Source organism: Pseudomonas sp. GQ91 (assembly GCF_059758795.1).
In genome coordinates this window covers 403,700-519,042 of sequence record NZ_JCAXED010000001.1, presented here as the reverse complement: position 1 = coordinate 519,042, position 115,343 = coordinate 403,700, and the positions used below count along the sequence as shown (strand labels likewise).

At 59.1% G+C, this 115,343-nt stretch carries 98 protein-coding genes and 3 pseudogenes (2 of these 101 running past the window's edge); 48 read left to right on the top strand and 53 right to left on the bottom strand.

What is annotated here, in order from left to right; genetic code table 11:
• On the bottom strand, positions 1-781 hold the 5' portion of the coding sequence (locus tag AC6CIA_RS01995; protein WP_498310386.1) for an alpha/beta fold hydrolase. Its footprint begins 98 nt before the window's first position; 781 of the gene's 879 nt are visible here — the first part of the coding sequence; its start codon is at positions 779-781; its stop codon lies beyond the left edge, outside the window.
• 185 nt (positions 782-966) lie between these two features.
• Here AC6CIA_RS01995 and AC6CIA_RS01990 point away from each other — a divergent pair, with 185 nt between their 5' ends.
• Positions 967-1,560, top strand: coding sequence for a CGNR zinc finger domain-containing protein (locus tag AC6CIA_RS01990; protein ID WP_498310385.1), 594 nt, complete (start codon positions 967-969; stop codon positions 1,558-1,560).
• On the opposite strand, the gene ada is transcribed toward AC6CIA_RS01990, so the two are convergent.
• The 5 genes from ada to AC6CIA_RS01965 all read right to left on the bottom strand — a co-directional run bounded on the left by ada (position 1,549) and on the right by AC6CIA_RS01965 (position 4,684).
• Complete coding sequence (gene ada, locus AC6CIA_RS01985) at positions 1,549-2,631, bottom strand: bifunctional DNA-binding transcriptional regulator/O6-methylguanine-DNA methyltransferase Ada (protein WP_498310384.1); 1,083 nt, start codon at positions 2,629-2,631, stop codon at positions 1,549-1,551. The two genes, AC6CIA_RS01990 and ada, sit on opposite strands and share 12 nt — an antisense overlap.
• Before the next feature lie 77 nt (positions 2,632-2,708).
• Complete coding sequence (alkB, locus tag AC6CIA_RS01980; RefSeq protein ID WP_498310425.1) at positions 2,709-3,374, bottom strand: DNA oxidative demethylase AlkB; 666 nt, start codon at positions 3,372-3,374, stop codon at positions 2,709-2,711.
• 4 nt (positions 3,375-3,378) lie between these two features.
• On the bottom strand, positions 3,379-4,107 hold the full coding sequence (locus tag AC6CIA_RS01975) for a 2OG-Fe(II) oxygenase (protein WP_498310383.1): 729 nt from the start codon (positions 4,105-4,107) through the stop codon (positions 3,379-3,381).
• Positions 4,108-4,187: 80 nt separating this feature from the next.
• Positions 4,188-4,355 carry a hypothetical protein gene (locus tag AC6CIA_RS01970; protein WP_339532968.1) on the bottom strand — a complete coding sequence of 56 codons (168 nt, stop codon included), beginning with the start codon at positions 4,353-4,355 and terminating at the stop codon, positions 4,188-4,190.
• 26 nt (positions 4,356-4,381) lie between these two features.
• Positions 4,382-4,684 carry a DUF1883 domain-containing protein gene (locus tag AC6CIA_RS01965; RefSeq protein WP_339532967.1) on the bottom strand — a complete coding sequence of 101 codons (303 nt, stop codon included), beginning with the start codon at positions 4,682-4,684 and terminating at the stop codon, positions 4,382-4,384.
• A gap of 212 nt (positions 4,685-4,896) precedes the next feature.
• Between AC6CIA_RS01965 and AC6CIA_RS01960 the strand changes: the two genes are divergently transcribed.
• Entirely contained in the window at positions 4,897-5,247 is a 351-nt protein-coding gene (locus tag AC6CIA_RS01960) for a hypothetical protein (RefSeq protein ID WP_339532966.1), read from the top strand.
• 173 nt (positions 5,248-5,420) lie between these two features.
• A complete protein-coding gene (locus AC6CIA_RS01955) occupies positions 5,421-5,651 on the top strand; it encodes a hypothetical protein (protein ID WP_339532965.1) in 231 nt (76 codons plus the stop codon).
• Between the two features lie 9 nt (positions 5,652-5,660).
• Here AC6CIA_RS01955 and AC6CIA_RS01950 read toward each other — a convergent pair whose 3' ends face one another.
• Complete coding sequence (locus AC6CIA_RS01950) at positions 5,661-5,942, bottom strand: hypothetical protein (protein ID WP_339532964.1); 282 nt, start codon at positions 5,940-5,942, stop codon at positions 5,661-5,663.
• A gap of 150 nt (positions 5,943-6,092) precedes the next feature.
• A complete protein-coding gene (locus AC6CIA_RS01945; RefSeq protein WP_084381174.1) occupies positions 6,093-6,275 on the bottom strand; it encodes a hypothetical protein in 183 nt (60 codons plus the stop codon).
• Positions 6,276-6,578: 303 nt separating this feature from the next.
• Between AC6CIA_RS01945 and galU the strand changes: the two genes are divergently transcribed.
• On the top strand, positions 6,579-7,418 hold the full coding sequence (gene galU, locus AC6CIA_RS01940; RefSeq protein WP_084381173.1) for a UTP--glucose-1-phosphate uridylyltransferase GalU: 840 nt from the start codon (positions 6,579-6,581) through the stop codon (positions 7,416-7,418).
• 249 nt (positions 7,419-7,667) lie between these two features.
• On the opposite strand, the gene AC6CIA_RS01935 is transcribed toward galU, so the two are convergent.
• The 9 genes from AC6CIA_RS01935 to tssB all read right to left on the bottom strand — a co-directional run bounded on the left by AC6CIA_RS01935 (position 7,668) and on the right by tssB (position 17,030).
• The gene (locus AC6CIA_RS01935; RefSeq protein ID WP_339532963.1) at positions 7,668-8,180 is read right to left on the bottom strand and encodes an Hcp family type VI secretion system effector; all 513 of its coding nucleotides are present in this window, start codon (positions 8,178-8,180) and stop codon (positions 7,668-7,670) included.
• Positions 8,181-8,285: 105 nt separating this feature from the next.
• Positions 8,286-9,092 carry a type IVB secretion system protein IcmH/DotU gene (gene icmH, locus AC6CIA_RS01930; protein ID WP_498310382.1) on the bottom strand — a complete coding sequence of 269 codons (807 nt, stop codon included), beginning with the start codon at positions 9,090-9,092 and terminating at the stop codon, positions 8,286-8,288.
• The gene (gene tssK / locus AC6CIA_RS01925) at positions 9,085-10,431 is read right to left on the bottom strand and encodes a type VI secretion system baseplate subunit TssK (protein WP_498310381.1); all 1,347 of its coding nucleotides are present in this window, start codon (positions 10,429-10,431) and stop codon (positions 9,085-9,087) included. The genes icmH and tssK overlap by 8 nt, the downstream gene beginning before the upstream one ends.
• 37 nt (positions 10,432-10,468) lie before the next feature.
• Positions 10,469-11,845 (bottom strand): type VI secretion system lipoprotein TssJ, encoded by a 1,377-nt coding sequence (tssJ, locus tag AC6CIA_RS01920; RefSeq protein WP_498310380.1) that lies wholly within the window; start codon positions 11,843-11,845, stop codon positions 10,469-10,471.
• The gene (gene tssG, locus AC6CIA_RS01915) at positions 11,842-12,864 is read right to left on the bottom strand and encodes a type VI secretion system baseplate subunit TssG (protein ID WP_498310379.1); all 1,023 of its coding nucleotides are present in this window, start codon (positions 12,862-12,864) and stop codon (positions 11,842-11,844) included. Before tssG ends, tssJ begins: the two co-directional genes overlap by 4 nt.
• Complete coding sequence (gene tssF / locus AC6CIA_RS01910; protein ID WP_498310378.1) at positions 12,828-14,594, bottom strand: type VI secretion system baseplate subunit TssF; 1,767 nt, start codon at positions 14,592-14,594, stop codon at positions 12,828-12,830. The genes tssG and tssF overlap by 37 nt, the downstream gene beginning before the upstream one ends.
• Before the next feature lie 7 nt (positions 14,595-14,601).
• Positions 14,602-15,018 carry a type VI secretion system baseplate subunit TssE gene (gene tssE, locus AC6CIA_RS01905; RefSeq protein ID WP_498310377.1) on the bottom strand — a complete coding sequence of 139 codons (417 nt, stop codon included), beginning with the start codon at positions 15,016-15,018 and terminating at the stop codon, positions 14,602-14,604.
• Complete coding sequence (gene tssC / locus AC6CIA_RS01900) at positions 15,019-16,497, bottom strand: type VI secretion system contractile sheath large subunit (protein ID WP_498310376.1); 1,479 nt, start codon at positions 16,495-16,497, stop codon at positions 15,019-15,021.
• Positions 16,498-16,526: 29 nt separating this feature from the next.
• On the bottom strand, positions 16,527-17,030 hold the full coding sequence (tssB, locus tag AC6CIA_RS01895) for a type VI secretion system contractile sheath small subunit (RefSeq protein WP_498310375.1): 504 nt from the start codon (positions 17,028-17,030) through the stop codon (positions 16,527-16,529).
• Positions 17,031-17,369: 339 nt separating this feature from the next.
• Between tssB and vasI the strand changes: the two genes are divergently transcribed.
• The 9 genes from vasI (at position 17,370) to gorA (ending at position 32,798) form a co-directional block, all read left to right on the top strand.
• Entirely contained in the window at positions 17,370-18,035 is a 666-nt protein-coding gene (gene vasI / locus AC6CIA_RS01890) for a type VI secretion system-associated protein VasI (RefSeq protein WP_498310374.1), read from the top strand.
• Complete coding sequence (gene tssA, locus AC6CIA_RS01885) at positions 18,023-19,441, top strand: type VI secretion system protein TssA (RefSeq protein ID WP_498310373.1); 1,419 nt, start codon at positions 18,023-18,025, stop codon at positions 19,439-19,441. The genes vasI and tssA overlap by 13 nt, the downstream gene beginning before the upstream one ends.
• Positions 19,442-19,445: 4 nt before the next feature.
• Positions 19,446-21,968, top strand: a complete 2,523-nt coding sequence (locus tag AC6CIA_RS01880; protein WP_498310372.1) for a type VI secretion system Vgr family protein — start codon at positions 19,446-19,448, stop codon at positions 21,966-21,968.
• Positions 21,965-23,242, top strand: a complete 1,278-nt coding sequence (locus AC6CIA_RS01875) for a T6SS immunity protein Tli4 family protein (protein WP_498310371.1) — start codon at positions 21,965-21,967, stop codon at positions 23,240-23,242. Before AC6CIA_RS01880 ends, AC6CIA_RS01875 begins: the two co-directional genes overlap by 4 nt.
• A gap of 24 nt (positions 23,243-23,266) precedes the next feature.
• Positions 23,267-25,057 carry an esterase/lipase family protein gene (locus AC6CIA_RS01870; protein ID WP_498310370.1) on the top strand — a complete coding sequence of 597 codons (1,791 nt, stop codon included), beginning with the start codon at positions 23,267-23,269 and terminating at the stop codon, positions 25,055-25,057.
• A complete protein-coding gene (locus tag AC6CIA_RS01865) occupies positions 25,045-26,292 on the top strand; it encodes a T6SS immunity protein Tli4 family protein (RefSeq protein ID WP_498310369.1) in 1,248 nt (415 codons plus the stop codon). Before AC6CIA_RS01870 ends, AC6CIA_RS01865 begins: the two co-directional genes overlap by 13 nt.
• Complete coding sequence (locus AC6CIA_RS01860; protein WP_498310368.1) at positions 26,274-27,602, top strand: T6SS immunity protein Tli4 family protein; 1,329 nt, start codon at positions 26,274-26,276, stop codon at positions 27,600-27,602. The genes AC6CIA_RS01865 and AC6CIA_RS01860 overlap by 19 nt, the downstream gene beginning before the upstream one ends.
• 61 nt (positions 27,603-27,663) lie before the next feature.
• Entirely contained in the window at positions 27,664-31,284 is a 3,621-nt protein-coding gene (gene tssM, locus AC6CIA_RS01855; RefSeq protein WP_498310367.1) for a type VI secretion system membrane subunit TssM, read from the top strand.
• A 155-nt stretch (positions 31,285-31,439) separates the two neighbouring features.
• Entirely contained in the window at positions 31,440-32,798 is a 1,359-nt protein-coding gene (gorA, locus tag AC6CIA_RS01850; protein ID WP_498310366.1) for a glutathione-disulfide reductase, read from the top strand.
• Here the strand turns inward: gorA and AC6CIA_RS01845 are convergent, their stop codons facing one another.
• Positions 32,799-33,812: a DNA-binding protein gene (locus tag AC6CIA_RS01845; protein WP_498310365.1), complete on the bottom strand. Its 1,014-nt coding sequence runs from the start codon at positions 33,810-33,812 to the stop codon at positions 32,799-32,801.
• A gap of 173 nt (positions 33,813-33,985) precedes the next feature.
• Here AC6CIA_RS01845 and AC6CIA_RS01840 point away from each other — a divergent pair, with 173 nt between their 5' ends.
• The 3 genes from AC6CIA_RS01840 (at position 33,986) to ahpF (ending at position 37,311) form a co-directional block, all read left to right on the top strand.
• Complete coding sequence (locus tag AC6CIA_RS01840) at positions 33,986-34,918, top strand: site-specific integrase (RefSeq protein WP_498310364.1); 933 nt, start codon at positions 33,986-33,988, stop codon at positions 34,916-34,918.
• Positions 34,919-35,049: 131 nt separating this feature from the next.
• Positions 35,050-35,613 carry an alkyl hydroperoxide reductase subunit C gene (gene ahpC, locus AC6CIA_RS01835; protein WP_498310363.1) on the top strand — a complete coding sequence of 188 codons (564 nt, stop codon included), beginning with the start codon at positions 35,050-35,052 and terminating at the stop codon, positions 35,611-35,613.
• Between the two features lie 132 nt (positions 35,614-35,745).
• Positions 35,746-37,311: an alkyl hydroperoxide reductase subunit F gene (ahpF, locus tag AC6CIA_RS01830; RefSeq protein ID WP_498310362.1), complete on the top strand. Its 1,566-nt coding sequence runs from the start codon at positions 35,746-35,748 to the stop codon at positions 37,309-37,311.
• 59 nt (positions 37,312-37,370) lie between these two features.
• Here ahpF and gloA read toward each other — a convergent pair whose 3' ends face one another.
• Positions 37,371-37,892: a lactoylglutathione lyase gene (gene gloA, locus AC6CIA_RS01825; RefSeq protein WP_498310361.1), complete on the bottom strand. Its 522-nt coding sequence runs from the start codon at positions 37,890-37,892 to the stop codon at positions 37,371-37,373.
• Positions 37,893-38,091: 199 nt separating this feature from the next.
• On the opposite strand from gloA, the gene AC6CIA_RS01820 reads away from it, so the two are divergent.
• The gene (locus tag AC6CIA_RS01820; RefSeq protein ID WP_498310424.1) at positions 38,092-38,628 is read left to right on the top strand and encodes a DUF4946 domain-containing protein; all 537 of its coding nucleotides are present in this window, start codon (positions 38,092-38,094) and stop codon (positions 38,626-38,628) included.
• Between the two features lie 204 nt (positions 38,629-38,832).
• On the opposite strand, the gene AC6CIA_RS01815 is transcribed toward AC6CIA_RS01820, so the two are convergent.
• From AC6CIA_RS01815 to AC6CIA_RS01805, 3 genes are all read right to left on the bottom strand, one after another.
• The gene (locus AC6CIA_RS01815; RefSeq protein ID WP_339532474.1) at positions 38,833-39,198 is read right to left on the bottom strand and encodes a histone-like nucleoid-structuring protein, MvaT/MvaU family; all 366 of its coding nucleotides are present in this window, start codon (positions 39,196-39,198) and stop codon (positions 38,833-38,835) included.
• A 173-nt stretch (positions 39,199-39,371) separates the two neighbouring features.
• The gene (locus AC6CIA_RS01810) at positions 39,372-40,913 is read right to left on the bottom strand and encodes an EAL domain-containing protein (protein ID WP_498310360.1); all 1,542 of its coding nucleotides are present in this window, start codon (positions 40,911-40,913) and stop codon (positions 39,372-39,374) included.
• Between the two features lie 156 nt (positions 40,914-41,069).
• Entirely contained in the window at positions 41,070-41,951 is an 882-nt protein-coding gene (locus AC6CIA_RS01805) for a LysR family transcriptional regulator (protein WP_498310359.1), read from the bottom strand.
• 76 nt (positions 41,952-42,027) lie between these two features.
• On the opposite strand from AC6CIA_RS01805, the gene AC6CIA_RS01800 reads away from it, so the two are divergent.
• Complete coding sequence (locus AC6CIA_RS01800) at positions 42,028-42,957, top strand: DMT family transporter (RefSeq protein ID WP_498310358.1); 930 nt, start codon at positions 42,028-42,030, stop codon at positions 42,955-42,957.
• A 270-nt stretch (positions 42,958-43,227) separates the two neighbouring features.
• Positions 43,228-44,304, top strand: a complete 1,077-nt coding sequence (gene hppD / locus AC6CIA_RS01795; RefSeq protein WP_498310357.1) for a 4-hydroxyphenylpyruvate dioxygenase — start codon at positions 43,228-43,230, stop codon at positions 44,302-44,304.
• 66 nt (positions 44,305-44,370) lie between these two features.
• Here the strand turns inward: hppD and rarD are convergent, their stop codons facing one another.
• A complete protein-coding gene (gene rarD, locus AC6CIA_RS01790) occupies positions 44,371-45,252 on the bottom strand; it encodes an EamA family transporter RarD (RefSeq protein WP_498310356.1) in 882 nt (293 codons plus the stop codon).
• Between the two features lie 128 nt (positions 45,253-45,380).
• Here rarD and AC6CIA_RS01785 point away from each other — a divergent pair, with 128 nt between their 5' ends.
• Together AC6CIA_RS01785 and AC6CIA_RS01780 are read left to right on the top strand one after the other, a co-directional pair.
• Positions 45,381-45,860 (top strand): Lrp/AsnC family transcriptional regulator, encoded by a 480-nt coding sequence (locus tag AC6CIA_RS01785; RefSeq protein ID WP_498310355.1) that lies wholly within the window; start codon positions 45,381-45,383, stop codon positions 45,858-45,860.
• A 93-nt stretch (positions 45,861-45,953) separates the two neighbouring features.
• Positions 45,954-46,466, top strand: a pseudogene (locus AC6CIA_RS01780) (GNAT family N-acetyltransferase).
• On the opposite strand, the gene AC6CIA_RS01775 reads toward AC6CIA_RS01780, so the two are convergent.
• Positions 46,467-47,159 (bottom strand): aspartate/glutamate racemase family protein, encoded by a 693-nt coding sequence (locus AC6CIA_RS01775; RefSeq protein ID WP_498310354.1) that lies wholly within the window; start codon positions 47,157-47,159, stop codon positions 46,467-46,469. It abuts the pseudogene before it with no gap.
• A 125-nt stretch (positions 47,160-47,284) separates the two neighbouring features.
• Between AC6CIA_RS01775 and AC6CIA_RS01770 the strand changes: the two genes are divergently transcribed.
• Together AC6CIA_RS01770 and AC6CIA_RS01765 are read left to right on the top strand one after the other, a co-directional pair.
• The gene (locus tag AC6CIA_RS01770) at positions 47,285-47,779 is read left to right on the top strand and encodes a hypothetical protein (RefSeq protein WP_498310353.1); all 495 of its coding nucleotides are present in this window, start codon (positions 47,285-47,287) and stop codon (positions 47,777-47,779) included.
• Positions 47,780-47,905: 126 nt separating this feature from the next.
• A complete protein-coding gene (locus AC6CIA_RS01765) occupies positions 47,906-48,571 on the top strand; it encodes a DUF3313 domain-containing protein (RefSeq protein WP_498310423.1) in 666 nt (221 codons plus the stop codon).
• A 15-nt stretch (positions 48,572-48,586) separates the two neighbouring features.
• Here the strand turns inward: AC6CIA_RS01765 and AC6CIA_RS01760 are convergent, their stop codons facing one another.
• Positions 48,587-48,952, bottom strand: a complete 366-nt coding sequence (locus tag AC6CIA_RS01760) for a response regulator (protein WP_498310352.1) — start codon at positions 48,950-48,952, stop codon at positions 48,587-48,589.
• 285 nt (positions 48,953-49,237) lie between these two features.
• Here AC6CIA_RS01760 and AC6CIA_RS01755 point away from each other — a divergent pair, with 285 nt between their 5' ends.
• From AC6CIA_RS01755 to AC6CIA_RS01735, 5 genes are all read left to right on the top strand, one after another.
• Positions 49,238-52,738, top strand: coding sequence for a response regulator (locus AC6CIA_RS01755; protein WP_498310351.1), 3,501 nt, complete (start codon positions 49,238-49,240; stop codon positions 52,736-52,738).
• Positions 52,739-53,554 (top strand): CheR family methyltransferase, encoded by an 816-nt coding sequence (locus AC6CIA_RS01750; RefSeq protein ID WP_498310350.1) that lies wholly within the window; start codon positions 52,739-52,741, stop codon positions 53,552-53,554.
• Positions 53,551-54,156: a chemotaxis protein CheB gene (locus AC6CIA_RS01745; protein ID WP_498310349.1), complete on the top strand. Its 606-nt coding sequence runs from the start codon at positions 53,551-53,553 to the stop codon at positions 54,154-54,156. The genes AC6CIA_RS01750 and AC6CIA_RS01745 overlap by 4 nt, the downstream gene beginning before the upstream one ends.
• Positions 54,150-55,343 (top strand): hybrid sensor histidine kinase/response regulator, encoded by a 1,194-nt coding sequence (locus AC6CIA_RS01740; protein WP_498310348.1) that lies wholly within the window; start codon positions 54,150-54,152, stop codon positions 55,341-55,343. The genes AC6CIA_RS01745 and AC6CIA_RS01740 overlap by 7 nt, the downstream gene beginning before the upstream one ends.
• Positions 55,344-55,421: 78 nt before the next feature.
• Positions 55,422-55,799 (top strand): response regulator, encoded by a 378-nt coding sequence (locus AC6CIA_RS01735; RefSeq protein ID WP_084381153.1) that lies wholly within the window; start codon positions 55,422-55,424, stop codon positions 55,797-55,799.
• Positions 55,800-56,112: 313 nt separating this feature from the next.
• On the opposite strand, the gene AC6CIA_RS01730 is transcribed toward AC6CIA_RS01735, so the two are convergent.
• The 3 genes from AC6CIA_RS01730 to AC6CIA_RS01720 all read right to left on the bottom strand — a co-directional run bounded on the left by AC6CIA_RS01730 (position 56,113) and on the right by AC6CIA_RS01720 (position 60,491).
• The gene (locus AC6CIA_RS01730) at positions 56,113-57,786 is read right to left on the bottom strand and encodes a response regulator (RefSeq protein ID WP_498310347.1); all 1,674 of its coding nucleotides are present in this window, start codon (positions 57,784-57,786) and stop codon (positions 56,113-56,115) included.
• A complete protein-coding gene (locus AC6CIA_RS01725) occupies positions 57,783-59,288 on the bottom strand; it encodes an ATPase domain-containing protein (protein ID WP_498310346.1) in 1,506 nt (501 codons plus the stop codon). Before AC6CIA_RS01725 ends, AC6CIA_RS01730 begins: the two co-directional genes overlap by 4 nt.
• Positions 59,289-59,432: 144 nt before the next feature.
• Complete coding sequence (locus tag AC6CIA_RS01720) at positions 59,433-60,491, bottom strand: tetratricopeptide repeat protein (protein ID WP_498310345.1); 1,059 nt, start codon at positions 60,489-60,491, stop codon at positions 59,433-59,435.
• A 283-nt stretch (positions 60,492-60,774) separates the two neighbouring features.
• On the opposite strand from AC6CIA_RS01720, the gene AC6CIA_RS01715 reads away from it, so the two are divergent.
• From AC6CIA_RS01715 to AC6CIA_RS01690, 6 genes are all read left to right on the top strand, one after another.
• Complete coding sequence (locus tag AC6CIA_RS01715; RefSeq protein ID WP_498310344.1) at positions 60,775-62,439, top strand: AMP-binding protein; 1,665 nt, start codon at positions 60,775-60,777, stop codon at positions 62,437-62,439.
• Positions 62,440-62,461: 22 nt separating this feature from the next.
• The gene (locus tag AC6CIA_RS01710; protein WP_498310343.1) at positions 62,462-63,229 is read left to right on the top strand and encodes an SDR family NAD(P)-dependent oxidoreductase; all 768 of its coding nucleotides are present in this window, start codon (positions 62,462-62,464) and stop codon (positions 63,227-63,229) included.
• A gap of 12 nt (positions 63,230-63,241) precedes the next feature.
• Positions 63,242-64,435, top strand: a complete 1,194-nt coding sequence (locus AC6CIA_RS01705) for an acetyl-CoA C-acyltransferase (protein WP_498310342.1) — start codon at positions 63,242-63,244, stop codon at positions 64,433-64,435.
• 21 nt (positions 64,436-64,456) lie between these two features.
• On the top strand, positions 64,457-65,584 hold the full coding sequence (locus AC6CIA_RS01700) for an acyl-CoA dehydrogenase (protein WP_498310341.1): 1,128 nt from the start codon (positions 64,457-64,459) through the stop codon (positions 65,582-65,584).
• Positions 65,585-65,598: 14 nt separating this feature from the next.
• Positions 65,599-66,372 carry an enoyl-CoA hydratase gene (locus AC6CIA_RS01695; RefSeq protein ID WP_498310340.1) on the top strand — a complete coding sequence of 258 codons (774 nt, stop codon included), beginning with the start codon at positions 65,599-65,601 and terminating at the stop codon, positions 66,370-66,372.
• Between the two features lie 216 nt (positions 66,373-66,588).
• Complete coding sequence (locus AC6CIA_RS01690; protein ID WP_057440092.1) at positions 66,589-66,783, top strand: hypothetical protein; 195 nt, start codon at positions 66,589-66,591, stop codon at positions 66,781-66,783.
• A gap of 1 nt (position 66,784) precedes the next feature.
• Here AC6CIA_RS01690 and AC6CIA_RS01685 read toward each other — a convergent pair whose 3' ends face one another.
• Positions 66,785-67,165, bottom strand: coding sequence for a fe2+ zn2+ uptake regulation protein (locus tag AC6CIA_RS01685; RefSeq protein WP_498310339.1), 381 nt, complete (start codon positions 67,163-67,165; stop codon positions 66,785-66,787).
• 252 nt (positions 67,166-67,417) lie between these two features.
• Here AC6CIA_RS01685 and pvdQ point away from each other — a divergent pair, with 252 nt between their 5' ends.
• Positions 67,418-69,721, top strand: a complete 2,304-nt coding sequence (gene pvdQ, locus AC6CIA_RS01680; RefSeq protein WP_498310338.1) for a bifunctional acylase PvdQ — start codon at positions 67,418-67,420, stop codon at positions 69,719-69,721.
• A gap of 20 nt (positions 69,722-69,741) precedes the next feature.
• Here the strand turns inward: pvdQ and AC6CIA_RS01675 are convergent, their stop codons facing one another.
• The 4 genes and pseudogenes from AC6CIA_RS01675 to AC6CIA_RS01660 form a co-directional block, all read right to left on the bottom strand.
• A complete protein-coding gene (locus AC6CIA_RS01675; protein WP_498310422.1) occupies positions 69,742-70,269 on the bottom strand; it encodes an AAA family ATPase in 528 nt (175 codons plus the stop codon).
• Complete coding sequence (gene pnuC, locus AC6CIA_RS01670) at positions 70,266-70,829, bottom strand: nicotinamide riboside transporter PnuC (RefSeq protein ID WP_084376529.1); 564 nt, start codon at positions 70,827-70,829, stop codon at positions 70,266-70,268. Before pnuC ends, AC6CIA_RS01675 begins: the two co-directional genes overlap by 4 nt.
• 76 nt (positions 70,830-70,905) lie before the next feature.
• A complete protein-coding gene (locus AC6CIA_RS01665) occupies positions 70,906-71,640 on the bottom strand; it encodes a methyl-accepting chemotaxis protein (protein WP_498310421.1) in 735 nt (244 codons plus the stop codon).
• A 120-nt stretch (positions 71,641-71,760) separates the two neighbouring features.
• A pseudogene (locus AC6CIA_RS01660) lies at positions 71,761-72,450 on the bottom strand (cache domain-containing protein); the annotation flags it as partial.
• Between the two features lie 342 nt (positions 72,451-72,792).
• Here AC6CIA_RS01660 and AC6CIA_RS01655 point away from each other — a divergent pair.
• Both AC6CIA_RS01655 and AC6CIA_RS01650 read left to right on the top strand, forming a co-directional pair.
• Entirely contained in the window at positions 72,793-73,623 is an 831-nt protein-coding gene (locus AC6CIA_RS01655; RefSeq protein WP_084376531.1) for an undecaprenyl-diphosphate phosphatase, read from the top strand.
• Positions 73,623-74,021, top strand: a complete 399-nt coding sequence (locus AC6CIA_RS01650) for a DUF1294 domain-containing protein (RefSeq protein ID WP_498310337.1) — start codon at positions 73,623-73,625, stop codon at positions 74,019-74,021. Before AC6CIA_RS01655 ends, AC6CIA_RS01650 begins: the two co-directional genes overlap by 1 nt.
• On the opposite strand, the gene AC6CIA_RS01645 is transcribed toward AC6CIA_RS01650, so the two are convergent.
• On the bottom strand, positions 74,010-74,360 hold the full coding sequence (locus AC6CIA_RS01645; RefSeq protein WP_498310420.1) for an MmcQ/YjbR family DNA-binding protein: 351 nt from the start codon (positions 74,358-74,360) through the stop codon (positions 74,010-74,012). The two genes, AC6CIA_RS01650 and AC6CIA_RS01645, sit on opposite strands and share 12 nt — an antisense overlap.
• Before the next feature lie 11 nt (positions 74,361-74,371).
• Positions 74,372-75,280, bottom strand: coding sequence for a LysR substrate-binding domain-containing protein (locus tag AC6CIA_RS01640; RefSeq protein ID WP_498310336.1), 909 nt, complete (start codon positions 75,278-75,280; stop codon positions 74,372-74,374).
• Between the two features lie 126 nt (positions 75,281-75,406).
• On the opposite strand from AC6CIA_RS01640, the gene AC6CIA_RS01635 reads away from it, so the two are divergent.
• The gene (locus tag AC6CIA_RS01635; protein ID WP_498310335.1) at positions 75,407-76,018 is read left to right on the top strand and encodes an FMN-dependent NADH-azoreductase; all 612 of its coding nucleotides are present in this window, start codon (positions 75,407-75,409) and stop codon (positions 76,016-76,018) included.
• A gap of 411 nt (positions 76,019-76,429) precedes the next feature.
• Here AC6CIA_RS01635 and AC6CIA_RS01630 read toward each other — a convergent pair whose 3' ends face one another.
• A complete protein-coding gene (locus AC6CIA_RS01630; protein ID WP_498310334.1) occupies positions 76,430-77,602 on the bottom strand; it encodes an MFS transporter in 1,173 nt (390 codons plus the stop codon).
• Between the two features lie 183 nt (positions 77,603-77,785).
• Entirely contained in the window at positions 77,786-79,372 is a 1,587-nt protein-coding gene (locus AC6CIA_RS01625; RefSeq protein WP_498310333.1) for an ABC-F family ATPase, read from the bottom strand.
• A 454-nt stretch (positions 79,373-79,826) separates the two neighbouring features.
• On the opposite strand from AC6CIA_RS01625, the gene AC6CIA_RS01620 reads away from it, so the two are divergent.
• Positions 79,827-80,639, top strand: a complete 813-nt coding sequence (locus AC6CIA_RS01620; protein WP_498310332.1) for a class I SAM-dependent methyltransferase — start codon at positions 79,827-79,829, stop codon at positions 80,637-80,639.
• Positions 80,640-80,772: 133 nt separating this feature from the next.
• On the opposite strand, the gene AC6CIA_RS01615 is transcribed toward AC6CIA_RS01620, so the two are convergent.
• Positions 80,773-81,183 carry a TIGR03067 domain-containing protein gene (locus tag AC6CIA_RS01615; protein ID WP_498310331.1) on the bottom strand — a complete coding sequence of 137 codons (411 nt, stop codon included), beginning with the start codon at positions 81,181-81,183 and terminating at the stop codon, positions 80,773-80,775.
• Between the two features lie 397 nt (positions 81,184-81,580).
• Between AC6CIA_RS01615 and AC6CIA_RS01610 the strand changes: the two genes are divergently transcribed.
• Positions 81,581-82,924 (top strand): LPS O-antigen chain length determinant protein WzzB, encoded by a 1,344-nt coding sequence (locus AC6CIA_RS01610; RefSeq protein WP_498310330.1) that lies wholly within the window; start codon positions 81,581-81,583, stop codon positions 82,922-82,924.
• 371 nt (positions 82,925-83,295) lie between these two features.
• Here the strand turns inward: AC6CIA_RS01610 and AC6CIA_RS01605 are convergent, their stop codons facing one another.
• Genes AC6CIA_RS01605 through AC6CIA_RS01595 form a run of 3 tightly spaced genes read right to left on the bottom strand, consistent with a single transcriptional unit; the run spans position 83,296 to position 85,514 of the window.
• Positions 83,296-83,910 carry a hypothetical protein gene (locus tag AC6CIA_RS01605; protein WP_498310329.1) on the bottom strand — a complete coding sequence of 205 codons (615 nt, stop codon included), beginning with the start codon at positions 83,908-83,910 and terminating at the stop codon, positions 83,296-83,298.
• A complete protein-coding gene (locus AC6CIA_RS01600; protein ID WP_498310328.1) occupies positions 83,907-85,373 on the bottom strand; it encodes a PAAR domain-containing protein in 1,467 nt (488 codons plus the stop codon). The genes AC6CIA_RS01605 and AC6CIA_RS01600 overlap by 4 nt, the downstream gene beginning before the upstream one ends.
• A 3-nt stretch (positions 85,374-85,376) precedes the next feature.
• Positions 85,377-85,514: a hypothetical protein gene (locus tag AC6CIA_RS01595; protein WP_498310327.1), complete on the bottom strand. Its 138-nt coding sequence runs from the start codon at positions 85,512-85,514 to the stop codon at positions 85,377-85,379.
• A 532-nt stretch (positions 85,515-86,046) separates the two neighbouring features.
• Here AC6CIA_RS01595 and AC6CIA_RS01590 point away from each other — a divergent pair.
• A pseudogene (locus AC6CIA_RS01590) lies at positions 86,047-86,901 on the top strand (chain-length determining protein); the annotation flags it as partial.
• A gap of 215 nt (positions 86,902-87,116) precedes the next feature.
• A complete protein-coding gene (lpxO, locus tag AC6CIA_RS01585) occupies positions 87,117-88,016 on the top strand; it encodes a lipid A hydroxylase LpxO (protein ID WP_498310326.1) in 900 nt (299 codons plus the stop codon).
• A gap of 18 nt (positions 88,017-88,034) precedes the next feature.
• Here lpxO and ligD read toward each other — a convergent pair whose 3' ends face one another.
• Together ligD and ku are read right to left on the bottom strand one after the other, a co-directional pair.
• Positions 88,035-90,542, bottom strand: a complete 2,508-nt coding sequence (gene ligD / locus AC6CIA_RS01580) for a DNA ligase D (RefSeq protein ID WP_498310325.1) — start codon at positions 90,540-90,542, stop codon at positions 88,035-88,037.
• A 24-nt stretch (positions 90,543-90,566) separates the two neighbouring features.
• Complete coding sequence (ku, locus tag AC6CIA_RS01575) at positions 90,567-91,424, bottom strand: non-homologous end joining protein Ku (RefSeq protein WP_498310324.1); 858 nt, start codon at positions 91,422-91,424, stop codon at positions 90,567-90,569.
• A gap of 205 nt (positions 91,425-91,629) precedes the next feature.
• Between ku and AC6CIA_RS01570 the strand changes: the two genes are divergently transcribed.
• Positions 91,630-91,950 (top strand): hypothetical protein, encoded by a 321-nt coding sequence (locus AC6CIA_RS01570; RefSeq protein ID WP_339532438.1) that lies wholly within the window; start codon positions 91,630-91,632, stop codon positions 91,948-91,950.
• 38 nt (positions 91,951-91,988) lie between these two features.
• On the top strand, positions 91,989-93,149 hold the full coding sequence (locus AC6CIA_RS01565; protein ID WP_498310323.1) for a PQQ-dependent sugar dehydrogenase: 1,161 nt from the start codon (positions 91,989-91,991) through the stop codon (positions 93,147-93,149).
• A 516-nt stretch (positions 93,150-93,665) separates the two neighbouring features.
• On the opposite strand, the gene AC6CIA_RS01560 is transcribed toward AC6CIA_RS01565, so the two are convergent.
• Together AC6CIA_RS01560 and AC6CIA_RS01555 are read right to left on the bottom strand one after the other, a co-directional pair.
• A complete protein-coding gene (locus tag AC6CIA_RS01560; RefSeq protein ID WP_498310322.1) occupies positions 93,666-94,145 on the bottom strand; it encodes a nuclear transport factor 2 family protein in 480 nt (159 codons plus the stop codon).
• A 54-nt stretch (positions 94,146-94,199) separates the two neighbouring features.
• On the bottom strand, positions 94,200-94,763 hold the full coding sequence (locus AC6CIA_RS01555; protein WP_498310321.1) for a TetR/AcrR family transcriptional regulator: 564 nt from the start codon (positions 94,761-94,763) through the stop codon (positions 94,200-94,202).
• A 124-nt stretch (positions 94,764-94,887) separates the two neighbouring features.
• On the opposite strand from AC6CIA_RS01555, the gene pssA reads away from it, so the two are divergent.
• Positions 94,888-96,231 carry a CDP-diacylglycerol--serine O-phosphatidyltransferase gene (gene pssA / locus AC6CIA_RS01550; protein ID WP_498310320.1) on the top strand — a complete coding sequence of 448 codons (1,344 nt, stop codon included), beginning with the start codon at positions 94,888-94,890 and terminating at the stop codon, positions 96,229-96,231.
• 3 nt (positions 96,232-96,234) lie between these two features.
• Here the strand turns inward: pssA and AC6CIA_RS01545 are convergent, their stop codons facing one another.
• The 5 genes from AC6CIA_RS01545 to efeU form a co-directional block, all read right to left on the bottom strand.
• The gene (locus AC6CIA_RS01545) at positions 96,235-97,443 is read right to left on the bottom strand and encodes an MFS transporter (RefSeq protein WP_498310319.1); all 1,209 of its coding nucleotides are present in this window, start codon (positions 97,441-97,443) and stop codon (positions 96,235-96,237) included.
• Between the two features lie 157 nt (positions 97,444-97,600).
• Entirely contained in the window at positions 97,601-98,419 is an 819-nt protein-coding gene (gene efeO, locus AC6CIA_RS01540) for an iron uptake system protein EfeO (RefSeq protein WP_498310318.1), read from the bottom strand.
• Between the two features lie 23 nt (positions 98,420-98,442).
• Positions 98,443-99,747 carry an iron uptake transporter deferrochelatase/peroxidase subunit gene (gene efeB / locus AC6CIA_RS01535; RefSeq protein WP_498310317.1) on the bottom strand — a complete coding sequence of 435 codons (1,305 nt, stop codon included), beginning with the start codon at positions 99,745-99,747 and terminating at the stop codon, positions 98,443-98,445.
• A 14-nt stretch (positions 99,748-99,761) separates the two neighbouring features.
• Positions 99,762-100,964: an iron uptake system protein EfeO gene (gene efeO, locus AC6CIA_RS01530; protein WP_498310316.1), complete on the bottom strand. Its 1,203-nt coding sequence runs from the start codon at positions 100,962-100,964 to the stop codon at positions 99,762-99,764.
• A gap of 10 nt (positions 100,965-100,974) precedes the next feature.
• Positions 100,975-101,823 (bottom strand): iron uptake transporter permease EfeU, encoded by an 849-nt coding sequence (gene efeU, locus AC6CIA_RS01525; protein WP_498310315.1) that lies wholly within the window; start codon positions 101,821-101,823, stop codon positions 100,975-100,977.
• A 238-nt stretch (positions 101,824-102,061) separates the two neighbouring features.
• On the opposite strand from efeU, the gene AC6CIA_RS01520 reads away from it, so the two are divergent.
• Both AC6CIA_RS01520 and AC6CIA_RS01515 read left to right on the top strand, forming a co-directional pair.
• Positions 102,062-103,078, top strand: a complete 1,017-nt coding sequence (locus AC6CIA_RS01520) for an AraC family transcriptional regulator (protein ID WP_498310314.1) — start codon at positions 102,062-102,064, stop codon at positions 103,076-103,078.
• 96 nt (positions 103,079-103,174) lie between these two features.
• Entirely contained in the window at positions 103,175-107,590 is a 4,416-nt protein-coding gene (locus AC6CIA_RS01515; RefSeq protein ID WP_498310313.1) for a hypothetical protein, read from the top strand.
• A 290-nt stretch (positions 107,591-107,880) separates the two neighbouring features.
• Here the strand turns inward: AC6CIA_RS01515 and AC6CIA_RS01510 are convergent, their stop codons facing one another.
• The 3 genes from AC6CIA_RS01510 to mexE are packed head-to-tail and all read right to left on the bottom strand — an operon-like array spanning position 107,881 to position 113,729.
• Entirely contained in the window at positions 107,881-109,296 is a 1,416-nt protein-coding gene (locus AC6CIA_RS01510) for an efflux transporter outer membrane subunit (protein ID WP_498310312.1), read from the bottom strand.
• A complete protein-coding gene (locus AC6CIA_RS01505; protein WP_498310311.1) occupies positions 109,293-112,472 on the bottom strand; it encodes an efflux RND transporter permease subunit in 3,180 nt (1,059 codons plus the stop codon). The genes AC6CIA_RS01510 and AC6CIA_RS01505 overlap by 4 nt, the downstream gene beginning before the upstream one ends.
• 15 nt (positions 112,473-112,487) lie before the next feature.
• Complete coding sequence (gene mexE / locus AC6CIA_RS01500; protein WP_498310310.1) at positions 112,488-113,729, bottom strand: multidrug efflux RND transporter periplasmic adaptor subunit MexE; 1,242 nt, start codon at positions 113,727-113,729, stop codon at positions 112,488-112,490.
• Positions 113,730-114,102: 373 nt separating this feature from the next.
• On the opposite strand from mexE, the gene AC6CIA_RS01495 reads away from it, so the two are divergent.
• Positions 114,103-115,343: the 5' portion of a PAAR domain-containing protein gene (locus AC6CIA_RS01495; RefSeq protein WP_498310309.1), read on the top strand. 148 nt of this gene lie beyond the right edge of the window; only the first 1,241 of its 1,389 coding nucleotides appear in the window; the start codon lies at positions 114,103-114,105; its stop codon lies beyond the right edge, outside the window.

The following is a 115,343-nucleotide window of genomic DNA, read 5'->3' as shown; positions in this document are numbered from 1 at the left end:
CCGCCTCAGGGTTGTCGACCTTGTAAGCGTGAGCGCCGGGGGGAATGAAAAATGGATCATTGCGCCCCCAGATCACCAGCGTCGGCAGTTGTGTGGCTCGGAAAAAGGCCTGGAAAGCCGGGTACAACGTCAGGTTGTTGCGGTAATCGAGGAACAGGTCGAGCTGGATCTCGTCATTGCCGGGGCGCTGCATCAGCAGCGTGTCGAGCATATAGGACTCAGGTGCGACCAGCTCCGGCTGAGCCACCCCATGCAGGTACTGATCGCGGGTGCCTTCCAGGCTGACCACCGCATGACGGATCACCTCCCGATTGGCTGGGCTCGGATCGGCCCAGTAGGTGCGGATCGGCGCCCACGCATCGCCCAGCCCTTGCAGGTAAGCGTTGCCATTTTGCGACACCAGCGCGCTGACCCGCTGCGGATGGGCCACCGCCAGGCGCAGGCCCACCGGCGCACCGTAGTCGAATACGTACAGGGCATAGCGACTGAGCTCAAGCACATCAACGAAGTGGCCGACGGTGGTGGCCAGATTGTCGAAGCTGTAGTGGTACTCGCGTTCGGCGGGCACTTCGGTAAAGCCAAACCCCGGCAGATCCGGCGCGATCACGCGGTAGCGGGTGGCGAGCAGCGGGATCAGGTCGCGGTACATATGGGAGGAACTGGGGAAACCGTGCAGCAGCAATATGACCGGTGCCGAAGGATCACCGGCTTCGCGATAGAACACGCGTACGCCATCGGCGTCGACATGACGGTAGTGGATTACGGGGGTTGAGAGCGACATGACTGCGTTCCTTATGTAACTGTTTAAAGATATTTAATGGGTTACCAGGTAAGCAGGCTGCGCCGAAATCTGTAACCTGTCAAATCAATTTATTTGGTTACTGTGTTGGCGTGTATTTCTGATTCTGTAACTACACAAATAGTTGAATAGCAGTTACTCTCGTGAGGTGTTCAAGAGGACCTGCCATGACCGTCATCCCCCCAACCGATTCGCCGCTGGAACCTTACGTGCTGGCGGATGAGCCCGTGCTGGACCTGCTAAATACCCGCGCCAATGTTGACGGAGTGCCACGGGACTTCTGGCAGACGGATGCCGATGTCGAGCGTTGGCTGGTGCGTCTGGGATGGGCTGGGGAGGGCGGCTTGCCGGTGTTTGAGAAGGGGGCTTTGCTGCATGTCGCCCGGGGATTGCGCGAGGTGGTCCGGGAGGTACTGGAACAGCGCAAGGTGGGTCAGCAAGGGGATCCGAGCGCGCTCAACGGTTTTTTGCGCAAGGCTGTCAGCCATCCGCTACTGGTATGGCCCGCGCCGGGTGAGGTGCGCCTGGAGCGCCAGCGCAAGCTGCAAACCCCCGAACAGTTTCTTGCACCGCTTGCCGAGGCCGCGGCGGTCCTGCTGGTCGAGGGCGATTTCGGCTTGATCCGCACCTGCGAACATCCTGAGTGCGTGTTGTGGTTCTACGACCGTACCAAGGGCCACAAGCGCCGCTGGTGCAGCATGGCGCTGTGTGGCAATCGGCATAAGGTGGCGCAGTTTCGTCTGCGCAAGTTACAAGGATAAAGGGCTTCTGTCAGGCGTGGCGCCTTCGCGCTCCAGCAACTGACGCTTGCGCTCCACGCCCCAACGGTACCCTGACAGATTGCCATCGCTGCGTACTACCCGATGACAAGGAATCGCTACCGCCAGCCGGTTGGCCCCGCACGCTTGGGCCACCGCGCGACAAGCGCTTGGCGCACCGATTTGCCTGGCAATCTCGGCGTAACTGGCGGTGCCGCCGGGGGGAATGTTGCGCAAGGCTTGCCAGACCCGTTCTTGAAATGCTGTGCCGCGCACATCCAGGGGCAGGTCCAGGCCCAGGGCTGGCGCTTCGACAAAACCGACGACCTGGGCGATCAATTGCTCGAAGCCGTGATCGGCACCGATGAGATTCGCCCGCGGAAACTGGTCCTGCAGGTCACGCACCAGTTTCTCTGGATCGTCCCCCAGCAGAATCGCGCATACGCCCCGATTGCTTTGCGCCACCAGAATTGCACCGAGGGAGCACTGGCCGACCGCAAAGCGAATATCACTGTTGGTACCGCCGGCCTTGTAATCACCGGGCTTCATCCCGAGTAACTGATCGGCGTTCTCGTAGAATCGGCTGTTGGAATTGAACCCGGCGTCATAGAGCGCATCCGTTACCGAATGACTGTCCTTAAGCCCGTCACGCACCTTGCGTGAGCGATGGGCGTTGGCATAGCCCTTGGGCGTCAGGCCGGTGACGGCCTTGAATATCCGATGAAAATAAAACGGACTCAGGCCGGCGAGGTCGGCCAGGGCCTCGAGGCTGGGCAGGTTTTCGGCGTGTTCGATGTGCCGGCAGGCTGTGGCGACGATGTGGGCATGGCGCTGCGCGACTTGGTTTTGATCCCCTGATGCGCGTTTGCTGGCACGGTATCCGGCGACCTCGGCGTGATGCGCGGTGTCGAAGAACTCGACGTTTTCCGGACGTGGCAGGCGCGCGGCACTCCCGGGGCGACAATAGACACCGGTGGTTTTTACGCCGTAGACGAACTGCAGATCGGCCTTGGGGTCGCGGGCAACGATAGCGGCCCAGCGTGGGTCTTGTTCAGTGGGGTGGCGCGTCGTCATGGTTGCTTACTCCGGGGCGAACATGACCAGATTAGCCTGGCGGCTGATGCGCGGCACTCCGATGCTTGCGGTCAAATTCACCCGGCCATGCGAAAGGTCAGATTGATGCGCTGCGGGCCCATTTGCGGGTGCACTCCTTCCTTTATGGGGAGCACGCCATGAAAGCGCAAGCGGTCCACGCCGCCCCAGACCACTACATCGCCATGGAGCAGCGAGATTTTTTGCGTCTTGTCACTGCGCAGTTGGCCGCCAAACAGAAATACCGCCGGCAATCCAAGGGAAACCGAGACCACCGGTGCGGCATAGTCGCGTTCGTTCTTGTCCTGATGCAGAGACATTTTCGCGCCTGGCACATAGCGGTTGATCAGGCACGTGTCCGGCTCGAAAAGGGCGAACCCCGCTTCAGCCGCCGCGGCTACCGCCAGTTGACGCATGCTATCGGGCAGCGCGGGCCAGGGTTGCTGGCTGTCGGGGTCGAGGGGTGTGTAGCGGTAACCGGTGCGATTCGTGCTCCAGCCCAGTTCGCCGCAACTGCTCAATGCCGCCGACATGGTAAAGCCGCCCGGGGTAACCATCTTTCTAAACGGAGATTGCGCCAGCACGTGGCGTAACTCTGGCAACAAGCGCTCGACCCAGGGCAGGGCGTAGCCCCTGAGGACATGGGACTGCTCGCCCACCTGTTCGCTGCCCGCCGGTTGCTGCAAGGCGTCTTCGGCGAACAGGTCGGCGGTGGGTCCGGGAATCGGCTTACTGCGCATCGTGAAAAATCACTCCCAAGGTATGACGTTTGCCACTGTGCAGAACACTGACCCCGTGGCGCAAGCTCACCCGATAAAATCCTCGCGAACCGGGCATGGGCCGCTGGTTGACCGCAAAGATCACCGCGTCACCTCGATTCAAGGGCACCACCTGGACCCGAGATTGCATCCTTGGGCGCTGTTCGGTGAGTACCAGTTCGCCGCCGCTGAAGTCCTCGCCCGGCTGCGATAAAAGGATTGCGACCTGAAGGGGGAAGACATGTTCACCGTAAAGATCCTGGTGTAAGCAGTTGTAGTCTCCGGGGCCATATTGCAAGAGCAACGGGGTAGGGCGGTGCTGGCCGGCGGCGTGGCATCGCGCGATAAAGTCGGCATGCGTGGGCGGGTAGGTGACCGGCAGCTTCATCTGATCGTTCCAGCGATTGGCCTGCGACACCAGGTACGGATAAATGTGTTCGCGCAGTTCACTGACCAGGGCGGGCAGCGGGTAACGCCAGTATTTGTACTCGCCCCGGCCAAAGCCATGCCTGGCCATCACCACATGGGAACGAAACAGTTCCTGTCGCGGGTAATAGCTGCTCAGTTCGGCGCATTCGCGGGCATCCAGCAGACCAGTCATCAGCGCATGGCCCTGTTGATCGAGCGCCTGCTCGATAGCGCGCCAGTCCTGGGTGGCCAGGCGCTCGGTCGGTGAGGCGTGTACGGATGAAGTGAGCATTGGCGAGTTCCTGCAGCAACGGGGAAAGCTGCAGTCTAGAAAGTCGCCAAGGGAGTGGCACTCCGATGCTTGCGCTCGAATTACAACGCCTTGCTCACGTTGATCTCAGTGATTTCATCATTGGCATCGTGAATTTTTGCCAGGGCTTGCTTGGCCTCTTCGACGCTGGCCGCTTGCAACTGAGCGAATTCGAAACGGCGTTCGCCGTTGAGTTTGTACTTGATGACGTATTTGGTGGTTTGAGTCACGGTATTTCCTGTCGGTTGCGGGGGGATCAGCTCAGCTTGGAGTGGGTGCGGCGAACGATGCGGATCTTGTGAGACAAGGTCGGCTTGCGGGTGACGCTGATGGCTCGACGGGTGACAACGTCGAGGGTGATGTTCCAGAATCCGGTACTGGGCGCGGTGATCTTGGCCGGGAATTTTTCGAACGCGCCACCATGATAGGTATGGCGACCACCATTTTTGAAACTGCGGAAATTCGCATCGCTCATCAGACGAATATTACAAGTTTGCGAGCATTCGATGACGACAATGTCCCCTTCGTTCAGGTGTTCGCGCTGGTGAATGAATTTCATGGGAGTCTCTCCAGAAGGGCTTTTTCTGAAAAATCAGAACGATACGTAGGTTAAGATGGAGTTTATCAGTCCCGGCGCGTTTATTATCGGGTCGTCGTCGGCGTCTTCGACAATTTAAAACAGTTATTTCTCGAGTTATCAGGGATAAATCCTGCACGGGTGGGAGAAAAATACCTTCCCCGCTGTCGTAGGGTCTTTAACGGAGGTTTTGTATGAAGTGGAGTGTATTGGTTCTGGCCCTGGCAGTAAGTGGATGTGCTTCGGTGGCAGACATCAAACAGACACCGCCAACGCTGGCGGTCATCTCCGGGAAAAAGCCGCAGGAATACGCGGCGTGTGTTGTCCAAAAGCTTTCGTCGACCCGCCGACCGTCGCAGATCGAGCCCCAGAAGGAAGGGGTCCGGGTGATCGTGCCACAAAAGTTTTCCGCCGACCCATCTGCTATTTTCGAGATCGAAAACCGTTCAAGCGGCAGCAGCATCAAGCTTTATGAAAGCATGTCCAACGTCCCGATTCGTCCAGGCGACGTGAAAAAAGCCGGGGAAGAGTGCATTTCCGGCTGAGCCCACGGAACCGCTGATACACCCTCCACCCCGATCAAGAAACCTGGTCTGCGTTGCAGCGCCAGGTTTTTCTGCCTGAAACACCATAAGGCATCCGGTAAACTATGTTCTACCCACAACAAATGCCGCTGAAACCGAGGGTTTCAGCGGCATTGTCATTTTGGAAATCAGTCATGAAGCGCGAACGCGTCAGAGAGCGGCATGCAGGGGGACATATCTCTGCCACCCATGTGATTCAAAATCCGGCCAATTCCGGGGAGTGGATCGTGTTTTTCAAGAAGAGTGCCGGGCGCAGCTTCTTTCTGGTGGATGAGCAGGATGAAGTCGAATCCTTCCAGCGCCTCGACGACGTGATCGACACTCTTCGTGGTCTCGGCATCAAGTTTGCCGAGATCCACATGTAATCGGCCACGTTACTTGCAGACCACCACGACACTGCGGCCTTTGAAGTTGCCAACGTCTGCGCCCAATGTCTTGTCGCTTTCCTTCAGCGCCGGTGTGCCTTCGGTGCCGACGATCCGGTAGCCCGTGCCTGCGCAAGACGCATCGGCTTTCTCGTAGCAACTGGCCCAGGAATTGGCCTCGCCCGAGCAATCAATCGTGAGACCTTGCTCGCCGTTTTCCAGGTAGGTGTCAGAGGTGGTGGTGCAGCCGGAGAGTGCCAGTACCGCAATCAGTGCCAGAATCTTGTTCATAGGTAGGGTCGTCGTTGAGAGGTGTTGAGGAAGCGCTGACACTGTCGTGGGGCGGTTTCGGGAAGATTATAGCGAACGGCCATCAAGGTACAGACAAACACAAAAAAGCCCCGTTCACCGTGTGCGGGCGAACGGGGCGTTCAGTCCGGTCTAGCGCTTGGTTTTTTTCTGTGCGTGCCCGGTTTCATCTACAAATACTTCGGCCACGGCAATCGCCTCGCGCTCGGTGGCGAATGTGCCGGCAACGCTTTCGCCGTGGAAATTGATCAGGCTCCACCGGCCATCCGCCTGCTGTTTGATCAGGTACCCGTTAACGCCTTTTGGTTCCGACATCTATTTGTCTCATTGTCTGGTTCAAGTGCGTAATGATAGCGGCAAATCCAGTCCGGCAGCGCAAGTTGTTGCAGGTCAGTGCCGAGGGCCATAAAGCATGTTAAAAAGGACACGGCCTTGCAAATCAAGGTGGGTGCGTGTTTCAGCCAGCGTTTGGAACGCTTGTTTGAATGCAAGTGGAACTAACCGCGACATTTTTTCTCTATGTTGACATCGCAACGCCAGCAGGAGCCATTGTAAGGTGACTGCGGCCTGATTAGACTGCGCCGAATTTCGTACGCACAGCCCTTATTAAGGACTTATATGATCAAGAAATGCTTGTTCCCAGCAGCCGGTTACGGTACTCGCTTCCTGCCAGCGACTAAAGCCATGCCCAAAGAGATGCTGCCGGTGGTAAACAAGCCACTGATCCAGTACGGCGTCGAAGAAGCACTGGACGCCGGCCTGAACGAAATCTCCATCGTGACCGGACGTGGCAAGCGCGCGCTGGAAGACCACTTCGACATCAGCTATGAGCTGGAAAACCAGATCAAGGGCACCGACAAGGAAAAGTACCTGGTCGGTATCCGCAAGCTGCTTGACGAATGCTCGTTCTCCTACACTCGCCAGACCCAAATGAAGGGCCTTGGTCACGCAATCCTGACCGGTCGCCCGCTGATTGGTGACGAGCCTTTCGCAGTGGTGCTGGCGGATGACTTGTGCGTCAACCTGGAAGGCGACGGTGTATTGACCCAGATGGTCAAGCTTTACCAGAAGTACCGTTGCACGATTGTTGCGGTTCAAGAGGTCGATCCTCAGGAAACCAACAAGTACGGCGTGATCGCTGGTGACGACATCGGTGATGGCCTGATTCGCGTGCGCGACATGGTTGAGAAACCGGCGCCGGAAGATGCACCGTCGAACCTCGCGATCATTGGTCGCTATATCCTGACCCCGGACATCTTCAAGCTGATCGAAGAAACCGAGCCAGGCAAGGGTGGCGAAATCCAGATCACTGACGCCCTGATGAAACAAGCCAAAGACGGCTGCGTCATTGCCTACAAATTCAAAGGCCGTCGTTTCGACTGCGGTGGCGCCGAGGGCTACATCGAGGCAACCAACTTCTGCTACGAACACTTCTACAAGACGGGCAAGGCCTACTGATTCAGGTTTGCCGCCAGCAATGAAAAGCCGCCTGCGCAGACTGGGTGACACCTAGCCCCGCGCGGGCGCTCAACGAAAATGCTCCGTATCGCAAGGTACGGAGCATTTTTCGTCATGGGCCTACATAGCCGACCTTGAACCGGCGATGAAGGCTCGCTGGGTGATAAGGCGCTCGCCGCGCAGCGGTTCGACGGTGTAGCGCAGATCGCTTTGGCGGGGCATGGGGGGCCTGCGGTTGATGTGGCTTGCTTAAGCCGGTTTACGCCAGTCATCCGAAGCTTCGGTACCGGCCACCACGTGGCTCCAACTCACCTTGCGGTAGGCCAGACTGGTCTTGATCAGTTGGGTGTAGTTGGCGTTGTCGCTGTGCTGGGCGTGGGGCAGTACCGTGTGGATCTCGACGACGGTGGCGTCTTCCAGCTTGGTGGTGAAGAAATGCTCCTGCTTGCCATCACCCGAGGTGCGGTACCACTTGACCTCGACGGTGGGCAACATTTCTCCTGAGGCCAGGGCTTGGTAGAGCAATGGCGAGGCCTTGCTCAGGGCACTGGTGAACTTCAACGGTTTATGCACCCGTTGCCCGGACGGTTGGCCACTTTGCGGGTCGGTAGGGGTGCCGATTTCGTGGTCTATTGCCTGGGCGAGGATTTCATCTTCATGGCCTTCCACATAAACGTTGCCCACTGAGTCGGCGGTGAAGGCGCCCTTGGTGATATGGCCCTGGTTTTTGCCGTGGATGCTGATATACGCGGGTGTTGGCATGACAAGCTCCTTGTCGCGATCGATTGAGCGACCCGTGGGGTCGTGGGTTATGACCGATAAGGCCATGGCTTTGCAGGTGTTCGAAATGAACACGCTGAAAATCGGTTACAGGTTGAGAATCCCTTCCAGGGAGACCAACACTTGCTGGGTAATGGCGTTCAGGCGCAGGGTGTAGATCGTGTAGACGGTCATTAACACGACGGTCGCCACGGCCCACGGCGTCCACCACGGCCACGCGCGCTTGATGCGGTAGTTGCGCGGCGCGACGTGGCTCAGCGGGTCGCTCAGGCGCTTGGGCGTTTCGCCACGCAGCGGACGCAACAGGCTGTGCAGGTGGTTGAGGATTTTCTGTATTTCGTCATCGCCCTTGACATGGGTGCCGTATTTGCCCTTGAGGCCGGAGATCAGGCACTGATACATGAACTCCAGCACATGCTGGTACCTGGCCGCTTCGGGGATCATGTTCGCCAGCACCGTGAAGAATTTTTCGCCGCCCCGGGTTTCTCCATGAAACTGGCTGAGCAATGAGCGTGCGCTCCAACTGGAGAGCCTGCCCCACGAGGTACTCATGACCACCTCGTCCAGCAACAGGCACAGGCTGTAGGAGTAAGCCTTGAGCGTGCCGGCGTCGTAATCGAGCTGGCTGACTTCTCCCATCACCGTGATGATCTGGTTGCTGACACTTTGGTACAGCGCAGGCACATCGTCGTGTCGGTCCAGGTGGCGCAGACGGATCACCAGGCCGATCAGGGGCGTGGCGGCATCGCACAGGGGATTCCAGGCCAGGCCGCGCATTTCGAACTCTGGATCGGCCAGGTCGGTGTGGTGGGTGACGTAGCGCGTTGCACTGTCATCGTCGATGGCGCCGCAGGCCTCCTCGTGACGCCATGAGTCCGTTGTGGCCTTAGTCATCTTTCTCACTCCTGATTGCCCAGAACTGCAATTCCAAGTCCGGAAACTCCCCCGCGATATGGAAACCAAACCCGCTGCCGCTGCTCAGGCTCTCCCAGGCGGGGTGATGACGGTCGAGCTCGAAGTAACTGAAGCCGGCATGGAACGGCAGATGCCGCGGCGCCACCGGCAGCGGCATCAGCGCAATGCCTGGCAGTTGCAGGCTGACCAGTTGCTCGAGGGTCTCGGTGGAGCTGATCTTGATCTGCTTGGGCAATTGCTGGCGCAGCGTTTCCAGCGGCAGATCGGCCCGCACGGCAAGGATGAATTCGGCGTTGTCCAGCAGGCGTTTGTCGTGCAATGTCGCGGTCCGCACGCCGTATTGCTGGACTTCGATGGGCAGCGAAACCGCACGTGGTTGCAGTACGGTTCCGAGGACACGGCGCAGGGTATGTTCCAAGGTCAGGAACGACCCGCGCAGATTGTCGTGTTGGTAGGCCGGGTATTCCTGGGGCAGGTGCCCTTCATCGGTGAAGGTCACCAGTTCGCCGCAGGCCTGGGCCAGCGCGATGTACAGCCGCTCCGGGTGGACCTGGCGTTGACGAGCCAGGTGCTGGAACAGCGGGAACAAACGGTTGAGAGTCTGCAGCAGGTTGAAATCAGTGACATCCGCTATCCCCGATTGCCCCGGCGAACTGATACGCTGGGCCAGGTTTTTGGCCCGCTCTCGTATCAGCCCAGCCACTTCGCCCAAGTAGCGATGCAGCGCCGGTACGGCTTGCAAGGACAGGCTGGTGGGATAGAAGTGCTCGTCCATTACCAGGCTCCCATCCGGACGTTTGTCTTTGATTCGTCCTATGGCGATACCGGTAAAGGCACTGCGGTCGCTGCGTTCGAGCATCAGTTGCAGGTTGGGCACCGCCAGGTCCATGCCGACCTGATCGCCGTCATCGCTGTGGGTATCGCGTATTTCTTCGCGTCGAGCGATGTAGCGGCTGTTGCCATACTGGTCGGGCCACCGCACTTCGAGGGCGCCGTTGGCGCTGAGCGGCAGGGCCAGATAAACAATCTGGTTGACCGCGCTGCTGTCGGCGATCTCCAGCGGGGCGGGGGGCGCCAGGTCGCGGGGGATATCGAAGACACTGCCATCGGGCATGATCCCGCGCGCCTGGGTGATGGCGACCTTGCCAAAGCTCAGGTATTCGTTGTTCAACTCCAGCTCGCTAAAGCCGTAGAGAGCCTCGTTAAGACTGCGCAGGCGCTGATGCGTGGCTGCCTCGGCGGCGCGAGCCTGTTGCTGGAAGTGCTGGGGTTTGACGAACAAACCTTCATGCCAGATGACGGGGTTGCGTGAACTCATCGGTAATTACTCTGCGCAAAAGCGGCTGGAAATGAAGTCATCGGGTTTCCCCTTTGAGACTGACCTGCGAGGCCTCCAACTGCACCAGCACCGCGTACTGCCGACCCTTGGGTTCGACCCGCAGACGCTGCTTCCACTGGGTGACATCGGCGCTGTGGTAGTTGGCGATCACTGCGATAAAGCGGGTGTCTTCGTCCAGGGCGCGCAGGTCGACGAACTTGAATTGGCCAGGGTTAAGCAGATAGTCGTCGGCGCGGATAAAGGTGCTGCCCAAGGTCTTTTCCAGATCTTCGGCTATGGCTTGCGGACTGGCGTTGGCCAGCAGCGAGTCGTCGCTCAACTGCATGACCTTGAAGGCGATAGGCGTGGCGATGTGCTGCAGCCTCGAGTTGCCCAGGGGCGTGGTCAGGCTGACTCCCTGAACGTCGTAGTCGCCCAGCAGCGCCTCTTCGATGGGGGACATCGGCAACACGGGTGCCGGTTCCAAGGTCGGTGACGATTGGGCCGGTAGGGTTTGGTAAAGGTGATCGAGCAGGGTTTGAATTTTCTCCGTCAGTGCCTGTGGGTTGATGGCCTGGACGTTGAGGTTGTAGGGCGAGCGGCTCGGGTCCTCATCCGTATCTGGTGCGGAGCCGGTACTGATCAGGCGCTGGTTGACGTCGTCGCTGGCATGCAGGCTCAGGGAGTAGCGGCTGAGCTGATCGTCGGGTCCGCCGACCGGGGTTGACGGATCCCGGATCACCTGACCGATCTTGCCAAGCAGGGTGCAGCCGCCCAGGGCGAGGAGGGCGAACAACAGGGTGCCCAGGCGCAGGTTGCTGAACAGCCTGGCAGGGCCGGAGCGATTGGGCACTCGCGTGTGTGCGTCAGGCACCGGCTTTGGCGATGGCGCTGCGTCCAATGCCCGCAGCGGATCCCCTTGCTCCGCCAAATCCATGGGTTGGCAAAGGCGTTCGAACTCAGGGCAAACGGCCGGTCGCGGATTCGTCAGGGGCAGGCTCGGCAGGTCTTCCAAGTACCACGCTTGCATGCTCTCGGGGCGCTCGGTGAGCAGTTCCTCGAGCGTGCAATGACGTGGGTCGTACTCGCCAAGCGCGTGTCCGTGCAAATGCACCGTGACCTGATAGGCGCCAATGCGCAGAAGATCACCTTCGTTCAGGCGCCCCGTTACATGGCGTCCCAAGGGTAAGTCATGGCCATTGACGTAGGTGTTGCCACAGCGGTCGGTCACGCAGAAGTGCCCTTCGACGATGCGGATGTCGCAATGGTTGGGCTGTACGCTGTTGTGGCGGTCCTCCAGGCGCCAGTCAGCGGTGACACTGCCGATGCTGCCGCCCTGTGGGCCGAAGCGATGACTGGGCAGGTAGCCATGCAGTAACTGTGCGGGGTTGCCGATTATCAAGGTCAGGTTCATGCGCGCCCTCGAATCCGCACCACGGCGGGATGAGGTTGTTCCTGACGTTCGATAAAACTGGTCCAACCCAGATGGGTACCGTTGTTGCGTTGGAGGTTGAAAGGGGGAACGTCCTCTTCTCGCAGTCCCAACTCCAGATCGTAGGCGGTAGCGTCGCGCAGCAGGAAGTCCATCAATTGACGCAATCGCCCGAATTGCTCGCCGCTGGGTAAAAACTGCCGAAAGCGCAATTGGGTCAGGTGGGGAACCACCAGCGTGAACTTGCTGGCGCGGGTTTTGCTACGCTCGCCCACTACAAAGTCGCTGCCCAGCGTGCCGTTGGCCTTGCCCAATAGCAGACGCTGACGCTGCGGCAAACTCACCGAACGCGCCTCGAACTCGCGAATGTGCACGCCCTGCAGATCGAAGCAATGCTCGACGATGCCGGACACCACCGACGGCGAGCGGCTGCGACTGGCGATCAAGCCGGCAAAGCTCAGCAGGCGGCCCCAGGGTAACGGCGTTGATCCGCGCAAGTCGTTGTCGTTCAACCCGATCAGGGAGAATACATAGCGCGAAAAGCGGTCGCTTGCCTCTGCCTGAAAGCGAATGTAGTAGCGGTATTTACGCCAGCTATGGTGCAGCAGGGTCAGCAGGCGATGATTGAAAAAGTCCATGAAGGCCGGGCGAATGCCGCGCTCCTGCGCCTGTTCGTAGGCCAGGCGGTCCAGGTAATAGCCGGGCAGCGGCGAGTCGCTGCCATGCAGGCCAAAGAAGCTGGTCTGCAGGCGATAGCGTACTTCTTCGTGTTCCTCCTCCAGGCGCGTGGCCCGAACCACGTCCGAGGACGGAAAGCCCAGCCCCGCGTGACTTTGCAGGCGCACTCGACGGCGCGCCGTCGAACTTAATGGCTGAGCTTCCAGGTCATCGCCGTGCAGGGCATGCAGATGCTCCAGCAAACGGTGAAACGAATAGTTTCGCGCGTCGGCCAGCAGCCGGTCGGCTAGATCACGGGTTGTCTGCCGGTCAACAGTGGCCATTCGTAGTGCTCGTTGTTAGTGGTATTGATCACTTCCAGGCGATGGAAGGAGTTGATGCTCGCGTACAGGGCGAAGAAGTGCGAAAGCACACTGGCAAACAGGTACAGCTCGCCTTCGCAAAGAAAAGCGTTCTGGTCCAGTCGCAAGCGGGTGTGTAAGCCGCGTACCGGCAGGCCCTTCATCAGCCAGTCGATCGGGGTGGTGACGGCTTCATGGATCCCGTTCAAGCGTTTGCGCGTGGCGCGAGCCTGTTGCAGGTCGTGCAAGGCCGCGAAGTCATAAGCGCGGATTACCGCCTTGAGCGGCTCGGCCGACAACAACGACAGGTAGTTCAGCGACAGGTTGGAAATCAGCGTCCAGTGCAGGCTGCTGTCCAACACCGGCCGATAAGCGCGAGTCGGTGCAGTCAGGTTGGTGTAACTGGCGAACGATGGCGTGACTTCGGTGGACAGCGACACATCGCCCACCCCCAGCAACTGCGGGAGGTCACCGTTGCTGCAGGTCAACTCAATGGATGCGGCTTCATGTTCCCCGATGTACTGACTTTCATCACCACGCACGAACGCGATGCGATGGCGCAAGCCTTCACGGCCGTGGGAATCCTCGATATGCGTACGGAAATACAGTGCCGTGCGGCCCCGCGCATGTTCGATCTCATGCTGGAACGACTCGAACGGGGTAAAGCGCCGCAACGGATCGCCCGTGTGCTCCTTGTCGGCGGCGTCCCAGCCGGCCACCTGGTCGACACTGAAAATCTCATAGGCTTCGGGGTGGTTGCCGCTGGGGCTGATACGCCGTTCCAGGCTGCGCCCGTCCAGCGCGATAGGGTTGGCATCGTGCCTGAACAGGTTGACCGCGGGTGCGCAATACAGATGCAGGTCGCGGGTGCGCAGGCGGATATCGGGCGGCATGGGCCGGGTGAACTGAAATTCGAAATGCAAGGTTGTGGCGCTGACGTCCGGCCAGCGCTGGGCCAGGCGCGTGAGGCTGAAAAAGTGAAAACGCTGCGGGAACACAAAGTACTCCTGCAGGATCCGGTAGCCATCGAACACATTGCGCGGATAAGGCAGCAACGCTTCCTCGGGAGTGAACCCGGGAAAGCCGATATCCTTGGCCGACAAGCGATAGCGTTGGTCATTGATGTGCAGCGTTATGCTGTCCAGGTAATGGGCGATCCACAGGTACAAGGTCAGTGCGGTGGCGTTGTCACCGCCCAGGTGAAAGTCCAGCTGATCGCAGGCCATGCTGGTGAGCGGTTGATCCGTCAACACCTTGAGGTCGATGCGCATCACTGACGCCTCGCGGCTGTGTGCGTCGCTGACAGCCTGCAAGGCCAACGGATACAGACTGACGTCAGTGCAGGTGCGAAACTGGCAGGAAACGCCATTGACCGGTTTGGCAAACAGCGACGTGCCCCTGGGGATCAGCTGTCGCTGAGTGATGGCATCCGGTCGCGGTTCAAAGCGGATGATGGTCGAACTGGGCAGGGGCCGCAGGTAATTGGGCCAAAGCATCTGCAACAGCGGATGAGTCAGCTCCGGCAAATCGTCATCGATCTTCAGCCCCAGCTTGGCAGTGAGGAAGGCGAAGCCTTCCAGCAACCGTTCCACATCCGGATCGCCTGCCTGATCACCGAGAAATTGCGCCAGCTGCGGGTTGTCCTCGGCGAACTCGCGGCCAAGCTCGCGCAGATAACGCAATTCCTCGGCAAAGCGTTGTTTTAAACCCATGGCATCCTCATTTCACTCGGGTGTAACCGTTGCGGCCGTGCATGGCCACGTCGATCTGCACCTGTTCTTCCTTGTGGTTGACCCGCACCTGGCAATCGAGGCGAAAATTCAGCTCCAGCGGCAAGTCCGGGTCGGGTTGATGACGCACGCCCATTACCCTGATGCGCGGCTCAAACGCTTCTATCGAACGCCGAATGTCAGCGCTGATGGCGACCACCAGATCACTGCTGGCCTGGGTGACGCCGTTGAAGTCGCGCAGGCCCAGCTCAGGACTGCTTTGCGAGCAGCCTTGGCGCGAGTTCAGCAGGTGTTCCAGGTGCCGTTTGATTGCGTCGATCCGCCGGCGCGCTTGTTCATCCGCGCAGCCTTGGCGGTAGCGCGGTGCGTTGGGTTCAAGGCGTTCGAACAGGCTGGCCGTGGCCACCTATTGGGTGTCCAGTCGACCGACCAGGGAAATCTCGAAGTTGGCGCCCATGTACTTGAAGTGCGGTCGCACCGCCAGCGCCACTTGGTACCAACCCGGATTGCCAGCGACGTCCTGCACGACAATGTGCGCCGCGCGCAAGGGACGACGGCTGCGCACGTCGCTCGAAGGGTTTTCCTGATCAGCGATGTATTGCTTGAGCCAGGTGTTCAGCTCGCGCTCCAAGTCCTGGCGCTCCTTCCAACTGCCAATTTGTTCGCGTTGCAGCACCTTGATGTAGTGGGCCAGGCGATTGACGATAAACAGGTAGGGCAACTGGGTACCGAGCTTGTAGTTGGTCTGGGCCTCCTGGCCTTCGCGGGTCTTGGGGAAGTTTTTGGGCTTCTGCACTGAGTTGGCAGAGAAGAACGCCGCGTTATCGCTGTCCTTGCGCATGGTCAGCGGGATAAATCCGGCTTCGGCCAGCTCGAACTCCTTGCGGTCGGAGATCAATACTTCGGTGGGAATCTTGGCCTGTAACTGTCCGAGTGATTCATACAGGTGCAGCGGCAGATCGTCCACCGCACCGCCGGATTGCGGGCCGATAATGTTCGGGCACCAGCGGTAGCGGGCGAAACTGTCGGTAATGCGGGAGGCCATCAGGTATGCGGTGTTACCCCAAAGGTAGTTATCGTGATTGCCGTCGACGGCCTCGTCATAGCCAAAGCTGCGTACCGTGTTGTCCTCGGTGCTGTACGGGGTGCGCAACAGGAATCGCGGCATGGTCAAGGCCAGATGGCGTGCATCTTCCGATTCACGCAGGCTTCTCCATTTGGTGTGCCGCGGACCGTCAAAAATATCGCTGATTTCCTTGAGGTCGGGCAGGCCCTGGAAACCCTCCAGGTTGAAAAGCTCGGGCCCCGCCGCCGAGACAAAAGGTGCATGGGACATGGCACCGATAGAGGCCACATAGCTCAACAATTTGATGTCCGGCGAACTGGGGCCGAAGGTGTAGTTGCCAATGATGGCGCCGACGGGCTCGCCGCCAAACTGGCCGTAGCCGGCGGTGTAGACGTGCTTGTACAAGCCGCTGCGGGTGATGTCACCGGCGTTGTCGAAGTCGTCCAGCAGTTCTTCCTTGGTGACATGCAGCATTTCCAGCTTGATGTTCTCGCGAAAGTCGGTGCGATCCACCAGCAGCTTCAGCCCGCGCCACGCCGACTCCAGTTGTTGGAATTGCGGCTGATGCAGGATCACGTCCATCTGCTTACCCAGCGCGCGGTCGATTTCGACGATCATCTGGTCGACCCGATGCTTGTTGATTGGCTGCTGATGATCGCCGCTTTGCAAGATTTCGCTGATGAACGCGGCCACGCCTTGGCGGGCAATGGCATAACCTTCCTGGGTGGGACGAATGGTAGTGTTGGCCAACAGTTGATCGAGTAACGAGGGCTCTTCGTCGGTGACCAGCCTTTCGGCGGCGGCACTTTCCCTAGGCATGAGGCTTACTCCATTGTAAACAAGTGGGATCAGTTAGTTGGCGCGTCGAGCACCAGATTGAGTTCACTGGCCAAACGGTGGCGAGCGGTTTCATCAGTCAGCAGACGTTGCAGATGTTTGCGAAAGGCAGGGACGTTACCCAGCGGACCTTTAAGCGCGACCAGGGCTTCACGTAGTTCGAGCAACTTGTTCAATTCAGGAACTTGCCGTGCCACGGCGTCCGGGCCGAAGTCATTGATGCTGTTGAAGCGCAGGTGCACGTTCAAGTCAGTGTCGTGGTCAGTGCTCAGGGCAGAAGGCACCGCCATTTTCAGGCCTATTGCGGCTTTGGCCAGTACTTCGTTGAATGTGTCTTTGTCGATACGGATGGATTGCCGATCCTCCAGGGCGGCTAGTTCGCCGTGCCCTTTGAAGTCCCCCGTGATCAGTACCTTCAGAGGCAACTCGACTTCGGCTTGTTGGTCGCCCGTGGCCGGGACGTACTTGATGTTGATACGCTCTTTTGGTGCGACAGAACCGTGAGTCTTTGACATGGAAAAAGTCCGTTTTCGTAAGGTCGGACTATTAGAAACAGCTGTTTCAATGTTTGTCATGTCGGACGATGCCGACGCGGATCGTGGGTATTTGGTGTAGGAAAAAGCGTTTGTGCCATTTGCGTACTTGTCCTACATAAGTTTTAGATGAGTCTGAGGGAAGTCTCTTTTTATTCAGGTCTTAACACAAAGTTTTGCGCCTTTAACTTGCCTATTCATTACCTGTCGAGTGAATCTCTGATAGGCGATCACATTAACTTTTCGGATCACCTGGTTAGTTAGGAAAGTTCAAGTCATTGTCCTGTTCGGATTTCGACGAGGCATATTAGGAGGCGGTTGATGCGCAACGGATGGCAGCGATGGAGTTGGAGGTTATGCCTGGCAATGGCGGCGGCGGTGGGGGCGCAGGCAACGTCAGCAGCCCAGGATTGCCCGGCGATCGTCTCGCCCTTGAAGCGGCTCGAGTGTTTTGACCTGGCGGCGGGCACTCCCCTTCACCCGCCGCCGGTGCCGCGCGCCCTGGGACGGGTGCTGCCGATCGTCGATCTGGTCCAGCGTAATGAGCTCAAACGTCGACCCGAGGACCAGCGCTTTGTGTTGTCGTTGTTCCCCGAACCGGACAACCACCAGCAGCAACGGGTGGTGATCTCGGCCCCGGCCTTGGGCGCATTGCCGCCCCGGCCATATCTGGCAATCAGCTGCGAATCAAATATCTCGCGCCTGCAACTGGTGCTGGATGAGCCAGCAAGGCCCAACAAAGTTCGGATCCAGCTATTCAAGGACGGGCGCCCGGTGTCTGAGGCGTATCAATGGCAGGTACTGGATGACGCCGGCCTGGTAGTCGATGCCGGGCGAGGGCTGCAGGCCATTTCGCTGTTGCGCAATATGGGCGGTGGTCAACGCCTGCGGCTTGAGAGTGATTATCCTCGGCTGCACGGCCTGGTATTTGACGCGCAAGGACTGGGCGAGTTGATCGAGCAGGAGCGCCAAGTATGTCGCTGGTGATTGACGTACCGGCGAACACCGCAAAACTGTTGCTGACGCCCATTGAACTCGAGCAACCGGCCGGGCACTTCGATGTGGAGGATGAGACCTACCAAGCTATTGACCAGGAAATGGTCAAATTGGGTGGCCTGCGTGAGGGCGACATTGACTGGCCGTATATCGATGAAGCGTCCCGGCAATACCTGGCGACCCAATGCAAACATTGGCGCATCATCGGCCATCTGCAGGCGGTTTGGCTGCGCACCCGGCAATGGGCGCGCTGGGCCGGAGCCCTCGGCTTGCTGGCGGGCATGGTCGAGTTGTATTGGGACAGCGCCTACCCCAAGCCAGGGCCGACCGGCTATTTGAACAAGCGCAAGCAAGTGCAGCGTTTGCTGGCAGACCTTGCGCAAGCGCTGCCGGGCCTGGACCGCAGCAGCTTCGCACCCTGCCATCAGGCGGCAGCAGAACTGGCCCTGGCCATTCTGCAACGCTGTGTTGAACACGCCAAGTTGGACCCGGCGCCGATAGACGCGCTGCAGCGCAAACTGGACAAGTACAACGAACCGGTTGTTCCGGCACAGGCGGCGGGCATTTCCGCCTCTGGCAGCGTGTTGGGTTCAGCCTTTTTTCCCGCCCCCAAACCCCACCTGCCCGGTAGCGAACGTGAGCAACGGCGGGCGCTGTTGCACATGGCTGAACAGATCAACCAGCAAGATCCCTACGACCCCACCGGCTACCAATTGCGCCGCTTTGGCCTGTGGTCGCATTTGCGCACAGCGCCCTTGATCATGCGCGACCTGCGTACGGAATTGACCGCCGTGCCCCGGGATATCGTCGAGGGATATCAGGATGCACTGAGCAACAGCAGCCTCGCGCCCGACGTGCTGCTGCGCATCGAAAAAAGCGTCTGCGCCTCACCGTATTGGCTACGCGGCAGCTACCTGGCAGCCCATGTCGCCTCGCGTCTGGCGATGGAGGAGGTAGCCGCTGCGATCCGCCTGGCCTGTGAACGTTTCGTCTGCCGTTTGCCTGCCCTGACAGAGCTGTGTTTCAGCGACGGCACACCGTTTGTGGACGCACAAACGGAGGCATGGATCACCGGTGCCGACCAGGCTGGAATGGTGGGCAGCCCCGTGCAGGAATACGCCGGGCTGCGCGACGAACTGGCGACCCAACTCAATACCGAAGGCGTCGAAGTGGTGTTGTTGCGCCTGCAGGCATTACACGCCGGCCATGAGGCCCCGCGCCAACGCAGCTACGCCACGGTGATCGCCGCCGACCTGCTGGCGTCCCGCGGGCTGTCTTGGCTGGCGGACGACCTGTACGCCAATGTTGCGCGGTTGATGCGCGATACCACGGCGCAGGGCTGGGAGCCGGAGCTTTATCAGAAGGTAGCAGCCGTTCTCAGCGAACATAAGGATTAGCCTCATGCCCCGCCAAAGCGATCTGCGCTACACCTTCGAACCGCTGCGTGGCGAGCCCTTCGAGGTGGTCTCGTTCAAGCTCGACGAAGGCCTGTCCCAGCCGTTCAAGCTGGAGTTGGAGCTGGTCAGCCATCACCCGGCCGTTGATTTTTATCGGGTGCTCGACTTGGCGGGGCTGTTCACCATTTGGCGCGGTGAAACCCCAGTGCGCTATGTCCACGGTCTGGTCAGCCTGTTTCATCAGGGCGACACCGGCTTCCGACGCACCCGTTACAGCGCCGTACTCGAACCGACCTTGGCCCGCTTCCAGTTGCGCTCCAACTGGCGCATCTTCCAGGGCCAGAACGTGCCCGACATCATCACCAGCGTGCTCGCCGAGCAGAAGCTGAGCGACCTGCGCAGCGAGATCTGCTTCGAGCACCAACCCCGCGAATACTGCGTGCAGGCCGGTGAAACCGACCTCGCCTTCATCGCCCGACTCGCCGCCGAAGAAGGCTTGCTCTACACCTTCGAACACCGCGTCGACGGCCACACCCTCATCCTCACCGACCGCGTTGGCGGCTTGGGCACCATCGGTACCCACGAACACTGCCCGGTGATTTACCAACCCATGGCCGGCGGCGATGCCACGGAACCGGCGCTGCATCGCTTCCACTACACCGAACAAGTGCGCACCGCCGTGCAGGTACAACGTGACTACACCTTCACCCACCCGCGCTACAACCAGCAACACACCGTCAGCGGTGACCAGGACCTGAACAATCAGCACAAGGACTACGAACGCTACGACTACCCCGGACGCTACAAGCGTGACATCGCCGGCAAACCCTTCACCCAGACCCGCCTGGCCGCATTACGCAATGACGCCAAACTGGCGCACCTGACCGGCGATGACGCACGCCTGCAACCCGGTTTGGCCTTCGACCTGAACGAACATCCACGCGAGGACTTCAACGACCGCTGGCGCACCATTGCCGTCTCCCACGAAGGCAAGCAGCACACCAGCCTGGAGGAGGAAATGCTTGGCAGCGACCGTGGCACTTCCTATGAGCTGAAGGCCAGCGCCATCCGCTGGACCGCCGACTGGAAAGCCCCGCTGTGCAACAAACCGCGCATCGACGGCCCGCAGATTGCCACCGTGGTGGGCCCGCCTGGGGAGGAGATCTATTGCGATGAATGGGGCCGGGTCAAGGTGCAATTCCCATGGGACCGCTCGGATAAAAACAACGACCACAGTTCGTGCTGGATCCGCGTGACCCAAGGCTGGGCCGGGGCGACCTGGGGTTCCATGGCGATTCCGCGCGTGGGGCAGGAGTTGGTTATCAGCTATCTGGATGGCGATCCCGACCAGCCTATCGCCACTGGGCGTGCATATCGCCAGACCAATCTTCCACCCTATGCATTGCCCAAGCTCAACACCGTAGCAACGACCAAAAGCCGCGAGTTCAAGGGCACACGAGCCAATGAGTTGCGCATTGACGACACCACCGCGCAGATCAGCGCGGCGTTAATGAGTGATCACGAACATAGTGCTCTGCATCTCGGCTACCTCACACATCCGCGCCACTACGGCGGGGGACAGCCGAGGGGGGAAGGTTTTGAGCTACGTACTGACGGTCACGGCGCATTGCGCGCGGCAAAGGGTTTGTTGCTGACCGCCGAAGCACAACTGAAGGCCGGCGCGGGTCAACTGGAACGCCAACAGGTGATCGATGTGCTGCAAGCCGCCCTGACATTGGCCAAGCAGTTGGGGGCATCGGCTGAAGACGCTCAAGGTGTGGCCCAGGATTCGCAGCCGCAACAGACGTTGACCGATGCGCTAAACACCCTCGGCCACGGCGCCAACGATCAAGCCAGCGGGGCAGGGAATGGTGGGCAACCCATCATCGCCTTGAGCGGACCTGCCGGGATCGCTCTCGCGACGTCCCGCAGTGTCGCCATGGGCGCAGGCGAGCATATCGACAGCGTGGCACAACACAACCAGCAACTGACGGCAGGTAAAAAAGTGGTGATCAATGCCGGGGACGAACTCGGCCTGTTCGCCCAGGGTGGCGACATGCGCCACATTGCCCACAACGGCCAACTGCTGTTGCAGGCCCAGCACAACAGTATCCATGTGCAAGCGGACCAAAGCGTGGAAATCAGTGCCAGCCAGCAACATGTGCTGGTGGCGGCCGATAAGCACATCACCCTGTTGTGCGGCGGGGCCTATATCAAGATGCAGGGCGGCAACATCGAACTGGGTATGCCCGGCGACTTCACGGTCAAGGCCGCGAACAAATATTTCATTGATCCCGGCCATGCCGCAACGGAACTCAATAGCTGGCCTAGCACGTCGTTCAACGAACGCTTCCAAACCCGCTTCGCCGACGGTCAAGCCATCCGCAACCGTGCCTACGCCTTGGTGCGCAAAGACGGAGCACGTTTCGAAGGCCGGACCGATGGTGAGGGCTTCGTCACCCTGCAACAGGGCATGACGCTCGAAGGGCTTGAACTGGAATGGCTTGATAACGGAGAACCCTCATGACCGATAACCCCTCGGCGCCTCGTGTTGCGCCCATGCGCGGGTGGTTCCTACTGATTGCATGCCTGGGGTTTGCATTAGTAACGGGTTGTGCCGCCTTCCAACAGCCCAGCGAAAAGGAGAAACACACCGTGCGGGAATTGACAAACAACATGCGCACCTGGGCATTCGGGCGTGGGTTGATCGACTTGCCGGCCAGTTGGAGTGGCAGGGGGGACGTCACCTTGTATTACGGTTTGGATGTCGATCACTCAACCGTTGAAGTGCGAGTACTGGGGGAAGGGGTGACGCAGGCTCGGTTTGATGCGGCGGTTGATGAGCGGACAGGTCGGATTGCGGCGGTCAAAAACTATAAATTGTCAGATGTGCCCATGTTGGTTTCCGCGAAGCTTATTTCACCGCAAGGCAAGCTACTTCAGTACTACAAACAAGCAACACGCCGCCAAACTTTCGTGCATGAGTTTCACCAGTTGATTGATGACGTCTACGTCATGCTTCGCGCCGAATCCTACGAAGGCGAAACCGCCCCTGTTGAAGCTCGCCTGATAAAACTCTCGAAAGAAATTTTCAAAGTCGCGCCCGAAAACGCAGGTGCCGGCTTTGCGTTGGGGCCTATCGTGATCAGAAGTCATCACGATCAGGAAATCGCCACTTTCTATTTCCGGCCACCTGCTTCGGACGTGTCGCTGAAAGTCTATGTAAACGCACTCTCGCGAGATGATGAGGAACGTTTGCATGTGCGCACCCCAAAAGACGGGAAAATCTTCCTTGCAAGCGACTACGAAACGTTACGCATAGGAAAAATCACCTTGGCCGGCATGCAAGCCGAAGAGGCGCTGATCGGTTTTAGCGATGACACACACCGGCAAGTTCTTTTCGTAAGTGAAAATTATCGCGATAACCCGTCCCTTAACCGTCCTGCCATGAGCTTTCGTCTTTCAGCAGGTGGTATCAAAAACAAAGCCAAAGACCCTGATGCCGTAGTCGATCTGGTGCGCTGGACCCTGCCAGCCTTCGCCCGTAAAGGCTATGAGTTACCCCTTTGGCAACGCCCGGCGCGTCCAACTCCCGTCAACCCCTCACTGACCGACTACGAAGCAATGGCCGTCTGGGACGCGATCCTTAAATCCGTGCGTATGCGCTTCAACTCGGTCGCACCCAAACCAGACCCTTACGCCAACTTTCATTGGTACAGCCCTGAAAAAGCCGCTGAAAACAAACGAATACTCGATGAATTCATCGCCAATTTCTCGGAAGGCAAATCTGAAGAGTGGTAAGCGGCGCAACGAAGGAGAGTTTTTATGACCGATAAGCCATCGGCGCCTCGTGTTGCGCCCTTGACCTACAACGCACGGGGCAACCCCGTGCATACCTGGACTCTGACGCCCAGCAATATTACCGATGCGGTGCAATGCATATTGCCGCCGGACGGGATACTGCCGGTGATTTTCGTGCCGGGGATTATGGGGTCGAATTTGAAGAGTAAATCTCAGAACCTTGAGGATGAAGGCCGCCCTGTATGGAGGTTGGATGCCGGATTCCTCGGTAAAAATATGTGGTTAGCCATAAACTGGATCCGAAAATCAGCAGGTGTAAGACAAAAAAAGTTACACCCGCTTCGAGTCGCGGTTGACGACAAGGGCGCGGTACCTGAAAGCCCGGCGGGCTCGGTCACCGCGCCACCTGGGCTGACCCGGAAAAAGACAATGCTGGCCCTGGCCGAACGCTATGAGGAACGTGGTTGGGGCGAGGTCAGCGAAACCAGCTATCACGCTTTCCTGCTCTGGCTGGAAGAAGCGCTCAACAGCGAATTCATGCCTCACCAATGGCCGCAATTCGACATACAGCCGGAGCATCTGCACACCCAGGCAGTCGAGCCCGGCCCAACGCAGATTACCCGGCTTAAACCTGGCATATCCATCGGTATGCCAGGGCTGGGCACCAATCTGGCCAGCCAGTTGCCGCCGATTCTCTCGGATGAGCTGCTGGCGCGAGCCGGCTACCGAATGCCGGTGCATGCCTGTGGGTATAACTGGCTGGACTCCAACGAAAACGCCGCGCGGTTACTCGCTGCACGCATCGATGAACTGATGCATCAATACGGCCGCAACTGTCAGCAGGTGATGTTGGTGACTCATTCCATGGGCGGGCTGGTGGCAAGGCGCTGCGCGCAACTGCCGGGCATGGCCGACAAAATTGCGGGCGTGGTGCATGGGGTGATGCCCGCCACAGGCGCGCCAGTCGCCTACCGCCGCTGCAAGGTTGGCATGAGTGACGAAGATCCCATCGCCGGTGCCGTTATTGGTCCCTCCGGCCAGGAAGTCACCGCCGTTTTTGCCCAGGCACCGGGTGCCTTGCAATTATTGCCGACCCAGAACTACGCACCGGGCTGGTTACGTTTGATTGACGACCAGGGTGCCTCGGCCATGCCGCGCCAACCGGTAAAAGACCCGTACGAAGAGATCTACTTACGCAGGGATCGTTGGTGGGGATTGCTGCGCGAAGAATGGTTGGCGCCGAAGGATGGCGAAGCGATCACGTGGAAAATCTTCGCGGACAATATCCGAAGTGCCAAGGAGTTTCATCAGGACATTGCTGGCTCATATCACCCCCAAACCTACGTCTACTACGGCAACGACGACAAACACCCAAGCTTCGAATCCATCACCTGGCAGATGCGACGCGGGTCGCGTCTGAATGGCCCCTACGCTTCACGCCCGGATGCCTTCACCGTTTCCAACCTGGAGATGCATCAGGTGCGCGATGACGGGCGTAGCCCACTGTATGTCGGCGGCCAAGCTGAAGCCGTGCCGCCTCCGCGTGGCGATCCCGATTCCCCGGTCAGAACCGTGCAGACCAGCCATTGGGAACTGCATTGCCGCATGCAGGATGGCGCGGGCGACGGCACCGTTCCCGTGAGCTCGGGGCGTGCTCCGGTCAGGCATGCGCGCAACGGCGAGGTCCGCCAGCAAATCCAGTCCCCGGGTTTCGATCATGAGGCGTCGTACAGCCATCCGCTCACCCAGCACTTCACCCTTTATTCATTGATCAAGTTAGCGGCAAAAGCCAAGAGGCCTTTATGCGTGGATTGACCATTTTTGTTGTGTGCCTGGTGCTTGGATTACCCGTCGGTTGCTCCACGTTTAGACAGCCCAGCGAAAAGGAGAAACATACCGTGCAGGAATTGACAAACAACATGCGTACCTGGGCATTCGGCCGTGGGTTGATCGACTTGCCGGCCAGTTGGAGTGGCAGTGGGGACGTCACCTTGTATTACGGTTTGGATGCCGATCACTCAACCGTTGAAGTGCAAGTGCTGGGGGAGGGGGTGACGCAGGCACGGTTTGATGCGGCGGTTGATGAACGGGCAGGTCGGATTGCGGCGGTCAAGAACTATAAAATGTCAGATATGCCCATGTTGGTTTCCGCGAAGCTTGTTTCACCGCAAGGCAAGCTACTTCAGTACTACAAACAAGCAACACGCCGCCAAACTTTCGTGCATGAGTTTCACCAGTTGGTTGATGACGTTTACGTCATGCTTCGCGCCGAATCCTACGAAGGCGAAACCGCCCCTGTTGAAGCCCGCCTGATAAAACTCTCGAAAGAAATATTCAAAGTCGCTCCCGAAAACGCAGGTGCGGGCTTTGCCTTGGGCCCCATCGTGATCAGAAGTCATCACGATCAGGAAATCGCCACTTTCTATTTCCGGCCACCCGCCTCAGATGTGACTTTGGAGGTATACGTCAACGCTCTATCGCCAGGCGAAAGTGAGCCTCTGCTGGTCCGCACCAAAGAAACAACCAAAATTTTTCTTGCCGACGATTACGACAAGTTGCGGGCTGGCGCTACAAATATCGCGAGTATGCGAGCCGATGAGTTTTTGATTAGCTTCAGTGACGACACTCACCGTCAACTGCTTTTTCTCGCAGAGAACTACCGCGAGACCCGGTCACTGAATAGTCCTTTTATGAGTTTCAGTCTGTCAGCAGGCGGTATCAAAAGGAAACCAAAAAATCCTGACCTGGAAGTCGACCTTGTCCGCTGGTCCCTGCCTGACTTCGCCAACATAGGCTACGAACTGCCACTCTGGCAGAAACCCGCCACCCCAGCCCCGGTCAATCCCTCGCTGACCGACTACGAAGCCATGGCCGTCTGGGACGCGATCCTCAAGTCCGTACGCATGCGCTTCAACTCGGTCGCACCCAAACCAGACCCTTACGCGAACTTCCGTTGGTACAGCCCTGAAAAAGCTGCAGAGAACAAACGAATACTCGCTGAGTTCATCGCCATCGGGCCGGACGGCGAGCCGTGGAAGTCGGAGAAATGATAATGGGTTGCGACTTTATGTTTTTCATTGACAGCGTTCGCCACACAAAAACGCAGACTTCTCTGCGCGGACTGTTCCTGCTTAGTGCATGCCTGGTGTTTGCATTACTTACGGGTTGTGCCGCCTTCAAACAGCCCAGCCAACAGGAGAAACAACACGTGAGCGAAATGACTACCCACATGCGCACCTGGGCATTCGGCCGAGGGTTGATCGACTTGCCGGCCAATTGGGATGGCAGTGGGGACGTCACCTTGTATTACGGTTTGGATGCCGATCACTCAACCGTTGAAGTGCAAGTGCTGGGGGAAGGGGTGACGCAGGCACGGTTTGATGCGGCGGTTGATGAGCGGGCAGGTCGAATTGCGGCGGTCAAGAACTATAATTTTTCAGATGTTCCCATGTTGGTTTCCGCAAAGCGCGAAACCCAGCAACATAAGTTGTTGCAGTATTACGAAAGCACAGAGCTCCCGGACGTGTTCGTTCATGAGTCTCATCTGCTCATTGATGACGCCTATGTCATGCTCCGCGCCGAATCTTACAATGGCAACACAGCCCCTGTTGAAGCCCGCCTGCTAAAGCTGTCCAAGGAAATATTCAAGGTTGCACCGGAGAACGCAGGTGCGGGCTTTGCCTTGGGGCCCATCGTGATCAGAAGTCATCACGATCAGGAAATCGCCACGTTCTATTTTCGGCCGCCTGCTTCGGATGTGTCGTTGGAGGTTTATGTCAACGCGCTATCACCTAGTCAAACGAAGAGCATCAAGATCCGGACCGAGGAGGGGGCGCGGATCTTTCTCGCTGGTGATTATGAAAACCTTCGGACAGGCCAAATTACATTGGCGGGAATGCCGGCGGAAGAGTCCCTGATCGGCTTCAGTGACGATACCCACCGTCAAATACTCTTCGGGTGCGAAAACTATCGCGAAAATCCCTCCTTTAGCCGTCCGAGCATGAATTTCCGCATGTCTGCGGGTGGAATGAAACGTGCCTCACATGATCCTGCTAAACCAAAGGATCTCGTCCGCTGGAGCCTGCCCGACTTCGCCAACATAGGCTATGAACTCCCACTCTGGCAACAACCCGCCACCCCAAAGCCGGTCAACCCCTCGCTGACCGACTACGAAGCCATGGCCGTCTGGGACGCGATCCTCAAGTCCGTACGCATGCGCTCCAACTCGGTCGCACCCAAGCCAGATCCTTACGCCAATTTCCGTTGGTATAGCCCTGAAAAAGCGGCTGAAAACAAACGAATACTCGATGAGTTCATCGCCAGCTCCAGCTCGCCGAAAGGTAAACCTGAAGAGCAGTAAGCGCGAACCCGCACGTACCAATCAATGACTGCGACTTATAAGAATAGGCTAGGAGCGATTCATGAAAACGGTCTGGGGTTATCTCAAACGATGGGGGCTGCCGGTACTGCGCCAGTTCAATCAGGCGTTGCCGGTGCTGGTGCTGTTGGGCATGGTGTTTTTGCTGATCGGCATCTGGTGGCTGGGGCCGCAGTGGACGTGGGGTGAGCAGCAGCCGTTGGCTGATCTGGCAATGCGGGTCTCGGCCAGCGTCGTGGTGTTGGTCGTTCCACTGCTGGTCTGGGCGTGGCGGGTGCGCAATCGGTACCAGCGTTTGCAGGTCGAACGCCGCCATGAGGCCGCGCTGCAAGCCGATCCGTGCTTGCCTTACCTTGAGGCGCAGGAGCGGGCGTTGGACCGTAGCCTGGAGAGTTTGCTGAACAGCATGGAGCGCCGTCGTTCGCTTTATCAGTTGCCGTGGTATCTGGTGCTGGGCGAGGAGAATGCCGGCAAAACCAGTCTGGTCACGCGCTCCAATCAGAGTTTTTCCCTGTCCCACGTCACCCGGGCTGGCGCGCGCGCCCAGCGCGAGGAACAACTGGCTTATCCGCTGGATTGGTGGATCGGTGACGAGGCCGTGCTGATTGACCCGCCAGGGCAGTTCATCAGCCAGCCGGAGTCGTCGACTGGCGCTTCCGAACAGCACGGCGTGGCCCAAGGCAAGGTCAAGCCTGTGCTGCCCGTCGGCACCCACTCGCGTCTATGGTTGCACCTGCTCGACTGGCTGGCGCGCAACCGCAGCCGTCGGGCGTTAAACGGGGTGGTGTTGGTGATTGATGTGCAGGCTTTGTTGAGGCAGCGTCCTGACCAGCGCAAGACCCACGCCAACCTGCTGCGCACCCGGTTGTTCGAACTGACGCGGCAGTTGGGAACGCGCTTGCCGGTGTACGTGACACTGAGCAAGTTCGATCTGTTGGAGGGTTTCGAAGAGTTCTTTGCCCGGTTGTCGCGCAGTGGCCGAGAAGACCTGTTGGGTTTCACCTTCAGCCTGGACGCGGTGGATGATTTCGATGCCTGGCTGACGGAGTTGACCCGCCAATACCAGGCGTTTGTCGCCTGCCTGAGCGAACAGATTTTCGACGCCGTCAGGGAGTCACGCGGGCTGAGCGAGCGCGATCGTCTGCAGGGGCTGTTGCGTCAAATGGCGGGACTGCGTCCGGCACTGTTTGGCTTCCTGAGCGAAATGCTCGGCAGTGACCGCTTCACCACTCCGGCACTGGTGCGTGGGCTGTACTTTTCATCGGTTTACCAGCAGGGCACCCTGAGCAACGCCTTTGTCAAGGAGGCGGGGCAAGCGTATCAACTGCCGCCACCACCACCTGAGGTCAAACCGCTCGGCGGCGGCGCGATTTACTTCGCCCAGCAATTGTTCCAGCGGGTGATCTACCCTGAAGCGGGGCTGGCGGGGGACAACATCAAGGTGGCCCGCAACAAGCGCCGACTGCTGATCGCCGGATTCAGTGTTGCGTCCCTGGGCTGCCTGGTGGCTGTCGGGACTTGGCAGTTTTACTTCAGCATCAACCGCGATAAAGCTGCCAACGTATTGGCCAAAAGCCAGGAGTTCAGTGCGCGGGATATCGACGCCAAGGTCGACCCCACTGGGCGCAATTTGTTGGCACCGCTGGACCAGATCCGCGAGGCCGTGTTGGTCTATGGCGACTACCGCGAAGCCTGGCCGTTGCTGTCGGATATGGGGCTGTATCAGGGGCGGGCGATTGGGCCGAGGGTGGACGAGGCTTACTTGAATCTGTTGTCCAAGCGCTTTCTGCCGGCTATCGCCAGTGGCGCGTTGGACGCTATCAATGCCGCGCCCGCTGGAAGCAATCAGCAATTGGCCGCTTTGCGTGTCTATCGCATGCTCGAGGAGCGGCAGAATCGTCGACCGGCCATCGTCGAGGAATGGGTCGCCAAACAGTGGCAGCGCGCCTATCCGGGCCAGGGCCAGCTGCAGGCCGCCCTGATGAGTCATTTGGGTTATGCATTGAAATACGCCGATGCCGACTTGCCGCAATACCGCGAGCGAATCGTCCAGGTGCAGCAACAATTGCGGCAGTTGCCCATGGCCGAGCGCGTGTACATGAACCTGAAGCAAGACGCCCTCGAACGGTTGCAGCGCCCGCTGGACCTGCGCACCGAGATCGGCCCGGCGTTTGATATCGTATACCGGCCACTGGGTGATGACGACAGTAGTGGGCTGCAACTGCCGCCGCTGCTCACCGCCAGAGGCTTCAAAGACTACTTCGAGCCCGGGACCCGGAACATCATCGAACTGGCGATGATCGATCAATGGGTACTTGGCGAGCGGCAACGCCTGGACTACTCCGACGAAGATCGCAAAGTCTTGACCCAGCGCGTCCGCGCCTTGTACAGCGCCGACTACATAGACAGCTGGCGGCGGGTGTTGAATCAGTTCGCGGTCACTGACTTTGACGACCTCAGCCACGGCGTGGCGGTGTTGGAGCAAGTCACTGGCCCGGCCGCGCCATTGCGGCGTCTGCTGGAAACCCTGCGGGACAACAGCGTGATCTATCCATCCTTGCCTTTGGTCGAAGGACAGGCGCCGCTTGCCCTGGACAAGGTGTCGGACGGCCAGCGACAGGCGGCGGGGATTCGGCGGGCATTTTCCAGCTTGGCAGAGTTGATTGCGTCGCAGGGCGAACGCCCGTCCTATTACGAAGAAGCCTTGCATGCGGTCAGCGCGGTCTATGACTACGCCAAAGCGGTACAGGACAATCCCGCCCCCGGCAAAGCGGCACTGAAAACCGTGCTCAGCCGCTTCTCCCTCGGCGGCGCCGATCCGATTGCCAACTTGCAACGGGTTGCCGTGGGGTTGCCCGAGCCATTGAATCAGCACGTCAAGCAACTTGCCGACCAGACCTCGCAGGTGTTGGTGATCGCTGCATTGCGCGAACTGGAAAAGCGCTGGGACAGTGAAATCTACAGTTTCTACCGTGAGCGGCTGGCGGGCCGCTACCCGTTCAAGGCCAGTGGCGAGGATGCGTCGCTGGAGGATTTTGAAGCCTTCTTCGGCCCACAGGGGCGGCTGCAACGGTTTGATGATCAATACCTGAGCGTGTTTCTCAAGGACAACCTTGATGCCCTGTACTCCGACAGCCTCGGTGGCTACCTGGTGCGTACCGATGTGCTGGAGCAACTGAAAAAAGTCGAGCGCATCCGCGACACCTTCTTCAATCATCGCGGGCACCTGGCGGTGCAACTTAGCGTCGAACCCCTGGCACTCAGCGCGACGCGCCTGAGCAGCATGCTCAGCGTCGACGGCCAATTGATTCCTTATCAGCATGGCGCGCCGCAACGCACGGGGCTGGTGTGGCCCAACAGTCTGGGCAATACCACTGGCAGCCAGTTGACCCTGGTGCACAGCACCGGCAATACCGCCAGTTTGAGCTACCGCGGGCCGTGGTCGCTGTTTCGGCTGCTTAGCCGTGGACACCTCAATGGCCGGACAGAAACCAGTGTGGACCTGACCTTCGCCATTGCCGATGGGTTGATGCGCTACCGGATTGGCGCGCAAAAGACCAACAATCCGATTACCCAGCGCAGCTTTGAAGGGTTTTTCCTGCCTCGAACCCTGTTGGAGGAGCGTCGAAGCAGCAAGACCACCGGCAAGGTCGCCCAGCGGTGAGGGTGCCCAGACACTCTGCAATCAGCATTACTTGCATGGCGCGCAGATTGCCAGGCTTTCACACAGCCTGTGCGGTTGGCTTTCGCGTTATTCAGCCCCATGTATGACCCAAGCTGTATCAGCAGGTATGCTGATGACCTGCCGAGGAGAGTGAAATGGCCTACGATTTTGATCTGTATGTAATTGGCGCCGGTTCCGGCGGTGTGCGGGCTGCGCGGTTTGCGGCGGGTTTTGGCGCCAAAGTGGCTGTGGCTGAAAGCCGCTATTTGGGTGGCACCTGTGTCAACGTTGGCTGCGTGCCGAAAAAGCTGCTGGTCTACGGCGCGCATTTTGCCGAAGACTTCGAGCAAGCCAGTGGTTTTGGCTGGTCCCTGGGCGAAGCCAACTTCGATTGGGCGACCCTGATCGCCAACAAGGATCGCGAGATCAATCGCCTTAATGGCATTTACCGCAATCTGCTGCTCAACAGCGGTGTCACCCTGCATGAAGGTCATGCGCGCCTGACTGGGCCGCACGAGGTGGAAATCAATGGCCAGCGCTTCAGCGCCGAGCACATTCTGATTGCCACCGGCGGCTGGCCGCAGATTCCTGAAATTCCCGGACACGAACATGCTATCGGCTCCAACGAGGCGTTCTTCCTCAAACAGTTGCCCAAGCGTGTGCTGGTGGTCGGCGGTGGTTACATCGCGGTGGAGTTCGCGGGGATCTTCCACGGTCTCGGGGCGCAGACGTCGCTGCTGTATCGCGGTGACCTTTTCCTGCGTGGATTTGACGGAGCAGTGCGCCAGCACTTGCAGGAAGAATTGACCAAGCGCGGCCTTGATCTGCAATTCAATGCGGATATTGCGCGTATCGACAAGCAGGCCGATGGCAGTCTCAAGGCCACGCTGAAAGATGGGCGAGTGCTGGAAGCCGATTGTGTGTTCTATGCCACGGGTCGACGTCCGATGCTCGATAACCTGGGGCTGGAAACCACCGGCGTCACGCTTGATAAGCGGGGGTTTGTCGAGGTTAATGACCTGTACCAGACCGCCGAGTCGTCGATCCTGGCGATTGGCGATGTCATTGGGCGCGTGCAGCTAACGCCCGTGGCCCTGGCGGAAGGCATGGCCGTCGCTCGCCGTCTGTTCAAGCCTGAGCAGTATCGTCCGGTTGACTACGCGATGATTCCGACAGCGGTGTTCAGCTTGCCGAATATCGGCACGGTGGGCCTGAGCGAAGAGCAGGCCAGGGCCGATGGCCATAAGGTGCAGATCTTTGAAAGCCGCTTCCGCCCGATGAAGTTGACCCTTACGGATTGTCAGGAGCGGACCCTGATGAAGCTGGTGGTCGATGCCGATACCGACAAGGTGCTGGGTTGCCATATGGTTGGGCCGGATGCGGGCGAGATCGTCCAAGGCCTCGCGATCGCCCTCAAAGCGGGGGCGACCAAACAGCATTTCGATGAAACCATTGGCGTGCACCCGACGGCGGCCGAAGAATTCGTCACCATGCGCACGCCCGTATCGAGCTGATCAGGTAGTGGTGGTTGCTGTTGCTTCTGGCGGTGTCGCAACGACGGCCGCCAGGCGCAACGCTTCAATACTGGCCTGGGCCTTGGCCAAGTCGATCTCCAGGGATTTGTTGATCTGTTGGTGCTCGGCCAACGCTTCCTGGCGCGCCTGGGTTTCCAGCAGGGCAACCCGCAGACGCTCTTGCAGCAGACTGCGCTCGGCGTCGATCAGGTTGAGCTGCTCGCGCAATTGACGCTGTGCTTCACGGTCCTGGCCGAGCTGCGTCTGCAATGCACTCAGTTCCTTGACGGTGACGCGATGCTCAATCAGCAGACGCTCGTTGTCGCGGTGTAACTGGGTAATTTCGTCCTGGCGCACCATTGCGCTCTGCTGTGCCTGGCGCAGTTCGGCTTGCACCTGTTGCAGCTGACCTTCATGGCGTCGCTGCTCCTGTTCGCGCTGATCCTTGATCGCGTTGCGGTAGTGCTCCAATGCATCTCGCGCATGCAGGTGTTTCTCTTCCAGTGAGCGAATCTGCTCGTCCTTGTCATTGATCCGCAGCTCGTAATCGCTACAGGCCTGGCTCAGGCCGGCGTTGCGGGTTTGCTCGGTCTGCAGGCTGGACAGTGTGCTGTGTAGTGTGGCGCTTTCATCTTGCAGCGCAGCGGCCTGAATCTCGAACTGCTGCTTGAGTAGCGTATGGCCCAGTTCCAACTCTTCCAGTTGAGCGAGCAGGGCGGTTTTCTGCTGTTCGAATTGCGCCAGCGCGTTATCAATCGGTTCCTGGGCCTTGTCTTTCAGGCGCTGGGCCAATTTCCCCACCAGCTCTGCCAGTTCATCGTCAATCGGTGCCTGGGTGATGGCCTGCCGAGATTCACTTTCGTCCAGCTCCTTCAGGTAGCGATGAATCGTGGTTTTCGAGCCGGTATTGCCCATTTCAATGCGCACCGCGTCGATGCTGGGGTTTTCGCCGCGGGCGATGATCGCCAGGCGGGCTGTCTGAACCACTGCTTTGTTGATGCCGCCGCGTGCCATGTTGTCTCCATCGATTTCGTACTGTGGTACATGTTATGTATTTACATACTATATCACATTGAATTATTTGTATAAAATCAGATTATTACAGATGGGATATTGGCGTATTATCCCGTGTCAGGCACGTTTTTAACTGGATGCCCCTCGAAAGCCGTACACAAAGGTCTGCCCCTATGAGCGAACTGGACCGCTATCTAAACGCCGCCACCCGCGACAACACCCGCCGCAGTTATCGTGCGTCGATCGAGCATTTTGAGGTGAGTTGGGGCGGGTTCCTGCCCGCCACCAGCGACAACGTGGCGCGCTATCTGGTGGCCTACGCGGGCGCACTGTCAATCAACACCCTGAAGCTGCGCCTCTCGGCTTTGGCGCAATGGCACACCAGCCAGGGATTTCCCGATCCCACCAAGGCGCCCGTGGTGCGTAAGGTGCTGAAGGGGATTCGCGCACTGCATCCGGCTCAGGAAAAACAGGCTGAGCCATTACAGCTCCAGCATCTGGAGCAGGTGACTCAGTGGTTGGCGCAGGAGCGCGATCAGGCGAGAAGCGCGGGAGACCAGGCTCGGTGGCTGCGTGCAACGCGTGACAGTGCTCTGATTCTGCTGGGCTTTTGGCGGGGGTTTCGCAGTGATGAGCTATGCCGGCTGCAGATTGAGCACGTGCAAGCGAGGCCAGGCGAAGGAATCACGCTGTATCTGCCGCGCAGCAAGAGCGATCGCGAGAACCTTGGCAAGACTTATCAGACGCCGGCATTGCGGCGCTTGTGCCCGGTCCAGGCCTATAGCGAATGGCTCGGGGCCTCGGCGCTGGTGCGCGGGCCGGTGTTTCGCGGGATTGATCGCTGGGGAAATCTCAGTGCGGCGGGATTGCACCCTAACAGTGTTATCCCGTTGTTGCGTCAGGCGCTGGAGCGAGCAGGGATTGACGGTGAGCAATACACCAGCCATTCCCTGCGCCGGGGCTTCGCCACTTGGGCGCATCGCAACGGTTGGGATATGAAGTCGTTAATGAGTTACGTCGGTTGGAGGGATATGAAATCTGCCATGCGCTATGTTGAAACGACGCCTTTTCTTGGCATGGCTCAGGCTGAGGTCCCGCTGATTTGAAATTCTTCTATTAATACAGTCCGTTGATAGTCAAAACCAATCGCGAGCATCAGGTTTGCCAATGAGCCATCTGCCAAGAGTGCGGGTAGGATTCACCCATCAACTTACTAACCCCTGACGGAGAGTCATCGATGCCTATCATCAACAGCCAAGTAAAACCGTTCAAAGCCACCGCATTCAAAAACGGCGCTTTCGTCGATGTGTCGGACGCTGACCTGAAAGGCAAATGGTCTGTCGTATTTTTCTACCCAGCCGACTTCACCTTCGTCTGCCCAACCGAGCTGGAAGACCTGGCTGACAACTACGCCGAATTCCAGAAACTGGGCGTCGAAATCTACAGTGTGTCCACCGACACTCACTTTGCCCACGCTGCCTGGCACAACACCTCGCCAGCCATCGGCAAAATCCAGTACACCATGATCGGCGACCCGACGCTGGCCATTTCCCGTAACTTCGACGTGCTGATCGAAGAAGTTGGCCTGGCAGACCGTGGCACCTTCGTGATCAACCCTGAAGGCCAGATCAAAATCGTTGAAATCAACGACGGCGGTGTTGGTCGTGACGCTTCCGAGCTGCTGCGCAAGATCAAGGCTGCTCAGTACGTTGCCGCTCACCCTGGCGAAGTGTGCCCAGCCAAGTGGAAAGAAGGCGAGGCTACGCTGGCTCCGTCCCTGGACCTGGTCGGCAAGATCTAAGACTGTGAAACGCTACAGGGCGGGTTTTACCGCACTTCAGTAAGCTGCACCGCCCCCAAAGACGCCCGGGCGAGATTCGCCCGGGCGTTTTTTTTCGACTGTAAAAAACCGAATTAACAGGAAATCGCCCGTATGTTGGACGCCAATCTTAAAGCTCAGTTGAAGTCATACCTGGAACGGGTCACCCAGCCGATCGAGATCGTCGCCTCCCTCGACGACGGTGCGAAATCCCAGGAAATGCTTGCCTTGTTGCAGGACGTAACCAGCCTCACCACGCTGATTACCTTGCATAGCGATGGCAACGATGCACGTAAACCCTCGTTCTCCATCAATCGTCCGGGTGCCGATATCAGCCTGCGTTTCGCCGGCATTCCGATGGGCCATGAATTTACTTCGCTGGTGTTGGCGCTGCTGCAAGTCGGCGGTCATCCCTCGAAGGCCAGTATCGAAGTGATTGAACAAATCCGTAACCTCAAAGGTGAGTTCAACTTCGAAACCTACTTCTCGCTGTCCTGCCAGAACTGCCCGGACGTGGTCCAGGCGTTGAACCTGATGGCCGTGCTCAACCCGAACATTCGCCACGTAGCCATCGACGGTGCGTTGTTCCAGGCCGAAGTCGATGACCGCCAGATCATGGCGGTGCCAAGCGTTTACCTGAACGGTGTGAACTTCGGTCAGGGGCGCATGGGCCTCGAGGAAATCCTCGCCAAGCTCGACACCAGCGGCATCGAGAAGCAGGCCGAGAAAATCAGTGCCAAGACCGCTTTCGACGTGCTGGTGGTGGGTGGCGGTCCGGCCGGTGCGTCGGCGGCTATCTATGCGGCGCGCAAAGGGATCCGAACCGGTGTTGCCGCCGAGCGTTTTGGGGGGCAGGTGCTGGACACCATGGCCATCGAGAACTTTGTCTCGGTCCAGGAAACCGAAGGGCCCAAGCTGGCCGCCGCCCTGGAAGAGCATGTGAAGCAATATGATGTCGACATCATGAACCTGCAGCGTGCCAGTGCGCTGATTCCGGCAAAAAATCCCGGTGAGCTGCATGAGATTCGCTTTGAAAGTGGTGCGACGCTCAAATCCAAGTCGGTGATTCTGGCGACCGGCGCCCGCTGGCGTGAAATGGGTGTGCCGGGTGAGCAGGACTACAAAGCCAAGGGCGTGTGTTTCTGCCCGCATTGCGATGGCCCGTTGTTCAAGGGCAAGCGCGTGGCAGTCATTGGTGGCGGTAACTCCGGTGTCGAGGCCGCGATTGACCTCGCAGGTATCGTCAGCCATGTGACCTTGCTCGAATTCGACAGCAAGTTGCGCGCCGACGCGGTATTGCAGCGCAAGCTCTACAGCCTGCCCAATGTCAATGTGATCACCAGCGCCCTGACCAGTGAAGTGAAGGGTGATGGTCAGAAAGTCACCGGCCTTGCCTACAAGGACCGTGACAGTGGCGAGTTCCACACCGTCGAGCTGGAAGGGATCTTTGTGCAAATCGGCTTGCTGCCGAACACCGACTGGCTCAAGGGTACCGTCGAGCTTTCGCCACGCGGCGAAATTATTGTCGACGCCCGTGGCGAGACGTCGCTGCCAGGTGTGTTTGCCGCCGGTGACGTAACCACCGTGCCGTACAAACAGATCGTGATCGCGGTGGGCGAGGGCGCCAAGGCTTCGCTCAGTGCCTTCGATCATCTGATCCGCAGCTCGGCGCCTGCATGACGCCAGGCTTGAAAATAAAAAACCCATGATCGCTCATGGGTTTTTTTTCGCCGACGGTTTTACAGTGGCGCGGGTTGGATGATCTCGACCCAGTAGGCGTCCGGATCTTTGATAAACGCCAGGCTTTTCATGCGCCCGTCAGTCAGGCGCTTCTGGAAGTCGCAGCCCAGGGCTTCAAAACGCTCGCAGGCAGCCACGATGTCCGGCACTGAAATGCAGATATGACCAAAGCCACGTGGGTCGGTGTTGCCGTTGTGGTAGGCGAAATCGGCATCGTTTTCGGTGCCGTGATTGTGCGTCAGTTCCAGGATGCCCGGAATCGACTTCATCCATTGGGTGCGCTCGGCGGCATCCAGCGGGATCTGTGCCTTGTCCACCAGCGCCAGGAAGTACAGGCTGAATTCGGCTTCGGGGAAGTCGCGTTTTTCTACCAGCGAGAAACCCAGTACGCGCGTATAGAAGTCCAGCGACTTGGTGATGTCCTTGACCCGCAGCATGGTGTGATTGAACACGAAGTTCGAGGTGGCGGTATCCGGTTGGGCGGTGACGCCCGGAAAGGTATTCAGTTCGTGCAGGCTCATGGGCCCTCCAGAAAAAATGGGGCATACGCGACTCATTGCATGAGCGGTCCCTTGGCGTGCGGCTGACCGGCATCCGTGCAGCAAGACCATGATACGCAAGCCCTGAGCGCTGCGCCAAATGAAAAAGCCGACGCAAGCCTTGCGGTTGACGGCTGGACGGCCGCAAACTTTGACGCTTGGAACTTGAGTGATTTTTGCAATGACCCGATCTTGTGCTTCGTTGTTTGGCGCCGCTTGCCTGCTGTTGAACAGCACAATGGTGTTGGCCGCCGACCCGGAAATTCATTGGCCCGGCGGCTGGCAGGTGGAGGAGGTTGTATCCGATGCTGAAGCCAAGGCGCAACCCGCGCAGGTTTCCCGACAGCGCGCGGTAAAAAATGATGAAAACGGCGCGACGCTGATGGTGATGGAGTTGACGCGCACGCCCATCGAGGCGGGGCATAAAGTCAATCTGCAGGGCGTTTTGCTGGAAATGCGCAAGTCTATCCAGAAAGATTTTGGTCGCACGGGGTATCAAAGTGTCTGCAACAAAATTCACGCCACAACATTGAGTCGGCTTGAGGCACTTGAAACTACCTGCGTCATCACCGAAAACGGTCGGCACGTATTGTCGCAAACATTGGTGGGGGCTCTAGATACCGATAAGGCCTATGTTTTTTCGTATGCGGGACAAGCCGAGGCTTACGAAGCCAGTAAGGAGGAAGTGAGTTCGGTGCGTGACAGCCTGAAACTTTGACCCTCCAGACTAATGCTCAGGTAATTTCGAAGGTCGCCAGGTGCAACTTCCCATCGCTATCACCGCATAGATAGTGCATGGTCACAAAGTGAAATGTTTTTTAAACTTCATTTGCACCCGCAAGGCATCAGCGTTTTTGTTCAGAATCGAAAGTCCACCATAAAAAAACCCCGCGTCGGCGGGGCTTGTATGAGTCGAGCGGTATTAGCCGCGCAGCCATGAGTCGACAGTGGATGCGCCGTACTCTTCTTTCCAGGCTTTCAGGCCGCGGTGGTTGCCGCCTTTGGTTTCAATCAATTCGCCTGTGTGCGGGTTTTGGTAAACCTTGACCACGCGGGCACGGCGTTGTTTTGGGGCCGGTGCTAGTTGAATACCGGACTTGCCTGGGTTTGGATCAAGGATTGCGATGATGTCACGCAGGCTCTTGCCGTAGGTTTTCATCAATCCTTGAAGCTTTTCCTCGAATTCAATTTCTTTCTTCAGGCCTGCGTCATTCTTCAGGGATTCCAGCTGGGCAAGCTGTTCTTGAAGGGCCTTTTCTGCTGCGCGAAATTCGGCGAGTCTGGACAAAATCTGTACTCCAATAGTGTTTGGCTGATACCAACTGCAAATAAAGCTATGAGCCAAGAGCCATTAAAGTGGCCCTCCTGCCAATTCTGCACAGGCAGGAAAAATTGTAGTAGTTAATTCGTCGAGAGTAAATCATGAGTTTTGCGTATTCCACTCGGGTGGCAGCTGGTTAGTCACTGGTCATGCAAGCATTTAATGAACTCATCGGCCGGCATTGGTCGTGCAAACAGGTAACCCTGCAAGAAATCCACGCCTCGTGTCGCCAGATACTTGGATTGTTCAGCTGTTTCGACGCCTTCGGCAACGATACCTAAATCGAGCTTGCCGGACAGTTCGATGATGCTGTCAAGTATGTGGCGTGATAATGCATCCGCACCAATCATCGCCACAAAGCTCTGATCAATTTTCAAGTAGTCGACGTTGAAGTTGCGCAAGTAACCGAGGCTGGAGTGACCTGTGCCGAAGTCATCAATGGCGATCATCACCCCCAGGCGATGCAGGGCATCGAACAGTTGGCGAGTGATGTCGGTCGGCTCGATCAACTCGCGCTCGGTCAACTCCAGCACCAGTGTGATCTGGCCCGGCGGGAAGGCGGCCAGGAACTCTTGGCAGTCAACCACCAACTCCAGGTCGTGACAGTGGCTGGCGGAAATGTTGATGCCCACATGAAAGCCCGGGATGAATGAATCGGCATGGGGCGCCAGTTGGGCCGCGGTCTCGCGCATCAAGGCGCGTGTCATCGGAACGATCAGCCCGGAGTGCTCGGCCAGTGGGATAAACAGGTCGGGGCGTACAAGGCCCTCTTTGGGGTGTTTCCAGCGCATCAGCACTTCACAACCGGCCCATTGATGTGTCTCGCCGCGTACCACTGGCTGGAAGTAGGGTATGAATTCATTGGCCTCCAACGCTCTTCGCAATTCATGGGTAGGGGCTGAAGATCGTTTCTGCAGCCAGTGAGCGAATAAGCCTGCCAGTACGCCGAAAAACACCACCAGGCTGAAGAGGGGCGGATAGCGGGCTTCCATATAACGCCACACTTCCCCTTCCGGCATGCCAGCCACGACGTGATAGGCGTAGCGCGAGGACGCAAGCTGGTGGTGAGCGACGGGAAAGACGGGCGTTGCGCTGCGGTGGACCTTGCCATCGTCTCCCAGCCAATGGGGGCCGACCTGCAATACCAGTTCGGTGTAGCGGCTGATCAAACGCAAGGCGTTTGTCATGTGATAACCGTCAATCGACGCAAAGGCACCCCGATCGCCCTCTGTCAGCCGGTATACGAGCAACGCGCTGTCGGGGGTGACCGGGTTGCCATTCATGAGCCATAGCCGGCCATCGACGTAATCGTCGGGATTGACCGGTGACACATAGGCGCCGCCAAACAGTGAGCTGCAGTAAATGTTCTTTTGCCATGACAGGGTGGTAGCGCGCACGAAAGGACGGCGCGTGACTTGTTCGCGCAGGGCCAGCTTCGTTGCGTTGTCACATGGGCTGCCAGCCAGTGGCATCAGGGTCTGGGCGGCGAGTGCGGTGTTGTCGAGCATAAGGTCGAACTGGCGCACCGCTTCGATAGCCGTTTGTGCGGTGCTTTGCTCAAGAGTGCGTTCGGCCTGCCAATACAGGATCAACACGCCCAGCAAAATGGGCAGCGCGCCACTCACCAATGTCACCCGATAGCGAGTTTTGCGTGTTCGTGTGGCTTTGACAGTCAGTGGCATTGGCGCGATCTGTAGCAACGAAGGGCGATAGAGCTCCCAAAAGCGCGGAGCCACAGCGAGGCTGTTGAAAAAATAGGCGGGCATTGGCCATGAACGATGGCTGGGTGCTTCTGCGCGCGGGCGCGGCGTGAATGGTCCCATATTGACCGGCGTCCGTCATGTCTCATTGCCATATTCAAGCAGGGTCGCCAGCTTGATAAACGCCCGCGTGGCGGGAGACACCTGTCGCTGATCCAGGACCGCCAGCCCGACCTGACGCCTGACTGGCGGATTCAGCGGTTTTTTCAGGTAGCTTGCTGATTGCACCTGCGGCAATGATAGTTCAGCGAGAACGGTCACGCCGTCTCCACGCCGCACGGCGTCCAGTGTGCTGAGCAGTTGCGAGCAGCGGTAGCGGATATCGGGCTTGAGTCCGGCGCCGATGAAGAGTCGCGATACCAGCTCCGATGAGCCGGCCTCGGTCAGGATAAACGGGTCATTGCAAAGTGCCTTGAGACTGATGTCCGGTTGATCGCGCAAAGGATGATGGGTCGGCAGCAGCGCCACCATTTGGTCTTCGACCAGGGCGAAAGTGTCGAAGCGCTCTTCGGGGAGCACCACAAACGCGACATCGATGCGCCGCTCCTCAAGCCATTGCACGACCTGGCGATCAGGACCTTCGTCGACATGTACGTTGATTCCCGGATGTGCCTGGCGAAAACGCTGGAGGATTTCGGGCAACAGGCGAATGGACGAAGTGGGCCCAAAGGAGCCGATGCGTAAGGTGCCACGTTTCATGCCCCGTGCGTCATCGGCTTCCTGTTGCAGGGTATTGGCCAGGCCCAGCATGGCGCGGGCCCGCGACAATAACTGGTGACCGATGTCGGTGAGTTCAATATGGGCCTGGCGTCGGTGAAACACCTCCACGCCTAACTCCTGTTCCAGGGCCTTTATCGCGTGGGAGACCGCTGACTGGCTGATCCCCAGTCGATGGGCTGCGCTGGTAAAACCTTGCAGCTGCGCCACTAGGGAGAAAATTTCCAATTGGGTAAGGGTCATGAGGTTTTGCTCATTTTACGATGATCAATCATTAGTAAAAGAATAGGCCAAACCCACGATTCACTGCAGGAATCTTATGCCCAACCCTACCGTTGCCCAGGCGGGCGAGCACCTTACCCACCTCAAACTGGCGGCCGTCACCATGATCTGGGGCGGCACCTTTGTTGCTGGCCGCTTTCTGGCAGCAGACCTGGACCCGTTGTTGATTGCGAGCCTGCGCTTTGTCCTGGCCAGTCTGGCGTTGTTGCTGTTCATGGCCTGCGCTCGCATTCCCCTGGCGTGTCCCGATCCCCTGCAAATGGCTCGACTGACCGTGCTGGGTTTCTTTGGGATTTTTTTCTACAACCTGTGCTTCTTCTACGGCTTGCACTTTATCAACGCCTCACGCGCTTCATTGATTGTCGCCCTGAACCCGGCGGTGATTGGTCTGGCGTCGTGGTGGTGGTTCAAGGAGCGCCTGGGGCGTGGCAAGGTGTCGGGTATCACCTTGTGCCTGGGCGGAGCAGGGTGGGTGATCGCGAGCCGCAATCCGCAGTTGTTACAAGGCACGGCCGACGCCTGGATCGGCGACCTGCTGATATTCGGTTGCGTAGTGGGCTGGGGCGTCTACTCGTTATGTGCGCGCTCGCTGAACCAGAGTCTGGGCCCACTGCAGACGGTGACGTGGTCGATCCTGCTGGGCACGCTGATGCTTGGCGTCGTTACCCTCGTTACGGGCAGGCTCACGGCTGACGCCATGCGCGCAATTGATCTGCCAGAGTGGCTGAGCCTGCTGTACCTGGGCGTGCTGGGTTCGGCCTTGGCCTACATCGGTTACTACGATGGTATTCGTCGAATCGGGGCGACTCGGGCCGGGGTGTTTATCGCGCTCAACCCACTGACCGCGGTGATCTGCGGCGCGCTGTTGCTCGCAGAGCCACTGAGCGCCTCGATGTGCGTGGGCGGCGCAGTGATTCTGCTGGGCATTTATCTGTGCAACAAACCCCTTGCGTCGGGCAAGGCATAGGGATTTGATGAGGGAGTACGGACAAAACCGGTTACGCTGTGTAGAATCAGGTTACGCATACAAGAATAAGCGCTTGCCTGAACGCAAGCCTCGTCCGTCAGAGACGCCCGTAAGAGAATGATCCAACCATGAAGCAACTCGGGTTCCAACTCATTTACGGTGACTTCCTCGCCCGCAGCGTGCGGGGTATCTCCTGTGCGCCACCTTCCCACCTCATCCTTGCTGGCAATTAATCCATTTAATTCTAAAAAGATGATGAGGCGCCAAATCATGGCAGATCTATACGAAAACCCGATGGGCCTGATGGGCTTCGAGTTCATTGAATTCGCATCGCCAACCCCGGGCACCCTGGAGCCGATCTTCGAGATCATGGGCTTTACCAAGGTCGCGACCCACCGCTCCAAGAATGTGCACCTGTATCGCCAGGGCGCAATCAACCTGATCCTCAATAATGAACCCAACAGCGTGGCCTCGTACTTTGCCGCCGAGCACGGCCCGTCGGTGTGTGGCATGGCGTTCCGGGTCAAGGACTCGCAGAAAGCCTACAACCTCGCGCTGGAGCGTGGAGCGCAGCCGATCCACATTGAAACCGGCCCCATGGAACTGAACCTGCCAGCGATCAAAGGCATTGGCGGCGCGCCGCTGTACCTGATCGACCGCTTCGGTGAAGGCAGTTCGATCTACGACATCGACTTCGTATTCCTCGAAGGGGTCGACCGTAATCCCGTGGGCGCCGGCCTGAAGATTATCGACCACCTGACTCACAACGTGTATCGCGGACGCATGGCCTACTGGGCCAACTTCTACGAGAAATTGTTCAACTTCCGGGAAATCCGTTATTTCGACATCAAGGGCGAATACACCGGCCTGACCTCCAAGGCCATGACCGCGCCGGACGGTATGATTCGCATCCCGTTGAACGAGGAGTCGTCCAAGGGCGCCGGTCAGATCGAAGAGTTCCTGATGCAGTTCAACGGTGAAGGCATCCAGCACGTGGCGTTCCTCAGCGACGACTTGATCAAGACCTGGGATCAGTTGAAAGGCATGGGCATGCGCTTTATGACCGCGCCGCCGGAAACCTATTATGAAATGCTCGAAGGGCGTCTGCCGAACCACGGCGAGCCGGTCAACGAGCTGCAATCGCGCGGCATCCTGCTGGATGGCGCATCCGAGTCCGGTGACAAGCGTTTGTTGCTGCAAATCTTCTCGGAAACCCTGATGGGCCCGGTGTTCTTCGAGTTCATCCAGCGCAAGGGCGATGATGGTTTCGGCGAAGGCAACTTCAAGGCACTGTTTGAATCCATTGAGCGTGATCAGGTGCGTCGCGGTGTGTTGACCACCGAATAAAGGTTACAGCGGCGGAAAAAAAGCCCGGTCGGGGGATTTCTCGACCGGGCTTTATAACGTCTGCAATCAGGCTTTGCGTTGACGCACCAGATGCTTGAACCCTTCAAGTACCAGCACCACCACCGCCATCCAGATCGGGATATAGGTCAGCCATTCCCCAGGCCCGATGCTTTCCCCCAGCAACAACGCCACTGCCAGCAACAGCACCGGTTCCACGTAGCTGAGCAGGCCGAACAGACTGAACGGCAGGAGACGGCTGGCGATGATATAGCTCACCAGCGCTGTGGCACTGATCAATCCCAGGATTGGAATCAGTGCGTACAGCGCTTTGTGGGCCTCCAGTACACCGAAGCCCTGTTCACCGCTTTGCACAAACCACAGCGCCACTGGCAGCATCAGCGCCATATCCATCCACAACCCGCCCAAATGATCGGTGCCCAGCCATTTGCGCAGCACGAAATAAACCGGATACCCGATGATCACCACCAAAGTCGCCCAGGAAAAACCGCCCACCTGATACAGCTCGTTGAGGACACCGACAGCGGCAAGACCCACCGCGATCTGCTGCAAGCGTGACAACCGCTCGGCGTATACCAGCCGGCCGGTCAGGACCATGCTCAATGGCAGCAGGAAATACCCGAGGGACACGTCCAGGCTGCGGTCATTGAGCGGCGCCCACATGAACAGCCACAATTGCACGGCCAGCAACGCCGAAGTCAGCACGATGCCGCCGAGCAGGCGCGGTTTGCCCGCGACCCACCGCACCAGCTCCAGCACCCGCCGCCATTCGCCGCTTACGACCATGAAAACGGTCATGCACGGTACGGTGAGCAGCATCCGCCAGCCAAAAATCTCCAGTCCGCTCAATGGCGTGAGCAGGGAGGTGAAGTAATACATCACGGCAAACAACACCGAGGCCAATACCGATAGAGCAACACCTTTAGACACGCTGTCCTCGCGAAACGATTGAAACTGAAAGGGGGGAATCCAGGTGGGAATATATTGCCTTTGCGGTGAGACGTTTGCTCTGTTTTGCGGCATCTTATGGGAAATTTTCTCACATCAAGGTCGCCCGGATGCCCATTCACCCTCAATCGTCCCTCGATGCCTTCGACCTGGCGATTCTCCAGCAACTGCAAAAAGACAACAGCACCGCGTTGCGGGTGATTGGTGACACGGTCAACCTGTCAACGGCGGCCGTGCAGCGACGAATCAAGCGCCTGCAGCAAAACGGGGTAATCAGCGCGAACACGGCGGTGATCAATCCAGAGGCGGCGGGCAAGCCCATCACCCTTTTGGTGGAGGTGCACGCTGAGCGGACCCACATTGAAGACCTTGATGCGCTCAAGGCGCAGATGTCAGTGCCAGCGGTCCAGCAGTGCTATTACGTGACAGGCGACGCGGATTTCATGTTGGTGATTGTGGTCGAGACCATGAAGGCCTACGAAACCCTGGCTCGCCAGCTGTTTTATGAGAACCGTAACATCAAGTGGTTTCGCAGTATTGTGGTGATGGATCGAGTCAAGGTCAGTCTGGCCGTGCCACTCGACCACTAGGGCATCGTCGTTCAAATGCAGGCGCGGGCCATCCGCCTCGAAACAAAATGCCCTACACTGGTCGGCCACTTGTTTTTCAAAGGATGAAACACAATGCACGCACCTGAGTCCCTTATCGTTATCCAGCGTTTTACTGAGGCTCACCTTGAAGGTGTCGCCGCGCTCTATAACGACCCGGCTGTCTGCCGTCAGGTGCTGCAGATGCCTTTCCAGTCGGTCGAGGCCTGGCGCAAGCGATTGGTGCAAGACAACGAACGGCGGCTGCAACTGGTGGCGCTGCATGCCGGTGAGGTGGTCGGTAATATCGGCTTGGAGCAGTAACTGCGGGTGCGTCAAAGCCATATCGGTGGGCTTGGCATGGCTGTGTCAGCGTCATGGCAGGGTAAAGGGGTGGGTTCAAAACTGTTGGCGGCAGCCTTGGAAGTGGCCGACAACTGGATGAACCTGCGCCGTGTGGAACTGACGGTATACGCCGACAACGAAGCCGCCCATGCGCTGTACCGCAAGTTCGGTTTCGAAATCGAGGGGCGGCTGCGCGATTACGGTGTTCGGGATGGCGCGTTCGTCGATGCCCTGAGCATGGCCCGGTTGCGTGTGTCGGCTTGATCAACCTCCCAGGGCGAACGCCACCGCAGCTTGTGCATGCAACTCGGTGGTGTCCAGCAGCGGCAGGTCGCTGTGTTCAGGCTTGATCAGCAGGCCGATTTCGGTGCAACCGAGGATCACGGCTTGGGCGCCACGGGCAGCAAGGGAGCGGATGACCTGTTGGTAGACCTGCCGCGAAGCGTGACTGATGACCCCAACGCACAACTCTTCATAAATGATCCGGTGTACGGCTTGGCGTTCCTGTGCGTCAGGTACCAGCACGGTCAGGCCCTGTGCGGCCAGGCGCGTCTTGATGAAGTCCTGCTCCATGGTAAACGCCGTGCCCAACAAGCCAACGGTCAAGGTGTTCGCCTCGACAGCCGCCGCGCCTGCCGCGTCGGCAATGTGCAGGAACGGAATCGAAACCGCGGCTTCGATCTTCGGTGCCACTCGGTGCATGGTATTGGTACACAGCACGATGCATTCGGCGCCGCCCGCCTGCAGGCGGCGCGCGGCATCTTCCAGGATCCGTGCCGCGTCATCCCAGCGTCCGGCATGCTGAGCCTGCTCCACCGGGCCGAAATCCACGCTGTACATCAATAACGGTGCCGAGCGCAGCGGTCCGAGCTGGTCGCGGACCTGTTGGTTGATCATCCGGTAATACTCGGCACTGGACTCCCAGCTCATTCCGCCGATAAGGCCGATGGTGCGCATGCGGTGCTCCTGAAGCAAGTGGGCGAGGGCACACCTTACCCAAGACTCGGGCGTTAGTCATACGCCGCGCTGCGCTATCTGCCATGATCATTGTTCGCAGTCTGGTTCACCCGAGGAGCACCGCAATGGACGATGTACAGCAATTGGGCGAGATGCTTCGTCATTACGCCGACAGCGAAGCGCACAAGCGGCAACAGTTCGAGGTGCAGTCCGCACACTGGACGCAAAAAATCACTGAGTTGTTCGGTCAGATCGAGCAGTGGCTGGAACCGGTCAAAAGTGTCGGCCTGCTGGAAGTCCGCCGCGAGGCCTATGTGGCTTTCGGCCCGAGTGTTGCGGTGGAGACCTCGACCTTCAAGACCGAGAAACTGACCATCAACATCGCTGGCAAACCGGTGGAATTCGTGCCGGACGTGATGGGCGCTGGCGGCCTGATTTCGCTGGCGGTGATCGGTTTGACCGCTGCCCGCTACGGCAGTATTTCCCTGGTGTTGCCGCCGGGACAAAACGACTGGCTGTGGAAGAAGACCAATGGTCTGAAAGACCCGGATACCTTCGCCTTCGATGCCAACTTCCTGGCCTTGCAGTTGCAGGGCTTGATTCCCCGCGAACGCGGGTGAAGCGGTTACTCATGTGGAGGCTTGCCCCACATGAGTGTTTCTTCGTGCACACCGATGGCGCTATTTTTCCAGAATTGGCTATACCTACAGCTCAATGTTCTGAAACTCACTGCCAGGAGTTCCATGATGAAGCCAAGGCTAATGATCAGCACGCTGTGCATCGCCTCGATCGGCGTGATGGGGTGTAGCAGCAACGTCACGCAACCGGACGAATACTCCGGGTTTCTCGCGGATTACAGCCGCTTGAAGGAAGCCCAATCGCCGTCGGGTGTGGAAGTGATGCGCTGGATTGATCCCAATCTGAATCTCAACCGCTACACGTCGGTGTACATTGAACCCACCCAGTTTTTTCCCACACCCCAAGCCACCAGCAAAATCCCCGAAAGCACGCTGCAAGGCATCAATAGCTATTACAACCAGGCGCTCAAGCGTGAGCTGGTCAAGTCGCTGCCGCTTGCCGAGGGGCCGGGGCCGGGGGTGATTGTCGTGCGTGCGGCGATCACCGCGGTCAGCAGCAAAACCGAAGGCCTCAAGCCTTACGAGTTGATCCCCGTGGCCCTGGTAGCGGCGGCGGTCAGTACCGGCACCGGGATTCGCGATCAGGAAACCACCCTAGGCACCGAAGCCCAGTTCCTTGACGGCAACAAAGTGATTGCCCAAGTGGTACGCAAAGGCACGGGAAAACCCCTGCAAAACGATACCCAAGTCATGCAAGCCGACGATGTGAAAAACGTCATCGACGGTTGGGCGCAGGATTTGCATCAGTCGTATTTGAAGCTCAAGGGCAAGTAGCCGGGCGTGGCAAACTCAGGGTGTGCTGAAAACGGCTTTGATCTTGTCGCGCAACTGATCGATCGAAAACGGCTTGCCAATCACATGCATGCCTTCGGGCACATCAATGTTTTCTGCATAGCCGCTGGCAAACAGGATCGGCAAGGTCGGGCGTAACTCCCGTACCTTGGCCGCCAGTTGCTTGCCGTCCATGTCTGGCAAGCCGACGTCGGTCATCATCAGGTCGATAATCTGATCGTGACTGTTGACGAGCGCGAGGGCTAGTTCGGCGTCAGCGGCTTCAATCACCTTGAACTCCAGTTCTTCGAGGACATCGACGATCAACATGCGCACGATGGCGTCGTCTTCGACTACAAGGATGGTGAAGGCGGCTTCGGACATAACTGGGGTTCCCGAGAAATGGAGATACAGGGCTTGAGCAGTTGAAAGACCTTTCTCTAGTGAGTCATGTCAATCCCGGCAAGTTCCCGAACAGAGGGCCATTGTGACGGTTACCCGCGCGAATGTCCCGTCTGGCCATGATCTGCGAGGGTATGGCTTGTGTCGCGTGTGGCCGACCGCAGGGACAGTGGTGCAGTGTTTGAATGAGAAACCACACAAACGTAGCCCTTGCCCTCGACTTTCGGGCAAACTCCCGGTTTTTCCGCACTTGGCCAAGGCATGACCATGACTCCTGCGTCGACAGTCAATGAGAACAGTTTCCGTAAGCTCCTGAGCCGCAACGTCACGTTGCCGTTGGGTGTTGGTGTACTCAGTGCAGTGTTTTTCGTCTCCCTGATCACCTATCTGTTGTCTGTGATCCAATGGGTTGAACACACCGACCGGGTGATCAATAACCTGAATGAAACCGCAAAGCTGACGATTGACCTGGAAACGGGCATGCGTGGTTATCTGATCACGGGCGATGAGCACTTCCTTGACCCCTACGAGGTGGCCAAGCCGCGCATCGTCGCCGAGCTGCGTGGTCTGCAGGAACTGGTGGCGGATAATCCGCAGCAGGTCGATCGTCTCAAGCGCCTGGAAGCGATGCAGGTTGAGTGGAATGGCTATGCCCAGGAGATGATCAGGCTGCGCCGCGAGAACGGTGATTATCGTGGCGCGGTGCAGGCCGGGCGGGGCAAGCGCCTGTCTGACGAGGTTCGCAAGGAATACGAGCAAGCGGTTGCGGTGGAGCAGCAGTTCCGGATTACCCGCAATAAGGAAGTCACCCGGACCACGGTCATCAGTGTCTCGTTCTACCTGCTGTTCGTACTCGGCCTGAGTGGCTTTCTTGCTTATATGGGCAGAAAAAACCTGGTGACGTTGTCTGCCGATTACAGCGCCACCCTCGCGTCGCAACAAAGAACCGCCAAACGCCTGGAGCAGCAAGCCTGGCTGCGCAATGGCCAGACCGAACTGGCCGAGCAGGTGCTGGGCCAGCCGTCCCTGAACCTGTTGGGCCGCAAAATCCTGCAGTTCTTCGCCCAGTACATGGGGGCGGTGGTGGGCGCGGTCTACGTGCGCGAGGAGCATGGCGGCCTTCGGCGCGTGGCTACTTACGGCTTTTCTCGGGAGCAGGAACAACAGGAGCAGTCGATCTACAACGATGAAGGCCTGGTCGGGCAGTCGGCGCAGCAAGATCGCCTGATTCGCCTGGATGATGTGCCTGTGGGTTACTTCAAGGTCAGTTCCGGCCTGGGCGAAGGCCCGGCTCGCAGTGTGCTGGTCGTGCCCACCCGTGATGACGACCGGGTGAATGGCGTAGTCGAACTGGGCTTCCTGCGTCCGTTGGACGAGCGTGACGTGGAGCTGCTGGAGTTGATTGCCGACAATATCGGCACCTCCATCGAAGCCGCGCGCTATCGCCAGCGTCTGCAGGAAGTGCTGGCCGAAACCCAGCAGCTCAACGAAGAGCTGCAAGTGCAGCAAGAAGAACTCCGCACAGCCAACGAAGAACTGGAAGAGCAGTCGCGTATTCTCAAGGAGTCCCAGGCTCACCTGGAAACCCAGCAGGCAGAACTTGAGCAGACCAACGAGCAACTGGCCGAGCAAGCCCAGACGCTGGCCGATCAGCGCGACGCCATGGATCACAAGAACGTTGAGCTCAATCGTGTGCAGATAGAGCTGGAAGAGCGCGCTGACGAGTTAATACGCTCCAGCAAGTACAAATCCGAATTCCTCGCCAACATGTCCCACGAACTGCGCACCCCGCTCAATAGCTCGTTGATCCTGGCCAAATTGTTGGCGGAGAACCCTCAGGAAAACCTCAGTGCTGAACAGGTCAAGTTTGCCGAGTCGATCTATTCGGCGGGTAACGATTTGCTCAACCTGATCAATGACATCCTCGATATCTCCAAGGTCGAGGCCGGCAAACTGGAAGTGCGTCCGGAAAACACCAGCGTGCCACGCTTGATGGACGGCTTGCGCGGGATGTTTGAACCGCTCGCTGCCGACCGGCAGTTGGCGTTCACGTTGACAGTGGAGGAAGGCACGCCAGCGATGTTGTTTACCGACCGGCAGCGCCTGGAGCAGATTCTCAAGAACCTGCTGTCCAACGCGATCAAGTTCACCGAAAAAGGTCAGGTCAGTCTTACCGCCACCCGCCAGCCGGGGGAGGGCATTGCGTTCATGGTGCGTGATTCCGGGATCGGCATTGCCGCGGATCAGCAGGAAAGTATCTTCGAGGCCTTCCGGCAGGCGGATGGCACCACCAATCGGCGTTATGGCGGCACGGGTCTTGGGTTGTCGATTTCCCGTGACCTGGCAGCACTGTTGGGAGGCTACATTAATGTCGCCAGCCAACCGGGGCAGGGCAGTACCTTTACCCTGGTGCTACCGGAGCAGTATGTAGAGCGCGATGAGGACGCGGCCGCGGTCGAGCCGGTACGCAACCCATTGCCCGTCGCGCCGGCTCCCTCGCCACCCAAGGTATTGCCATTGCCTGTAGTCGACGAACCGCGGATTCCGCGCTTTGCCGACGACCGCGACAAGGCGCCGTTCACCACCCGCTGTATTCTGGTGGTGGAAGATGAACCCAACTTCGCACGCATTCTTTTCGATCTGGCGCATGAGCTGGGTTACCACTGCCTGGTGGCCCATGGCGCGGATGAAGGCTACAACCTCGCGGAGCAATACACTCCCGATGCGATCCTGCTCGACATGCGGCTGCCCGACCATTCAGGCTTGACGGTGTTGCAACGCCTCAAGGAGCACGCTGGTACCCGCCATATTCCGGTGCATGTGATCTCTGTCGAGGACCGCGTCGAAGCGGCCATGCACATGGGCGCCATCGGTTACGCGGTAAAGCCCACTACTCGCGAAGAGCTCAAGGACGTGTTTGCGCGCCTGGAGGCCAAACTCACGCAGAAGGTCAAGCGTGTATTGCTGGTGGAAGACGATGATTTGCAACGCGACAGCATCGCCCGCCTGATCGGTGACGAGGATATCGAGATCACCGCAGTCGGTTTCGCCCATGAGGCCCTCAAGCTGCTGCGCACCACGGTCTACGACTGCATGATCATCGACCTCAAGCTGCCGGACATGCTTGGCAACGAGCTGCTCAAACGCATGGCCACCGAGGATATCTGCTCGTTCCCGCCGGTGATTGTGTACACCGGGCGCAACCTGACGCGGGATGAAGAGGCGGAGCTGCGTAAGTATTCGCGTTCGATCATCATCAAGGGCGCTCGCTCTCCCGAGCGCCTGCTGGACGAGGTCACACTCTTTCTGCACAAAGTCGAATCCCAGCTGTCCCATGAACGCCAGAAGATGCTCAAGACAGCGCGCAGCCGCGACAAGGTCTTCGAGGGTCGCAAGGTATTGTTGGTGGATGACGATGTGCGCAACATCTTCGCCCTCACCAGTGCGCTTGAACAAAAGGGCGCACTTGTCGTCATTGGCCGCAATGGGCGCGAAGCAATCGATAAGCTCAATGAAGTCGACGATATCGACCTGGTGCTGATGGACGTGATGATGCCGGAAATGGATGGCTATGAGGCAACTGCCTTGATCCGCCAGGACCCGCGCTGGCGCAAACTGCCGATCATCGCGGTGACGGCCAAGGCCATGAAGGACGACCAGGAGCGTTGCCTGCAAGCCGGCTCCAATGATTACCTGGCCAAGCCTATCGACCTTGATCGCCTGTTTTCCCTGATTCGTGTGTGGCTCCCCAAAATGGAACGTATTTAATTGGAACGAAGCACTGACATCGAACTGCGCTTGCTGATTGAGGCGATTTACCTCAAATACAGCTATGACTTTCGCGACTACTCCGGCGCGTCGATCAAGCGTCGTGTGGCCCACGCCTTGACCCAGTTCGACTGCAAGACCATCTCGGCCTTGCAGGAGCGGGTGCTGCATGACGCCTCGGCATTCCTGCAGCTGTTGCAGTTCCTGACCATTCCCGTCAGCGAAATGTTTCGCGATCCCTCGCACTTCCTGGCCATCCGCCAGGAAGTGGTGCCGCTGCTCAAGACCTATCCGTCGATCAAAATCTGGATCGCCGGCTGCAGTACTGGGGAAGAGGTGTATTCCATGGCCATTCTGCTGCGGGAGGAAGGCTTGCTGGAGCGTACGATCATCTACGCCACCGACATCAACCCCAGCTCTCTGGAAAAAGCCAAGCAAGGCATCTTCTCCCTAGAGAGTATCCGTGCCTACACCCACAACTATCAGCAGGCTGGGGGGCAGCGCTCGTTTGCCGATTACTACACCGCCGCCTACGATTACGCGATCTTCGATAAAACCCTGCGCGAAAACATCACCTTTGCCGATCACAGCCTGGCGACCGACAGTGTGTTTTCTGAAACTCAATTGATTTCATGTCGTAACGTACTGATATATTTCAATAAAAAATTGCAGAATAGGGCCTTTGGGTTGTTTCACGAGTCGCTGTGTCACCGTGGCTTCCTGGTACTGGGCAGCAAGGAAACTCTCGACTTCTCGAGTTACAGCAAGCAGTTCGAGCCTTTGGTCAAACAAGAACGGATCTATCGAAAACTATGAGCGACGTCGCCGCCAACGAGCTGCGCTTGCCCGGGATCGAGGCCGTCGTCATTGGTGCTTCCGCGGGTGGCGTCGAGGCGTTGCTGAGTATTTTTGCTGCGTTGCCGAGCGGATTTGCCCTGCCGATCATCGTGGTCCTGCATTTGCCGGATGAACGCCGCAGCCAATTGTCGGAAGTCTTCGGGCGCCGAGTGTCAATACCGGTCCGGGAAGCGCAGGACAAAGAGCTGATCAAACCCGGGACCTTGTATTTTGCGGGCCCTGGATATCATTTGTCGGTGGAACAGGACCGCAGTTTGTCATTGAGCCAGGAAGACCGTGTGCATCATTCGCGTCCCGCCATCAATTACCTGTTCACCTCGGCGGCCGATACCTATGGCAGCGGCCTGCTGGCGATATTGCTGACCGGCGCCAATCAGGACGGTGCCGAAGGCTTGGCCCAGGTCAAACAGAGCGGTGGCACCACGGTGGTCCAGGACCCGAACGAGGCGCGGATTTCAGTCATGCCTCTGGCTGCCCTGGCCTTGCACACTCCCGACCATATTCTTACCTTGAGCCGCATTGCTGTATTGCTGGCTTCGCTGGAATCTTCCCCATGTTAAGTACTGTCCAGGCCAAGCTGCTGATCGTCGATGATTTGCCGGAAAACCTGTTGGCCCTTGAAGCGCTGATCAAGCGCGAGGATCGCCTGGTCTATAAGGCACTGAATGCCGACGAGGCGTTGTCGTTGCTGCTTGAGCATGAGTTTGCGATGGCCATTCTTGACGTGCAGATGCCCGGCATGAACGGTTTCGAGCTGGCCGAAATGATGCGCGGCACGGAAAAGACCAAGAACATTCCCATCGTGTTTGTCAGCGCCGCCGGGCGCGAGTTGAACTACGCCTTCAAAGGTTATGAGAGCGGGGCGGTGGACTTTTTGCACAAACCGTTGGATATCCACGCGGTCAAGAGCAAGGTCAACGTTTTCGTCGAGTTGTATCGCCAGCGCGAGGCCATGAAGCTGCAAGTCGAGGCGCTTGAGCAAAGCCGTCGCGAACAGGAAACCCTGCTGACCAGGCTGCAGGCGACCCAGGCGCAACTCGAACAGGCGGTGCGCATGCGTGATGACTTCATGTCCATCGTCGCCCACGAAGTGCGCACGCCGCTGAATGGACTGATCCTTGAAACCCAGTTGCGCCAGATGCATTTGGCCCGTGACAACGCCAGTGCCTTCACTCTGGACAAAATGCGCGCCATGGTCGATCGCGACGAGCGGCAGATCCAGAGCCTGACGCGCTTGATCGAAGACATGCTCGACGTTTCGCGTATCCGTACCGGCAAGTTGTCGATTCGCCCCACGCGTTTCGACCTGTCCCTGTTGGTGCGCAACCTGTTGGAGAACTTCGCCCCTCAAGTGGCGGCGGCCGGCTCATCGATAGAGTTGCTGGCTGAGCAGCCGGTGGTGGGGCATTGGGATGAGTTCAGGATTGAGCAGGTGGTGTCCAACCTGTTGACCAACGCCTTGCGTTACGGCGCCAAAAAACCGGTGGACGTGCGCGTGTACGCCGAGCATGGTGAGGCACGGATCGAGGTACGCGATCGCGGGATTGGTATCAGCGAAGAAAACCAGAAGCGGATCTTTCAACAGTTCGAGCGGGTCTCGGCCAGCCATGCCGTTGCTGGGCTGGGGTTGGGGCTGTTCATTTCCGAGCAGATCATTGCCGCCCACGGCGGAACTATTGAGGTCGAAAGCCGGGTAGGCGAGGGCGCCTTGTTTCGGGTGTGCCTGCCCCTTGAGGCCGGCGCGTGAAATCAGACGTATATTCAACGCAACCTCTGGGTGACCTTATGGTCGTATCTGCAGCAATCGACCGAGCAAAGGCTTCCCATGAGTGAAGATGCGCAAGATGTTGTACTGATCGTCGAAGATGACGAATCGATTATGTTTGTGTTGGGTGAATACCTGGCTGGCCTGGGGTATCGGGTACTAAAAGCCATTAATGGCGAACAGGCATTCGAAATTCTTGCCAGCAAACCGCACCTGGACTTGATGGTCACTGACTACCGGTTGCCTGGTGGCATTTCCGGGGTGCAGATCGCCGAGCCCGCGCTGTTGCTGCGACCGGAACTGAAGGTCATCTTTATCAGCGGTTATCCGCAAGAGATTCTGGACTGCAACAGCCCGATCACCCGCAATGCGCCGATCCTGGCCAAGCCATTTGATCTGGATACGTTGCAAGAGCATATTCAGCGATTGCTGGCTTAAGAGCGCTGCGCTGAACCTGTGTATCCGGGAGCCGGACACGTGTCCGTGTTGGCATAGGTATCCACACAACTTCCACACACCAACGAATTCTCCTGTGGCGAGCGGGCTTGCCCCGCGTTGGGCTGCGAAGCAGCCCCAAGACCTGCCGCTACGGAGTATCTGATACACCGCATTCGGCTTACTGGGACTGCTTCGCAGCCCAACGCGGGGCAAGCCCGCTCGCCACAACCGCGCTATCTGCTTGGATTTAAGCGTGTGTAGATACCTATGCTGTGTCGGAGGAGGATCCATGGCCAACGGCCACACGACCGCCTCAACGTTGCTGAATCATCTCTCGTACTTTCGCGGTCAACAGATCAAACGTGAAGGGCTTGGTAATCAACTGCATGCCAGGATCCAGGAAACCGCCGCGTGCTGCCGCGTGCTCGGCATAGCCGGTGATGAACAACACCCGCAGATCCGGCCTGACCTGGCGCCCGATCTCTGCCAACTGACGCCCGTTCATGCCTGGCAGGCCCACGTCGCTGATCAACAGGTCGATTCGCTGGCTGGACTGGATGATCGGCAGCGCGCTGTCGGCGTCATTGGCTTCGACAAAGGCGTAGCCCAATTCGCTCAGCACCTGGCTTACCAACACCCTGACCGCAGGGTCGTCTTCGACGATCAGCACGGTCTCGCCGGTATTGGCGTAGGGCAGCAAGCCCGGGTTCAGCACGTCATCTACCGCCGCTTCGCCGACAAAGCGCGGCAGGAACAGGCTGACGGTGGTGCCTTCACCAACCACGCTGTGAATGCACACATGACCGCGGGATTGGCGCGCGAAACCGTAGATCATCGATAGGCCGAGGCCGGTGCCCTGGCCGATGGGCTTGGTGGTAAAAAACGGATCAAACGCCCGGCTGACCACGTTTTCGGGCATCCCGCAGCCGGTGTCGCTGACACTCAGCTCCACGTAATCGCCCGGCTGGAGCGTGCCGTAGGCGGCGGTGAAGACGCTGTCCAAATGGCGATTGCCGGTTTCCACCACCAGCCTGCCGCCGGTGGGCATGGCATCCCGGGCGTTGAGCACAAGGTTGAGCAGGGCACTTTCCAGTTGATTGGGGTCCGCCTCGGCGGTCCATAACTGCTGGTTCAGGCGCATGTCCAGGGTGGTACTTTCATTGAGGCTGCGTTGTAACAGCTCGCCCATGGATGACACCAGGTTGTTGATCTGCACCGGTTTGGCGTCGAGCGATTGCCGGCGGGAAAATGCCAGCAGGCGGTGGGTCAGGCTGGCCGCGCGGTTGGCTGAAGTCACACCGAGGTCGATCAGGCTGTCGAGGTCTTCGAAACGACCTCGGGCCAAGCGTCGGCGCAACAATTCCAGGCTGCCGATAATGCCGGTGAGCATGTTGTTGAAGTCATGGGCAATACCGCCGGTCAATTGGCCAACGGCTTCCATTTTCTGCGATTGGCGCAAGGCCTCTTCATTGTTGCGCAACTGGGTGGTGCGCTCTTCAACCTGCTGCTCGAGCGTTTCAAGGGTGCGATGCAGGCGCAATTCGCTTTGGCTCAGATCAATCAAGCGATCCCGCGCTTCATATTGCCGACGCCGTCCGCGCAACGCCGTGGACACCAGGCTGATCAAGGTAATCGGATGGAAGGGACGCTCCAGCAGCGTGATGTTGCCCAATAGCGCACTCAGTTGTGAAGAGTTGCTCTGTTCGCCCCCGCCATGCCGGGTCATCAATACAATCGGCAGGTCCGACCAGGCCGGCTGCTGTTGCAAGTAGTCGAGCAGCGGTTGCAAGTCGGCGCCGTGCAGCGCTTCGGCGGCAATGATCAACAGGCCGGCACCTTGCTCCAGCTCCTCGCAGAGCATGGGCAGGTGATTGGCGGTTATTCCGCTGAAACCCGCCTCGTTGAGCATTTGCAGAGCCAGAGTGCTGTCGCGTCCCAGAGGCGCGAGAATGATCGCGCGTTCGTGGATGCCGGGCAAATCACTCACAATCGCGCATCCTTGAGCAGCGGATTGTCGGTGCCCATATAAGTCGGCACACCCCGCAGTACACCATGGAAAGAATCCAGGGGTTCGCCGACGGTCATGCCCTGGCTGCCGATGCGGTATTCGCGAATGGTCGACTCATGGCTGCCGGTACGTTTCTTGATGATTGAAATAGCCCGGCGTACCTGGCCCAGCGCTTCGAAGTAACGCAGCAGGATCACGGTATCGGCCAGATAGGTGATATCCACCGGCGCCTGCATGTTGTCGCCTACCAGGCCATGCTGAGCGACGGTCATGAAGGTCGCGGCACCCTGGCGATTGAGGTACAGCAGTAATTCATGCATATGCAAGATCAGTGCGTTCTCTTCAGGCATGGCCGCCTGGTAGCCATTGATGCTGTCGATGATCACCGTCTTGATCCCACGATCGTCGACACAACGACGCACGCGGTGGGAGAACTCGCCGGGCGACAGTTCAGCGGCGTCGACCTGTTCGATGAACAGATTGCCGCGCTGTTGCAAGGTCTCCAGATCGATGCCCATTTTCTTCATGCGCTCGAACAGTAGACCCAGGTCCTCATCGAAGATAAACAGCGCGGCTTTCTCGCCACGGGCGACGGCAGCTGCGGCGAAGATCAGCGAAATCAGCGATTTGCCAGTGCCGGCCGGGCCGAGGATCAGGGAGCTGGAGCCGCTCTCGATACCACCGCCCAACAGCGCATCCAGCTCGGCTATGCCACTGCTCAGGGTTTGTCGCTGGTAACCACTACGATATTCCGCCGCCACCAGCCGGGGGAACACATGCACACCGTCGCCCATGATGGTGAAATCATGGAAGCCGCCACGGTACTTCTGGCCTCGGTACTTGACCACCCGGACCCGACGGCGCTCAGCGCCGTAGCTGGGGTTCAGTTCCTCCAGGCGGATCACGCCGTGGGCCACACTGTGCACTGTCTTGTCGAGCGCTTCGGTGGTCAGGTCGTCGAGCATCAGCACCGTCGCGTCGTAGCGTACGAAGTAATGCTTGATCGCCAGGATCTGTCTTCGATAGCGCAACGAACTTTGCGCCAGGAGGCGGATTTCCGAAAGGCTGTCGATCACCACCCGCGACGGCTTGACCCGCTCCACCACCTCGAAAATCTGTCGGGTGGCTTCGCCCAGCTCCAGGTCCGAGGAGTACAGCAGGCTTTGCTGGTGCTCGGCATTGAGCAGGTTTTCCGGCGGGGTCAATTCAAAGATATGGATGTTTTCATCCAGGTCCCAGCCGTGGGACTTCGCACCTTGGCGTAATTCGCGTTCGGTTTCCGACAGCGTGATGTACAGCGAGCGTTCGCCGGCCTTGGCCCCGCTCTGCAGAAACTGCAGGGCGACGGTGGTTTTACCGGTACCTGGCTCGCCTTCAAGCAGGAACAAATGACTACGCGACAGCCCGCCGCAAAGGATATCGTCGAGTCCTTCGATACCGGTTGCCGCTTTTGCTGTGAACAGCTCTTTGGATGTAGACAAGGAGTGCCCTCGGTCACTGACAAGTTGGCGGCGCAGCCCAATCGGATGCGCCATATTTACTTGACCGTGGCACGTTATGACGGTTCCACATTTTCTCTTGGCTGTGCGAGCCGGGTCGCAGTTTCCAGCGGTTTGAAGGCACGCCTACAGGCCTTGTTGCAGCGCCGGATCGTCGGGGTTTTGCTGTTCCAGTTGGGCCAACAACACCTGGACGTTTTGCAACTGACCGCTTTCCTTCCAGTAGTGGATCAGCAGCACGCGGGCCTTGCGATTCTGCGGATGACGCTGGACGATTTCCTCCAACTGCCGTTGGGCGGCTTCCAGTTCCTGCTGGGCGTACAGGGTGGTGGCCAGGTCGTAGCGCAAATCCTGATTGTCGGGTTCAAGCTCTACGGCCTTGGACAGCCCGAGGAGGGCGTATTCGCGCTCACCGTGGTGCAGCAGCCACATCCCCAGGGCGTGTTGCAGGTAAGCCGACTCCGGGTGCGCTCGCAGTTGGTTGGCAAGTAATTGGCGCGAGTCGTCGACTTTGCCTTGCTTATCCAGCAGCTCGATCTGTGCCACAACGGCTGGCAGGTTGTCCGGCTCCAGGCGCAGAGCCTGTTGCAATGCATTCTGTGCCTCGGCCAGGCGAGCGTTGTGAATGTACAAACGTGCCAGTTGAATCCAGCTCTCGGATGTTTCCGGTTGGCTCTTGAGTTGCTTTTCGAATTCGTCGAGTACGCGCTGTAGCGCGCCAAAATAAAGGCCCAGTGTGTCGGGCGAAAGCCCGAGCAAGGCGTTGGCGGCGGCGAACCGTACACGTTGTTCGGGATCCTCCAGTAAGGGTCCCAGCAGTAAGGTCCGCTGGCCACTGGGCACCAGCCCGACAATGCTGCGAATGGCCGCCTGGCGTACCAGTGGCGCGTTATTGATGAGGTCCTTGTCCGCCAGTTTCAGCGCCTGGGGACTGGGATAGTTGGGCAGCTCGGCGTGCAGCGCGACCCGCCGGGTCGGCGACAAGTCCTGGCGCGCCAGCTGTTGATAGAGGACGCGCGCCGCTCCCGGTTCGCCGTGCCGGGCCTGCTTCAACGCCTTGGAGTAGCCATGGGCAATGGCCTGGGGCACGACTTCCTGGGAGGTGCGCGTGAAATACCAGGAGATCAGCACGGTAAACAGCAGGGTGCACAAGCCGACGATGGCGTAACGGCGAGACTTTGACATGCAGGCGTCCGGAAGCTAGGCAGCTATTACAAGGCCACCAGCTTCGGTCAGGCCACTTCGCGTGTCAAACCCGCGTCGGGCCACTACCTAGTCAATGACCCTCTGGCTCACTTGCTTGTGACCTTCCACCCAGACCAGCCCTCGCAAGCCGACGTACACCATTGGCCAAACCAGTCAGGCATGTTGAAGGCTTTGACCATTGTCCGCCGCCCGCTCTGGAGCGACTATTTCCCCGGTTTACGTAGCCCGTCCTCAAAACAAAAAGACACAGGGATTTGAAGCGATGCGTGATTATTCGACTGCAACTACCCAGTTCAACTATCAGCAAACCGTCGACGCCGCGCTGGCCGGCAATCTGCAAGGGCTCAATGCCTGCGTCGAATGCTGCGACCGACATGTATTGCCGGGCCGTATTGCGTTGTTTTGGGAAGGCAAGGATGGCAGCAGCGCCACGTTCACCTTCACTGAGCTGCAGGACCAGGCCGCGCGCTTTGCCAATTTTCTCCTGGCCCGCGGCGTCAAGCGTGGCGACAAGGTGGCAGGCCTGCTGCCGCGTACTGCGGAACTGCTGGTTGTGGCGTTCGCCACCTGGCGCATCGGTGCGGTTTATCAGCCGTTGTTCACCGCATTTGGCCCGAAAGCCATCGAGCATCGTCTGAACAGCTCGGGGGCGGCGCTGGTGGTCACCGATAACGTCAACCGCGCCAAACTCCTCGAGGTTGCCGATTGCCCGACGATTGTTACCGTCTCGGGTCCCAAGGGCGAGGGCATTGTCCGGGGTGATTACAGCTTCTGGGCCGAACTGCCGAATTATTCCAACCAATGCGAGCCGCTGCTGCTGGGGGCCGATGATCCTTTTCTGTTGATGTTCACTTCGGGCACCACCGGCCCCTCGAAAGCGCTGTCGGTGCCGCTCAAGGCCATCGTCGCGTTCCAGAGCTACACCCGGGATGCGGTGGACCTGCGCCCCGAAGATGCATTCTGGAACGTGGCCGATCCGGGGTGGGCTTACGGCATCTACTTCGGTGTGACCGGGCCGCTCGCCATGGGGCACCCGATTACCTTCTACGACGGCCCGTTCACCCTGGAAAGTACTTGTCGCATCATCAATAAATACGCAATTACCAACCTTACCGGTTCGCCAACGGCCTATCGCCTGTTGATTGCCGGTGGGGAGCAGTTCGCCCGCTCGGTCAAGGGTAAATTGCGCATCGTCAGCAGCGCCGGCGAACCGTTGAACCCAGAAGTGATCCGCTGGTTCGCCGATAACCTGGGCGTCACCATCCACGATCACTACGGTCAGACGGAGTTGGGCATGGTCTTGTGCAATCACCACGGCCTGGATCATCCGGTGCATGTGGGCTCGGCCGGATTTGCCTCGCCGGGCCACCGTATTGTGGTGCTCGACGACGACTGTCAAGAGCTGCCGGCCGGCCAGCCCGGGATCCTCGCCATCGACCGCGAACAGTCGCCGATGTGCTGGTTCGCCGGCTACGAAGGGGTCAAGACCAAGGCGTTCGTCGGCAAGTACTACCTCAGCGGCGATACCGTGGAGTTGAACCCCGATGGCAGCATCAGTTTTGTCGGGCGCAGCGATGATGTGATCACCACGTCGGGTTATCGGGTCGGTCCGTTTGACGTGGAAAGTGCCCTGGTGGAGCACCCCGCGGTGGTCGAAGCGGCCGTCGTCGGTAAGCCGGATGCGCAGCGGACCGAACTGGTCAAGGCATTCGTGGTGATTCACGGGCAATACCGGGCCGACCCGGCGCTCGCCGAAGAGCTGCGCCAGCATGTGCGCAACCGCCTGGCGGCCCATGCCTACCCACGGGAAATCGAATTTGTCAGCGATCTGCCCAAGACACCGAGTGGCAAGTTGCAGCGTTTTATCTTGCGTAACCAGGAAATTGCCAAGGTCCAGGCCGCGCTTGCCGCCACCACCACGGCTTGATCCTACTTTCAAGGAAACAGTGATGCAGATTGAGAACAAGGTTTTTCTGGTCAGCGGCGGGGCGTCTGGCCTCGGTGCCGCGACCGCCGAAATGCTGGTGTCCGCAGGTGCCAGGGTGATGCTGGTGGATCTGAATGCCGATGCGGTTGCCGCGCAGGCCAGCAAGCTGGGCGCACAGGCGCGAAGCGTGGTGGCGGATATCAGCCAGGAAGCTGCCGCTGAGGCGGCAGTGCAGGCGACTGTTGCGGCGTTTGGCGGTTTACATGGGCTGATCAACTGCGCAGGCGTGGTGCGGGGCGAGAAAATCCTTGGCAAAAATGGGCCGCATGCCTTGGCCAGCTTCGCTCAAGTCATCAACGTCAACCTGATCGGCAGCTTCAACCTGCTGCGTCTCGCTGCCGCCGCCATCGCCGAAAGTGACGCCAGCGCCGACGGTGAGCGCGGGGTGATCATCAACACTGCGTCGGTCGCGGCCTTCGATGGCCAGATCGGCCAGGCCGCGTATGCCGCCTCCAAGGGTGCGATTGCCAGTCTGACGTTGCCCGCCGCCCGGGAACTGGCGCGCTTCGGCATTCGGGTGATGACCATCGCCCCCGGTATCTTCGAAACCCCGATGATGGCTGGAATGACCCCGCAAGTCCGCGAATCGCTGTCCGCCGGTGTGCCGTTCCCGCCGCGCCTTGGCAAACCGGCCGAATACGCGGCGCTGGCGCGGCATATCATTGAAAACAGCATGCTCAATGGCGAGGTGATCCGTCTCGACGGCGCCTTGCGCATGGCGCCGAAGTAAGGAGGATTTATCATGACTCAGAACCACGATCCGATTGTCATCGTCAGTGCCGTGCGTACCCCAATGGGCGGTTTTCAGGGCGAGTTGTCGGGCCTGACCGCGCCCCAGTTGGGCGCCGCGGCAATTCGCGCCGCGGTCGAGCGCGCCGGTATTGCCAGTGATGCGGTGGATGAGGTGCTGTTCGGCTGCGTATTGCCGGCCGGTCTCGGTCAGGCGCCCGCACGCCAGGCGGCATTGGGTGCGGGGCTGGATAAATCGACCCGTAGCACCACCCTCAACAAAATGTGCGGTTCGGGCATGCAAGCGACGATCCTTGCCCATGATTCGCTGCTGGCTGGCAGCGTCGACGTCGTGATCGCCGGAGGCATGGAGAGCATGTCGAATGCGCCTTATCTGTTGGACCGTGCCCGCGGCGGCTACCGCATGGGACATGGTCGGGTGCTTGACCACATGTTCCTCGACGGCCTGGAGGACGCCTATGACAAGGGCCGATTGATGGGCACTTTTGCCGAGGACTGCGCCGAACGGAATGGCTTCAGCCGTGAAGCACAGGACGCCTTTGCCATTGCTTCACTGACCCGCGCCCAGCAGGCGATCAAAGAGGGCAGCTTCAGCGCCGAGATCGTCCCGGTGCAGGTCACCGTCGGCAAGGAGCAGAAAACCGTCACCCACGACGAGCAACCGCCCAAGGCCCGGCTGGACAAGATCGCCAGTCTGAAACCGGCATTCCGCGAGGGCGGGACCGTCACGGCGGCCAACTCCAGCTCGATCTCCGACGGTGCGGCGGCGTTGCTGTTGATGCGTCAGTCCGAGGCGCAGAAGCGCGGGCTCAAGCCGCTGGCGGTGATTCACGGGCATGCCGCGTTTGCCGATGAGCCGGGCCTGTTCCCGGTGGCGCCGGTGGGCGCGATCCGCAAACTGTTGAGCAAGACCGCCTGGCAGTTGGGCGATGTGGATCTGTTCGAGATCAATGAAGCCTTCGCGGTGGTCAGCCTGGTGACCATGAGCAAGCTGGAGATCCCGCATGACAAGGTCAACATCCACGGCGGTGCTTGCGCCCTCGGGCATCCGATCGGCGCGTCCGGTGCACGGATTCTGGTGACGCTGCTCTCGGCCCTGCGCCAGAAAGGCCTCAAGCGTGGTGTGGCGGCCATCTGCATCGGCGGTGGTGAAGCGACGGCCATGGCTGTTGAATGCCTGTACTAGGCTCTTTTTCAGAGGCAGCTTATGCTCCCCAATGACGAACAACTGCAAATCAGCGAAGCGGCCCGGCAATTTGCCCAGGAACGGCTCAAACCGTTCGCTGCCGAGTGGGATCGCGATCACCGTTTTCCCAAGGAGGCGGTGGCTGAAATGGCTGGGCTGGGTTTCTTTGGTATGCTGGTCCCGGAGCAATGGGGCGGCTGCGACACCGGCTACCTGGCCTATGCCATGGCCTTGGAAGAGGTGGCTGCGGGCGATGGCGCTTGCTCGACCATCATGAGCGTGCACAACTCGGTGGGCTGTGTGCCGATCCTCACTTTCGGCAACGATCAGCAAAAAGAGCAATTTCTCAAACCCTTGGCCAGCGGCGCCATGCTCGGTGCTTTCGCGCTGACCGAACCTCAGGCCGGCTCCGACGCCAGCAGCCTGAAAACCCGCGCGCGTCTTGCGGGCGATCACTATGTACTCAATGGTTGCAAACAGTTCATCACCTCGGGGCAAAACGCCGGGATCGTGATTGTGTTTGCCGTGACCGATCCAACCGCCGGCAAGCGCGGGATCAGCGCCTTTATCGTGCCGACCGATTCGCCGGGCTACACGGTGGCGCGGGTTGAAGACAAGCTTGGCCAGCACGCTTCTGATACCTGCCAGATTCTGTTTGAGGACGTGAAAGTGCCGCTCGCCAACCGTTTGGGAGAGGAGGGCGAAGGTTACCGGATTGCCCTGGCCAATCTGGAAGGTGGTCGTGTGGGGATCGCCTCGCAATCGGTGGGCATGGCCCGCGCAGCGTTCGAAGCTGCCCGTGATTACGCCCGTGAACGCGAGAGCTTCGGCAAAGCCCTGATCGAGCATCAGGCCGTGGCGTTTCGTCTTGCCGACATGGCCACGCAGATCGCCGTCGCCCGGCAGATGGTGCATTACGCCGCCGCTCTTCGCGACAGCGGCCAGCCCGCGCTGGTGGAAGCCTCGATGGCCAAGCTGTTTGCTTCGGAAATGGCCGAAAAAGTCTGTTCCGCCGCCTTGCAAACCCTCGGCGGTTACGGTTACCTGAGCGACTTCCCGTTGGAGCGGATCTACCGCGATGTGCGGGTCTGCCAGATTTATGAAGGCACCAGCGATATTCAACGCATGGTCATTTCGCGCAATCTTTGAAGAGGAACGCATCGATGAGTTACGACACCATTTTGCTGGAAGTTCATGGCCGCGTCGGGCTGATCACCCTGAACCGCCCTGAGGCGCTGAACGCCTTGAACGCGCAACTGGTCCGCGAAGTCAATCAGGCCCTGGACAGCCTGGAAGCCAATCCCGAGATCGGTTGCGTGGTGTTGACCGGTTCAAAAAAGGCCTTTGCGGCCGGCGCGGACATCAAGGAAATGGCCGAACTGACCTACCCGCAGATCTACCTGGACGACCTGTTCAGCGACAGTGATCGCGTGGCCAACCGCCGCAAGCCGATCATTGCCGCGGTCAACGGTTTCGCCCTGGGCGGTGGCTGTGAACTGGCGCTGATGTGCGATTTCATCCTGGCTGGCGACAATGCCAAGTTCGGCCAGCCGGAAGTCAACCTCGGCGTGCTGCCGGGCATGGGCGGCACTCAGCGTCTGACGCGTGCGGTGGGCAAGGCCAAGGCCATGGAAATGTGTCTGACCGGACGTTTTATCGATGCGGTGGAGGCCGAGCGGTGTGGCATCGTCGCGCGGATCGTACCCTCGGATGAGCTGTTGGAAGAAGCGCTGAAAGTCGCCGCGTTGATCGCCAGCAAGTCGGTGCCCATCAGCATGATGGTCAAGGAAAGTGTGAACCGGGCCTTTGAAGTCAGTCTGTCCGAAGGCGTGCGCTTTGAGCGTCGAGTGTTCCATGCGGCCTTTGCCACACTGGATCAGAAGGAAGGCATGGCAGCTTTCGTGGCCAAGCGCGCGCCAGTGTTCAAGGACCAATAAGGCGTTTCGACAGGCGTGGGGGAGCGGCGGTGTGATTCGACGGCGCATCGCGCCTTCCCCACGGGCCTGAGATTCAATCGGCTGCAAGACATGCCAAAGCTATTCATCGCCTGTAACATAAGACCCCGCTCGTTCAGGCCATTCCGCATTCGGACAGGTGCCTGGCAGGGCTGTTGGCACACAGTGGATACATTTTTACAGGTTCAGGAATCCGTCATGACCCAGAAACAACGCTTGATTTACTCGATTCTGATTTCCCTGGTGGTCCTGGGAACGATGTTTGGCCTGTCCTATCTGCAGAACATCGGGGCCATCAGTGAGAAAACCTTCCAGTACATCGCGATTGCCGTGGCGGTGATCGTGGTGGTGATCAACGGCATCATGCGCCGTAAGGTCAAGCCCAACCTCTGAGTCAGAGGTCAGCGGCGAGTACCTTGGCGGCTTCTTCATGAAGGCTATAGCTCTTGTCGCTGTTGAGGGTGAGCAAGCCCTCGCTGCACAGGCGCTTGAGCACTTCGCGGACGCTGAGAAACGACAACGGGATACCCAGTTCCAGCAAGTGGCTGTGTACACCCCGTACGCCCAGTGAGCGGCCGTTATCGGCGGCGCTGAGCAGGGCGTCGATGACTTTCAGGCGAATCAGGCTGGTGCGCAGCCCGAAACATTTGAGCAAGTGTCGGATGCGTTGGTTGCCTTGATGCTCGGGAACCTTGGCGAAGGCGCGGTTTGCCGAGCCGAAAGCGGCGTCATGTGCCATAGCGTGACCGTCCGTGGGCAGTTGCGGGTTGTACATGCAAAAACTCCTTATCAGAGCCTGATCAGGAAAATGATGATGCTCTTTGTTACTAAGACGTATGAGCAGGGCAAATCATGAAGTGCAATGTGTATAAAATTTTTCAGTAACAGCCTTGGCACATCCCAGGATCCCTGGGAACAACCCCGCCGCCCCTAAATTAATCGGTTTTTTTACGTCTTTAAGGATGGGCTGGCATTTGCGAGTCGGTCCCGCCTTGGGCGTTTAATGTGGCTTGATGATGGGGTCTGCGTGATTATTTCCAACGGGTTGTCCAGGGTTTGCGTGGCGGGTGTACTGCTTGGCTTGAGTCTGTCGGCGTGTGTCCGGCACGCGAGTGAAGTACAGGTGGACGAGACGACGGCTGATATCCGCCGTACCGGTTTTGGCATCCCGCACATCCGCGCCAGCGATGAGCGCGGCCTCGGCTATGGCATCGGTTATGCCTACGCTCAGGACAACCTGTGCCTGCTGGCCAATGAAGTGGTCACAGTGAACGGCGAGCGTGCCAAGTATTTCGGGGCGCAGCCGTCGACCCTGGAGGAGCGCGACAACCTCACCAGCGACGTGTTTTTTACCTGGCTCAATACACCTGAGGCTGTCGCGACGTTCTGGAACGCGCAGTCTGCGCAGATGCGACAGCGCATTGAAGGGTATGTGGCCGGATACAACCGTTATTTGAAAGAACGCACTGCCCAAGGACTGCCGGCGCAATGCCAGGGTGATTGGGTGCGGCCGATCAACCCGCAGGACGTGGTCAAACTGACCCGGCGTCTGCTGGTGGAAGGCGGCGTCGGGCAATTCGCCGAGGCCCTGGTGGGAGCGGCACCGCCGCGGTTGGGGGCGACTATTCAGGCTGACGCCCGGGCCTTCGAGGTGGCGGCGCAGTATCAGCAACGTTTTGCCCTGGATCGCGGCAGTAATGCGCTGGCGGTGGGAGGCGAGCGTTCGTTCAACGGGCGCGGCATGTTATTGGCCAACCCGCACTTTCCATGGCGCGGTGGCATGCGTTTTTATCAGATGCACCTGACGATTCCGGGTCAGCTGGATGTGATGGGCGCCGCGTTACCCGGGCTGCCGGTGGTCAATATCGGCTTCAACCAGCATCTAGCCTGGACCCACACCGTGGATACCTCCAAGCATTTCACCCTTTATCGCCTGACCCTCGACCCGAAGGATCCGACCCGTTACCTGGTGGATGGCAAATCGATCCCGATGCACAAAACCCAGGTCACGGTGCAGGTGAAGGGCGCGGACGGCAACCGCACCGCGCAGTCCCATACGGTGTACAGCTCGCAGTTCGGTCCGGTGGTGCAATGGCCGGGCAAGCTTGACTGGGACGCTCAGTACGCGTTCAGCCTACGCGATGCCAACCTGGGCAATGACCGTGTATTGCAACAGTGGTACGCGATGAACCGCGCCGCCAGTCTTGAGGAACTGCAAGCCTCGGTCCATACGCTGCAAGGAATCCCGTGGGTCAATACCGTGGCGGCGGATGACCGCGGGCAGAGCCTGTACATGAATCTTTCGGTAGTGCCCAACGTCAGCGCTGAAAAGCTTGAACGGTGCAGCGATCCACGTGCCGGCCTGGAGATAATCATGCTCGACGGCGCCCACAGCGCGTGTGCCTGGGACATCGACCCGCGTGCGGCCCAGCCGGGGATTTTCCCGGCGCAACAGTTGCCGCAACTGGAACGCAAGGACTTCGTACAACATTCCAATGATTCGGCCTGGATGGTGAATCCGCAGGCGCCGTTGACCGGCTTTTCTCCGCTGATCAGTCAGGAACAACGCGTATTGGGCGCGCGTGCGCGCTTTGCCTTGCAGCGTTTGCAGGACTTGGCTGCACAGCCGATTACGGTCGCCGACCTGCAGAATATGGTCATGGATAATCAGGTGTACCTGGCCAGTCAGGTCATGCCGGACATCCTGAAGTTCTGTGAGGCAGACCACGATGCGGGCTTGAAGCCCGTCTGTGCCAGCCTCCAGGCCTGGGACCAGAAAGCCAACGTGGACAGCGGGTTGGGCCTGGTGCATTTCATCAACCTGCACCAGCAATTGCGGGCCGTACCGCAACTATGGCGCGTCGCGTTCGACCCCGCGCAGCCCCAAACAACCCCGCGCGGCCTGGCCATTGAGCGAGCGCCGGTGGCCAAGGCGTTACGCGAGGCCATGCTGGCCTCGGCGGCGCAGGTAGCGCAGATGGGACTCAAGGACGGCGCGCGCTGGGGCGATATCCAGGTAGCGGGCGACACGCCGATCCACGGCGGCCCGCAGGAACTGGGGATCTACAACGCGATGCAAAGCGTGCCGAGGGCCGATGGCAAGCGCGAAGTGGTCAGCGGCAGCAGTTATTTGCAGATCGTCACGTTTGATGAGTCGGGGCCCAAGGCTGAAGGCGTGCTCGCGTTCTCGTTGTCCAGCGACCCGGCGTCACCGTATTCGAAGGATCAGACCCGAGCATTTTCCGAGAAGAGGCTCAGCCCGTTGCCCTTTACCGAACACCAGATCACCTCAGATCCGCAGTATCGGGTGCAAGTGATCAGCGAAGAGTAACGCAGGGACGAGGGGACGGCTTAGTGCCTGGCAAGCAGTTCTTCTACTGCGGCAAAGGCCCGGTCATGCCGGGCCTGCCAATCTCCGCCAATCACCCGGAACGGCTGTCGATGGCGTTCCAGCCAGTCCTGGCTGGCCGCAAAGAACGCCTGGCGATCGGCCAGTTCGGGCTGGCAACGCTGCCCGTCCGCGGTCCAGCCGATCCCTTCCGGGGACAACAACAGATGCAGGTCGTAGTGGCGTGCGAGCAGTTCCCTGTCCAGCCATGGCGGGGCGTCGCCAAACAGCGTCAGGCTCCACAGCTTATTGGTCAGCAGATGTGTGTCGAGGATCAACAGGTGCGGCGCTTGAGCACGACCGGCATCTTCCCAGGCCAGTTGGCCACGGGCGATGTCGGGGATATCCGCCAAGGTGGTATCGCGCTGGAAGTGGTCGATGAAATACCGGACGTACTCACCCACCAGCACCGCGCCGAAATGCGCCTGCAGCTGTTCGGCCAGCCAGCTTTTACCGCTGGACTCGGGGCCGGCCATCACCAGCACCTTCATGCGCGCAGCGCCGGGTCGGCGCGCCACTCACGCCAGCCTTGCACCGCGATCACCGTGAACAGGGCGTAGAGCGCAGCGGTGAGATAAAGGCCTTTGTAGAGGAACAGGCCGACAAAAATCACATCGACGACAATCCATAGCGGCCAGCACTGCAGGCGTTTTTGCGCCATCCACATTTGTGCCACCAGGCTGAAACCGGTCAACGCAGCGTCGAGCCAGGGTTGAGCGGCGTCGGTCCAGTGCGCCATGGCAGCGCCCAGCAACAGGCTGCCCAGGGCCCCGACTCCGAGACTCAACAGTATGGATTGCACGCCGAGACGGGTGACTTTTCGGCCCTGTTTGACCTCGCCAGCGCGTGTCCACTGCCACCAGCCGTAGAGTTGCAGCCCGGCGTAGACCACTTGCAAGAGCATGTCGGAATACAGCTTCACCTCGAAGAAGACCCAGGTGTAAAGCAACACCATGACCAGACCGATGGGCCAGCACCAGGGGTTTTGCTTGACCGTCAACCAGACGGCGGTCACCCCCAGCACGGCGGCAAACAGTTCAAGCCCGGACATGGAATTCCTTGGAAGAGTCGAAGAGGAGGGCGATTGTAACCAACCGCCCAGGCAAAATCTTGCAACGATCAGTCGATCAAACCTTGAACTGGCGCAACAAGCCGTTCAACTCTTCGCTCAAGTCTTTCAAATGGCCGCTGGCCGCGCTCGATTGTTCCGCCGCCAGCGCGGTGCTGTGGGACAGTCCGGCCGCCTGGGTGACGTTCTGATTGATGTCTTCGACCACGTGCGCCTGTTGCAGGGTAGCGCTGGCAATCGAGGCGTTGAGGCCGTTGAGGTTGCGCAGGGCCTGGCCGATGGCGGTGAGGCTGGCACCGGCCTGGCCAGCTTGCTCGATGGTCAGTTGCGAGGCTTGATGGCTGTCGCTGATGACTTTGACCGCCGCTTCGGAATGGCCTTGCAGGCGTTCAATCATGCCCTGGATTTCCGCGGTGGACTTTTGTGTGCGCTGGGCCAGCAACCGCACTTCGTCCGCGACCACCGCAAAACCACGGCCTTGTTCACCGGCGCGGGCAGCTTCGATGGCCGCGTTGAGCGCCAGCAGGTTGGTCTGGTCGGCGATCGAGCGGATCACTTCAAGCACGCCGCCGATCTGGGTGCTCTCGGTGGACAGGGTGCGCATCACGTCTACCGCCTGATTGATGGTGTTGGACAGCGAGTCGATCTGTTGCAGGCTGCCATCAATGTTGATCTGGCCTTGTTCGGCCTGAGCCTGGGCATCGCGCATTTCACTGGCCGCATGTTCTGCATTTTTAGCCACATCCTGCACGCCGTAGGTCACTTCATTGATGGCAGTGGCGACCAGCTCCATCTGCTGGGACTGCTGCTGGCTGCGGTCATGGGCCTGGCTGGCATTGTTGCCCAACTCCGTCGACGACTGGCCCAGGGCGTTGGCGCACGTCTGCAACTGGCTGACCACCTGGCGCAATTTGGCGGTGAAGCTGTTGAAGTGCCGGGACAGTTCGGTGACTTCGTCCTGGCCGTGGGTGTCGAGGCTGCGGGTCAGGTCGCTTTCGCCGCTGGCGATATTGGCCATGGCATTCACCGCGTCCTGCAACGGGCGCACGATGCTGCGGGCGATCAGTACCACCAGCAGCGTCATGATCAGGGCAATACCGAGGCCAATGATGCAGGCTTTCCACATCTGGACCCGGAACTCTGCCTGCACATCATCGACGTAGACGCCGGAGCCGATAATCCAGCCCCAAGGCTTGAACAACTGGATATAGGAGGTTTTTGCCACGGGCGCATCCGCGCCGGGTTTGGGCCAGCGGTAGTTGACCATGCCAGCGCCCTTGGCCTGGGCCAGGCTGACAAACTCATTGAACACCGCAAAACCGTCCGGGTCGCGGATGGACGAGAGATTCTTGCCATCCAGCTTGGGATTGGCCGGGTGCATGATCATCACTGGCGTCATGTCGTTGATCCAGAAGTAATCATCCACGTCATAACGCAGCCCGCGCACTACGCTCAAGGCTTGCTGCTGAGCCGCTTCACGGGTCAATACGCCGGTGGTTTCGAGATTGTGATAAAAATTCAGGATTCCGCCGGCGGTTTCTACCACATGCTGGGTCTGCTGACTTTTGGCCTGGTAGAGATCGTCGTGAATCTGCTTGAGCATCAGCAAACCCAGGGTGAGCAGCATCAACACCGCGACTATCAAGATCAACCAAAGGCGCCGGCTGATCGACATATTGCGCAAACTGTTCATAGTCCTGTCACTCCGCGTTCTTATATTTTTTGGTGTTGCCCGGGCCGGCCAGTGATAACGCGAGGCGAAAAACGGGCTTGTCTGATAGGCTTTCGGCCCGGAATCAAAAAACCTGAGTCCTGCCTGATTTTTCACGGAATTTTTTGCAGTTCAGCCTTGATCCTGCGCGCTGGAAACTGAGCGTGCTCAGCGTTAGTGAACATAGAAAAAATATCAACCAGGCATGCTGACGCATGACCTTTTGGGGGAATAATGGATTTTTGGACCGCCTTTCAGGCATTGATACTAGGCATTGTCGAAGGGTTGACGGAGTTTTTGCCGATCTCCAGTACCGGTCACCAGATCATCGTTGCCGACTTGCTCGACTTCGGTGGCGAACGCGCCATGGCATTCAACATCATCATCCAGTTAGGCGCGATTCTGGCGGTGGTCTGGGAGTTTCGACGCAAGATCATTGACGTTGTGCTTGGGTTGCCCACCCAGCGCAACGCCCAGCGGTTCACCGGCAACCTGCTGATCGCCTTTATGCCGGCGGTGGTGTTGGGGGTGATTTTTGCCGACCTGATCCACGAGTACCTGTTTAACCCGATCACCGTGGCCACGGCGTTGGTGGTGGGCGGCGTGATCATGTTATGGGCCGAGCGCCGCGAGCATGAAGTGCATGCCGAAAGCGTGGATGAGATCACCTGGAAAGACGCTTTGAAAGTGGGCTTCGCTCAATGCCTGGCGATGATTCCGGGGACTTCCCGTTCCGGCTCGACCATTATCGGCGGCCTGTTGTTCGGCCTGTCGCGCAAGACCGCCACGGAGTTCTCGTTCTTCCTGGCCATGCCGACCATGGTCGGTGCGGCGGTGTACTCCGGCTACAAGTACCGGGATCTGTTCCAGCCGGCCGATCTGCCGGTGTTTGCGGTCGGCTTTGTGACCTCGTTCATTTTTGCGATGATCGCGGTCCGAGGCTTGCTTAAGTTCATCGCCAGTCACAGCTACGCCGCTTTTGCCTGGTATCGCATCGCGTTTGGTTTGTTGATTCTGGCCACCTGGCAGTTCGGTTGGATTGACTGGACAGCGGTCAAGGCCTGATGAACAAGCACCACAACGCTATCCAGCATCCGCGCTTCAAGGTCCTGGTGTTTCTGCTGCTGTGCGCGGTGCCATTGTTCGGCGCGGCGTTGCTTGGGTTTCGCGGGGTTTCACTGCTTCCGCTGGCAGCCTATGGGCTGGTCAGCGTGGTCACGTTTTTCCTCTACTGGAGCGACAAGCGCAAGGCCGAAGGCGGCAACTGGCGTACGCCGGAGAAAATCCTCCACGCCCTGGAACTGGCCGGCGGCTGGCCGGGTGCGCTGGTCGCCCAACAAGTGTTTCGCCACAAGACCCGCAAGGTCGCTTATCAGGCTGTGTTCTGGTTGATCGTGTTGCTGCACCAGGTGTTCTGGATCGATCAACTGTTCCTGGGGGCCACGCTGCTCTCATGGTTCTAGCTTGAGTCCAATCTGCGTGCGTTTGGGCAGTTTGCTCACTACCAGTTGGTGGGAGCGCTGCAACAAATCACGCAGCTCTTCACCGCCCAGCGGGTAGGGCGTTTGCATGATGATCCACTGCGCTCGCGCCAGGTAGGGAGCGGGGTGGATCCCTGGGCGATCGACATGCCCGAGAAACAGTTCCTTGTCGACTTTGAACGCCAGCGATTCGCCCCGCAGATTCTGCAGGGCGAACATCTTGTTCCCCGCGATCGAGAACACCCGCACGCCGCCCCACTTATAGTCCTCGCGCGCCCCGGGCAAACCCAGGCAGAAGTGGGCGACGTCTGCTTCGGTCATCTTCCTGTCACTCATAACGGTCGGTCTCCGCAGCTTTCAAAGGCCTGCGCCATGAAATCAATCCAGGCGCGTATCGCCGGCGATACACCGCGCCGGTGAGGGTACACCGCTTGCAGCCAACCGCCGGGCAGCGACCAGTCGGGTAACAGTTGCACCAGTCGACCACTTTGCAGTTCCTGCTCGCAATACATCATCGGCAGCATGGTAAAGCCCAGCCCGGCGAGCACGCTGGCCTTGCGCACCAGAAAATCTTCGGTGCCCAGGCGTGCCTCCATCACCAGATCATGGCTGTTGCCCTCGGGATCAAGTATGCGCAGGTGGACCATGCGGTCGGCTTCCAGTGCGCCGAGCACGGGCAGTTGCTTCAGCTCGTCCAGGCTCGCGATCTGCCGGCCACGCACCAGTTCCGGGCTGGCCACCAGCGCGGTGCGGGCCTGCCGCAGGCGTCGAGTCACCAGCAGTGGGTCCTCGTCGCCCAGTTCCCGTACCCGCAGCGCGACATCGACGCCTTCGGCCACCAGGTCGACACGGCGATTGATCAGCATCATCTCCAATTGCACCAACGGGTATGCCGCGAGAAATTCCGCGACCATTGTCGGCAGGATTTCGTGCGCCAGGCCCACCGGGCAACTGACACGCAATCGGCCGCGTGGCTCACTGGACATGTTGACGACCGCTTCGTCAGCCATCTCCGCCTCCAGCAACATCGCCTGACAGTGCCCGAGGTAGCGCTCGCCGACGGCCGTCAGGGTCAGTTGACGGGTCGTTCGTTGCAGCAAGCGGGCGTCCAAGCGTTCTTCCAGCTCGGCAATCCGTCGCGACAGCCGCGACTTGGGCACGCCAAGCAGGCGCCCGGCGGCCGCGAAACCACCGGCTTCCACCACCTTGGCAAAATAGTAAAGGTCATTAAGGTCTTGCATGGATCGGCCTATTGTCCTGTCAGTGGGACGAACTATCGCATTTTAACGGGCTAATCGGCTATTCGTTTGATCTGTAGGATGGCCTGCATTCGATCGCCGGTGGCGATCCTCACTTGGAGATCCCACATGAAACTTTTGCATATTGATTCCAGCATCTTGGGCGACAACTCGGCGTCCCGTCAGTTGAGCGCGCAAGTGGTCAAGGCCTGGCAAGCGGCCGAGCCGGGGCTGGAGGTGACTTACCGTGACCTGGCCAGTGAAGGGATCAGCCACTTTTCCGGCGTTACCCTGGGCGCGCTGGGGACTGCCGCCGAATTGCGTGACGCGGTGCAAAAGCACGAAGCTGACCTGAGCGCCTCGACCCTGGCTGAGTTCCTCGCCGCTGACGCCGTGGTGCTGGCCGCGCCAATGTACAACTTCACCATTCCGACCCAGCTTAAAGCCTGGATCGACCGCATCGCCGTTGCCGGCCAAACCTTCCGCTACACCGAAGCCGGTCCGGAAGGCCTGTGCGGCAACAAGAAAGTCATCGTGGTTTCCACCGCAGGTGGACTGCACGTTGGCCAACCGTCCGGTGTGGCCCACGAGGATTACTTGAAATTGCTGTTGGGCTTTATCGGTATCACCGATATTGAGTTTGTCCGTGCCCAAGGCCTGGCTTACGGTGAAGAAGCGCGCAGCAAGGCCCTGAACGATGCCAGCGCGATGATCAGCGACCAGCTATTCGCCGTTGCATAAGCACTGCGTACATTTCGCCGCGACTCGATCAGTCTGGATCGAGAAGCCAGAGCTCTGCATTCGAGTGGCCTGAAAGGTGCCGCAGTACCGCAATGCTGTTCAGTTAAGCCAGTGACGCGCCTGATACCGTTTTTGTGGCGAGGGGGCTCGTCCCGCGTTGGGCTGCGCAGCAGCCCCAAAGGTCTTCCCAGTTGTCCAGTCAAACCGTGGTGGCAGGTTTGAGGGCCGCTGCGCAGCCCAACGGGGGACGAGCCCCCTCGCCACGGGAGGGTGTTCGGCACGCGATCTTCTTAACTGAACGGCAGTACCGGTGTATCGGGCTTTTTGTTTAAGCGGGAGGGGCAGGTATCGCTGCCGCAATCCCGCTCACATCCTCGGTCTGTCGACCGGCGCGAGGCTGCACACGGTCGATCACTGGGCCCGGCGCTTGAGCAACAGGGTCAGGCCCAAGCCGCTCACCGAGAGCAACGCGGCGCAGAAGAAAATCCACGCGTATCCCAGGTTCAGCGCCACCGCTCCCATCAGCGGTCCGGCGATTGCCAGCGCCAAGTCAAAAAATACCGCATACGCACTTAACCCCGCGCCACGACTGCTGTTGGGCACTTGTTTGATCGCCTCGACGCCTAGCGCCGGATAGACCAGTGACAGGCCGAATCCGGTCAGGCCCGCGCCGATCAGCGCAACGCTGGTGGACGGGGCCAGCCACAACAGCACCAGGCCAAGGGTTTCGAGACTCATGCAGGCGATCGCCGCGTGGAATCCACCGAACCGATTGATGCTGGAGATAAACAGCAGACGCGCGACGATAAAGCAGATGCCGAATACCGTCAGGCACCAGGCGGCGCCAGCCCAGCCGCGGCTCAGGTAGAACAAGGTAATGAAAGTAGTCAGGGTGCCGTAACCGATGGAAGCCAGGCACAGGCTTGTGCCAAACGGGGCTATGCGCCCGAAAACCGCCCAGAAGGGCAGGCGCTCACCGCGTACCACTGGCACCGAAGGTTTTTTGCGAATCAACAGCAAACCAAGGGCCGCGAGCAGTGCGAGGGCGAGACCAAGACTGGGGTAGCCGTAGCGCGTGACCATCACCACCCCGAGCGGCGCGGCGATGGCAATGGCGCCGTAGGACGCGATGCCATTCCAGGAAATCGAGCGCGCTGTGTGCTCGGCACCGACTTGACCCATGCACCAGCTGATGGTGCCGACGCCGATCAAGCCTTGGGCAACACCCAGCAGCAACCGTCCAATGATGAGGATGCCCAGGCTCAGGTTCGGCAGGTCTTGCAGCAAGGTGGCCAGGAAGGTCAGCACGCCGCTGATGAGGATGCCACTCAGCCCGAGCACAATCGCACGCTTGGTGCCGACACTGTCCGACATGCGCCCAGCCATGGGCCGACTGAGCAAGGTGGCCAGGTATTGCGAGCCAATGGTTACGCCGGCCACCACCGCGCTGAAGCCCAATTGCTCATGGACATAACCCGGAATCACCGCGATCGGCAGGCCGATGCAGATAAAGGCGATGAAGGTATAGAAGACGATAGAAACGATCTGCAGGGTCACTGACAGGGAGCTGGGGGCGGCTGGCATGGCGGCTCGTTCGCGGGCGGGCGGTGAGCACATCATGGCAAGGGCGGGGCAGAAAAGGAAGCAGGCTAACTATCTAATCAAGCTGCTACAGGGCTAAGCTCAAGACGCTGATTTGTCCCCGTAGAAACGCAAAAAGCCCCGTCACATCAGACGGGGCTTTTTGCTTGCGGCTTGCGGCTGCTTTTAAAACACCACACCCTGGCTGCGCAGGTAGTCGTCGTAGGTGCCGCTGAAGTCGATCACGCCACTTGGGCTCAGTTCGATAATGCGGGTGGCCAGGGACGATACGAACTCACGGTCATGGCTGACGAAGATCAGCGTGCCCGGGTAGTTTTCCAGCGCCAGGTTGAGGGCTTCGATGGATTCCATGTCCAAGTGGTTGGTCGGTTCGTCCATGATCAGCACGTTGGGCTTTTGCAGAATCAGTTTGCCGAACAACATGCGACCTTGCTCACCACCGGAGATGACCTTGACCGACTTGAGGATTTCATCGTTGGAGAACAGCATCCGGCCCAAGGTGCCACGGATGATTTGCTCGCCTTGGGTCCACTGTCCCATCCAGTCGAACAGGCTGACGTCGTCTTCAAAATCATGGGCGTGGTCCTGGGCGTAATAACCCAGTTCCGCCGCGTCGGTCCACTTGACAGTGCCGGCATCCGGCGTCAGTTCGTTGACCAGGGTACGCAGCAGAGTGGTCTTGCCGATCCCGTTCGGACCGATGATTGCCACGCGTTCGCCGGCTTCAACGGTGAAGCTGAAGTCCTTGAACAGGGCCTTGCCATCAAAACCCTTGGCCATGCGCTCGACAATAACGGCCTGGCGGTGAAGCTTTTTGGTTTGCTCAAAGCGGATGAACGGGCTGACACGGCTCGATGGCTTGACTTCCGCCAGTTGGATCTTGTCGATCTGCTTGGCGCGGGAGGTGGCCTGCTTGGCTTTCGAGGCGTTGGCCGAGAAGCGGCTGACAAAGGATTGCAGCTCGGAAATTTGTGCTTTCTTCTTGGCGTTGTCCGACAGCAGCTGCTCGCGGGACTGGGTCGCCACAGTCATGTATTCGTCGTAGTTGCCTGGGAACAGGCGCAGTTCACCATAGTCCAGGTCGGCCATATGGGTGCAGACGCTGTTCAGGAAGTGACGGTCGTGAGAGATGATGATCATCAGGCTGTTACGCTGGGTCAGGATATTTTCCAGCCAGCGAATGGTGTTGATGTCCAGGTGGTTGGTCGGCTCGTCGAGCAGCAACACTTCCGGATCGGAAAACAGTGCCTGTGCCAGCAGCACCCGCAGTTTCCAGCCTGGCGATACTTCGCTCATCGGGCCGAAATGCTGTTCCAGGGGAATGCCCAGGCCCAGCAGCAGCTCGCCGGCGCGGGATTCGGCGGTGTAGCCGTCCATCTCGGCGAACTCGGTTTCCAGCTCGGCGACGGCCATGCCGTCTTCTTCACTCATTTCCGGCAAGGAATAGATGCGGTCGCGCTCGGCCTTGACCTTCCACAACTCTTCGTGACCCATGATCACGGTGTCGATGACATTGAATTCTTCATAGGCGAACTGATCCTGGCGCAGCTTGCCCAGACGCACGTTCGGTTCCAGCATGACTTGTCCACCGGACGGCTCCAGGTCGCCACCGAGGATTTTCATGAAGGTCGACTTGCCGCATCCGTTGGCACCGATCAAACCATAACGGTTACCGGCGCCGAACTTGACCGAGACGTTCTCAAAGAGTGGCTTGGCGCCGAACTGCATGGTGATGTTAGCTGTGGAGATCAATTACTTTACCTATCAATAGCTTGGGGTGCGCTTATTTGAGCCTGGAGCCTTTTGAGCCAGGGCCAACGGGCATGCGTCGACAGCGACTGTGGGGCGTGGGGCCCAGTCACTGAGCGGAAAATATGGGGTGCATGTTGGAATTTGGCGCGCATTGTCGCATATGTGAGGCGCGAGTTGTATGGCAGGGTAGGACCGTCTGGAAACCGGATCGGGATTGCTCCGCCGTAGGGGCTGAAAACTCTACAAAATTCACGAAATTGTAGAGAAAATCTCGCGTTGATCAGCTTTTGCACGTTTTCTTGTGGTTAACAGTTGAACATCTGATTGGCCTGGCCTAAGTTTCTTGCGTTCGCCCTGCAGTAATGGCTCTTTACCGGTTCAAGGACGACGAGGCTGTTAGTGCAGGGCGAACGACTTTCGAAGCCTGCGCCCCGTTTGGACGTCAGGAGACACAATGGACAAGCTGTCAGCTCAACACGTCGTTTCCAGTAACAGGGATGCCTGGAACGAATCCGCCGAACATCATCGCGGCACCGATAACTGGCAAATGTTGCTGCAGCGCGTCGGTAAGCCGGACTTCTCCTGCCTGGATGCGACACTCACCGCCTTGCTGGACGAGATAGGCGTCAAAGGCAAGGAGGTGGTGCAGCTAGGCTGCAACAATGGTCGTGAATGCTTGTCGCTGTATGGGCTCGGGGCTAAATGTGTGGTGGGGGTGGATCAATCCGCGGCCTTCTTGCAGCAGGCCAGGGAACTGGCGGCGTTGTCACCCCATTCGCCGGAGTTTATCGAGACGGATATCCATCGTTTGCCTGAACGGCTCAACGCGCGTTTTGACGTGGCCTTGATCACGATTGGCGTGCTGAACTGGATGCCGGATGTGGCGCATTTCATGTCCTGCATTGCCCGTACATTGAGGGCGGGCGCAACCCTGGTGATTTACGAGACCCATCCGTTCCTCGAGGTCTTTGATCCCGAAGCGGCGAACCCGATGTTGCCGGCCTGTTCGTACTTTCGTCGCGAGCCGTTTGTGTTACAGCAAGCACTTGTCTACGAAGGGGAGGCCAAAAGCGCGACAGCGACTTCTTACTGGTTCGTGCATACGCTCGGCGACATCGTCAGCGCCGCTATCGCGGCGGGCTTGCGCATCACTCACCTGCGCGAGTACCCGCATTCAAATCGTGAAGATATTTACGCCCAATATGAGCACCAGGCCGCGCAGTTGCCGATGTGCTACACGCTGACGGCGGTCAAACAGACGGCTTGAGTGACGCGCGGGCAAAAAAAAGGCCTGCTGGGGAGGCAGGCCAAGAGATTCACTTGAGGAGTAGCCCTCACCCTATAGCGGCAAAGGTGAAGGCTTCGTGAAAATCCTGTCGCAAATCTGCTTGCCCGATTGATCACTGCTTGCGGACAAATGTGCGCATGGTTTGTCCGGGACCGGTACTGAACCTGACGGGCCTCGGCATGCCTTCGTCAGCCGCGATAAACCTGAAGTAGTCGCCCTCCAGGATGTAGCTCGCTGGCAATCGCTTGCCGGCGTCGCTTCCCATCGAATCAATCCAGGTGATGCTCTTGGGCGTGGTACTGGCATCCAGGGTAAAGCTCCCGGCCAATAACACCTCGCCACTGGGTGTTGCGACCTGGAACCGGTCATCACGGATCGTGGTGACTGCGCCAGGCGCGCTGTGCGCGTCTGGAGGGTTGGGGATGCCGCTGTCTTCCAGTTCGGTTTGTTCCCACTCGCCTTGCAGGTTCTGCAAATCTTGATCGTCAGGGCAGGGCGCCGGGGGAGTCACGCAGAGCGACATATAAAGATCCTTCTTTGAAGAGAGGGGGGCAGCAATATTACCGGCCTGCACCACTTTCGCAGGCGGTTGCTGAAATGCGTTTAAGAGTAATCTGAAAAAAACCTGATTTTCGAGATTTTCCCTTTTTCGACAGGTATTTAGCGCAATTTTGACATACCGTAAGCGCAATGCCTGGTGCCACGTCGTCGGGGTTCAAGAGCCGCCTGAACAGGCCTCATGTGACAAAAAGAAAACATTCTTCACGACGTAGGGATTTTTCCAGCCAATAAGTGGTCCGACTATCGTTGGCTTGCGTGCATTTGCCGTGCCCAGGGCGTTGTCCCTGTATTTTCAATTAGTTACTCAGATTTACCGTGTACTGGACAAGCAGCGTCCACTACTTGAGGGTGTGCCCATTTTGAATAAAACTCCCCAGCTTCAATCTCATGTGGGATCGGACGAAATTGATTTGTTTGAACTGTTTCAATCTATCTGGCGGCAAAAGAAACTGGTCATCGGCTGTACGGTTTTTGTAGGTCTCATAGGCGTCGGTTACGCATTACTGGCGCCCCGCGAATATCGCGTCAGCAGTGTGTTGCGCCCTGCAGCCATCAATGAGCTGGATGCTCTCAACCGTTCCGAAGTCTATAAACTGCCCCCCGCCGACGCGCTGATCAAAGTCGGCTCGCAACTGGATTCATACGATACCCGGCTGAGCTTCTTCAAGGCCAACCAGGCGTTGTTCGAAGCGTTCCAGCAGCCAGGGCGCAGCCTTGAGCAAAGTTTCGAGGCCTTTAACCGGGACGCTATCAAGCTGACTTTGCCCGACCCCAAAAAAGCCGACTCGTTGAGCAGTTACATCCGCCTGGAGTTGGATTATCCCGCCGACATCGATGGGGTCGCGATCCTCAATGGCTTTGTTGACTACGCGATTGCCGCGGAGCGGGCGCAAGTCGGTGCCGACCTGAAAGTGATCGTCAATAACCGACTCGCTGAACTCAAAGGCAAGATTGACGCCGAGCGTTCCAATTACGAGACCGACAAAGAGTCAAAGGTCGCCAAGTTGCTGGAAGGCGACAAGCTCAAGCGTGCGCAGCTTGAGGACGAACTCAAGGCCTTGCGCCTGCAGATGAAAATGGAGCGCTCCAACCGCTTGGCGGAACTGAGCGAGGCGATTTCGATTGCCAAATCCATGGGCATCACACACCCGACGACCCCTTCGTCCATGGCGGATGCCGGGCGCGATGGTTCGAGCCAGGTGATGCGCACCGAGGTGAACAACCAAAAGATCCCGCTGTATTTCATGGGGACCGAGGCTCTTGAAGCCGAGCGCGTTGCCCTGCAGCATCGCACCAGTGATGACTTCACTAACAGTCGCATCGCTGAAATCGGCAAAGAGTTGCAGTTGCTGCAGGTCAACCGTGAAGTCGAGGTACTGAACAAGCGCGGCAACGAGGATATTTTCCTGCAGGATGTCGAGCCGTTGCGGGCGGAGATGGCGCGTCTGCGTGGCCTGAACATCGACATGAGCCACTTGAAACTGGTGACGATCGACCGTCGTGCCCAGGAACCACTGAGCCCCGTCAAACCGAAAAAAGTCCTGGTGGTTGCGTTGAGCCTGATGGCCGGATTGGTGCTCGGAGTCCTGGCGGCATTGATTCGCCATTTCGTCCGGGCTCGGCATGAAACGCCACCTTACTCACCGTTGGTGGATGACCGCTTCTCCCGGCGTGAACGCAAGGATGATGAACCGTTGGTCTGAGACGGCAAAGCTAAAACCTTCCCGGGCTGCGTCGCAGCCCGACACATCCGCCGTGGATATCCCGCGGCGGTTGAGTAACATAGTCGCTGAACACCTTTTCACAAATTTTGGTTAACCTTTGGTTACAAACTATGGCTAGAATAAAAGCCATTGGCCACGATCAGGACGGTGTTCAAGCCTGTCGTGTCGCCTGTTAACGAATTGTGATTTCAGGTGCTGCTTATCAATCCACGGTCTGTCGGGACCCGCAGGAGCAGCCTGTACTTGTTGGCGCTGGTGGTTGTGATATTTGTTTCCAGTGGTTGTGAGCCACCCATTCCAGTGATAGTGAGCCACCGCGCTGGTGGTTGTGAGCCACTCACAATGTTGGGTCATTGTGATACCCATGGTGTGGCCAGTTGTAGCTTGATGAGGTAACGCTCCTCTGTGGGATTGCGTTCATCCTTGAAGCGATTAACCACCATCATCACTTGATATTTGTTTCCTGCCTGCCAATAAGACGTACCGCCTTTATTCACATTCCGTAATTGGGCACGCCACTCAGGCGTGTCGGCAAACGGAGGGTCGTAATTAACTCGGATGGGTATCCAGCCACCCTTGCGCCATTGCTCTTGCAAATCCAGCACGACCTTGAGGGTATCGTCGAGTAATAGCGGCTCAATTTGAGGGGACAAACTGACATTTTCGACTCGTTCGTTGTCGAATGAGACAGTGAAGAAGCGAGCCCGTGGGGTTACGAATCCATATTGAGGATCTATGAGGCGAAGACGAGCATCAGAGGTTATAAATCTTCCCCAAATCTCTCCGGGAATGGCTGGATCAATCTTTGCGCTGGAACGCTGTCGCATGTCCTCCCACGGTTCGCCAGGTATCAACGCGACTTCTGGGGGATCGGCAAAAAGACACACTGTTGCAAAGACAAGAAGCGCAGCAACGATTAGTGAAAGCCCACCCCGTTGCCAACCTATCGACCTGAGCCAGTTCATCGAACACCTTTGCCTTTGGCTATATCGTCAATGGCCTGTTCGATTCTGGGTCGTTCAGTGCTGTGTAACAGCTCGTCAAACTGCTTTGCTGCTTTAAGCACAAAGGTCATACGCTGGTTGATATCGGCCAAATTGGCGAAGGGGTTGCTGCTGAACTCAATGGTGCGGCCATCGTTGGTGGGACGGCACTGGCTTGCGAGGGTCAACTCAATGGCTTGAGCTACGCCGGAGGGTAGGCCGGTCACGTAGGAAAGATGGTTTCCGCGCAACAGGCGAATCAGTTCGGGGTCGATATACATTGTGGGCTGAAGGATATTCTGTTGCTCGTGCCAAGCCATATGCACAACGCTTTGTGCGATATTTCCAGCATCAATGGCTTCGAAGGCTTGCAGGATTTCCTTCTTGTTCGTACCAAACTCTAGTTTCTCTTTGCCGATGGGCCACAGCACGGGATGCTGACCATCGTCAGAAAGGTTCTTGCGAAAAGGAAGGCATGTTTCAAGGAGTTTTAGACCACGGTCTTTATAAAACGCATGCAAGGGGAATACATCCAAAAACAGCGTTGTATTACCCATTGCCATCATTTCGTAAACAAGCTGATAAAGCTGTTGCACGCTCGACAACGGATCTCCCTCACTGCGTATATCAACGCTGGGCACCGGATTATTGCGGTTAGCCTGTTCATACTCCCGTTGCCTTTTCTCGTACTCCAGAAGCTTGGCCTTTCTTTCACGCTCTTCAGCGCTGAACAGTCCCCACACGCCTGCTCTGGCGCTGTTTTTCAACTGTTCCGCTGCCTCATATTCCGCCTGAATCTTCTCGATGGATTCAGATGCATGCAACAAGCCACACCCCACCTGTTTGGATGCAAATGCGGCGAGGCCAGCCCACTGAAAACGGTTATCGGATTGCCATAGTTGGGCGTAGGCAGAGTTGATCTTCTGGTTACGCACCTTGGGGTCGGCTATCAACTTTCCGCCGGGTGCAATGAAGTCTTCGGCTTGTTTTTGGTAAAGAAGCCAGTTTTTCTCACAGGCGGACTCGATTGTTTCCGTGAGCCCGGAGGAAGAGACAGGGGCCGAGGTGAAGTTTGTAGGGCGGGTTACGGTGGGTGTGTGTGCTGCTGTTTCTGAGGTGGAGGCTCTGCTGTTTGTGGTTGCTTGAGGTGCAGCGCTGTGGTTGATAGGTGCGATCAGGCGGTTACGACCCGTAGGGCAACCGCAGTGGATTTCTGCGCCGTCCAGTACAGTCGCAATGCCCATCCATTTCATGGCTGGCAGGCTATCAACGATTACGCCGACTTTTCCGCATTGTGGGCAGGGTGTCGTTTTGTCCCCTAACCGTAAGACGCCCAGTCCGCCCCCTTGTGTCGCATTTGGGAGGCTGCTGATACACACCGCGCCGGTGGTGGTTAGATCACCGTGCAGACCTTGTCCTATGCCGTTAACCGTTCCTCGGCGCATGATTTAGCCCTCAACCGAATGCAGGAAGGCTTGTTCGTTGAAAGCGGCCAGGCGTTGCTCTGTAAAGGTCGGGTTTCCCAGAGAGCGGAGAACCTCAGGAGAGACTTCGTTGGTGTACAAGAGGGGCAATGCAGCATTCATTTGTATGATCCTGATCCATGGGGCTTGGGCTACAGCCCTATGTTCACCTCAGCGAGAGCTGATATGCCTGGTGCATTTCGGCCGGTGACAATAAGTGGAGGATGTAACCCACAGGCAGCACCCTGGAGCGGTGGTTATCGGAAGTAAATAGGACTTTTCCCAAAGTCACTCATTCCCAAAGGATTTGGTTGATCAGCAGGGCATTATCAGCGCGCAATTGGATCGCAATCGCCGGAATGCACACGCTGGGAGGGCTTATGTTGGTTCTTAGCTCCATTTCTCCCCCCTCCAAAACGAACGTTTGATGGGCTGTCAGCTGCAAACAATGTGAGCGCAAGGAGCCCGTCAGGCGTAATTAACCTGAGCAGAAAAAGCATTGATTGCGAACATGGCCGGTTTCGATTGCAAGCAGCCACAGCTAGCTAACTCAATTGATAACCCACGCAACAAATTTACCGTCTATTGGGTGAGCCCCGTAAGTAGGATTTCGGCTGGATCAGAATCACCAGCGCGGTGGCTCACTATCACTGGAATGGGTGGCTCACAACCACTGGACGGAGTGGTCACCATCACTGGAATACACAGTGTGTTGCGCCCTGCAGCCATCAATGAGCTGGATGCTCTCAACCGTTCCGAAGTCTATAAACTGCCCCCCGCCGACGCGCTGATCAAAGTCGGCTCGCAACTGGATTCATACGATACCCGGCTGAGCTTCTTCAAGGCCAACCAGGCGTTGTTCGAAGCGTTCCAGCAGCCAGGGCGCAGCCTTGAGCAAAGTTTCGAGGCCTTTAACCGGGACGCTATCAAGCTGACTTTGCCCGACCCCAAAAAAGCCGACTCGTTGAGCAGTTACATCCGCCTGGAGTTGGATTATCCCGCCGACATCGATGGGGTCGCGATCCTCAATGGCTTTGTTGACTACGCGATTTCCGCAGAGCGGGCGCAAGTCGGTGCCGACCTGAAAGTGATCGTCAATAACCGGCTCGCTGAACTCAAAGGCAAGATTGACGCCGAGCGTTCCAATTACGAGACCGACAAAGAGTCAAAGGTCGCCAAGTTGCTGGAAGGCGACAAGCTCAAGCGTGCGCAGCTCGAGGACGAACTCAAGGCCTTGCGCCTGCAGATGAAGATAGAGCGCTCCAACCGCTTGGCGGAACTGAGCGAGGCGATTTCGATTGCCAAATCCATGGGCATCACACACCCGACAACCCCTTCGTCCATGGCGGATGCCGGGCGCGATGGTTCGAGCAAGGTGATGCGCACCGAGGTGAACAACCAAAAGATCCCACTGTATTTCATGGGGACCGAGGCTCTTGAAGCCGAGCGTGTTGCCCTGCAGCATCGCACCAGTGATGATTTCACTAATGGCCGCATCGCTGAAATCGGCAGTAACACAGTCGCTGAACACCTTTTCACAAATTTTGGTTAACCTTTGGTTACAAACTATGGCTAGAATAAAAGCCATTGGCCACGATCAGGACGGTGCTCAAGCCTGTCGTGTCGCCTGTTAACGAATTGTGATTTCAGGTGCTGCTTATCAATCCACGGTCTGTCGGGACCTGCAGGAGCAGCCTGTACTCTTCTGACATGTGACGAATTCCCTTGAAACTCATCATTGTTGCTCTCTACGTTGCCTCGATTGCGTATGTCCATCTGCGTGGCCGGGTGAGGCATAGTCTGGGCCGCCAATTAAGTGACCATTCGACCTTCCTCGCGCCGGTCAATTGTTTCCTGTACCTGTTCTCCAAACTGCCCGGCCGACCGTATTTGTCCCCCAGCGACTTTCCCGACCTGAGCCCCTTGGAGGAACATTGGGAAGAGATTCGCCTGGAGGGCCAGAACCTGATGCGAGCTGGCGCGATCAAGCGTTCTGAGCAATACGACGACGTGGGTTTCAACTCGTTTTTCAAGTCGGGCTGGAAGCGTTTTTACCTGAAGTGGTATGGCGACAGTCATCCGTCCGCCATGAAGTTATGCCCCCGCACGACCGAGCTGGTGCAAGGCATTGGCTCGATCAAGGCGGCGATGTTCGCCGAGCTGCCGCCAGGCTCCAGGCTGGTTCGCCATCGTGATCCGTACGCCGGGTCCTATCGTTATCATCTGGGGCTGGACACGCCCAATGATCCGGGTTGCTACATCAACGTGGATGGCGAGAACTATCACTGGCGTGACGGCGAGGCGGTGATGTTCGATGAAACCTATATCCACTTTGCCGAAAACACGACCCAGCACAATCGGCTTATCTTGTTTTGCGATATCGAGCGTCCGATGAAGTACCGCTGGGCCGCTGCCTTCAATCGCTGGTTCAGTCGCACTGTCATGGCGGCGGCCGGTTCGCCCAATGATGCGGGCGACAAGACGGGCGGCTTGAATCGGGCCTTTACGCGTTTGTACAAGATCCGTCTGCGCGGCAAAGCGCTGAAAAAGCGTAACCGCACGCGCTATTACCTGGAAAAATGGGCGATCTTTGCGCTGCTGGCGGCGGTTTTTGTGCTTATTTAAGCGCGTTCACGCAGCGCCTCAGTCTGGCGGATGCGCGCCCAGCTTTTCCCACATTTTCTGGCTGATTCGCTGTCGATTGGCGTAACCCACCCATGGATCCTCCTGCAAATGCTGCAAACGTTCGTGCAGGTTGCCGATGTTCCATTGTTGCGCGCCGCGCAGCCCGTTCAACTCATCCCGGCTGACAGGCACAGACACCGGTAAGCCCGGCCGGGCCCGCACCGAGTAGGCCGCGACCGTACTGGCTCCGCGGCTATTGCGCAGGTAGTCGATAAATATCTTCCCGACGCGATTTTTCGGCCCCGAGGTGGCGGTAAAACGTTCCGGCAATTGCTTTGCCATGAACTGTGCGATGGCTTTGGTGAAAGCCTTCAGCGTTTCCCAGTCATCTCTGCGTGCCAACGGGATGATCAGGTGCAAGCCCTTGCCACCGCTGGTTTTGACGTAGCTGTCCAGGCCCAGTTCATCCAACACCGCTAAGGTCAGTTGCGCGGCCTCGAGCATGCTTTTCCAGGGCAATGCCGGGTCCGGGTCGAGGTCGAGCACAAACAGGTCCGGGGTCTCGATCTTGTTCGTCGTCGCGCCCCAGGTGTGCAGCTCGATCGTGCCCATCTGCACCGCGCCGGTGAGCGCCGCCACGCTGTTGATTTCCATCAGGCGTGCATGTCCGGGGTCCAGGGCCTGATCCAACTGCTTGATATGGGGGATCGCCAGGCGTTCTGCGTGCTTCTGAAAAAACTGTTCGCCTTCGACGCCTTCTGGCGCCCTCAGCAGCGAGACAGGGCGGTTGCGCAGGTGCGGCAGGATCCACTCGCCGATGGCCTCGTAGAACCTCGCCAGTTGCTGCTTTTGCGTGCCACTTTGGGCATCAATGATTCGCGTCGGATGGGTGATTTTTACCCCGGCGACGTTAGCCTTGTCAGCATCCGCGGTGTGCGGAGCAGCGGTTTTCGTGGCTTTCAAGGACTTGGCTGGACGCGGTAGCTCGTGCACGATCTGCTCCACAGGTTTATCCGTACGCAGCCCGACAAAGGCCGCCTGGCGTACAACGCCTTCGCGGGTCCATTCGGCAAACTGTACCTCGGCGACCAATTGCGGCTCGATCCAGCGCACGCCGTGCCCCTGGACGCCGGACAAGGGCTTGTGCAGCGCTGACGACTCGCGCTCCAGAGGCTGCATTTTCATGTATATGGATTTCAGCGCCGCCTGGTCGAACCCGGTTCCTACGCGTCCGGCGTAGACCAGGCCAGCCTCATCATTGACCGCCAGCAACAGCGCGCCAAAGCCGCTGCGTGAACCTTTTGGCTGGGTGTAGCCGATAATCACGAACTCCTGGCGCAGGCGACATTTGAGTTTGATCCAGTCCGGGCTGCGGGAAGAGTTGTAGGGACTGCCGGCGCGCTTGCCAATGACGCCTTCGAGGGAAAGGTCGCAGGCGCTTTCGAAAATATCTTGCTGATTGGCGGTGAAGGCTGTGGAAAAACGCAGCAATTTGCTGTTGTTGCGCGCCATCGCCTCTTTCAGGGCGGCTCGACGTTTTTCCACCGGGTCGCCTCGCTGGTCGCGGCCTTCGAGGAAGGGCGCATCGAACAGGTAATAGACGATGTCCAGGCTGCGACCGATATCAAACGCGTTCTGTAATGCCTGAAAGTCTGGCAGGCCGTCGGCATTCAGGCTGACTACTTCGCCATCCAGCCAACTGTCCTGGAGTTTCAGCGCCTCCAGGGCTTTGACCTGGCGGGGCAGGCGATCAGTCCAGTCATGGCCATTGCGGGTGAACAGGCGCACTTGGCCCTTGCGAATACGGGCCAGGATCCGGTAACCGTCGAACTTGATTTCGTATATCCAATGACCTGCGGGGACCCGATCTACCAAGGTGGCCAGTTGCGGTGCAAGGTGTTCGGGCAGGACGGTTTTCTTGTCGGCTTTGTTGCGCACTTTGGTCGTGTCCTTCGGACGCCCGACGGACGCGCCGCTCAAGACACTTTTGGGTTCGGCGGTGACGATGTCGTACTCATCCGAGGCGCGTGCCTGCTGGTCATTTTCCTTGATCAGCAGCCATTGTTCCTTATCGCCGCTGCCCTTGAGCCGGGTACGGACCAACGTCCAGTCACCCGCGAGTTTTTCACCGATCAAGGTGAACTTGAGTTTGCCGGCGGCGTAGGTCTGCAGCGGATCGCCATGGGGTTGCCAAACGCCACGGTCCCACACAATCACGTCGCCCGCACCGTATTGGCCGGTGGGGATGCTGCCTTCAAAACCGCCGTAGCTTAACGGGTGATCTTCGACGTGCACGGCCAGGCGTTTCTGGCTCGGGTCCAGGCTGGGGCCTTTGGGCACCGCCCAGCTCTTGAGTACCCCGTCGAGTTCGAGGCGAAAATCATAGTGCAGGTTACGCGCGTCATGCTTCTGAATCACAAACGACAGGGCCGAGGCTCGGCGCTTTGAAACAGGCGCCGATTCGGAGGGTTCACAGGTGATCTCGAAGTTACGCTTGCGCTGGTATTCACTCAGGGGCTTGGCCATGACGGTTTCCTTGCTGGTTCCGGCTCAAGAAGCCTTGGTGGTCTTTTTGCGCGCCGCAGGTTTGGTCGTTTTTGGCTTGGCGCTGCCCGTCGACTTGGCTCCGAGGCTGCGTTTGAGCAGTTCGGTCAGGTCGATCACGTCGGCTGACTTGCGTTCTTCTTTGCCTTCGCTCGATTCGACGTCTTCGATCTTGCCGGCCTTGGCCTTCTTCGCCACCAACGCCATGATTTTGTCCTGGAAGCTGTCGCGGTAATCTTCCGGCCGCCAGTCGGCACTCATGTCCTCGACCAGGCGCTTGGCCATATCCAGCTCGCCCTTGGTCAAGGTTGGCCGCGTCACATCGCTCTCCAGCTCCAGCTCGTCCAGCCCGCGGACCTCGGCGGGCCAGCGCAACATCACCAGCACCAGCGCGGATTCCAGCGGGACCAATGCGGCCAGGTGTTGTTTGGTGTGCAATACCACGTTCGCCAGGGCAACCTTGGCGGTTTTCTTCAAGGTTTCGCGCAGCAATGCGTAAACCTTGCCGCCGCGTTTGTCCGGCGCCAGAAAATACGGCGTATCGATGTTCTGTAACGGAATCTGGTCGCTGGCGACAAACGCGATGATTTCGATGGTTTGGGTGGATTTTGGATGAGCCGAGCGGATTTCCTCCTCACTCAGCACCACGTAGCGGCCTTTTTCGTAGGCCACACCCTTGACGATGTTGTCTTTGGTGACCTCCTTGCCAGTGGTTTTGTTGATGCGCTTGTAACCGACCGGGTCCATGCTGCGCTTGTCCAGCCAATCAAAATCCACGCCCTGGGAGGATGTCGCCGAGACCAACGAGACCGGGATGTGCACCAGGCCGAAACTGATCGCGCCTTTCCATATGGCTCTTGGCATATAAGTAGCTCCTGAAGGGATAGCGTGTTCAGGTGACCTGTGGGCCTTCAGAAAAGTTTCTATCATCGGCTGGCCGGCAACGCGGTCTCAGCGGCTCTGAAAAGCCGTGTTACACCTGATCGGAGACTATTTAGTTACCAAAGCCGAACGCAGGGCGTAGCGTGCTATCGAAAGCAGGTCATCCTCGTATCCGAGAGGTTTTGTGATGAAGGTTCCTATGCGTAACCTTGCTGCGTTGACGTTCGGCCTGATGCTGAGTGCAATCACTCAGGCCCAAAACGCGCCCGGCAATAACAACCCGTACAACAGTCCGATTCACCGGGCCAATCCCAACAGCATGCAGGGTACACAGCCCACTACGCCGACTTTGCGCGGCGGCACCTATACCGCGCCCGTTCCACGGCCGCCAACCTTGGAAAACGGCGGCATTGGCAATCGTTATCCGCAGCGTGATACAGCGCCTGCGCGGCCATCCACCCAGCCTTCGCCTCCCACACGCGACGCGAATGGCAATCGCCAGCCTTGAAGGCTGTAGCCGTTGAAAAACACAAGGAGCTCCACGGTATGTTTTTACGCAAAACTCTATTGGCGACCTTCTGCGCTGGCGCCTTGCTACCCCTCGCACCTGCGGTGTCCGCCGCCGACACTCAGCAGTTTCCCAGCGAGCAGGGCAAGGTGACGGTGACGCCAGTTGCCGAAGGTTTGGAAAACCCTTGGGCGGTGGCATTTTTGCCGGATAACCAGGGTTTCCTGGTCACAGAACGGCCAGGCAATCTGCGGTTCGTCAGCCCGGATGGCAAGCTTTCCGCGCCGCTGAACGGAGTACCGCAAGTCTGGGCCAAGGGGCAGGGTGGTTTGCTGGATGTGGTGCTCTCGCCGGACTTCAAAGAGGACCGGATGGTTTATCTGTCCTACGCCGAAGGCGGCGGCAAAGGCGGCACTGCCGGTACCGCCGTGGGGCGTGGTCGATTGACTGAAGACTTGAGTGGCCTGAAGGATTTTCAAGTCATCCTGCGTCAGGAACCGAAGCTGTCCACCGGCAATCATTTTGGTTCGCGGTTGGTGTTTGACCGCGACGGCTATCTGTTTGTGACCCTGGGGGAAAACAACGATCGCCCGACAGCCCAGGACCTGGACAAGTTGCAAGGCAAAGTCGTACGCATTTTCGCGGATGGCCGGGTGCCGGACGATAACCCCTTTGTAGGCCAGGAAGGCGCCAGGCCCGAGATCTGGTCCTACGGCCAGCGTAACCCTCAGGGCGCTGCGCTGAACCCGTGGACGGGCACTTTGTGGGAAAACGAACACGGCCCTCGCGGCGGTGACGAAATCAATATCATTGAGCGCGGGAAAAACTACGGCTGGCCGCTAGCGACCCATGGCATCAATTATTCCCTGCTACCGATTCCCGAAGCCGAGGGTAAGACCGTCAAGGGCACGGTAGGGCCGCATCATGTGTGGGAGAAGTCGCCGGCTATCAGCGGCATGGCGTTCTATGACGCCGACCGTTTCAAGCCCTGGCAGCACAATGTCTTTATCGGCGCCTTGGCCAGCCAAGAGTTGATTCGCCTGCAGTTCGAGGGCGACAAGGTGGTGCACGAGGAGCGTTTGCTGGCTGGACTGAAGGCGCGGATTCGCGATGTGCGGCAGGGACCGGATGGTTATTTGTATGTGCTGACGGATGAGGAGAATGGGGTGTTGTATCGGGTTGGATTGAAACAGGATTGAAGGTGTTTCAGTCGCTGACATGCAGCGGACTGAAGAGCTTTTTTGATCTGCAGTGGATGGTTTTTTTGTGTTTGGCTTGAGAGCCGCCCCTCACCCTAACCCTCCCGAAACGTCGGACCGCCCCAAAGGGGCGAGGGGACTGAGCGCAGGATATTGGCGGTTTACGGCGACCTGAAAGAGCAGCTTTGAATCCATAATCACTACGGTTTTCAAGTCGCCCATTTTCTCAGCACACTTCGCTCAGTCCCTTCTCCCCAGAGGGACGAGAGGACTGAGCGCAGGATATTGGCGGTTTACGGCGACCTGAAAGAGCAGCTTTGATTCCATAATCACTACGGGTTTTCAAGTCGCCCATTTTCTCAGCACACTTCGCTCAGTTCCCTCTCCCCTCTGGGGAGAGGGTTAGGGTGAGGGGCGGTTCTCAAGGCTGCCAATTATCTTGCCGCCCACGCAACATTCCCAACCCCCCGATGGCATCCCCTCAGACCGCCTGAACATCTGGGCGCCAAGCAATCATTACAACCCCAACTCGGACAGCCCCGGATGATCGTCCGGGCGCCGACCCAGGGGCCAGTGGAACTTCCGATCGCTGGCCTTGATCGGCATATCGTTGATGCAAGCATGTCGGTTGGACATCAAGCCATTCTCATCGAACTCCCAGTTTTCATTGCCATAGGAGCGGAACCAGTTGCCCGAATCGTCATGCCATTCGTAGGCGTAACGCACGGCAATGCGATTGCCAGTGAAGGCCCACAGCTCCTTGATCAAGCGATAATCCAGCTCCTTGGCCCATTTGCGGGTAAGAAAAGCCCTGGCTTCATCGCGGTTGCGGGCAAATTCAGTACGGTTGCGCCACGTCGTGTCGAGTGTGTAAGCCAGGGACACGCGTTGCGGGTCCCTGGAGTTCCAGCCGTCTTCGGCCAGACGAATCTTTTCAATCGCCGACTCTTGAGTGAACGGTGGAAAGGGCGGGCGAACTTCAGCATCGGATGACATGGCACGGCTCCTGAACGTTAAGGGGTGAACCTGGGTTATCACAATCAACAGCGTTTAAAGCGCCAATAAAGCCCGCGCCATGGTTTGCGCAGTCTCAGCGGCGGTTGAATCTCCCATGACGAGGGCAACGGTAATGGCGCCATCGATCAGGATCAGCAGTTGCGCGGCCTGTTGTTGCGCAGCGACACAGCCATGCGCGTTACACAACTCAAGCACGTACTCGAACAATTTCTGCTTGTGAGCCTTGGCCAGCAAACGCACCGGGTCTTGCGGGTCACCGGTTTCGCCACTGGTGTTGATGAACGCGCAGCCGCGAAAATCCTCGGAGTCAAACCAGGTCTTGAGCGCGCTGAACAGTCCGAGCAGGCGTTCACCGCTGCTCTCGTTGCGTTCGACTTCGCTGCGTAGCCACTGCAGCCAGCGCGCATCGCGGCGCTGAAGGGCGGCGATGACCAACTCGTCCTTGTTGGCAAAGTAGCGATAAATACTTTTTCGGGAGACCCCGGCAGTTTTCACCAGCAGGTCCACGCCGGTAGCAGCAATGCCACTTTTATAGATCAACTTTTCGGTAACATCCAAAATGATATCGCGGGTTTCATTGCTGTTGATTTCGTTCATGACTTGAAAGTAGAACGATCATTCTTCTTGGTCAAGTGATTATTTTGAGCGGCCAACGGGAAGACCTGTGTCCGCCTATGGTGTAAGCTCGTGGGCTCTTCGGATTCGACCCATTGCGAGCCCTATGCCGTCGTTATTCAAACGTTCCCTGTTGCCCAAGCTGCGCGGTTTTCCTCTTGCCCCCGAGGCGATCGAGGTGCTCTGCGGAGCCGCCGAGTTTCGCCGCTGCCTGCTGGAAAAAATTGCCCACGCCACCCGGCGCATTTACATCGTCGCGTTGTATTTGCAACACGACGAGGCCGGCCAGGAGATATTCGATGCCCTGCACGCGGCCAAGGCCGCTCGTCCCGAACTGGATGTGGTGGTGGTGGTTGACTGGTTGCGCGCTCAGCGCGGCCTGATCGGCGCCGGGAAACAGCCGGGAAACAGCGCCTGGTATCAGGCCATGACCCACAGCCACGCCAGCAGTGTGCCGGTGTACGGTGTGCCGGTGCAGACCCGCGAATTGTTTGGCGTGTTGCACCTCAAGGGATTCGTGATCGATGACAGCGTGCTGTACAGCGGCGCCAGTCTGAACAATGTGTATCTGCACAAGTTCGACAAGTACCGTTTCGACCGCTATCACCTGATTCACAACAAACCGCTGGCCGACTCCATGCAGCATTTGGTGGAGCATGGGCTGGTCGCCTCGAAGGCCGTTCACCGCCTGGACCTGCCGAATCCGCCCAGCACGCGCAGCTTGCGCAATGACATCGGTGATCTGCGCAGCCGTCTCAAACATGCGGCGTATGACACCAGCAGCGGTCAGTTGCCCAATGGCGGGTTATCGGTCAGCCCGTTGCTCGGGGTTGGCAAAAACAATTCGTTGAGTCGGGTGATCTGTGAACTGATCGCCAGCGCCCAGCACCAGTTGACCATCTGCACACCGTATTTCAACCTGCCGTTGGCCGTCACCCGGGAAATCAATCGTGCCCTGGCACGTGGAGTGAAGATTGACATCGTCGTCGGTGACAAGACCGCCAACGATTTCTACATTCCGCCCAGCGAGCCGTTCAAGGTGATCGCTGCGCTGCCGTACCTCTACGAGATCAGCCTGCGCCGTTTTGCCAAGCGGCATCAGCGGATGATCGACAGCGCTCGACTGAACCTGCACCTGTGGCGCGACGGGGATAACACCTTCCATCTCAAGGGCATGTGGATTGACCAGCGCTATACCTTGCTCACCGGCAACAATCTCAACCCGCGGGCATTTCGCCTGGACCTGGAGAATGCCTTGCTGATTGACGATCCCAAGGGCGAATGGCTGGAGCCGCGGGGCGCCGAGCTTGTGGAGATTTTCCGCCACGCCACGCGTATCGAAGGTTACCAGCAACTGCAGACGCTGGTGGATTACCCGGCCGCCGTCGGCAAATTTCTGCGTCGGGTCAGCCGAGTGCGGATCGAGCGCTTGTTGTATCGGATCCTCTAGGGCTCAGCGCGGTTGCCGTGGCGCGGGCCAGCAGGCGACGAGTAACAGCAGGGCCGCGGCCACCAGGTACGGCAGACGCGGTTCGACGGCATAGATCAGGGTCCCGACGAGGGGCCCGATGACCACCCCGAAACCCTGGGCAGCGCCTACCGAACCCGCTGTCGCGCCTTGTTCAGAGGCTTCTACGGCATTGGCCGCAAGTGCTGCGAAGGACGGGAAGATCCAGCCCATCCCGGCTGCCGAGACAAAAAAGCACAGCCACAGGATCCAGGCCGTGTCGGCGAACATGCTGCCGGCAAACCCCAGGCCCGAAACGATGGCGCCGACACGAATCATCCGCAGTGGCGACCATTCCAGTTTGCGCACCAGCAGTTGCGAGCAGATCAAGGCCAGGCCGACCATGGTCAGGGCGATCCCGGCTGTTTGCGCGGCATCGGCCGGATTCATTTTCAGACGGTCCAGGGCGAAGAAGCCCACGGTGATCTGGGCAATCGACACACACAGCATTGCGACGAACGCCACCACCAGCGGACGCCGCAAGCGTGGGTCCGTGAGGTTCACCGCCTTGGGCGGCTGTTTGAGGTGCAGTTCCTGGCGTGGCAGTTGCTTCAGCAGCACCAGGAAGCCCGCCATCGGCAGCAGCGCCATTGCATAAAACGGCAGGCTCAGGCTGTACCGGGCCAGCAACGCGGCAATCGCCGGACCCACCACCAGCCCGCAAGCGTTGGCAGCACCCAGGGAGGCCATGGCCTTGGCGCGATGGCCGGGTTCGATATTGTCGGCAATCAGCGCATACCCACCCACCGGGATGGACGCGTAGAACACCCCGATCAAGCCGCGCCCCAGCACCAGTCCGATAAACGCCAGCGTGGCCGAGGGCAGCAGCTTCAGCGAGGCATCGATAAACACGCAAAGAGCCCAGTAGGCCAAGGTGAACCCGCCTGTGCCGAGCAACAATACCCGGCGCCGACCAAGACGGTCGCTGGCCTGGCCCCAAGGTCGCGCCAGGAGCATCCAGATCACCCCCGACACCGTTACCGCCGCGCCCGCCTGCCAGGTCGCCAGCCCGAGGACCCGGGCGATCGGACCGATCAGTGAGACGAACGCCATCATCGCCATGGTGCAGGCCATGTTGGCGATGAGCAGCGGACGCAAGTTGAACGAGGCCGGGGCGTTCAATGCAGCTTCGACGCCAGCGGTCGAATTGGACATGGGCAATCTTCCGAGGGTGAGTATCGCTTGAACGGTATAGATAAGACGACTAAACCGATAGCGAGATTAGCCGCAATGATGAGGATGTACAGCCGATCGATAGGCCATCGCGGACGAAAGTCGCCCGCGATTGTTGATCGGATTGAGTCCGCTTGGATCAGTTCAAGCCGAGCTTGCCGCGTAGGGTCGACAGGTCTTCGGCCAGGGTGTTGACCGGGCCGATCAGCGCCTTGCGGTGGTTTTCCTTGACCTTGTCGTAGGTTTCAAAGCCGCCGTCGGTGGTTCTGTACTGGGCCAGGATGTTGTTTACGGTGGCGAAGTTCTTGTCGACCTTGGCCAGAAATACCTTGTCCTGTTGCTCGATCTGTCCCCGGAACAGGTCGACGATTTTTTTCGCACCGTCGATATTGCCCTGGAAGTCGTAGAGGTCGGTGTGGCTATAACGATCTTCCTCACCGGAGATCTTGGTGGCGGCCACTTCTTCCAACAACGCGGCGGCACCGCCGACGACCTTCTCCGGTGGGAAGGTCAGCTCGGCGACACGCTTTTGCAGGTCCTTGACGTCTTTGTTCAGACCGTCGGCCAGGGCATCCAGGCCTTGGGTGGTGTGCTCGGCGAACAGGCTGTATTCGAGGCGGTGGAAGCCGGTGAAGTCCTCGGCCTTGACGCCTTTTTCGTGATCATCGACACGTGAATCAATCGACGCATCAAGGTCGCTGAACAGCTCGGCGATCGGCTCGATCGTTTCATAGTGGACGCGGGTCGGTGCATACAGCTTTTTGGCGGTGGCCAGATCGCCCTGTTTCACCGCTTGGGTGAAAGCCTGGGTCTGCGTGACCAGTTCGTCGATCTGGTCGGTGACGTAGAGCTTGTAGTCCGAGACCGGGCCGACCAGATCCAGGGGCGCCGGCGTGGCAAAGGCCGCCTGCGCGGCCAGGGCCAGCAGCAACGATAACGCGAGAGGTGTTTTTTGCATGGGACGGCTTCCGTTGTGGTGTGTCAGGTCTTGGCGGTGGTTGGCGCTTGCGTGGCAGCCAGCAGCGTGCGGCCGACAAAATCCTGCGGCCCGGTGACGCCCGGCAAGGTGAAGAAATACCCGCCGCCTACCGGTTTGAGGTATTCCTCCAAAGGTTCGCCGTTGAGTCGCGTTTGCACACTGATGAAGCCTTTCTCCAGGTCAGCCTGGTAACAAATGAACAACAGCCCCATGTCCAGCTGCCCGTTTTTGTTGACGCCGTTGGAGTAATTGAACGGCCGACGCAGGATCAGATTGGCCTGCGTCTGCGGGGTGCGCGGGTTGGCCAGGCGGATATGCGCATCGAGCTTGGTCAACTTGCCTTGCGGGTCCTTGCTGTAGTCGGGAACCTGGGTTTCCTGTTGACCGTCCATGGGCGCGCCACTGGCCTTGATCCGGCCGATGATGCTTTCCTGTTCCTGCAGGGGCGTACGGTCCCAGCGCTCGACGAAATTGCGGATGATCCGCACCGCCTGGTAGCTGCCATTGGCCGCCCAGGCGGGTTCGTCGCTGGCGGGCTGCACCCACACGATCTGCTCCATGGTTCGATTGTCATTGGAGTCCGGGTTGGCCGAGCCATCGCGAAACCCGAGAAAGTTGCGTGCGCTCTGGGCGGGCGTGCCGGGGCGGGCAGGGGCCTGGGGCGGCACGCTGCCTTCCTGCTTCCAGCGCACCAGCAGCAGGTCCGGCAGGTTCTTCACGATGTCGCGCAGGGCGTGGATATTGGTGTCCGGGGTATTCGCGCAGAATTGCAGGCTCAAGTCGCCATGGCACTGCGCCGGCTCCAGGGCGTCGTTGGGAAAGCCGACCATGCGGCTCAGGCGCTTGGGCTTGGCGCTGGCCAGGCCGAAACGCTCATCGAACAGCGAATCGCCGACCGAAACGGTGATGGTCAGATTGTCCGGCGTCACCACCGGGCCAAGAATGCCCGAGTCGGTCGGCGGCAGTTTCGGGTCCACCTGCGGCACGGCACCGCCGGTCATCAGAAAGCCGATGCGCGCGTTCAAGGTGCGGAACAGCCGCTCCAGGCCTTCACGGTCGCTGGCCAACACATCGAAGGCCACCAGCATGCCGCAGGCCGGGCGCGGCGTGACGATGCCGCTTTGGTGCTTGCCATGGAATGCATGATGGTCGCGGGTCTTATCGCTGCTCGGCGCGGTCGTGACCTGGGCGGCAGTTTCAGCCATCGCCGGACAACTCAAGCTGCTGCCGGCTAGCGCGGCGCCGGTGGCAGCCATTCCCAGCAGGACACGGCGTCGCTGGCGGTTAAATTGTGCTGAATCAGTCATTTGTCTAGTCGTCTTCACTTCAGGCCGGAAAGGCCAAGGGCGGGGTCGATTCCATCGAGTGCAACGGCCAGGGCCTTGGCCTTGTCGGCGATCTGCTTGCGCTGATCAGTGGTAACGCTGTCATAGGCGCTGTAGTGGTTATCGGTCTTCAAGGCGTTGAGTTGGGCATCGAATCTGTCCATGGCGCTGTCGATCCTGGGTAACAGATCGGCCGCCGACTTGCTCAGCAGTGGACGCATCAGGTCAACCACCTTGCGCGTCACTTCCAGGTTGGCGGCAAAGCCATTCAGGTCGATGTGGCTGTAGCGCTCTTCCTCGCCGCTGGCGGCGCGCACGTCCGCGAGGTGTTTGAGGTTACGCACCAGGATGCTCACCAGTTGCTCCGGCGGCAGTGACTGGGCCAACAGCTGCTGCTTGAGAAGGGTGACATCGGCGAGCAGGCGCTGGGCCATGGGCGTGAGGTTGTCGAGGCTGCGTTGCTCGAACAGGCTGTATTCGAGGCGATGGAAGCCGGTGAAGGCCGGGTCCTGCTCACGCTTTTCAAAGTAATCGGCGCGGGCGTTGATTGCATTGTCCAATGGCGCCAGGCGTTGGGCGGCCGGGGCGAGACGCTGGTAGGCTTCGCGCGCGGGCAGGTAAAGCGCTTGGGCCTGATTCAGGTCGCCGGCGGCAATCGCCTGTTCAAGCGCGGTGACGGCCTGGATCAACGCACTGCCTTGACGACTCAGGTAGACGCGGAACTCGGACAATGGGCCGATAAAGGCGACCATCGAAGGCTTGGCTTTCGCCTGGGCCTCGGATTCGGCCGTGGGGGTCACCTGCAAGGTGCCGCGCGGGTTGCTCAACAAGCCGCAGGTGATGGCGTAGTTGCCGGGCAGCAGGTTAGCGTTGATCACTTGACTCAGGCCTGGCGCGATGTTTTCGCGTTCTTCGACCACCAGCACGCCATCGAGGATTTCCCATTCCACTGCCCGATCCGAACGGTTGATGATGCGGAAGCTGGCCCGGCCCGCCGGTACCGTCAGGGCATTGGGCTCGCAGCGGTGGGCGTGGATGGTCACCGCGATCTCATTGTGGTTGACCTGACGCGTGGCGGCGGCCCGTTGTGAGGCGTAGTAGAACAGGCCCGCGGCGGCGATCATCACGACCGCCGAGCCGGCCACTGCCCAGCGCAGAGCGCGAGGAGGCGAGGACGGTTGAGGAGATTGAGTGGACAAGAGGCGTTCCTTACGGATTGGCAACGGAAGAAGAGCGGCGGGGCGCGGAGGTCGCGCAAGCCGCTGGAAGAAAGAACATCCCCAGGGCGATCACCAGGTAGATCAGATAGGCGCCCAGGGTGCTGACCGTCGGCGCATCCTGATAACCGAACATTCCCGCCAGTACTGAACCCAGCGGTCCATCCATGGGCAGCGTGGTGCTGAAATCGAACAACACGGTTTGCCAGTGGTTCCAGACTCCTGCTTCGTGCAGGGCCTGTACCGAATTGGCGAGGATGCCGGCCGCCACCACGAGAATGAACAGGCCGGTCCAGCGAAAGAACGCACCGAGGTTCAGGCGCATGCTGCCGCTATAGATCAGGAAACCGACGATGATCGCCAGGATCAACCCGAGCAGGGCACCGATGGGCGCACCCAGGCCTTCGCTCTGTTGGAATACCGCGAGCAGGAAGAACACGGTTTCCAGGCCTTCCCGAGCCACGGCGAAAAACACCATGGCGATCAGCGCGATGACCTGATGCCTGGAGCCGGTCAGCGCATGATCGAGGGATTCGTGCAAAGAATGTGTGATCGACCGCGCCACCTTGCGCATCCAGAACACCATGGAGCTGAGAATGCCCACGGCCACCAGGCCGACGATGCCTTCGAACAGCTCTTGCTGTTTTTGCGGGAATTCGGCGCTGACAAGTTCCAGGCCGCCACCCACCAGCAGCGCCAGCGCGGCGGCGAGAAACACCCCGATCCAGACCGCCGGCATCCACTGGCCGCGGCCGGTCTGTTGCAGGTAACTGGCAATGATGCCAACGATCAGCGCCGCTTCAATCCCTTCGCGCAGCATGATCAGAAATGGAACGAGCATTCGACACCGCAGCTAATTAGATAGGGTGCTAAGTTGTAACATAATGATACTTATTCCTAAATGACATTTATTGGCGTTTGCTGAACGGCGGCTGAACGGGAATCCATCTCCATCCGCAGCGTATTCGCCAAGAAACCCGTACACCGCAGCGGGCCGCGTTATCGTTGGCTTCCTTCGCAAGCAGGCTCGCTCCTACAATGGTCGACTTACACATGACAAAAAAATTGAGCCTTCGCCCATGTCGGAAAAAGACACCATCTCCATTCACCTGGTACGTGAAGCCCTGTTGCAGAGCTGCGCGCCGGGGGCGGCGACCCGGGAAGCGTTGAGCAAAGTGGGTATTGCCCCGGCGTTGCTGGAACAACCGACGGCAAGGGTTCCGGCCATGGCTTATGCGCGGCTGTGGCGCTTGCTGGCACGACGCAGTGATGATGAGTTCTTCGGCATGGACCCGCGCAGGCTCAAGTCCGGCAGCCTGGCATTTCTCTGCCGCGCCTCGATGGCCCAGCCGACCCTGGCGGCGGCCCTTGAAACCGGACTGGCGTTTCTATCGTTGATGCTGGAACACCTGCCGGCCCAGCTGGTGCGCCAGCAAAGCCTGGCGGAAATTGTACTGCTGGAACCGGAAACCGAGCCCCGGCGCGCATTTACTTACTTTTGCTACTGGATGATCGTTCATGGCGTCGCTTGCTGGCTGGCAGGCCGACGCATCCCGATCCTGGCGATTGAGTTGCGTTGCGCGCAACCGGCGTTCTGTGATGACTATCAGGTGATGTTTTCCGACAACCTGCGCTTTGATCGGCCACGCACTCGGATGATTTTCTCCGCCGATTGCCTTGATCTGCCGATCAAGCGCAGCCCGGAAGAACTCAAGCGCTTCCTGGCGCATGCGCCGGCCAATATCCTGGTCAAATACCGCGACCCCGACAGCTTGGCCGCCCGTATCAAGAAAGACTTGCGCCAGATGCCCGCCGACACCTGGCCGGAAACCGAGAGCCTGGCTAACCGCTTGTGCATGTCCGCTTCCACCTTGCGCCGTCGCCTGGCCGAGGAGGGGCAGACTTATCAGGGACTCAAGGACAGCGTGCGCAAGGAGCTGGCGATTGTCTGGCTGGCCGAGGCCGAGATCAGCTTTGCCGATATCGCCAGCCGGTTGGGGTTTGCCGATGTGAGCTCGTTCTATAAGGCGTTTCGCAAATGGTCGGGCTCCAATCCTGGCCATTACCGCAGCCTGATTCTTAACGACGTCAGTTAACGACAAAGTCGGCTGTTGCACCGGAAACATCCTATAGGTGGCGATGATGTAATCCATAAGCTGGAGGCACTTTTTCCGAGATAAAGAGTGCCGAACATGCCATTGAGTCGCCTTCACGCTGATTCCTTGAACGGGTATCGCCCCTCAGGCAATCTCGCGCCACGTCGCTTGAGCAACATCGGTGAAGAGGTGGTGGCCGTACGCAACAGCGCACAACAACTCGCCGGTCATGCTGAGCTGGAGCAACTGCGCCAAGACATCAAGCACACCTCGGACGCCCTGCAGCGGCATCAATTGCACGCCGATTATGAAGATGTACGCCAACATCCACTGAGCAACACGCAAAAGCTCAAGGACCTGTTGATGCGGGTCCGGATGGCCGGCTCCGGGCATCGGCCAGGGCATGTTCCCAACCGCTCCATGCAACAGGCATGGGCGGCCGAAGAACGGTTGGCGCAACTGAACCAGCGATACCTTCCACTGGCCAGGGCAGAAGCCTTGGCGCAGATGGGCGATCAATTGACGGCGGCGCAACAGGCGCTTGAAGCGCTTCCGGCGGCCCTCGCGGCGACACTCAAGCCTCAGGTCGAGCGCTTCAAGCAGCGCTATGACGCGGCAAAATTCGGCTTGGCGATCACCGTCGGCAGGGACTTTGCGCAAGATGCGGCGCCCTTGATGCCGCTGTTCAACCTGGGCACCTATCTGGGGATTGAGCAAGCAGGTCAGGGCATCCGCGACGCCGTGCAGGCGGCACAGGATCTTTACCGCGGGGAAACGGCCAGCCGCCCCAGCCGCTTATATGAAAACCAGTCGAAGATGTTCGCCGAGGACCAACAGCGGGCCAGGGCGGCCTGGGACGCACAGGTCGTCGACGCGCCAGCGCCAAGCGCGCCCACCACGGCGGGGCCCACCTGGCTTCAACAGTTCAGCGCCGATGCCCGGGAACTGCTGCGGCGCATCGACCGCGCGCTGAGCCTGCCGGGTGCCGAGGGCGTGGAGCTGGAGGAAGTGGTGGTGCTGTTGCAGGACATGGTCGGCCAGGGACGTCACGTCGAGTCTGTCGGTCTGCACGCGCTGGGCAATGAGGTATATCGCCCGACCACCGAAAGCATCGCGAACCCGGCGTTGACCGAGCAGTTGCAATCGATGGCCGGGGCGTTGCGCACATGGCTGGTGCTGACTGGCGCGTTGGCGGCGCAGCGGGTGGGCAATGCCGTTGAGCAACATCCGCTGCTGACTGTCGGCGCGCTTGCCGCGTACGGCGCCATCAGCACGGTCTACAGCAGTTGGTGCCTGCCCGCCGACGACGGCTTGATCGTTCCGTTTGCCAAACAGCCCGAGGTCCCAGCGCAATTGACCCGCGAGCAGTTGCAAGCGCGGGTGGAGAGCGCGCTGGACGCGCCATGGCCGGGGCATCCGCATGCGACGTTCTATGATGCCCTGGCGGTGCTGGTGGAAGACTCCACGCCCACGCCCACGCCCACGCCCACGCGGCTTCGGCGTGATGCCGAGCGCGAGACACCGTCGTCTGTCGAGGTGCAAAAAGTGCTCGTCAGGCTGCATGCGCCGAGTGCGGACGGTTGTTCGACGTTAGGCTCCGAGTTTCGCCGATACGCGCTGGTTCCGCTTTCTGTCGCGGATGAGCTACTCGCGGAGCAATTGGTCAAGGCGCTGGCCGCACGTGTACGCGCCGAGGAGCAAACTGCCGAGCGCCTGGCGGCGAATCTGGCGGCCCATACCGAGGCGCAGGTCGAGCCGTTGCTCAGCGAGTGGCTGAGTGCCTACAAACCGATCCTGCAACCCAGCCTGTTTATCGAGCAGCATATCGTGCAAGGCATCCAGGCTTTTCAGAACGCCACCGGCAGCGCCAAGCACTGCAGCCCGGACACCCCGATCCGAGTCGGATACCGCGAAATACTACCTGCCAACCCTAACCTGCAGATTCGGGCGCCGCAGATCCGGTATCAGACTTTCGCCCTGCGAGAGGTCGTCACGGGCACCTTCTGGCATGACATTCGCGCCAAACGCGGCCCGCTGGACGTGCGTTACACAGCGGTTTCCTACGAGCATCAGTCGTTGATCGACGCGCTGAGGACGCAGGACTTGGCTGGCGAACTGGAGAAAAGCCTGGCTGAGTACCAGGCCGACCCGCGTAACAAACAGCGCATGAGCCAGTTGTATCAAGGCCAGATCCAGCAACGTTGCCTCGAATACCTGAGCCGCCATCCTGCGGATTCGACGTTCTACGGCAGCGTTTCCGATTTCCTGCTTGGCAAACAGCAGGCCACCGAGGTGACATTTCACGGCGTCAGGCTCAACGGAGTGGTACTGATCCCGCAAGAGCAGGGCGGCCTGCTGTTCAGCGTCGACGACCAGCAGTACTTTCATATCGAGACCAAAAACGAAGTGTATGTGCACTACGGCCAGAGGAAATGGCAACCGGTGCCGGTGTACCCCGACAGCCCGGCGTTTCGTCAATGGGTCATGCAAAAGCTGCCGGTCTTCGAGCAGTTCAAGTACGCCGCTGACGCCAACGCCTTTACCGTGAAAAAGGAGGCATACCACAAACAGGCGCATCTGGGCATTCCCGAGAGCGGCGGCAAGCTTTCCTTCCTGCCGCTGGCTTTTGAGCCGCGTGAAGATATGCGTGACCTCAGCGAGCAGCTGTTCGACGGGCTCATGCAGCGCCTGAAGTCCGACATCGACAAGCTGGTGTTTACCGACGGCGAACGCCGCAGCCTGGATTTGCTCGACGTCTGCAAGGCGATCTTGCAACTCTATGCCACGGTCGGGGCCGTGGGCATGGGCGGCACGGGCGGGGTAGTGCTGGGCGGCGTGTTGGGCGCCGCGGGGATGGGCGTCAGCCATGCCCAGGCGGCCATTTCCGATCGTCCTGACGAGGCTGCGCGCTACCAGCAGGAAGCCTCCGACTACACCAAGCAGGTGGTGCTCTCGGCTTTTCTGCTGGCGGCGGGCCCGGCGTCCAGATCTGTCGCTCTGGTCCGCAATGGATATCGCACGGTTGCCCATATCAAGCCGCTTTTGCTGCGCTATCACTGGCTCAAATACCAGGCGGGCCAGACGGCGGCGAAAATCTCTACGCAACTGCGCTGGGCGCAGCTCAACGATGCCGGTAAAACCCAGCAGTTGACCAAAGTGTTGGCCGGCACCGCGGAGGCACGCGCGCTGGCCGGGTTGGTTGACGAGCGCACGCTCAATCAGGCGATTCGCAACAACCTGCTGCTCGATGGTCTGGGGCAGCCCAAGACGCGCTTCTCCTGGGGCCGATTTGCCTTTGAGCGGTTCAACGGCCAGCGACGCCTGGCCTCCGATCTGCGCCGGCTCAGAGCGGTCAACAGGCAGGTAGAGACGTTGTTCAAAACCCCACCTGTGGTGCCACGGCAAGTGATGTCCGGCAACCCCGCAGCGGCAGCGGCCGAATGGATAGTCGGCCGCAGCACCAGTAATACCCTGACGTGCGCGCAGGTTGAGCGAGTGTTGCGGCAGTTTCGCCATGCCGACATCAATGATCCCAAGGTGATCGATGCGGTGCATGCCGCCCTGTATCAAGCCCCGGCCGGACAACTGCCGCGGTTCTTCCGTTCCAGCAGCGACCCGGTACACATGGGCTCGGATGTGGCGCGCGCGGGATTCCAGAAAATCATTCGCGGTTCGGCGCAGTCGGCGAATGCTGATCGTCTGTTTGCCACGATCAACCGTTATCACCCGTATGGCGATGGCAATGGGCGCACCGCGCGTACGCTGTACGCCTTGGCGCGGTTGCGCGAGGACGGCACGGCATTCAAGGCGTTGACTGCCGAGGGGGAGAAGTTACTGCTGGGTTTGCAGCACCCCGCAACACCGGGTGTCGCCCCGCTAATCAACGCCACCGGCGGGCGCACCCAACGCTCGAGAATCGCGGTGTTGAGAAGCAGTGATCTGCCCAAGCACAAAATCCCCACACCCAGGTTGCGGACCGAGCCGGTGAGGGTGATCGAGGCGCATCCATCCTACCGCTTGCCCGCCGAGATGCAGGACTACCTGGCGCTCCTGCAACGTGATCGAGCGATCGCGGCCGCCATCGCTGCACCGGCGGGGAAATGCGCATCGCTGATGGAGCCCGTGGCCCGGTTCATGAAAGCGCAAGGGATGACTGATATCAAATACCGCGGTATGTTCATGTTCAACAACATGGCCGAGGAAAAGTGGCTCAATCATTTTGTGGTCGTCGGGTCCAAGCAAGGCAAACCCTATGTGTTCGATCTGACGGCGACCCAGTTCGCCAACAAAGGCATGCCCGCGCTCGACAAACCGTTGATCTTGCCGGAGGCCGCGTGGGCCGATCTCTACCGCTCGGCCACCACCCGCAAACTGATCAAATACAAGGACTTTTCCAGCAGCCAGAGAGCGGAGCAGGTGTTCAACCCGCAGCCTCCGGTGCAAAGCCCGACGACCTTTATCGAGGACGCAAACATTCTCCACGCGCCCAGCTGGTACACCCAATTGGGCTAAAAAAAGCCCCCGTTCAATCAGATTGACCGGGGGCTTTCTGTTGCAGCGGTGATGGGCGACACAACAGCCCATGTGGGGGGACGGGCTTGTGTGGGAGCGGGCTTGCTCGCGATGACGATGTGTCAGTCGACATCAGTGCTGAATGCACTACCGCTATCGCGAGCAAGCCCGCTCCCACAGGGGGGGGCTACTCTGCTGCAGGTTGGCGCAGACAAAAAAAGCCCCGTGACCGAATGGACCACGGGGCTAAAGATTGGCTGGATGCGACCAACCAAAGGAGCTCTTTTACCTCACTTGCTGCTGGCGACCACCGTATCCGGCTGCCAGCCACCACCCAGCGCCTTGTAGATCGCGACGATGCCGCGATACAGATCGACTTCGGCCTGGGCCTGGGTGTCTTCGGCGGCCAGGCGTTCGCGCTGGGCGTCCAGCAGTACCAGGAAATCCACGGTGCCTTCGCGGTAGCGAATCTGCGCCAGGTCGGCAGCGGCGCGACTCGACTCGCTCTGGCGAATCAGCGAGATCAAGCGCTGTTGACGTTTGCTGTAGTCGCTGAAAGCGTTTTCCGACTCTTCCAGCGCCAGCAACACTTGCTGCTCGTACGTTGCCAATGCGCCATCGGCTTCGGCATCCGCGCCGCGCAGGCGTGCCCGCACGCTGCCCAGGTCGAAGGCGGCCCAGGTAATGCTCGGGCCCAGCGCCCAGGCACTGGCGGCGGATGAACCGATCTGCGAACCGCGTCCGGCGGTGAAACCGAGGAAGCCGCTGAGGCTGACCCGAGGAAACAGGTCGGCCTTGGCCACACCGATGCGCGCGGTGGCGGCGGCCAGTTTGCGTTCGGCGCTGAGGATGTCCGGGCGTCGTTGCAGCAATTGTCCCGGATCCCCAATCGGCAACGCCTTGGCAATCGCCGGCAGGCTGGCCGGGCTCAGGTCCACGCTCAGCTTGTCCGGGCGCTGGCCGAGGAGGGTGGCGATGCGGTTGCGCTCGCGCACTTGCTCGGCTTGCAACTGCGGCACACTCGCCTCGACCGCGGCGAGGCGTGCGTCGGCGCGCACCACGTCGAGCTGATCACCGACACCGGCATCGCGCAGGCTTTCGGTAATGGTGCGCGAGTCCTGCTGGTTTTTCAGGTTGGCCAGGGCGATTTTTTCCCGCAGTTGCGCGCCCCGCAGTTGGCCGTAGGCATCTACCAATTCGGCAATCATCGTGACTTGCAATTGATAGAGGTCGGCTTCGGCGGCCTGCTGGTCGGCGTCGCTGGCTTCAAGGTTGCGCTGGATACGCCCGAACAGGTCCAGCTCCCAGGCCATGTCCAGGCCCAGGTCGTAGCGTTCGCTGTTGACCCGGCGGGAGGTCTGGCCGGGGATTTGTCCCTTGGCCAGGTCACTGCTGGCGCGGCTGGTAATGGTCGGCATGGCGTCATTGCTGGCGTCATCACGAATCGCTCGCGCGGCCCGCAGCCGAGCAAAGGCGACCCGTAAGTCCCGGTTGCCTTGCAGCGACTGAGTCACCAACTGGTTGAGCGTCGGGTCCTCGAACTGCTGCCACCAGATGCCTTCAAATGTTGCGTGGTCGTACTGTTTGGTGTCGGCGGCGGCCGTAATATTGGCCGCCTCCGGGGTTTTGGCCTGGTAGTCCGGGCCCACGGCACAAGCGCTCAGCGCCAGTACCAGCAGGCTCGGGAGAAAGACTTTCACACTCATTGCTGTGTCTCCAGCTTCAAGGCCTTGGCCGCTTTGCGCGCTTCGCCGCGCTCGACATAACGACGGATCAGTACGTAGAACACGGGTGTCAGCAGCAGCCCGAAGAAGGTCACCCCGATCATCCCGGAGAACACTGCCACGCCCATCGCATGCCGCATCTCGGCACCGGCGCCGCTGGAGAAGACCAAAGGCACGACACCCATGATGAACGCGAACGAGGTCATCAGGATCGGCCGCAGACGCAGGCGGCAGGCTTCCAGCACCGCTGCCAGCGGATCGAGGCCTTCCTGTTGTTTATCCTTGGCAAACTCGACGATCAGGATCGCGTTCTTACAGGCAAGCCCCACCAGCACGATCAAGCCGATCTGGGTGAAGATGTTGTTGTCGCCACCGGACAGAATCACCCCGGTGATCGCCGACAGCAAGGTCATCGGTACGATCAGGATCACCGCCAGCGGCAGGCTCCAGCTTTCGTATTGGGCGGCCAGTACCAGGAACGCCAGCAGTACACAGAGCGGGAACACGAACAGCGCGGTATTGCCCGAGAGGATCTGCTGATAGGTCAGGTCGGTCCACTCGTAGGTCATGCCGTTGGGCAGTTCCTCTTTCAACAGTTTTTCAATCGCTGCCTCGGCCTGGCCGGAGCTGTAGCCCGGTGCCGCGTTGCCGTTGATTTCCGCGGTGATAAAGCCGTTGTAGTGCATCACGCGATCCGGCCCCGAGGTATCGCTGACCTTGATGAAGGTCGCCAACGGGATCATCTCGCCTTTGTTGTTGCGCACTTTCAATTGGCCGATCTGGTCTTCGTCGAGACGGAACTGCTGCTCGGCCTGCACGTTGACCTGATAGGTGCGACCGAAACGGTTGAAGTCGTTGGCATACAACGAGCCCAGGTAGATTTGCAGCGTGTCGAAAATGTCGCTGATTGCCACGCCGTGGGTCTTGGCCTTGTCGCGGTCGATGGCGGCATCAACCTGCGGCACATTGACCGTGTAGCTGGTGAACAGACCAAACAGCTCTGGCACGTCATGGCTCTTGGCGATGACGTTCTGCACTTCTTTGTACAGCTCCTCGTAGCCCAGGTTGCCACGGTCTTCGACTTGCAGGCGGAACCCGCCGATGGTGCCCAGGCCTTGTACCGGCGGCGGCGGGAAGATCGCCATGTAGGCTTCCTGGATGTCGGCGTACTTGCCGTTCAAGGCACCGGCAATTGCACCTGCGGACAGGCTCGGATCTTTGCGCTCATCGAACGGTTTCAAGGTCACGAAGACGATGCCGCTGTTGGGGCTGTTGGTAAAACCATTGATCGACAGGCCGGGGAAGGCCACGGCACTGTCCACGCCTGGCTGTTTCAGGGCGATGTCGGACATGCGTTTGATCACGTCTTCGGTGCGGTCCAGGCTGGCGGCGTCCGGCAGTTGGGCAAAGGCCACCAGGTATTGCTTGTCCTGGGCCGGGACGAAACCGGTCGGGGTATGGGCAAAACCGAACCAGGTCAGCACCATCAGGCCGGCGTACAGGAACAACGCAATCCCGCTGCCGCGAATCACCCGCCGCACGGTACTGACGTAGCCACCACTGGCGCGTTCGAAGAAACGGTTGAACGGACGGAACAACCAGGCGCCGAACAGCTTGTCGAGCACCTTGGAAAAACGATCCTTCGGCGCGTCATGGCTGCGCAGCAGCACGGCGGCCAGGGCTGGCGACAAGGTCAGCGAGTTGAAGGCCGAGATCACCGTGGAAATCGCAATGGTCAAGGCGAACTGTTTGTAGAATTGCCCGGTCAGGCCGCTGATAAACGCCGCCGGGATAAACACCGCACACAGCACCAGCGCCGTGGCGATGATCGGGCCGGTCACTTCGCTCATGGCCTTTTCGGTGGCCGGGAACGGTTCCAGGCCCAGCTCGATATTACGCTCGACGTTTTCCACCACCACGATGGCGTCGTCCACCACGATACCGATGGCCAGTACCAGGCCGAACAGCGACAACGCGTTCAGCGAGAACCCGAACAAGTGCATCACTGCGAAGGTGCCGATCAACGATACCGGGACCGCCACCAACGGAATGATCGAGGCGCGCCAGGTCTGCAGGAACAGGATCACCACCAGTACCACCAGGATCAACGCTTCGAACAGCGTATGCACCACGGCCTCGATGGAGCCACGGACAAAGATCGTCGGGTCATAGACGATGCTGAAGTCCATGCCTTCGGGGAAGCTTTTCTTCAACTCGGCCATCTTGTCGCGGACCTCGTTGGAGATCTCGATGGCATTGGAGCCAGGCCGCTGGAAAATCGGAATGGCCACCGCCGGCTGGTTATTCAGCAACGAACGCAGGGCGTACTGACTGGAACCCAGTTCGACCCGCGCGATGTCTTTGAGGCGGGTGATTTCACCGTTATCGCCAGCGCGAATAATGATGTTCTCGAACTCTTCCTCGGTGACCAGGCGGCCTTGGGTGTTGACCGACAACTGGAAGCTGGTGGCACTCGGCGCGGGCGGCGCGCCCAGGGCACCGGCAGCCACCTGGCGGTTTTGCTCACGGATCGCGGTGACCACGTCGGTGGCGGTCAGGTTGCGTGAAGCGGTCTTGTTCGGGTCCAGCCAGACCCGCAGCGAGTAATCGCCCATGCCGAACAATTGCACATCCCCGACGCCGCCCAAGCGCGCCAACTCATCCTTGATGTTGAGGATGGCGTAGTTGGACAGGTAAAGCATGTCGTAGCGCTGATCCGGCGAGGTCAAGTGCACCACCATGGTCAAGTCCGGAGAGGCCTTGTCCACGGTGATGCCGATCCGGGTCACTTCTTCCGGCAGCTTGGGCTGGGTACGCGTCACGCGGTTCTGCACCTGGACCTGCGCGTTATCCAGGTCGGTACCCAGGGCGAAGGTGATGGTCAGGGTGATCTTGCCGTCGGCCGTCGACTGCGAGGACATGTAGAGCATGTTCTCGACGCCGGTGATCGCTTGTTCCAGTGGCGCGGCCACGGTCTCGCCGATGACCTTCGGGTTGGCGCCGGGGAAGTTGGCGCGTACCACCACGGTCGGCGGCACGACTTCCGGGTATTCACTGATCGGCAACTGGAACAGTGAAATCGCGCCGGCGATCAGGATCAACAGCGAAAGCACCGCTGCGAAGATCGGCCGGGAAATGAAGAACTTGGAAAAATTCATCTTGTGTGTAATCCCTTAACCGCGCGGAGTCGCAGTGCTGACGAGCTTGGAGGCGGTTTTTTCTGGCGTCACTTGCTCCAGGTTGCTGGCCTCAAGTGCTCGTCGTTGTTGTGCCAAGGCGGCGAGGGTTTCCTTGCTGGCCATCGGGATGGTCTCAGGCGCCACCGGTGATCCCGGGCGCACCCGTTGCAAGCCCTTGACGATAATCGTGTCGTCCTTGTCCAGCCCGCTGCGCACGATGCGCAAACCTTCGATTTTCGGGCCCAGCTCGACGGCGCGGTACTCAGCCTTGTCGCCGTCCATGACCAATACAAACTTCTTGCCCAGGTCGGTACCGACGGCTTCGTCGTTGATCAGCACTGCGGAATAGGTGCCGCTGCCCACCAGTTTCAGGCGCGCATAGAGGCCCGGCGTGAAACGTCCGTCGGTGTTGTCGAACACCGCGCGGCCACGGATGGTGCCGGTCGCCGGGTTGACCTGGTTATCGACAAAGTTCATCTGGCCCAGGTGTGGGTTGCCGGTTTCGTTTGACAGGCCCAGGTACACCGGAGTGGTGGCGCCACGGCGACCCTGGCGGGCCAGTTCGCTGTACTTGAGGTATACGCGCTCGTCGGCGTCGAAGTAGGCATAGACCTTGTCGGTGGAGACCACGCTGGTCAGTTCGGTGACATCAGCGGTCACCAGGTTGCCGGCGGTGATATCGGCACGGCTGACGCGGCCGCTGATCGGCGCGGTGACGCGGGTGAAGCTCAGGTTCAGCTTGGCCAGGTCCAACTGCGCCTGGATCCCGGCGACAGCCGCGCGCGCTTCCTGGGCGGCGGTGGTGCGTGAGTCGGCCAATTCGGCGGAGATGGCGTTGCTCTGGCGCAGGCGCTCGCCGCGCCGGGCTTCGTTTTCACTGCGCGAAGCGGCGGCCTTGGTCTGTGCCAACTGGGCTTCGAGGCGACGCACTTCGGCCTGGAACGGGCGCGGGTCGATCTGGAACAGCAGGTCGCCTTTCTTGACCAGCGCGCCTTCGGTGAAGGCCACTTTATCGATCTGGCCGGACACGCGCGGGCGAATCTGGACGGTCTCCGGGGCCTCCAGGCGGCCGGTGACCTCGTCCCATTCATTGACCGGTTGTTCCAGCACCTTGGCAACGCTGACTTTACTGGCTGGCATCGCCGCCGCTTGTTCCGGGGCCTTGCCGCACGCGCTCAGCACCATCACCGCCAAAATGGCCAGTGGATAGCGTAAGTGTTTGAGTGACTGTTCCATGAAGTGCATCCGCCAATATATTTGAGATGGGGCGGATCATGCTCGGTGACGTGCTCTCTCACGAATCGAATGAGCCGAAGGTAACTATCATTCGGAATGATATAAGCGCCCGCCAAGCCCCCTGGAATGGGGGTTTCGTTAGGGTGCTATCAATTTGATTGATGACACGCGACTGTCGCCAGCGCTGCGTGTGATTCGCTCATCATATCTGTCCGGAATCCAGTACAGATTAAGACCGCTCTGTAGGACATAGACTTCTGTCGCTGAGGACCCTTCCTTTTCGTCGCTGACGGGCCTGCCTGCGGGCTTGAGAGCGGGTCGCGTTCGTCGTTTTATTTCCAGTGCCCTGTTGGCGAACTGGAGAAAACCACGGATGAATAAAGGATATTTCATTGGCCTGGGTGACAAGACCACCTGCGGCGGCGAAGTGCTGGAGGGTGATAAACGAATCAACTTCTATGGCCTGCTTCATGCTTGCGAAGGTGACCGGGTCACCTGTGGCAAGAACGGCGAGACGTATAAGATCCTCGGCGGCATTTCCCACATGAACAGTCATGGCAGGCTTATGGCTGGCACGCTGGACAGCGTCAGCGGTTGCCCCTGCCAAGCCCGACTGATTCCTTCTGTGTCCACGGCCTCCTACAGCAGTCGCAGCGCTGCACCGCGAGCCGCTGAAGCGGTCCCCGCCACTCGTTCGGTAGCGCCACAGCAAGCCGGGTTCACCCCTTCGAACACTCCAGCCCCAACGCCATTCACCAGCCTGCAGGGCCAGGAACCGGGTTTCTATGTTGCGCCCAAAAGCATGACCCGCGAAGCACTGGAAGCCACGCTGTTCCCGGTGCGCGATCCGGCGGTGATGAGCAAATTCCAAGCGCTCAATCCGAATGTCGGTGATGTAAAAGCCGGCTCAATGATCGTACTCAGCGACCCGAACAACTTTCAGTGCACACGTGAAGAGGCAGTGCTGATGGAGGCTGCGGCCAAGACCAATGATGCGCTCAAGTCGCTTAGCGCGGATGAGGCCGACTTTATGGCGCGGCACCGCGACGAAATCGAAACTTTTCTGGCCAAGAGCTCGACCGCTATAGGTATTGGCGAAGCCATGTTCGCCAAGAACCTAGAGGACGTTAAAACCATTTTGCATGATATTGAAGCGTTGCACCAACGCGCGTTTCAGGTAGATGGGCATTTGCGCTCGCCGGTTTTTTTTGCAAACCGTAAACAGTTGCTTGCAAAGCTCGACACCCACCTGACAACCATGATTCGAAAGGGGGTTGGTTTCCCGGATCACCCGAACTTGAAAAGCGCGCTGGGAATTTCAAGTCGTAGCTTGGTTCATAGTTGGACCCAATCCGGTGCGGCAGGGAAAATTCCAGGTTACGCCACGCACATCGAAGGTGTCTCAAAAGCAGCCAAGAACATCAAGTACGGAGGCTGGATCGGCACTGTCATTGGCGGTGGAGCCTCTTATCTGAAGGTTCAAGATGTGTGTTCCGCTGGCAAAGTGGAGGCTTGCAAAAAAGTCAAATTTACTGAGGCTGGTAGCTTTTCAGGTGGCCTTGCAGGTGGTGCGGTCGCTGGGTTGGCGTTAACTGGCCCCACAGCTGCAGCTAT

What these genes read in the sequence shown, in the direction of transcription:
- AC6CIA_RS01990 (WP_498310385.1), top strand. Translation starts at nt 967, where the DNA reads ATGACCGTCATCCCCCCAACCGATTCGCCGCTGGAACCTTACGTGCTG.
- ada (WP_498310384.1), bottom strand. Translation starts at nt 2,631, where the DNA reads ATGACGACGCGCCACCCCACTGAACAAGACCCACGCTGGGCCGCTATC.
- AC6CIA_RS01975 (WP_498310383.1), bottom strand. Translation starts at nt 4,107, where the DNA reads ATGCTCACTTCATCCGTACACGCCTCACCGACCGAGCGCCTGGCCACC.
- AC6CIA_RS01965 (WP_339532967.1), bottom strand. Translation starts at nt 4,684, where the DNA reads ATGAAATTCATTCACCAGCGCGAACACCTGAACGAAGGGGACATTGTC.
- AC6CIA_RS01960 (WP_339532966.1), top strand. Translation starts at nt 4,897, where the DNA reads ATGAAGTGGAGTGTATTGGTTCTGGCCCTGGCAGTAAGTGGATGTGCT.
- AC6CIA_RS01955 (WP_339532965.1), top strand. Translation starts at nt 5,421, where the DNA reads ATGAAGCGCGAACGCGTCAGAGAGCGGCATGCAGGGGGACATATCTCT.
- AC6CIA_RS01950 (WP_339532964.1), bottom strand. Translation starts at nt 5,942, where the DNA reads ATGAACAAGATTCTGGCACTGATTGCGGTACTGGCACTCTCCGGCTGC.
- AC6CIA_RS01945 (WP_084381174.1), bottom strand. Translation starts at nt 6,275, where the DNA reads ATGTCGGAACCAAAAGGCGTTAACGGGTACCTGATCAAACAGCAGGCG.
- galU (WP_084381173.1), top strand. Translation starts at nt 6,579, where the DNA reads ATGATCAAGAAATGCTTGTTCCCAGCAGCCGGTTACGGTACTCGCTTC.
- AC6CIA_RS01935 (WP_339532963.1), bottom strand. Translation starts at nt 8,180, where the DNA reads ATGCCAACACCCGCGTATATCAGCATCCACGGCAAAAACCAGGGCCAT.
- icmH (WP_498310382.1), bottom strand. Translation starts at nt 9,092, where the DNA reads ATGACTAAGGCCACAACGGACTCATGGCGTCACGAGGAGGCCTGCGGC.
- tssK (WP_498310381.1), bottom strand. Translation starts at nt 10,431, where the DNA reads ATGAGTTCACGCAACCCCGTCATCTGGCATGAAGGTTTGTTCGTCAAA.
- tssJ (WP_498310380.1), bottom strand. Translation starts at nt 11,845, where the DNA reads ATGAACCTGACCTTGATAATCGGCAACCCCGCACAGTTACTGCATGGC.
- tssG (WP_498310379.1), bottom strand. Translation starts at nt 12,864, where the DNA reads ATGGCCACTGTTGACCGGCAGACAACCCGTGATCTAGCCGACCGGCTG.
- tssF (WP_498310378.1), bottom strand. Translation starts at nt 14,594, where the DNA reads ATGGGTTTAAAACAACGCTTTGCCGAGGAATTGCGTTATCTGCGCGAG.
- tssC (WP_498310376.1), bottom strand. Translation starts at nt 16,497, where the DNA reads ATGCCTAGGGAAAGTGCCGCCGCCGAAAGGCTGGTCACCGACGAAGAG.
- tssB (WP_498310375.1), bottom strand. Translation starts at nt 17,030, where the DNA reads ATGTCAAAGACTCACGGTTCTGTCGCACCAAAAGAGCGTATCAACATC.
- vasI (WP_498310374.1), top strand. Translation starts at nt 17,370, where the DNA reads ATGCGCAACGGATGGCAGCGATGGAGTTGGAGGTTATGCCTGGCAATG.
- tssA (WP_498310373.1), top strand. Translation starts at nt 18,023, where the DNA reads ATGTCGCTGGTGATTGACGTACCGGCGAACACCGCAAAACTGTTGCTG.
- AC6CIA_RS01880 (WP_498310372.1), top strand. Translation starts at nt 19,446, where the DNA reads ATGCCCCGCCAAAGCGATCTGCGCTACACCTTCGAACCGCTGCGTGGC.
- AC6CIA_RS01875 (WP_498310371.1), top strand. Translation starts at nt 21,965, where the DNA reads ATGACCGATAACCCCTCGGCGCCTCGTGTTGCGCCCATGCGCGGGTGG.
- AC6CIA_RS01870 (WP_498310370.1), top strand. Translation starts at nt 23,267, where the DNA reads ATGACCGATAAGCCATCGGCGCCTCGTGTTGCGCCCTTGACCTACAAC.
- AC6CIA_RS01865 (WP_498310369.1), top strand. Translation starts at nt 25,045, where the DNA reads ATGCGTGGATTGACCATTTTTGTTGTGTGCCTGGTGCTTGGATTACCC.
- tssM (WP_498310367.1), top strand. Translation starts at nt 27,664, where the DNA reads ATGAAAACGGTCTGGGGTTATCTCAAACGATGGGGGCTGCCGGTACTG.
- gorA (WP_498310366.1), top strand. Translation starts at nt 31,440, where the DNA reads ATGGCCTACGATTTTGATCTGTATGTAATTGGCGCCGGTTCCGGCGGT.
- AC6CIA_RS01845 (WP_498310365.1), bottom strand. Translation starts at nt 33,812, where the DNA reads ATGGCACGCGGCGGCATCAACAAAGCAGTGGTTCAGACAGCCCGCCTG.
- AC6CIA_RS01840 (WP_498310364.1), top strand. Translation starts at nt 33,986, where the DNA reads ATGAGCGAACTGGACCGCTATCTAAACGCCGCCACCCGCGACAACACC.
- ahpC (WP_498310363.1), top strand. Translation starts at nt 35,050, where the DNA reads ATGCCTATCATCAACAGCCAAGTAAAACCGTTCAAAGCCACCGCATTC.
- ahpF (WP_498310362.1), top strand. Translation starts at nt 35,746, where the DNA reads ATGTTGGACGCCAATCTTAAAGCTCAGTTGAAGTCATACCTGGAACGG.
- gloA (WP_498310361.1), bottom strand. Translation starts at nt 37,892, where the DNA reads ATGAGCCTGCACGAACTGAATACCTTTCCGGGCGTCACCGCCCAACCG.
- AC6CIA_RS01820 (WP_498310424.1), top strand. Translation starts at nt 38,092, where the DNA reads ATGACCCGATCTTGTGCTTCGTTGTTTGGCGCCGCTTGCCTGCTGTTG.
- AC6CIA_RS01810 (WP_498310360.1), bottom strand. Translation starts at nt 40,913, where the DNA reads ATGCCACTGACTGTCAAAGCCACACGAACACGCAAAACTCGCTATCGG.
- AC6CIA_RS01805 (WP_498310359.1), bottom strand. Translation starts at nt 41,951, where the DNA reads ATGACCCTTACCCAATTGGAAATTTTCTCCCTAGTGGCGCAGCTGCAA.
- AC6CIA_RS01800 (WP_498310358.1), top strand. Translation starts at nt 42,028, where the DNA reads ATGCCCAACCCTACCGTTGCCCAGGCGGGCGAGCACCTTACCCACCTC.
- hppD (WP_498310357.1), top strand. Translation starts at nt 43,228, where the DNA reads ATGGCAGATCTATACGAAAACCCGATGGGCCTGATGGGCTTCGAGTTC.
- AC6CIA_RS01785 (WP_498310355.1), top strand. Translation starts at nt 45,381, where the DNA reads ATGCCCATTCACCCTCAATCGTCCCTCGATGCCTTCGACCTGGCGATT.
- AC6CIA_RS01775 (WP_498310354.1), bottom strand. Translation starts at nt 47,159, where the DNA reads ATGCGCACCATCGGCCTTATCGGCGGAATGAGCTGGGAGTCCAGTGCC.
- AC6CIA_RS01770 (WP_498310353.1), top strand. Translation starts at nt 47,285, where the DNA reads ATGGACGATGTACAGCAATTGGGCGAGATGCTTCGTCATTACGCCGAC.
- AC6CIA_RS01765 (WP_498310423.1), top strand. Translation starts at nt 47,906, where the DNA reads ATGAAGCCAAGGCTAATGATCAGCACGCTGTGCATCGCCTCGATCGGC.
- AC6CIA_RS01760 (WP_498310352.1), bottom strand. Translation starts at nt 48,952, where the DNA reads ATGTCCGAAGCCGCCTTCACCATCCTTGTAGTCGAAGACGACGCCATC.
- AC6CIA_RS01755 (WP_498310351.1), top strand. Translation starts at nt 49,238, where the DNA reads ATGACTCCTGCGTCGACAGTCAATGAGAACAGTTTCCGTAAGCTCCTG.
- AC6CIA_RS01745 (WP_498310349.1), top strand. Translation starts at nt 53,551, where the DNA reads ATGAGCGACGTCGCCGCCAACGAGCTGCGCTTGCCCGGGATCGAGGCC.
- AC6CIA_RS01740 (WP_498310348.1), top strand. Translation starts at nt 54,150, where the DNA reads ATGTTAAGTACTGTCCAGGCCAAGCTGCTGATCGTCGATGATTTGCCG.
- AC6CIA_RS01735 (WP_084381153.1), top strand. Translation starts at nt 55,422, where the DNA reads ATGAGTGAAGATGCGCAAGATGTTGTACTGATCGTCGAAGATGACGAA.
- AC6CIA_RS01720 (WP_498310345.1), bottom strand. Translation starts at nt 60,491, where the DNA reads ATGTCAAAGTCTCGCCGTTACGCCATCGTCGGCTTGTGCACCCTGCTG.
- AC6CIA_RS01715 (WP_498310344.1), top strand. Translation starts at nt 60,775, where the DNA reads ATGCGTGATTATTCGACTGCAACTACCCAGTTCAACTATCAGCAAACC.
- AC6CIA_RS01710 (WP_498310343.1), top strand. Translation starts at nt 62,462, where the DNA reads ATGCAGATTGAGAACAAGGTTTTTCTGGTCAGCGGCGGGGCGTCTGGC.
- AC6CIA_RS01705 (WP_498310342.1), top strand. Translation starts at nt 63,242, where the DNA reads ATGACTCAGAACCACGATCCGATTGTCATCGTCAGTGCCGTGCGTACC.
- AC6CIA_RS01700 (WP_498310341.1), top strand. Translation starts at nt 64,457, where the DNA reads ATGCTCCCCAATGACGAACAACTGCAAATCAGCGAAGCGGCCCGGCAA.
- AC6CIA_RS01695 (WP_498310340.1), top strand. Translation starts at nt 65,599, where the DNA reads ATGAGTTACGACACCATTTTGCTGGAAGTTCATGGCCGCGTCGGGCTG.
- AC6CIA_RS01690 (WP_057440092.1), top strand. Translation starts at nt 66,589, where the DNA reads ATGACCCAGAAACAACGCTTGATTTACTCGATTCTGATTTCCCTGGTG.
- AC6CIA_RS01685 (WP_498310339.1), bottom strand. Translation starts at nt 67,165, where the DNA reads ATGTACAACCCGCAACTGCCCACGGACGGTCACGCTATGGCACATGAC.
- AC6CIA_RS01675 (WP_498310422.1), bottom strand. Translation starts at nt 70,269, where the DNA reads ATGAAGGTGCTGGTGATGGCCGGCCCCGAGTCCAGCGGTAAAAGCTGG.
- pnuC (WP_084376529.1), bottom strand. Translation starts at nt 70,829, where the DNA reads ATGTCCGGGCTTGAACTGTTTGCCGCCGTGCTGGGGGTGACCGCCGTC.
- AC6CIA_RS01665 (WP_498310421.1), bottom strand. Translation starts at nt 71,640, where the DNA reads ATGGAGCTGGTCGCCACTGCCATCAATGAAGTGACCTACGGCGTGCAG.
- AC6CIA_RS01655 (WP_084376531.1), top strand. Translation starts at nt 72,793, where the DNA reads ATGGATTTTTGGACCGCCTTTCAGGCATTGATACTAGGCATTGTCGAA.
- AC6CIA_RS01650 (WP_498310337.1), top strand. Translation starts at nt 73,623, where the DNA reads ATGAACAAGCACCACAACGCTATCCAGCATCCGCGCTTCAAGGTCCTG.
- AC6CIA_RS01645 (WP_498310420.1), bottom strand. Translation starts at nt 74,360, where the DNA reads ATGACCGAAGCAGACGTCGCCCACTTCTGCCTGGGTTTGCCCGGGGCG.
- AC6CIA_RS01640 (WP_498310336.1), bottom strand. Translation starts at nt 75,280, where the DNA reads ATGCAAGACCTTAATGACCTTTACTATTTTGCCAAGGTGGTGGAAGCC.
- AC6CIA_RS01635 (WP_498310335.1), top strand. Translation starts at nt 75,407, where the DNA reads ATGAAACTTTTGCATATTGATTCCAGCATCTTGGGCGACAACTCGGCG.
- AC6CIA_RS01630 (WP_498310334.1), bottom strand. Translation starts at nt 77,602, where the DNA reads ATGCCAGCCGCCCCCAGCTCCCTGTCAGTGACCCTGCAGATCGTTTCT.
- AC6CIA_RS01620 (WP_498310332.1), top strand. Translation starts at nt 79,827, where the DNA reads ATGGACAAGCTGTCAGCTCAACACGTCGTTTCCAGTAACAGGGATGCC.
- AC6CIA_RS01615 (WP_498310331.1), bottom strand. Translation starts at nt 81,183, where the DNA reads ATGTCGCTCTGCGTGACTCCCCCGGCGCCCTGCCCTGACGATCAAGAT.
- AC6CIA_RS01605 (WP_498310329.1), bottom strand. Translation starts at nt 83,910, where the DNA reads ATGAACTGGCTCAGGTCGATAGGTTGGCAACGGGGTGGGCTTTCACTA.
- AC6CIA_RS01600 (WP_498310328.1), bottom strand. Translation starts at nt 85,373, where the DNA reads ATGCGCCGAGGAACGGTTAACGGCATAGGACAAGGTCTGCACGGTGAT.
- AC6CIA_RS01595 (WP_498310327.1), bottom strand. Translation starts at nt 85,514, where the DNA reads ATGAATGCTGCATTGCCCCTCTTGTACACCAACGAAGTCTCTCCTGAG.
- ligD (WP_498310325.1), bottom strand. Translation starts at nt 90,542, where the DNA reads ATGGCCAAGCCCCTGAGTGAATACCAGCGCAAGCGTAACTTCGAGATC.
- ku (WP_498310324.1), bottom strand. Translation starts at nt 91,424, where the DNA reads ATGCCAAGAGCCATATGGAAAGGCGCGATCAGTTTCGGCCTGGTGCAC.
- AC6CIA_RS01570 (WP_339532438.1), top strand. Translation starts at nt 91,630, where the DNA reads ATGAAGGTTCCTATGCGTAACCTTGCTGCGTTGACGTTCGGCCTGATG.
- AC6CIA_RS01565 (WP_498310323.1), top strand. Translation starts at nt 91,989, where the DNA reads ATGTTTTTACGCAAAACTCTATTGGCGACCTTCTGCGCTGGCGCCTTG.
- AC6CIA_RS01560 (WP_498310322.1), bottom strand. Translation starts at nt 94,145, where the DNA reads ATGTCATCCGATGCTGAAGTTCGCCCGCCCTTTCCACCGTTCACTCAA.
- AC6CIA_RS01555 (WP_498310321.1), bottom strand. Translation starts at nt 94,763, where the DNA reads ATGAACGAAATCAACAGCAATGAAACCCGCGATATCATTTTGGATGTT.
- pssA (WP_498310320.1), top strand. Translation starts at nt 94,888, where the DNA reads ATGCCGTCGTTATTCAAACGTTCCCTGTTGCCCAAGCTGCGCGGTTTT.
- AC6CIA_RS01545 (WP_498310319.1), bottom strand. Translation starts at nt 97,443, where the DNA reads ATGTCCAATTCGACCGCTGGCGTCGAAGCTGCATTGAACGCCCCGGCC.
- efeO (WP_498310318.1), bottom strand. Translation starts at nt 98,419, where the DNA reads ATGCAAAAAACACCTCTCGCGTTATCGTTGCTGCTGGCCCTGGCCGCG.
- efeB (WP_498310317.1), bottom strand. Translation starts at nt 99,747, where the DNA reads ATGACTGATTCAGCACAATTTAACCGCCAGCGACGCCGTGTCCTGCTG.
- efeU (WP_498310315.1), bottom strand. Translation starts at nt 101,823, where the DNA reads ATGCTCGTTCCATTTCTGATCATGCTGCGCGAAGGGATTGAAGCGGCG.
- AC6CIA_RS01520 (WP_498310314.1), top strand. Translation starts at nt 102,062, where the DNA reads ATGTCGGAAAAAGACACCATCTCCATTCACCTGGTACGTGAAGCCCTG.
- AC6CIA_RS01515 (WP_498310313.1), top strand. Translation starts at nt 103,175, where the DNA reads ATGCCATTGAGTCGCCTTCACGCTGATTCCTTGAACGGGTATCGCCCC.
- AC6CIA_RS01510 (WP_498310312.1), bottom strand. Translation starts at nt 109,296, where the DNA reads ATGAGTGTGAAAGTCTTTCTCCCGAGCCTGCTGGTACTGGCGCTGAGC.
- AC6CIA_RS01505 (WP_498310311.1), bottom strand. Translation starts at nt 112,472, where the DNA reads ATGAATTTTTCCAAGTTCTTCATTTCCCGGCCGATCTTCGCAGCGGTG.
- mexE (WP_498310310.1), bottom strand. Translation starts at nt 113,729, where the DNA reads ATGGAACAGTCACTCAAACACTTACGCTATCCACTGGCCATTTTGGCG.